The following is a 115,343-nucleotide window of genomic DNA, read 5'->3' as shown; positions in this document are numbered from 1 at the left end:
CTAGGTGCCTTATCTTATCTAGAGCTTGAAATGGCTGATCAGACGGAATCAGTGCTTGAGCAAAGCGTAGTAAAAGCCGCGGCAGAAGCCCATGGTAAAACGCCCGCGCAGGTTGTCTTGCGTTGGGGAATTCAGCGCGGTAACGCCATCATTCCAAAAACGTCAAAAGTTGAGCGTATGAAAGAAAACCTCGCACTTTTTGACTTCTCACTCAGCGACAGTGAAATGCAGGCAATATCTGCATTGAACGTAAATCGCAGATTTAACGATCCAGGGCACTTCTGCGAAGCTGCCTTTAACCGTTTCCACCCTATTTACGACTAGGAGTTAGCTATGAAAAACGTCAATGACAGCTCTGCGGTAGCCTACGCAAGTGTACCTACTCAGCACAATTATAACGGCGGTGTGTTCCCTGAAATAGTCGTGAACAACGAGGGTTGTACAACGGTAGAAGAGACCGTTGCATTTGTAAAAGCAAATCAATCAGAGCTTGAAGCAAAACTTGCAAAGTCGGGAGCACTACTTTTCCGAGGGTTTCCAATTGATTCCGCAGAGACCTTTGACGTTTTCTCAGCAGGCTTCGGCTATCCTAACTTTACCTATCAGGAGTCGTTGTCTAATGCCGTGCGTATTAACTTTACTGAGCGCGTATTCACAGCAAATGAAGCGCCGAAAGACGTAGAAATTTTTCTACATCATGAAATGGCGCAGACGCCTATTTCACCTAGCAAGCTGTTTTTCTTTTGTAAGACTGCAGCGGATGAGGGGGGAGCAACGCCTTTATGTCGCTCCGACAAATTGTTTGAAGCATTGAAGGAAGAAAATCCTGCGCTTGCTAAAGACTTTAAAGAGAAAGGCCTTAAATATACGACTACTATGCCAGCAGCCAATGATGCCAACTCTGGCCAAGGAAGAAGCTGGAAAAGCACGCTAAGCGTTGAGTCATTAGAAGAGGCAGAAGCTAAATTAAAAGAGTTAGGATACACCTGGCAATGGTTGGAGGATGGTAGTCTAAGAGCCATTACGCCTGTCTTACCTGCGGTTATCGAACTTAGTGATGGCTCAGAAGTGTTCTATAACCAGCTAATAGCTGCGTATATGGGATGGAAAGGCGTAAGGGAAAAACCGTCGTCGGCAATTACTTTTGGCGATGGAAGTGCAATTCCTAAAGCCGGTTTAGAGCGCGTTGCAGAACTGTCTGAAACTTACACCTTTGACTTAGAGTGGCAAGATGGTGACGTGGCTATTGTTGACAATTACCGTGCAATGCATGGCCGCCGCCCTTATTCTGGCGAGCGAAAGCGCGTAGTGCTTGTTGCGCTTGTGGCCTCAGAGCGATAAAAGAAAATGAACGATATAGCAGTAAAATGTAAAAATATTTGGCCCGGGCTGGGAATTGCAACCATTACCGGTATGGCGGCGCTCTTTTTGAGTGAGCATTACAATGCCCCTGCTATGTTGTTCGCATTACTTTTGGGTATGGCCGTATCGTTTTTGTATCAGAACGATACGCCCTGTGGGTGTGGTATCGATTTCACGGCAAGTACTCTTCTTCGCGCTGGAGTTGTTCTGCTTGGTCTACGCATTGCGCTAGGTGACTTAGCGGTACTTGGGTGGCAGACCGCTCTTATGCTGGCCGCTGCCATACTCACAACAATTATTGTCGGAGTGGGTCTCGCCAAATTACTCGGGTTACAAAAGCGTTTTGGTGCATTAACGGGAGGCTCAGTAGCCATTTGTGGTGCGTCTGCGGCTCTCGCCATTTCCACCATTCTTCCCAAGGGAGAAAACCACGAAAGAGACACGTTGCTGACGGTTATTGGCGTAACCGCTATGTCGACCATCGCCATGGTGCTCTACCCAATTGTGGCGGCGCAGTTGGGCATGAATGATACGGAAGCTGGCATTTTCTTAGGCGGCACTATTCACGATGTGGCGCAAGTTGTGGGGGCAGGTTACTCGGTGTCTGACAGTGCAGGCGACATGGCGACACTGACCAAGCTGGTACGAGTAGCCATGCTAATGCCAGTGGTACTCATTATGATGATTGCCATTAAACACTTTTACAAAGCCAAAAGTCAGGCTGACGGGGCGCAAGTGCCTAAAATGCCGATGTTTCTAGTTGGCTTTATTGTACTTATGTTACTCAACAGCTTTGTAACCCTACCCGAAGTAGTTATTGAAACGGGGACCCAGATATCACGCTTCTTCTTAGTCGTTTCAATTACGGCAATCGGTATGAAGTCTAACCTTGGTAAGTTAGCCGAAGTCGGTATGCTGCCAATTGTGATGATTGTGGCAGAAACGCTGTGGATTGCACTGCTTATATTGGGCTATTTGTTCGCAATATAGTGGGATTTTTTGCGCGATTTATCACAATCATTCTTAATGCACTCTTAATACACAAAGCACTCAATGACGAGGTGGTAGCAGTGAAAAAACATGGCCTTCACGAACTGTACGCTAAGGACCCTGTAAAGGCCGACGAACAGGTTTTTCAGCGAACTAGCAACGCGCTGACTCGGCGTGGTTTTATCAAAGGTCTGAAGTCTCTGTCTTTGCTACTTGGTGCTGAAGTCGTTTACGGTCAGTTCATGCCAGCAGGACTTATTCCCGCTGCATTTGCTCAGTCGAACACGCCTTTTTCTATCGAGGGAAAAGACGGGCTAACAATACTTAACGACCGGCCAATTAACGCTGAAACGCCAGCGCACTTACTTGATGATGCGGTTACGCCTGCCTCTCGATTTTTCGTAAGGAATAATGGTATTCCCCCGCAAAAGCCAGACGCGAGTACGTGGACGCTTACTATTGAAGGGGAGTCGGCCGAGCAGTCAAAAACCTTCACGTTGGAAGAGCTCAAAACCCAATTCAAACATTACACCTACCAACTAACGCTGGAATGCGGCGGTAATGGACGTGCCGAGTTCTCGCCAGCAGCGACGGGGAACCAATGGACTACCGGAGCTGTGGGATGCCCTAAATGGACAGGTGTAAGGCTTAAAGATGTACTCACGTCAGTGGGCGTAAAAGATAGCGCTGTTTACATTGGCTATTATGGTGATGACCAGCATTTAAGCCGTACACCGGGCAAAGCGGCTATTTCTCGCGGGGTGCCGATAAACAAAGCGATGGAAGATGAGTCGTTGATTGCATGGGCAATGAATGATGAACCTCTGCCTTTAATGAATGGCTATCCGCTCCGACTGGTTTTTGGTGGTTGGCCAGCGTCTACGTCTGGTAAGTGGCTTAAGAAGATAGTGGTCAGAGACCGCGTGCATGACGGTGCAAAAATGCTGGGCAAAGCGTACCGACTCCCTTGTAAACCCGTTGCTCCGGGGGCGAAAGTAGCCGATGAAGATATGTGTATCATTGAAGCTATGCCTATTAAGTCACTCATTACTTTTCCACAATCGGGCACTGATCATCCTTTGGCCAAGAAACTAAGCGTGCGCGGTCATGCATGGAGTGGCGAGGGTAAAGTGGCTGAAGTGTACACATCTATTGATTTCGGACAAACGTGGCAAATAGCAGAGCTCACGCTTCCCGTAAATAGACATGCATGGCAGCAATTCACTACAAAAATAGCCTTTCCTCAACAAGGTTATTTCGAAATATGGGCCAAAGCCGTAGATGAAAATGGAAAAGCACAACCTATGGTATTGCCGGGCTGGAATCCAAAAGGCTACTTAAACAATGCCTGCCATCGCATTGCTGTGCGGGTTGTGTAAAACACATGGTACCGAGTAACGTGTTTGAGATATGGAGCGCTCGCATGCGCCGTCTATTCGTTTTTGTTTCTATTATGGCAGGGTTAGTTAGCACACCACTGGTTGCGGCCATCAATGAAAGTAGCGATAAAAATAGCGGCTCAAGTATGCATTCCGCTGACGCCACGACTGTGTCTGTTGACCCCCAGTCAGGTCTTACTGTAGCGCCCGGCTATAATCTAGTGGTTGCACACTGTAGCGCATGCCATTCGCCTTCACTAATTACACAGAACGCAATGAGCAGAGAGAGATGGCTTGAAACTATTCGATGGATGCAAGACACGCAAAAGCTATGGCCATTAGGTGATGCAGAGCCCGCTATCCTAGACTATCTGGCGTTGTGGTATGGTCCTAAAAAAGGCGCCCGTCGCCCGCCCCTAGAGCCGCATCTACTGCCACAAAAATAAAGCTCGTCTCAACCGAGCGTTTTATTTCATCAGTTTTTCAATATTCCGCCGATACTCATAGCATAACGCTACTTCAGACTAATAGTTAAATGGTCTGGATATCTGTTAATCTGAACAAAATAACTCTATAAAAAACATATCGGTAACCACACATGTTTGTATCTCGCAGTAAATACGAAGAAAAAGAAGCGCAAGTACGTAAACTAGAAGCAAGAGTGCAAGAAGCCTTAGACAAAATTGACGTTTTAGAGGCAGAAAATAGTGAACTCATTAATGCCATTGAGGCTGCAAATGGTCAGCATGCATCGTCGAACGATTCCGTTGTAATGAAGTGCATTGTTGATGCAATGCGTCAATTAGAAGGTATTCGTGAAACGGTGTTGGCTACTTATCAACGTATCGATGCTGAGAACCAGTCTGTTGCTAATATTAATGAGTTGTTTAGTGATTCTGCGACTACATTAAGCAAAATTGTTACCGACATGAGCGGGCTTAATGTCCAAATGGGCAGCATGAGCGAACGTATATCGGGGCTATCAACAACAGCAGATAACATTAATAAATTTGTTACTACTATTACGAGTATTTCTGACCAAACTAACTTACTTGCGCTAAACGCTGCTATCGAAGCTGCGCGAGCAGGCGATGCAGGCCGCGGGTTTAGTGTTGTTGCTGATGAAGTACGTGCATTGGCGACAGAAACCAACAAATCAGCAACAGAAGTATCTGAGTTGGTGAACGGTATAATTCAGTCTACTTCCAAAGCGGTTTCAGGTGTCAATGAACTGCGCGGAAACAACGAGCAGCTAGAGACTGGCATTAATCAGCTAAATGGCAGCTACGAAGTTATGGTGCAACACTGTGACAGTATGAAGTCCACCATTAGCGAAGGCGCAATTGCTACGTTCATTCAAACAGTAAAATTGGATCATGTAGTGTGGAAGGCCGAGGTTTATGCAGTGCTGTGCGGCTACAGCAATAAATCTGTGGCGGACTTTGGCGATCATAAGAACTGCCGCCTTGGGCAGTGGTATAGTGACAATGCTAACAAAGCAATTGGCCAAACAACGGCATTCAGAGAGATTGAAGCGCCGCATGCAAAAGTGCATAGTAGCGGTATCGCTGCCGTTCTAGCTAAACAAAATGGCAACAATGCTGAGGCAGATGCTAAGCTTATGGAAATGGAACAAGCCAGTGAGAGAGTACTAACACTACTTGATAGGCTAGTTAATTAGCGCCCGTAGAGCCTTGCGGTTCAACTGGCCCTATTGAAAAGCGTGGCGCCCGAATTCATAGCGGCGCCCTAAACGGAGGGCTTTTTGGTGAGTGAAACATCGTATTCCACCGAACAAGAGCGCATTCTAGCGCTGGAAGCCCGCGTTAACTCTTTAGAACGACAGCTTAAACGTCAAAAAATAGCGCGTAAAAACGCAGAGTCTTTTCTTGAAACCTACTCACAAGATGCTTACTTAGCGAATCAAGCGCTAAGAAAAGCCTTAAAAGATTCAAAACAGCGGGAAAGGGAGTTGTTGTACCTTAACCGAGCCGCATCACAGCTTTCAAATGCTCAGCCGGGTAAGAGTTTTATATTTTCTGCGCTGGAATCGGCGGTTGAATTTAGCGGTGCCCATTGTGGAAAAGCATTTATTGTAGAAGGTGAAGCGCTAACGGTGGGGGATGATAGCCAGGTGCTATCTCACGAAAATGGATGGTATAGCTCTCCCGAGCTCGCCAAACTTCTCAAAGACGAAACCCCTCTGACACTGCGCGAGAGCTATTCCCACTGGTGCGTTAATGCAGTGCAGCGACCAGATACAAAAGAAGAAGCAAGGCTACTTCACTTTATGCATGAAATGGCAGACGGCGAATTCGCTTGGCTCGTGTTGCTTACCAAAGACGATCACTTAGAAGAAGAAACGCTACACGTTCTTGATACCACCAAACATTATCTAAACATTACGTCTCGTTACCAGAACAAAAAAACTGAGCTCACCAGTCGGCAAATAGAATTGAGTTCGGTTAAAAAAGACAGAGACTTTCTAGAAGAAAGGCTGGTTAGTGCAGACAAGATGGCGATGTTGGGACAACTTGCTGCGGGTATAGCACACGAAATCAATAACCCTATCGGTTATGTTCGAAGCAATACGGTGGTTGCAAAAGAAATTTTTAGCGATTATCAACACGCGTTAGAAGAAATAGGCAAGCTTTGTCGCACTGCTGGTGGAGAGGTAGAGTCGCAGTTCGAGGCGCTGGAAAAACGCTTTTCACTACAAGAAAGTGCGAGCGAAATTACAGAGATGTTCAATGAATCTCACGAGGGCATTGAACGTATTATTGAAATTGTAAAAGCGCTGCGAATTTTTTCGTATCCTGGTTCAGGAAAGCATACACAAATTAGTGCCATTGACGCCATGAACACGGTGATCAAGCTCACGAATAACCTGCACAGGTACAAAAACAAACTTAATGTAGAAGTACCCGATAAGGATGTCTATTTCCTTGGTAATGCAGGACAGATTCAGCAGGTGTTGGTTAACTTTGTGACCAATGCTATTTATGCAACACCAGAAGGGAAGTCCATAACACTCAAAGTGCAGCAAGATGACAAAAGCGCCATGCTTATCGTAGAAGACGAGGGTATTGGTATGTCGAAAGAAACACTGGATAGAATATTCACGCCCTTTTTTACAACTAAACCACCCGGCGAGGGAACAGGGTTGGGAATGTCTATTTCCATGACTATTGTTGAAGAGCACAACGGAAAGATAAATATCACTAGCGAAGAAGGAAAGGGTACGCGCGTTACCGTTTTGTTACCTCTAGCCTAAAGTATAAATTGCTTTCCTAAATAGCTGATAGAATATAGAATTTCTCTAATTTTTTCTTCCTGCTAGACAGAATTTGTTTATGTTCTAGTCTTAGGAGGTAAGCAACATTTCCTACGATTAACGGATGATTGCTTTGCTACATGGAGAAAGCACCCAATGAGAAATAATCAGCCAGTTACCCAGAAAGAGTACAAGTTTCCCGCACATCATCGTCTTATTTCATCTACCGATAAGCGCGGTGTAATCCAGCATTGTAATAGCGCATTTGTAGAAGCAAGTGGCTTCAGTCGCGAAGAGCTCATTGGCAAAAATCACAACATTATCCGTCATCCAGATATGCCTGCTCCTGTCTTCAAAGAAATGTGGCGTACTTTGGAATCAGGGCAAAGCTGGATTGGGTTAGTCAAAAACAGAAGAAAAAATGGCGATCACTATTGGGTTTCGGCGTTTGTGACTCCCGTTTATGAAGGTAAGTCAGTAGTAGGCTACGAATCTGTTCGAGTGCCGGCGTTAAATGACGAAATAGCACGCGCATCTAGCGTTTACGCCAGAATGCAGGAAGGAAAATCTGCGGTATCGCCGATGTCGCGACTGGGGCAAAGCCTCATGCACATGGCGCCAACAATACTGTTAAGCGCCCTACTTGTTTTAGTACTCGCGTTTACCCATGGTTGGGCAGCGGCAGGTATTGCGCTGCTTGGAGCTATAGTTTTAATGATTGCTCAAGAAGCCAAGACAAGAAAAGACTGGGGCGCGCTGCTTTCTCTTAGCCCAGAAAGCTACGCTAATGAAACGGTGGCACAAACCTACTTCCCAGACCCCCCTCACATAAGCCAAGCCAAACTTGCACTGGGGTGTGAACTTGCCAGAAATCGCACGGCGTTAACCCGAATTAAAGATGCATCAGCGGGGCTCGAATCAATTGCTAACACCACGCATCAACAAGCAGAAAGCACCAGTGCCGCGGTTGTTCAGCAAAATCAAGCTACACAGCAAATTGCGTCTGCGGTAACGCAAATGAGTCAAGCAATTCAAGAAGTTGCCGAACGAGTAGAAAGTAACGCAAAGAGCGCAAGGACAGCGGCATCTAATGTAGAGACAGGCAACCAAAAAGCAGAACAAGCCATGCAGGCGATTGTCGCCTTACGCGAGGCGGTTGAGTCTATCTCTACCACAGTGACAGAGTTGGCTCAGTCAACCAGCGATATTGGCGAAGCGGCCAATATCATCTCGACCATCGCTGAGCAAACTAACCTGTTAGCGCTTAATGCTGCGATCGAAGCTGCAAGGGCTGGCGAACAAGGAAGAGGTTTTGCGGTTGTTGCCGATGAGGTTCGTACTTTAGCTTCGAAAACTCGCGAATCGACCGATAAAATCCACAACATCATTAATGAATTGGCTGAGCGTTCTGATCGAGCTGTAAGGGTATCGACGGAAGGGCTAGCTTCAGCTGAGCACGGCAGCGCTATAGTAGAAGAAACCCGAGGTGCATTGTTTGAAATTAACAATGCAGTGAAAGGTATCGCTGATGCCACGGTAGAGATGTCTTCAGCGGTAGAAGAACAAAGCACGGTGGCAGAGCATATTAACCAGCAGTTAGTAGAAGTCGCTGACGGCGCGTCTGAAACCCAGCGTTCATCTGAAGCATCGCTTGCAGCAAGTCACGATTTGCGCGCAACGGTTAATCAGGTTCACGAGCTAATATTGCGTTTTAGTACCGATAAGCGAGTGGGAGAGTAATACTCTCTCCAGCTCACTTAAGCTCACTCCATTAAAAGACCTATTGCCTATTGGCGCACAGATGTGGGGCTAAATAGAAGCCTATAAAACCCGAAACAACGCTGTAGGCATGGGTATTTATGAGTTCGCGTTTAGTCCTGCGTGTAGGCCGCGTCTGTAGGCCGCCACAGCGGGGAATAGTGAAACCAAGTATGTGCACCCCAGTATCAGTAAAATGATAATAACGCTGCTTTGTCCAAACAGCGGGCTGCTTAAAAACAACCCATAGGTACTGCTTAACCAAGGTTTTAGTGCGCTCATAAGCCCAGCTACCAAGCCTAAACTTAGTGCGGCACTCACAATCGTAAGCAGCATCGCTTCAATCTGTATGAGTAGCAGTAAGGTAAACGGTCCTGCGCCTATAGTTCGTAAAACGGCGATTTCTTGATAACGCTCCCTCATCGTTGCTAGCAGCATAGTCGCAAGCCCAATAAGCGCGCAGATGACGATAAGGCCGGAAAGGCCAAGCAATAGCGATTCTACATTTCCCATAATTTGCCAAAGTTCTGCGAGTGCCATGCCCGGTAGAATAGCCATTAGCGGCTCTTTTTTACTTTGATTAATTTGATACTGAAGCTGCAGTGCAGTTACCCGATGTTTAAGCCCCAGCATCACCACGGATACTGACTCAGGCGTAAACGCTTCGCTATTGTAAGCTGCATGTTCTTTTGTATGCTCGTCATGCTCATGCTCATGCTCATGCTCATGCTCGTTCGCCTTGTCAGCAGATTTACGGCCTAACATTGAGGTGGGCGAAAGTTTAGGTCCTGTGTGGGCTTCTTCAAGTCCCTGTAGGGTAACGTATACGGCTTTATCTACGGGCGTACCGGTTTTCTTAACTATGCCTGAGATAGTGAAAGGGTGATCGTCATGGTTGTTGAACGATACGCTACCCAGACCATGGGAAATAATAATCTTATCCCCTACCTTGTACCCCAATGATTTGGCGATGTCTGCGCCAACAACGGTAGACAATGGCTGCGTAAATGCCGAGCCTTCTGCCATTTCAAGTGATTGCATATCACCGTATTTAAAGTGATCGAAAAAGCTGTTGGTCGTACCTACTACTCTAAAACCTCTGTGGGTATCACCCAAAGATAGTGGGATAAGCCACGATACCTGCTTGTTAGATTGAAGCGCAGCAATACTTTTATATTCAATACCTTTGGTGGGAGTGCCTATATTAAACACTGATGACAGGAGTAAATTAAGCTGTCCACTTGGTGCGCCAACAATAAGATCAACACCAGAAACGGTGCGCGTAAAACTGGTTTTAACTTGGGTGCGAATAATGTCCACGCACAAAAGTAAACTAATGCTGATGGTAATGCTTAAAAGTGTGAGGATTGCCGTTGTTTTCCTGCGCTTTAAGCTTTCAATAGCAATGGTACTTAGCATTACGCACGCTCCTGTGCTTTTGGGGCCTCATCGCCTCGCGTTTTTATGTGGTTTGTACTTGGGCTTAATTCACTCATGCTGCAGTGGCGGTCGAAATAACTCTCCATGGCTTTATCGTGACTAACAAAAATCATGGTGCTTTCACCTGCAACGTCTTTTAGCAGCGACATAAAACTATCTCTGGCATCGGTATCTAGGGCAGAGGTAGGTTCATCGACAATTAATAATTGTGGGTCGTTAATCAGTGCTCTGGCAATGGCAACGCGCTGCTGCTGACCAATACTCAATGCGTCAGCTTTCGCATGCAGCACGTGAGAAGGCAGCTGTAGCTTGTCCAGTAAATGACGAAGCTTTGCGTCTGATGCTGTCTTGCTGACGTTTGTACTTGCAAAATACACCGCCGCATTAATGTTCTGTGCCACAGAAAGGTAGGGAATAAGATTAAATTGTTGAAAAACAACGCCGATATTGCGTGCTCTAAACTTGTCCCGCTGTCGATTCGATAATGCGGAGAAAGGCTGCGCTAATAAGGCAATGTCGCCCTGAGTTGGAGTTAATGTTCCGCACAGCAAATTGAGCAATGTGCTCTTTCCGCTACCCGAAGGCCCTGAGAGAAAAACGTGCTCACCTTGCGAAACTTGCCACGCTTTAATGTCAATGATGGGGGGGCTTTCTTTGGTGTACGAAAACTGTAAATTGCTAACTTCAATCGCTGTGTTACGCTCTTTATTCACTGCGTTGTGCTCTTCAGACACTGCGTTGCGCTGGGAGTGAGTGCTATTTTTTTTATTGATGGTATTCACGCTAAGCCCGACCTGTATTTACGTCTTATGTTCACATTAGCAAAAGCGACACGTCTGTTCACCCAGTTAAAAACCAGAGAAAACACATTGCCGCGTTGAGGTAATGTTATCAAATAACATTTTTGCGTATAGCTATGCTATCAGATCTCATCAGCCTAAAGCGGCAATTGCTCTTATTAATTGCTCATCATAACGACGCAAAAGAGAGGCGCGCCTAAATTATCAGCCGTTAGCTTGTAGCTTTACCACTTCTGCACTTTCATCTTCTAATACGCTTTCTGCGGTTGCGCCTTTGAAAATCTTACTGATTTTATCTTTGTTTTTAGACAGCATAATGGTGAGCTCTTCCACTACGCTATCGTCTAGCTTAATGCCCTTCGCATGAATGTAGTCAGCAAGGTTATCTGCTGCATCGAGCATTTTGTCATACTGATCGGCTTCTTTTTTGTCGGTAGTTACCAATTTTTCTACCCCTTTGTGCGTAACAACATACTGTGTGGTAATGGCCATGGTAGGTCCCCTGTTTATTAAAGACACAAAAACTGTACAGTATTTTACTGTATAAATAAACAGTATTTTGATTAAATGTCTGCGCGTAGTGTTTGGGGAAAGGGCAAATGATTGTTCTAAAGGTGATTAATGCTTGTGCAATTAGTAACTGCTGCGTATAATGCGCGCCCTTACAGCCATCCCAATTCGTTCCTTGTCTCCATACAGTCGGCTGTACTGTCGAGGCTACAACCGTAAGGAGCTATAATGCGTCATTACGAAATCGTATTTATGGTTCACCCTGATCAGAGTGAACAAGTACCTGGTATGATCGAGCGTTATACCACAATCCTAAAGCAAGACGGTGGTCAGATTCATCGTTTAGAAGATTGGGGCCGTCGTCAACTGGCTTACCCAATTGAAAAGCTGCACAAAGCCCACTACGTACTAATCAATGCTGAAGCGTCTGCAGAAGCTGTTGATGAATTGGAAAATGCTTTCCGTTTCAACGACGTGATCCTACGTAACATGGTTATGCGCACTAAGACTGCTGTGACTGAGCCTTCTCCAATGATGAAAGAAGAGCCTCGTCGTGAGCGTCGTGACGATTCTGCTCCTCGCCAAGATCGCGCGGAAAAGAAAACTGAAACCACTGAAGACAACGCTTAAGGAGATCACCCATGGCTCGTTTTTTCAGACGTCGTAAGTTCTGCCGTTTCACTGCAGAAGGTGTGACTGAGATTGATTACAAAGATATCGCTACTCTTAAGAACTACATCACTGAGAGCGGTAAAATTGTCCCTAGCCGTATTACTGGTACAAGCGCAAAATATCAGCGTCAGCTGTCTTCTGCGATCAAGCGCGCACGTTTCCTTGCGTTGCTTCCGTACACTGATTCACACAAGTAATTTGGCGAATATAAGGGTTAGCTAAGATGAATATCATCCTACTAGATAAAATCGCCAACCTTGGCGGCCTGGGCGACCAAGTGACTGTTAAGTCTGGTTACGCTCGTAACTTCCTTTTCCCACAGGGTAAAGCGGTTCCTGCAACTAAAGACAACGTTGAAAAGTTCGAAGCACGTCGTGCTGAACTTGAAGCGAAAATTGCTGAGCAACTAGCTGCTGCTAACGCACGCGCTGAAAAAGTTGCTGAGCTTGCTGAAGTTACAATCGCAGCTCCTGCTGGTGACGAAGGTAAACTATTTGGCTCTGTTGGTACTCGTGACATCGCTGATGCAATCACTGCAGCTGGCGTTGAAGTACAAAAAGCAGAAGTTAAACTACCTACTGGTACTCTTCGTGAGACTGGTGAGTATGACATCGACTTACAACTTCACTCTGACGTTATCACTTCAATCAAAGTGATCATCATTGCTGAAGCGTAATCGCTGACGTATTTGAAAAAAGCCGCTCCTAGAGCGGCTTTTTTTTGCTCTAAATTTTTATTCGATACTTAAAGACCAATACCAATCCGCATAGATGATTGCCCACCCAGAAGGCGCTGGCAAGTTTCCTAACAAAGCGTGGGAATGCAGGAATGGCCGTTGCTTTTCAAATTCCCAGAGTGAAGCTTGCCAGACCTTCCCGAAGGGCGAGTTTAAAATATCCCTACCCTCACTCCACGTCGCGACGCCTAATTAACGATGGGTGTAAGCAAATATGTCCAGCGCCGACAAATGGCGTATTTTTGAGGTCCACTCACCTGCGATAAATAACGTTTTTTAAACGGTATTTAAACAAAATGTTAATAATCGCTGAAATTCTTAGTGTCATGGCTTTAAACTTTTTCTGTCATTCCTGCGACCTATAGTAAACCAAACAATAAAAAGCATAAGTGCCATATTATGGACATCACTAAGCAAGCAATAAAAAACGCGACTGGGGTAGGTATCGGAATAACGCTACTGGTATTTTTAGGGCTATATAGCCTGTTTAATTTACCGGTACAGCTGTTTCCTGACATTGAAAGACCGAATATTAACATCCAGACCTCGTGGCGCGCTGCGTCGCCCCAAGAAATTGAGTCGGAGATCATTGAACCTCAAGAGGAAGTGCTGCAAGGGATCCCTGGCCTTGAGTCGATGAATGCATGGGCAAACCAAGGTAATGCGTGGATTAATCTAGAGTTTGGTTTAGATACGGACATGCAGAAAACGCTCATTGAAGTGATTAGCCGCATGAATCGCGTACCGCCACTACCTCGCGATGCCTTGTCCCCTAATATTATGCTTGCTGGAAGTGGGGGAGACGCCCCCGCTTTGACCTACTTTTTTCTTCAGCGCCTTCCGGGCAATCCAAACGAAATTAATACCTATGTAACCTTTTTTACCGATGTCATTAAACCTCAGCTTGAATCCATCCCGGGCGTTGCAAGGGCGCGTATGGAAAGCGGGGTTGGCGGCGTTGAGGAGTTTCAAATTGTTTTCGACCCGTTTAAAGCGGCGCAGTTAGGCATTGACCTAACGGCAGTTGCCAACGAGTTGGGGCGTGCGAATGATATTTCAGGCGGCTTTGTCGATGTGGGCAGAAGGCGCTATACCCTGCGTTTTGAAGGTCGCTACGAGCCTACGCAAATGGGTGAAATGATCCTTGAATGGCGAGACGGCAGCCCTATCACTCTAAATGACATTGCCGAAATTAAAATCACCCGCGCTGACGGTGCAAACTACAGTGTGCAAAACGGCAATCCGGCTATATCTATTCGCGTAGACAGACAAAACAACGCCAATGTTTTAGCTACCTTAGAAGCCGTAAAAGCAAAAGTTGCACAAATAAACGAACAGGACTTGGCCCCTGAACAGTTAGTAATGGCGCAAAGCTTCGATGCCTCAGTGTTTATCTATAGAGCGGTGCAGCTAGTTACCAGCAATTTATTTATAGGCGTGCTGCTTGCCATTGCCGTGCTTTGGCTCTTTATGCGCCAGCTGCGGGCAACGCTCATTGTGGCATTGGCCATTCCTATCTCACTACTTAGCACTTTTGTGGTGCTTCAACTTACCGGTCGCTCGCTCAATATCATTTCACTGGCAGGACTCGCCTTCGCGGTAGGTATGGTGCTAGATGCCGCTATTGTCGTGCTGGAAAACATTGTAAGAACGCGCAAGAGCGCCGAAGCCGAAATCGAAAATAAAGACCCACATTCACAAACGCACATGGAGGATTGTGCCCATCGGGGAACGAAAGAAGTGTTTGGTGCCCTCATGGCGTCAACAGCCACCACCGTTGCTATTTTTATTCCCGTCATGTTTTTGGAAGATGTTGAAGGGCAATTGTTTGCTGACCTCGCTCTTACCATTGCCATTGCAGTGTGTATGTCGCTAGTGGTTGCGGTAACGGTATTGCCCGTCGTTGCCGCTAGATACCTTAATGGTAACATGCCAGCTGATAGCTTACAGCGGGTATGGGCTAAGATAACCCGCGCTATTATGTCGCTATCAAGTACGCCGCTTCGCCGCCTTGTATTAGTCATAACACTCATGGGCGTGCCTATTACAGGTAGTGTTTTGCTTATGCCTTCCATGGATTATTTGCCGCCCGTAAAACGCGATGCCGTTGACGCCTTCTTAAGTTTGCCTGCGGGTGCCAGTGAAAACTTTATTAGTGAAGAAGTGATGCCAATTATCGTTGAGCGACTGCAGCCCTATATGGACGGAGAAAAGCAGCCAGCGCTGAAAAACTACTACATTATCACATGGCCAAATGGCGGAAATTTGGGTGTGCGCGCTAAAGATCAGTCTAAGGTTAAAGAGTTAGAAGCCATTGTTCGCGATGAAATTTTAAAGGATTTGCCGGATACACAAACCTTTTCACAACAGGGCAATTTGTTTGGTGGCTTTGGAAATGGTCGCTCAATCGACATACATCTTCAAGGTACCGACCAAGCCATGCTCGGCATCGCTGCGCAAGCAGGTTTAGACAAATTGAGAGAAGTTTTCCCTAACGCTAACGCGCGTTCGAATCCTCCACTAGAGCAAGCTGAACCAGAGCTTCGCTTTTACCCTAATGACAGCCGAATGATGGAAGTCGGGTTAAATCGCGGCAGTATGGGGAACCTGGTACGTGCCATGGGTGATGGTATGTATGTGGGGGAGTACTTCGATGGCACCAAACGCATGAATATTATCTTTCGCTCAGCACCTTGGTTCACACCCGAAGACTTAAACAGTACGCCAGTCATGACACCATCAGGCAAGGTGGTGCAATTAGGCGAACTGGTAGGTATTGAAAGAGCCGTAGGGCCAAGTCGTATTCAGCGCATTGATGGTCGAAGAACCCTGACGCTAAACGTAAATCCGCCAGAGGGTATGAGTTTAGAAGAAGCCATGAAAGTGATTACCTCTGAGGTTGAACCTGCCATTATGGCCATGATGCCTACCGATGGCGCTATTAATTATGGTGGTAGCGCGGATAGCTTAAAAGGCGCTATTGCCTCGATGGCTGATAACTTTCTTTTTGCCATGGTGTTGCTACTGCTGTTAATGGCGGGGTTGTTTAAATCGTTAAAAGACAGCGTTCTGGTAGTACTTTCTATTCCGCTAGCCACGGTGGGCGGGGTGATTGCTATTCGTATCATGAACATCTTTACCTTCCAGCCCATGGACCTGTTAACCATGATTGGCTTCATTATTTTGCTAGGGCTTGTGGTGAACAATGCCATTTTACTCGTGCATCAGACTCGTATAGGAGAGCAAGAAGGGCTGACCCGTGATGACGCGGTAGAACAAGCCATAAAACTACGTTTACGGCCTATCTTTATGAGCACGCTGACTTCAATCTTTGGCATGCTGCCCCTGCTGTTGCTACCAGGTGCAGGCAGCGTTATTTACCGAGGTCTTGCGGCTGTTATTGTGGGAGGAATGACGGTGAGTACCATATTCACCTTGTTATTACTGCCTACCTTGCTGCGTATGACGGCTTCAAAGTCACCTGTAAATATACTCAAACCCCTGGCCGAGCGCATAGAGAGCACTGGCGCTTCGCCGACTACCTCATCCACCGTAAAACAAAATAAATACAACGATCATGTGTAAGGAAAAGACAACCATGAAAGCAATGACTTCTACTCTCGCCCTTAGTGTGTTTGCCTTATTTGCAATCAGTGTATCGTTGAGCGCACACGCACAGGATAGCAATCAACCACCGCCGGTGCTGGTACAAATAGATGAAGCCAGAGAGCAAGCGATTTCACAACTAACCTGGGTTCCTGGAACGGTACTAAGCGTTATCGATGCAAACCTTGCTTCTGAGGTAGACGGTCGCATCACTTGGATGGCAGATGTAGGTGATGTGGTGAAAGCGGGGGAGCCTTTAGTTAAAGTCGACGATACTCGCTTAAGCATTACCCGCAATCAAAATGCCTCAAATATTGCCAGATGGCAGTCGCAGGTTGAACTGTTTACCAAACGACTCGCGAGGTACAAAAACCTTCAGGCCAGTCAAAACACGTCCAGAGGCGAGTTAGAGGAAGTGGAAGCAGACTTAGAGAATGCTAAGCAGGAGTTAGCGCAAGCCAAATTAGATTTAGAATTCACCGAGTATCAGATAGCACAAAGCAGTATTCGTGCTCCCTTTACGGCTTTGGTGGTTGAAAGGCTGCAGTCGCCGGGCGAATACACTGGGGTAGGGCAAACCCTGCTTCGCGTGGTAAACCCTGATAGCGTTGAAGTTCAGGTGCGCGCACCGCTCAACGTATTACCCTATATTGCTAACGGCATGAGCGTTAGCGTTCACAATAACGTGAACCAAGTAGAAGAATCTATTCGTGCCATTGTACCGGTAGGCAACAGTACATCGCGCATGATGGAGCTACGAATTGCCATCAACCCCGGTGACTTTCCTATAGGCAGTGCAGTGCGCGTGGCGCTGCCTAGCAGCGATACTCATGATGGTGTCACCATACCCCGCGATGCGCTGGTACTAAGAAAGTCGGGCACCTTTATCTATCAGCTCAATGAAAATAATGAAGCGGAGCAAGTTAAGGTGACAACCGGGGTGGGGATGGGCGATAGAATTGAAGTGTTTGGCGATGTGAACCCGAAGCGCTCGGTTGTGGTGAGAGGAGCTGAACGTCTGCGTGCAGGCCAGAAAGTACGTTACAACAATGAGCGTGAGTCTTTGACAGCGAAGAACTGAGAGAATTGTAACAAATGTAAAAGTGCTATCCATTTAGACTAAAGTTAATGAGAATGTTTCTTATTTGTAATTGTTGATTATCAAATGGAGACATCCTTGAAAAAGTTAGTTTTAGCCAGCGCAGTATGCACGCTATCCAGTCCGGTAGTATTTGCGCAATCCCTAGAAAACCAGAATGAAGAAACCAAGTCTATAGAGCGAGTTGCTGTGGTAGGCGCAGCAACCAACTTGAGCATTACTGCCGAGGATATTGAGCAGTTTCAGGCAAACGATTTAGCTGATGTTTTTAGAGAGTCTCCGTCGGTCAGCGTTGGCGGTTCAGTAGGTGTAGCGCAGAAAATCTTTATCCGTGGACTAGAAGATGCCTACCTGAATGTAACCGTAGATGGCGCGCAACAAACCTCAACACTATTTCACCATATTGGCCGCGTAACGCTAGATCCCGATCTTTTGAAGCAAATCGATGTGCAGGCTGGTGCAGGTGAAGCAACCAGTGGCCCAGGTGCCATTGGTGGTTCAATCCGCTTTAAAACCAAAGATGCGCAAGATTTATTGAGAGGCGACGAACAATTTGGTGGTCGAGTAAAAGCGAGTTATTTCTCAAACGAAGGTACGCGATATAGCGGCAGCCTTTATGGAAAGCTAAGTGATTCATGGGGCTTGCTAGGTTATTACAGCACGGTTGACAGAGATAACTTTGAAGACGGCGACGGCAACGAAGTGCTGGGTACTGCCGCAGATCAAGATCTTATGTTCCTTAAAGCCAGTGGTTACATTGCGGATAATCAATACCTTTCAATAAGTGCAGAGCAGCGCGATGAAGAGGGTGAGTTTTCGGCAAGACCTAACTGGGTAGTACTAGAAGGTGCTCCACTTTATCCTAGTGAAGCAGAGCGTGATACCTACGTAGCGAACTACCGCTTTGACCACAGTGCATTGGTTTTCTTAGAAGCCACGGCATACCAAACTTCATCATCGTTCCGCGGCGGCCGTTTCGATTTCTTGTCTGATATCGATACCTATGGTTTTGATATTAGAAACACCACCGACATTTCAAACCACGTATTCACCTACGGTATCGACTATCGTAAAGATGAGGTAGAAAGTGGTCCTGGCGTAGGTCCTGTGCAGAACGCAGAAGAAGGCAGCGTAATGGGTATTTACGCGCAAGCTCATAGCAATATCACTCCAGAGTTGTTGTTGAGCTACGGTGTTCGTTATGACGACTTTGATTTTCAGCAACAAATCTTGATCGATGACTATTACGGCACACCCGTTACTGATGAGCCATCTGGACTAGACGACAATGAACTTAGCTTTAACGTCGGTCTTGAATATCAGCTTACCGAAGCTTGGACCCTTGGTCTTGGTTACGCAGAAGCGGCGCGCGGTAAGCAAATTGGTGATGGTTTCACGCTTGACGAATACTTATATGATGGTGAGGACGTTCCAGTTGTAGCCAGTGACGTGGTGCCTGAAACTGTCACCAATATTGAAGCGTCAATCGAATACAGCGCGAATAACCTTAATGCGCGCCTTAGCGCCTATGAATCTACTATTGATGATGTGCTATTTAGCGGTTATCAAGGCAACTCGGTATTTAATAATATCGGTGACCTAGAATCATCTGGCGTAGAGTTTAACCTTGCGTATCGCTGGGACTCTGTTGACGTGTACTTTGGGTTTTCAAGCGTAGATGTTGAATTGATGCCTCGTGAAGGTCTGTACAGCGTACCTTATAACAGCATCGATATTAACGGATACGAATTTGTTGGCTTAGGCAATAGTCGCGGTGATACGTGGGTACTTGGTGCAGATTACACCGTTACTGCAGACATTAGCGTTGGCTTTAACATCACTATGGTTGACGACATCAACATAGATACACTGCATCAGGCCTTGGAAAACGGTTGGACCGACTCGCTTTATTCACTTAACAAAGCAGACTATACCCTAGTGGATATTTATGGCGAGTGGGAAGTCACAAACGACCTTCGCTTAAATCTGGCGGTAACGAACTTGTTTGATGAAGCGTATATCGACCATTCAAGTGTGGGTGACTATAGCGAAGTATTCCCAAGCGTTATTGGACCGCAAGAAGCTGGACGAGATATTCGTTTGTCTGTCACTTACGATTTCTAAGTAACGCCTTTAGATGAACTTTTCCACGTTTAAAAGGTGGGTCTTTTGGGCCCACCTCTTTGCTGGCTTATTGGCCAGCATTGTCGTTTTCATTATGGCTTTTACTGGTGTATTACTCACTTACGAGCGCCAGTTCAAAGAGCTAAGTGAAATGGCTTATGCGCAAACGATTGATATCGAAAAGTCGATAATCTCGACTGAGCGGGTTGTATCAATACTTCGTGAAAAGCATCCTAACGAAGCGCATATTTTTGTTCGATGGGTCAATAGCGAGGGAGCGGCAATTCCCGCATGGGCCGGCGAACACAGCTATCTTATTCACCCCTATACCGGAGATATATTAAGAGAAGGAGAAGGGGTCGTTGAAGAAGCATTTCATGTCATAACTGACCTGCATCGATATCTTTTAATGGAAGGGGATTACCAATTAATTGGCAAAACCATAACGGCTTATAGCAATCTTATTTTTATTTTTTTGCTGTTATCGGGAGTCATCATATGGTTGCCCAAACACATATCGAAAAAATCCTTAAAGCAGCAAATGTGGTTACGGCAAAAGTACACTAATAAACAGCACCGTCGCCGACATTGGCATTTTGTTTTTGGTATGTGGTCACTGCCTTTTTTAGTTGTGATTGGACTAACGGCTACCCTGTTTTATTTTGAGTGGGCAAACAAAGCATTGTATGGAATGTACGGTGAACAAGTCCCTACTCGCGAAAAGAAAGCTATGCCTGAGACGCTAGACGCCGACGTTGTCAGTTACGACACGCTATTTACCAAAGCTCAGCAACACGCCAATGAAAATGGCTATCAGGATTGGTATTCCATGTGGATGGAAATTGGCAAAAGTGAGGGTGTTGCACGGTTTTATATCGATAAAAGTATAGGGCACCGGCAAGAGTTAGCGTATTCACTGTATTTCGACACGGGAACCGGTGACATCACTAGGACACTGTACAAAACCGATTGGCCCAAAGGGAGTCAGGCTTGGGGTACTTCCCGCTTTTTACACACGGGAGAATACTTTGGCTTTATAGGGCAGACCATTGCAGGGCTGGTAAGCTTGCTTTGCTGTATCTTAGTTTATACTGGCACACTACTTGGTGTGCAGAGACTTCTCAATTTGCGAAAGCAGCATTAAAAGACTTAGGCAGGGTAATGGTAACGACTAGCCCTGTTTGCTTTGTAGCACTAGCGTCTCTATGTAATGCAGCGTCTTTGATTAGTGCAGCGCGATTTATCGCCGAAATGTCGCCGCCCACAGCGGCAATTTGACGTTTCGCCAGTGCAAGCCCAAGACCAAAGCCAGAGCGCTTTGCGGCATGTACGTAGTTTTTGGCTGCACGTGCCTTGTCTACCCTGAAAAAAGGTTCGAATATGGCGTCTAGCATTGATTCAGGGACGCCGGTGCCCTCGTCTGTAACCGTGATAACATAGTTATTGTTATCGCCGGTCAGCGTTAAACTCACCTTGCTTTGCTCAGGGGTATGACGCAAGGCATTACGAATAATATTTTCTAACGCCTGCCCCAAAGCAAGCTGGCTGCTCTTTTCAATGTTCGCGCATTCAGGTGTGTCGACATGTAAGGTTCTATCAGGGTATTCAAACCGCGCATCTTCACAAATAACATTGATAAGTTCTACCAAGTCAAAGTCATCGCTGTTCAATTGTGGCGATTCTGTATTTAGCCATGCAAAGGTTAGGGTATCTTCAACAAGCTCTCTCATCGTGCTCGCTTCATAACGCAGGCGTGAAAGTGCTTGTTCACGATTAATGTCTTGCTCTACAAAGTCTATTGCCATATCAATACGAGCAAGAGGCGTGCGAAGCTCGTGAGAGAGATCAGCAAGCAAACTTCTTTGATTATAAATGAGACTGCTGGTTCTTTGGGCCATCTTGTCGAACGTTTGGGCAAGCCCAGTAAGTTCGTCATTTCGCTTGGGCATTGCAGCCATTGCACGGGCTTCTAAATTGCCATTTGCGAAATCTTTTGTGGCATTTTCTAATTGCTTTAGTGGCGTCATTAGGTGTCGATACAGCATAAAACTCAACAGACTTAATATCACTAGAGGTAATGCAATTTGAAGCGTTAAGCGTGTGGCGAGCAATAACGAACCTGGGCGCATACGCTGTGGAAGTTGAATTAAAAAGTGCGTATTGTCATCGACGAAGGGGACTTCCATCACAGGGTTTTCAGAAAAGTATAAATGTATTTTCCATTCGGGGCTGCGGCCTATTTGAAATCGGTCAACAAACTCATCTAACATTTGGGTGTCAGCGAATGTGGTCATTTGGGAGTTAACTACGGCAAGCCACGTGTCTTCCTTTGTCTTCACTTCTTGCAAAAAAGCAGCTAACGCTTGTTCTCCATCCTCCAGGTAGATTTTCTCCGCTTCTTGACCATAGGAATAAAGGGTTTCTTGATGAGCTTTATCGATAAAACTCATGCTGGTCTCGGTATGATTGGTAAGCCACGCGATGGCCCAAAATAACAGAACAGTACCAACGGCAATAAATGCGCACAGTCGCCATAGCAGTTTATTTTTCACGAAAAGCGATATCCTTGGCCGTGGACAGTGGCAAGGCGTTCAGGGGGCATGCCAGTCTCAACGAGCTTTTTGCGTACTCTAGACAAATGCATATCTAAGCTTCGGTCGTACCTCGAAAAGGGTTTGTTAAGCACGCTGTGATAAAGAAATGCTTTGCTCAACGTTTCCCCTTTGTTATCTACTAACATCCAAAGAAGCTTAAATTGTATTGGCGTGAATTCGAGTAGTCTTGAGTGGTACTTGGTAACTTGCTGAATGCGATTTAAATAAAGCACATCAACAATGATTTCCGACTTTTGCGTGCCTGAGTCGTTTAGTGTTTTGCTGCGTCGCAACAGTGCGTCGATGCGAAGCATCATTTCAGTAAAATTGAAGGGCTTGGGTAAGTAGTCATCTGCGCCCTTACGGTAGCCTTCAATCCTTTCTTGCTCGGCACCTGACGCGGTGATCATCATCACCGGGGTTTGCTTTATTTGCCTTAATTGGTTTAACAGCGACAAGCCGTTTAAAGAGGGAAGGCGTATGTCGAGTAACACAAGGTCAAAGTTCTCCTCAAGCACAGCTTGTAATCCAGCATTACCGTCACTTTCGTGGCGAGTGTCAAATCCTCGAGACTGCAACAGCTGTGTGATTTGTTCACTTAACGTCGCGTCATCTTCAACAATGAGTATTCGGGTTTTACGCATAATGGCTTCAGGAAAGAATTTTAAACATACTATTAATAATGGTTATCATTTGCAACTAATCGGTTTGTGACGATAAATGCGGCCGCTAACGCGCGCTTTTATATTGTTACAAATTTACTGTGGTGCTGATGGTTTCTCGCTTTACAATAACGGTTAACAGCCATCTTAGTGCTTGCGCTAAACTGCGGTGCTCTTGATGTCTGCACAATTGAGTAAATAAAGCATAGACGCAGCAGTCAACTAAGCGCTTTGCCTCCTAGGTTGGAGCTACAAGGACACGATCTTAAAAATGGTAATGAGTTTAAAGAAGTTAACGACGTTGTTGGCGTCGCTAGTAGTAGCAGGAAGTGTCGTGACTGGTTGCGCCAGCTCTAATCATGTTACTCAGATAGAAGGTGAAAATGCTGTAATCAAGCACACCAATGAGCCTGGGTATGAGGACAGATTCAGCAATATTTACGACGGTTTTAAAGCATACCCCGTCACGTGCACTAATGATTGCTACCCAGCGTCTGCCGATATTGAATGTGAAAGTGACATGCAAAATTGTCAGTTCGTTGGCAACAACCCGACAGTGAACTCGCACACCGGCTTTAATGTCACCTGGTTAGGGCACGCAAGTTTTTTACTTAACACTGCAAGTGGTGAGCAAATACTTATTGACCCTGTGTTTGGGCAGTTTGATTGGCCCGTTAATTGGGCTTTTCGATTGGCGGAGGGGTTCAGCCGCAACGAACCCGCTGAGGTAGGTGAAGACAAACTCGCACAAACCGATGCTGTGGTTTATTCCCATATTCACTATGATCATTTCAATAAAGCCGATATTGCCGAATTAGGTACAAAGCTCGAATATCTTGTTCCGTTAGGTTTCGCAGAGCACTTCCCTAATAGAGGCTACACCATTAAAGAGATGGCGTGGTATACCAACAAAAACGTAGGCAAAACCTCTATTCACTTCGTGCCTGCCCATCATTTCAGTAACCGAATTTGGGTGCCTTATTTGTACGAGGACGACAATACGACACTGTGGGGTGGTTGGGTATTTGAGAGTGAAGGCAAAACATTGTTCTTTGCGGGGGATACGGGATATTCACCGCACTTCAAGGATATTAAAGCGCGCTTTGGTGAAATAGATGTTTGCCTGTTACCTATAGCGTCTTATTTCAGCGAAACCTCACCTAAATGGTATCGCAAGGTACATACTACGCCAGAAGATGCCATTGTTGCGGCCCAAGACCTAGGCTGTAAAGCCGTAGTGCCTTGGGGCTATGGAAATGCCAGCTGGATGATGGGTGACAAGACGTCACATTCTGCGCTATTTCGTCTTATGAAAATGAAGAAGCAGCTAAACCCTGCAATGCCTTGGATTATTTTGAATGAAGGTGAGCAGGCGTCTTTTTAATTTAAGCTACAGATAAATGGCCTATTTATCCGCAATCTTATCCGCAATTTTTTGGCATTTTTCGCGCCATTCGTCATCAAGCGCCTCAAGTTTCGCTAGCTTTTGTGCCAGGGATTTGTCTGCTTTGGTATGGGCGCATTGCATTAGGGTGTGAACGTTAACGGTATCGTCCTCACGGTGCAGTAGTGTTACTTCGTCGCCAACACTGATGGTTCCGGTTTTAATAACCCGGTAATACCAGCCAGTGATACCTCGTTCTCCGACAAATCTATCTAAATTGGGCACTTCGAAGCGTTGCGAGATTTTATTGCAAGGGGCACGGGGTGCACTTACTTGCAGTTCTACCTCGCCGAACTTCCATATATCGCCGATATAAACGGTAGCATCGTCCATGCCCTCTACACTGATGTTTTCGCCAATGCTGCCCAGCGAAAATTCGCCTTCAGGAAAATGCTTTCTTAATGTCAGATAGTTGGTCGGGTTGAACTGATGCAGCACTTTCTCCGGTCCACCGTGAAGCCGTTTGTTGGCCTGTTCGTCTTCATCGGTTCTGTCCATATGTACCGTTAACGCGTCGACGGGGGCTTTAACAATACTGCTTGGTGCCCCACGAGGGCCTAGCGGCTGAGGTTTTCCAGCAAACAGAGCGTTAACAGAAAATGAGGTAGACATGGCATCTCCAAAAAATATTTTTGTGCATTTAAACCTTTCTACTATAGGGTACGACTAACCTTATAACACTAACAAGTGCTAATGCTAATCAGCACCACAAATAACAAAGAGAAAAGAATGGAACACACACAACAACGTGTTGTACACGCCAATGTGGTGTTTGGTAATAAAAGCGAAAATGAGCTGATATCTAAAGCGAAAAAGGGCGATAAGCAGGCGTTTCGGTCCCTTTACGATGAACATATTGGGCGAGTCTACGCGCTTTGTTACCGGCTTACAGGTGAAAAGGGAATGGCAGAAGATGCTTCGCAAGAAGTCTTTATTCAGCTATGGAAAAAATTGGGTAATTTTGATGGGCAAAGCCAATTTTCCACATGGTTACACAGTGTTACGGCAAACATTACCATCTCCTATATGCGCAAGCAGAAGGGGTGGGTGCAGCGCATGTTTAACTTGGAAAACAGCGGCATTAACGAGATGCCGGCTGAAGAAAACAGCACAGATGTGGATTTAGAAGCATTAGTTATTCGCTTACCCGAGCGAGCCAGAATGGTTTTTGTCCTCCATGCAATTGAAGGTTACAGACATGAAGACATTGCCAGCATGTTGAACATGGCAGTGGGCTCAAGCAAAGCACAATTTTTCCGTGCTAAGCAATTATTGAAAGATTTTATGGGAGTCGATGATGAGTAATTTTGACGACAAGCTTGCTCAGCATATTTCTGGGATATCAAAAGAGAAGCAGCCAGAACGAGATTTGTGGCGAGGTATTGAACTCGGCATAACATCGCAGCAAGGCGACGCTTCACAAGACGACGCTTCATCATCTACGGTTACATCAAAACAGTGGATGGCGATAGCCGCAAGCGTTTGTTTAGTTACTGTATTGTGGTTTGCGGCTCCTTTTGCGTTTAAAGCTGATGAAAGTCGAAGCGATGGCTATGCCTTGATTGACGCAATGAGTATGCAGCAGCAACAACAAGTGAATAGTCTTCTTGCTAGTTATGAAAGTACAACAGCGCTAACGGAAGATTGGCAAGAGCAATTGAAAGAATTGGACGATGCTGCAGATGTTATTAAAGCGGCATTAAAGGACGATCCAGACAACTCAGCATTAATCAAAATGCTGCATCACGTATATCAACAGCAGATTGCCTTAATTGAGCGAGTGCACGCGCCAAAGTGGCAGCAAATTTAATAAGGGTTTAAAGATGAATATAAATACGAAAAGCACATTTTTGCACACGTTCATGGCACCTTTGGGGGCCAAGGTATTACTTACTACTGCGCTGCTAAGTATCGCTACTGCGGCGTTTGCAGGAGAAAAAGTAGATAAGACCATCGACACATCGTCTTCGCCGAAAGTGGACATTGAACACATCAACGGAAAAGCAGACATCCGAGTTTGGGATAAGTCTCAGGTTCGTGTCACCGGTGAACTGGGCGATCAAACTGAAGAGTTTATCTTTGAAAGACGTGGAGATGTCGTGGTTATACACGTTGAAGTCGAGCGCCACTCAAAGAGCTGGTTTAATAAAGGTAAAGATGGCGACGACCTTGTTATCTATATACCTTCAGCAAGCGACCTTCACTATACCGCGGTCAATGCTGATCTTATTGCAGAAGGTATAACAAAAGCAGTAGATGTTGAGGTGGTAAACGGCGACGTAACCCTTAAAAACATAGGTGAGCGGGTTGAAGTTGAGTCGGTTAATGGCGATATCGTGCTTGAGAATGTGAGAGGCCGTTTAGAGGCGGAAACAGTGAATGGCGAAATTGAAGCGTCACACTCAGGAAACACGCCAGTGAGCTTTGCGTCAGTTAATGGCAAGCTCGACATCACTTCCGATAGCCCAGACGTATCAGTAGAAACCGTCAACGGTCGAATCGATGTGTCTCTTCAAGCGGTAGACGTACTGCAAATCAATACGGTTAATGGAAGGACTTACGCAAGTTTAGGTCTTAATAAGAACGGTAGCGTAAAAGCGAATTCTGTAGGCGGTGCGATGGAATTTGTCTTTCAAGATGGCGTATCGGCACAATTTGATATTGAGACGCACGCTGGCGGCAACATTGTAAACAATATCAGTGATGAAAAGTCGCAAAAGCCTAAGTATGGCCCAGGTAGCTGGCTACGCTTTATCCACAACGGTGGGGCTGCAAATGTAGACATCTCTACGGTACACGGGCGAATTGAAATAGACCAAAAGTGAATAAGCTATAGGCAACACAATTGAAACTTTAGGTTGAAAAAATGAATTTAGTCCACATTTATTAATCAGACATGTGGTGATTAATGAAAAGCTGCGAGTGATCGCAGCTTTTTTTGTTTGGTCGCTAAAAATGTGTAGCTGAGCGTTTGTAAGTAACAAAAGTACGTTTTAATGGCTCTTAGTTACAAGTTAGCGGACCTGCACGCTTCACCCACATCATCACATGGTTTGTTATTTTTTGATTGGAGGTTAAATTGAGTATTGTTGGACACGTCAAAAGGTTTTGGCGATTTCATAGTCTAATTATTGGTGCGTTTGGAATATGCGCATTTACGCTAGGCTGTGCTGTTCAGGAACCCGCTTATTACGAAGGTACTTGGGTGGTGACTAAGGCCTATAATGTAGGTGTTTCAGCTCACTCATCAATAGAGTCAGAAAAGTTCTTGGGTCGCTCGGTAACCTATGCTTCAGACTCGGCTAAACTCGATCAGGCATTTTGTGAGTCACCGGTGTATTCAACGAAAAATATCAGTAATCAAGATTTTTATGCTGCTTTTAAAGCCTCTCCATCATCGCTTGGCTTTAGCGACGACAAGATTACTGAAGTAAGTTTGTCGTGCCTTGATAATTCAGCAATCATGGGTTCTACACTCATTTTTCAGGAAGGTGGCAGCGCCTACACCTTGGTTGATGGTACGTTTTTAAAGCTGGAGAAAACGCTTTAAACGATGTTGTCTTTTTGCGCTTTCGCAACAAAATGACGACTTCCTTTGTTGAGTGATGGACGTTAAAAGCGCATAATATCCAACTGACTTTTGTGCATTGGAATAGGTTTCACTCGTGGCGTCTGCGTCTAAAAACGATAAGAATGTTGAAAAATTGAAGGTTCCACCTCATAGCATTGAGGCTGAGCAATCTGTTTTGGGCAGCATGCTTATTGACCCTGAAAGCTGGGACAAAGTCGCGGAGCTTGTTACCGATAACGATTTTTACAATCGCTCACACCAAATTATCTTTCGTGCTATCACTCGACTACTAAACAGTAGCCAGCCAATAGATCTTATAACAGTATCAGAAGAGCTGGAAAAGCATGATGAACTGGAAGATGCTGGTGGTTTTGCCTACTTAGGTGAACTTGCCAAAAACACGCCAAGTTCTGCGAACGTTGTGTCTTATGCGCAAATTATCAGTGAGCGCGCGATAACCCGAGAGCTTATTGGGGTGGCGCATGAGATAGCGGAAGTTGGGTACAACCCCGAAGGCCGTGACAGTGCAGACATTCTTGATCTGGCCGAAAGTAAAGTATTTGAAATTGCCGAGCGAAGAACTGGTGAAAACGAAGGTCCTCGCGATGTCGAGTCTATCTTAGGGAAGACCATTGACCGTCTAGAAGAATTGGTGAAAACCAATAAAGACGTTACCGGTGTTACTACCGGCTTTACCGACCTAGACAAAATGACCAGTGGTATGCAGCCCTCTGACCTTATTATCGTGGCGGCTCGTCCATCGATGGGTAAGACTACTTTCGCTATGAACTTGATTGAAAACGCCATGATGGCAGAAGACAAACCTGTACTTGTTTTCAGTCTTGAGATGCCCTCAGAACAAATCATGATGCGTATGTTGGCGTCATTAAGCCGCGTTGACCAAACCAAAATTCGTACTGCGCAGCTGGATGATGAAGATTGGGCACGTATCTCCAACACCATGGCTATGCTCAAAGACAAAGATTGTTTGTTTGTTGATGATTCATCAGGCCTTACACCAATGGACGTGCGAAGTCGCGCAAGAAAGCTCGCTCGCGAACGCGGTGGAATCAGTCTAATCATGGTGGATTATCTTCAGTTGATGCGCGTACCTTCTCTTAGCGATAACCGAACATTGGAAATTGCAGAGATCTCTCGCTCATTGAAAGCATTGGCTAAAGAGCTTGAAGTGCCGGTAGTTGCCCTTTCACAGCTTAACCGTACGCTAGAACAACGTGCCGATAAACGTCCTGTAAACTCTGACCTTCGTGAGTCTGGCTCAATCGAGCAGGATGCCGACCTTATTATGTTTATTTATCGTGATGAGGTTTATCACGAAAACAGTGAGTATAAGGGCATTGCAGAGATTATTATTGGTAAACAGCGTAACGGCCCAATTGGTACCTGTCGACTTACGTTCCAAGGCCAATTCTCACGATTTGACAACTATGCAGGCCCTGCCATAGCCGACGAATATTAGCCCCTCTTTTAGCGACTAAAGGCTTCGACCGCGGCCACGGTCTAGATTTTAAGGGTTAACAAGTTAAAGTATTTCAGACACAAAAAAGGCGCCGTAAGGCGCCTTTTTCAATTCATATACAATGAATTACTTTTCTTCAGCTACTTTCACTGTGTCTTTAACTGTCACTGAAATGCGACGGTTAACACGGTGTGCTTCAGCATTCTTACCATTGTCTAGAAGCTGAGTTTCGCCGTAACCGATAGTCTCTAAACGAGAACCTTCGATACCGTACATGTCTACCATTACTTCTTTGAAGTTCGCAGCACGACGCTTAGAAAGGTCCATGTTGTAAGCTTCACTACCTGGTGCAGAAGTGTGACCTTCAATTACCGCAGTTGTTGAAGGATACTGCTTCATGAACTCAGCAAATTCAGAGATTTCTGGATCTTTTGGCATTTTAACTACAGCACTTTCGTTGTCGAATAGAACGCGTAGTGTGATTTCTACTGTCTCTTCGTCAAATACTGTACAACCTTTAGCATCAACTTTTACGCCAGCTGGTGTATCAGGGCACATATCTTTGCTGTCTACAACGCCGTCGTTGTCCGAATCTTTAATTGCACAGCCAGTTGCATCTACTTTAGTGCCAGCTGGAGTGTTAGGACACTGGTCAACGTTGTTTAAAACGCCATCGTTATCATCATCGATGCTACAACCATTTGCGTCAACACGAACATCTGCTGGTGTCATTGGGCACTGGTCTTTGCTATCTACAACGCCATCGTTGTCGCTGTCTTTAGGCGCAGAAGGTGTGCTCTTACCAAATGGAATTGCAAGACCTACTTTAACGCTATAATCGTTATAGCTTTCGCCGAAATCGTGGTATGTCGCGATTTCTGTGATTAGGCGAGCAGTTTCACCTACTTTCCAGTGTTTACCGATACCGATGTTACCAAGTGTCGTTGAATCACCAACTGATTGGCGTTTAACACCACCAAAAACGAACCATGCATCGTTTGGCATAAAGTACATAGCATCTACGCCAGTCATTTCGCCGCTCTCATCACCGCCGTCACGGAAGTCCACAGACAATTTTGTGAACTCTACACGTGCAGCCCAGCTTTGAGTGAAACGGAATCCGTATTCGAATGTCGCACCTAAACCGTCGTCATATACTTCGCCTTCAGTAAGAGAAAGAGGACGCGATTCGTCAGTGTTATAATGCATACCTGAAATACCGAACCAGTTTTTGTACTCTGGCTCAGAAGAGTCTTGTGCAAATGCATTAGTTGCAGAAATTACAGCAAGAGATAGCGCTGCCATTTTAAAGTGTTGTTTCATAGTCACATCCTGTTTAACGTTGAGTGATTATCAATTTTAGATAATTTTGTGTTGTGCTTAACGTATAACGCTAGCACAAATTGTGCCATTTATAATATGGGTTAGGCTGCGATCCCTTGTAATGTGGCAATAATTGTTCGTCTTCCACCATGATCTCGGTGTTCGCCGAGCATGATACCCTGCCACGTGCCAAGTGCAAGCTTGCCTTGTTGGACAGGTATAGTAAGTTGACACCCTAGTATACTCGATTTTAAGTGAGCAGGCATATCATCTTTACCTTCATAAGTATGCCTGAAAAAAGAAAGCTCTTCTTTTACACTATGGTTGAAGAACGCTTCCATATCATGCCTCACTGTAGGGTCGGCATTTTCATTGATTGTCAAACTAGCGCTTGTATGCTGAAGCCATAGGTGCAAAAGGCCGACTTCAACATGACGAATACTGGGTAGTGCAGATTCCACCTGCTGTGTTATCAGGTGAAATCCTCTCGGGTAGCTGTCGAGTGTAATTTTTTCAGACTGCCAGAAATTATTTGTCAAAACAGATTTCCAAATGCGCTAATCCTTCGTCGCACATGAAAGGAAGAATAATTTTAGCACCATCAACCTGGTGACTAATCGTATGTTGCTTTCCTGATACAACGATGGGTGTTGCCATTCCAAATTCGTAACCCCGCTCAGCAAGGTCTCGTTTTGCGTTACCGCAAATCATGTTGGTAACTTCGCCAACCATGTCGCCTACTTCTGCATCAAGCTTCTCAGGGCGCTCGCCAACCATTCTCTCCATTATGGTCAGGGCCAAAGACTCGTCAAAAGTAATAGACATAGAGCCGCGAACGTCAGGGCCCACCATGCCAATTAGCCCCGATACATCGCCTTTGGCGATATCACTTTGTTTGCGCTTGGGCTTGCCCGGGGTCAATTTAGTTTGAGCCATGGTTTCAAGCACGTTCAAAAGACCAGCAATAAACGGGTTCACAAAATCAGCATTCATGTACACTCTCCTGGGCAGCGTGATCTTCCGTTTGTTGACAATCGGCACATAATCCATGGGCCTCTATAGTTTGTTTCGATACTTTGAATCCGTGTTGCTTTGCTTGGCTATCAAGGGTCTCTTGAAGACCTTCAGATTGAATTTCAGCAACATCACCACAGCTGTCACAAATTAGAAACTGAACAGGGTGGTTACAGCCAAAATGATAGCAGGCCACAAACGCATTGGTAGACTCTAAACGGTGAATGAACCCAAAATCGAGAAGAAAATCAAGGGCGCGATAGACTGTTGCAGGTTTAGCACTAGACTCTGTTTCTTTCAGAGAGTCGAGTAGTTCATAAGCACCCATAGGGCCGTGCTTTGAAACAAGAATTTCGTACACCTTTTCTCTAAGCGGTGTGAATCTGGCGCCGCGTTGCTCGCAATAAGCCCGTGCCTTATGAATAAGTGTGGTTTTGTTCATTGATGATAACCGTAAACTCGACTTTCATTGTTATATTAAAGCGTCACTTCTGGATCACGTTTTTTAGTGTGTACATGAGCTATTAACTCATCTTCCAAGGCAAAACGCTCTTCTAATGTCTCACCAAGCTTGGCTAGCGCTGAGTCAAATTCAGCTGCCTGCTCGGGCGTTACTGCTTGTGCAAACGTATCATTAAATGCGAGTGCTGCGTCAGTGGTTTTTGTCAATCTGGGGTAAAGTTTATCTCGTAGTGAAAGGCCTTCATTGTCGTTTTCAACCAACATATCGAAAACCTCAAAGTGTCCTACCGACAAATAATCGAGTAATGCGCTGCAAAAGTTGTCTATTTCATCTGGGTCAGGTAAACACTCGCTTCGCTTGTTAATACCTGCTAGTTCACAGAAAGAAACTAATAGTGCCTGTCTGTCCATTAACCAGCGGTCAATAACCTGGCTTTTCCCGCCCCATTTTGATTTAACGCTTTCTAACTGTTGCAACATTTTGATGTGTTACCCGTTTAGCGACAATAAGTTTCAGTATAACACTGTGCACTAGCGACACAAATTTTGCGCGAAAAAGTTCGTTTCAAAATGTATGGTGGCGATCTATACGCTCAGTATTTAGTGTAGTATGAAGCAGTAAAGAAAAGGAGTGATGTGCAATGATGATAAAGTTGGATGAGGCGAAACTAGCTGCTCAGCAAGCCCTGTGGGTAGTTTTTAGTCGCGGCAAAATTGTAGTACAAGAATCGTCTGAGTCTATCCCCGTTGCTTACCTGAGTGATATTCCATTTTTAGCATCTTATGTCGATGAAATTCATCAACTTCCACCGCTCAATGAGACGGCGCATAGAGATCTGCCCGTATATGTTGTTGATTTGGGCGCTGAGCATGTTGACGAACCCGGTTGGGAACGGGTATCGCTTAGACAGCTTCTTTTTGCCGAATACGATATTGCCTTTTCCGTTATTGGGCGAGCCTGGCAATACATCCACTTCTTGCGTACTCATCAATTTTGCGGGCAATGTGGAGCCAAGACTGAACGCGTAGATTGGGAAATGGCAATGCATTGTCACCGCTGCCAACATCGCAGTTATCCAAGAGTGTCTCCCTGTATCATTGTTTCTATACACGACAGCGAAAAAATATTGTTGGCCAAAGGCGTTCGCCATCGAGAATCTAATATGTATTCAACTCTTGCTGGCTTTGTAGAAAGTGGTGAAAGTCTGGAGCAAGCGGTCCACAGAGAAGTTTTCGAAGAAGTTGGCGTTAAGGTTAAAAACTTGCGCTATTACAATAGTCAGCCATGGCCATTTCCACATTCCTTAATGGTCGGGTTTATTGCCGAGTATGACGAAGGGGAAATTCGTTGTCAGGAGAACGAGATAGATGATGCGCAATGGTTTGATATAGATGCGCTGCCGACTATTCCACCGAAAGTGTCTATTGCGGGACAATTAATTGCTGAAACGGTGTCTCTGATCGGCGACAAATAAAAAACCCTGCCGAAGCAGGGTTTCAATAAGTTTAGCACGGTCCCATGTAGGGCTTCTTTTCTTTAACGGTTATAGTAATAGCAAACACTCACTTTAAGTGCAAGCGTCTTTTTAAAGTAATGTTCAAGTATTGTTTGTCTTTAATAATCGACACTACACCGATTTGTCGTTAAAACATTGATTTTTTAATACAGGTTTTAGCACACCTTAGTTAAGAATACTGGTATACTTTCGCGCTCAAATATCTTCAGTAATTTAGGTGAGTTATATGTCGCAAAATTTCCCCAGTGTTGATAAGCCCGCGTTAAAGAACGATCGTTACTTACGTGCGTTACTTAAGCAGCCGGTTGATGTCACACCTGTATGGATGATGCGACAAGCCGGGCGCTACCTCCCAGAGTACAAAGCGACTCGTGCAGTAGCAGGCGATTTTATGTCGTTGTGCAAGAATGCAGAACTTGCATGTGAGGTGACGCTACAACCTTTACGTCGTTTTCCTCTCGACGCTGCAATTCTCTTTTCGGATATTTTGACCATTCCAGATGCGATGGGCCTCGGTCTTTACTTTGAAACAGGTGAAGGCCCTCGCTTTAAAAATCCAATCACGTGTAAAGCGGATGTGGATAAAATAGGCCTTCCTGATCCAGAAGGTGAATTACAGTACGTAATGAATGCCGTTCGTACTATTCGCCGTGAGCTTAAAGGTGAAGTGCCATTAATTGGTTTTTCTGGAAGCCCTTGGACACTCGCGACTTACATGATTGAAGGTGGTTCAAGTAAAGCCTTTACCAAAATCAAGAAAATGGCATTTGCTGAGCCAGCAACGCTTCATGCGTTACTAGCAAAACTGGCTGATTCTGTTACTGAGTATTTAAATGCTCAAATCGCTGCGGGCGCGCAGTCAGTCATGGTATTTGATACTTGGGGGGGCGTGTTATCTCCTCGTGACTACAAAGAATTCTCGCTTCAGTACATGGAGCGCATTGTAAGTGGGCTGACCCGTGAAAATGAAGGCCGTAAAGTACCTGTTACCTTGTTCACCAAAAACGGTGGCATGTGGCTAGAATCGATTGCGGCGACAGGCTGCGACGCAGTAGGTTTAGACTGGACTATCGACATTAAAGAAGCGCGTGCGCGCATTGGCGATAAAGTTGCACTTCAAGGTAATATGGATCCATCAATGCTGTATGCTCAACCGCAAAGAATTGAGCAAGAAGTGGCGTCCATTCTAGAAGGTTACGGTGAAGGTAGCGGTCACGTATTTAATTTAGGTCACGGTATCCATCTAGACGTACCACCTGAAAATGCAGGTGTGTTCGTTAATGCGGTACATGAACTTAGTAAGCAATATCACAAGTAAGCGACTTCGATAAAGGAAGTAAAATGAAAACGTGGCTTGTGTTGTTGCTGATAGCGTTTGCATTGATAGCAGGGTATAAATTTTCTGGCTATCAACACCAACTCAGTGAATCCAATGCAGAAAAAGAGCGACTAACCAATGTGTTAGCGCGCTCTCGTGCCACGGAAACGAGTGAGCTGAAAGTTATTAAGCCCGCCGCCAAGTTGGTTTCAAATGAAGCAGGTGCGGTGCTCTTGGATACAAGCGTTACGAAAAACGGCGAGATGAATGTTGCCCCCGTTGCTGAGAATGTCCAAATCATGGCGCCAGAGGTTTTCTACACTAAAACCGAAGGCTCACTCAATACGTTTTTTGCGCTGCCGCCTAACAACGAGCGCTTTGTTTTAGACTCGGTAAAATGTGAGAACGGACATTGCGAAATAACGGGTGAGTATGACGGTTCTGAAACTGAGCTGTCGCGAGTTATTGAAGCATTGGAACAGGAGCCGTGGTGGGAATTCGGCTCGCCCGTCATAACCACGCAAGTGGCACAGCGAGGCCTGAAACTTAACGTTTCTTTCGCCGCATCCCATTCGCCAAATGCTCGTGTGCGTTATCGGAATAGCACTCAGGCCGATTTAAACAGTCAGCTTGCTTCGGCGGGTTAACCCGAAAACCTATATAGCTAAACTAAATGAATTCGCGGTATGCCTTATTCAAGCGTGTACTGCGTTAGGCGTCTCTTGGTAAACCTTTTTCAATTACGCGAATAAGCCGCGCTTGCTGCCTGTTTTTTGCATCAGACGCTTGTTGCTTCTCTTGCTGCCGCTTAAGAGCCCAATCAATATGTCTGTCCACCAAGTCACTCACGCTCCCTCGTCTTTCTTTCAAAAGCAGAATGCTTTGTTCATCATACGGAGCGTTTCCTAACGCAACGGCAATATTACGCTGCCACTTCTCAAAGCCAATCCGCCTGATGGGAGAGCCTTCCGTATTGCGCAAGAAGGTTTCTTCAGACCAGCCGAAAAGCGCATTGAGACTTTGGCCGTGTAGCACTTGTCGCGGGTGGAAATCTTCTTCACTGGTAACATCGGCAAAGCGATTCCAAGGGCAAACAAGTTGGCAATCGTCACAGCCATAAATGCGATTGCCCATCATGGGGCGCAAATCTTCGGGAATATCTTTGTCTGATTCAATGGTGAGATAGGAAATACAGCGACGGGCATCTACTTTATAAGGCGCAACAATTGCATTGGTCGGGCAGATGGTTAGACACGCCGTGCAGGTGCCGCAACCCTCTTCAATTGGTGAGTCAGTGGGTAATGGCAAATTGATGAACAGCTCACCTAAGAAGAACCAAGAGCCGGCTTCTTTGTTGAGTGTCAGGCTGTGTTTCCCCGTCCAGCCAATACCCGCTTTTTCAGCAATAGCGTGTTCCAACACGGGGGCTGAGTCTACAAACGGGCGATATTGGGTATGCGCCAAGGATGCGGTGATTTTCTCTCCCAATTGCTTCAGACGTTTGCGCAGCACTTTGTGGTAGTCACGGCCCAATGCATAGCGGCTGATGTATCCTATTTCTGGCTTTTTTAAATGCTTAGCAAACGAGGCGTCGGGAGGTAAGTAGTTCATGCGAACGCTGATAACCCGTAATGTCCCTGGGACCAACTCATCAGGCCGGGCACGCTTCATCCCATGACTCTCCATAAAGGCCATGTCACCGTGATACCCATTGTCTAACCATTCCTGAAGGTGTGCCTCGTGCTGATGTAGATCAATATCGCTGATGCCAACCTGCTGAAAGCCTAGCGCTGTACCCCAAGCCTTGATATTGTTGGTTAATTCAACAAGGTCGATAGAACTAAATTCGGACATGTGCTCATGCTAGATACTCAATTAACGTCAAGTTTATCATACAAATTATTTCGGGCCGATCAGGTTAGGGAAAATGAGGGACAAGCCGCCGCGGATTCGGGCTGCGATATGTTCACCTTGATGCAACGAGCTGGTGATGTGGTGTTTAAGCAGTGTCTTGAGCTTATGCCAAACTCAGACGTTTACTTAGTGCTGGTGGGCCAAGGTAACAATGCGGGTGACGGCTACATTGCAGCAATAAACGCAAAACTTGCGGGTAAACAAGTGCATTTATGTGCGGTTGAGCCTGAACGTACGCTGGAAGGTGATGCTGGCAAAGCACAGCAGCGCTGGCTCGATTCAGGAGGCAGTATCAATGGGTTTGACGCTGCGCTCCTCGAGAAGTCTGACGTAGTGATTGATGCGCTTCTTGGTACAGGTATTAATAGCTATATTCGCAATGAGTTTGCAGACATCATTGATGCGGTGAATGCGTCATCAACACCGGTAGTAAGCGTTGATGTGCCGTCAGGGCTTGATGCAAATACAGGACAGAGCCTAGGGCGATGTGTTCAGGCTGATATCACCGTTACTTTTGTAGGCATTAAGCCGGGGCTTGTTACTGGTGCGGGTAAACAATCGTGCGGTAAGTTAGTGTATGCGGATTTGGGTATCGGCAAAGCGTTCCAAGCATTAGCTAAAGCGAGCGCGACCATGCTAAATATCGACCACTTTAAAGGTATGGGGCCACGGGAGATTAACAGTCATAAAGGGACTTACGGTCGACTATTGTGCATTGGCGGTAACCGCGGAACAGCAGGTGCCATTCGACTCGCCAGTGAAGCCGCGCTGAGAAGTGGTGCGGGCATGGTACGCGTGTATACCCATGAGTCGTCAGTCGTTCAGGTCAGTGCAGGCAGACCTGAACTCATGGTCACCGACTTTAATTTGGAAGATGCATTAGCTTGGGCAACCTGTGTGGTTATTGGACCGGGTCTTGGGCAAGATGAATGGGCAGAAAGCGCATTTGAAACCACCATGAAGCACTGTCAAAGCCACAATAAGCCTGTGGTCATTGATGCTGACGCGCTAAATCTGTTGTGTCAGCAGTCAACCGCGTACACCTTGTCTGACAGTATTTTAACCCCTCACGCGGGCGAAGCTGCGCGTTTACTCGGTGTTTCTATTGATGATGTAGAAAGCGACCGTTTTAACTACGCAAGGCAGTGCTCACAGCGATACCATGCGGTCTGTGTACTAAAAGGGGCGGGTACGCTTATCGACAATGAAAAGAAAACCTGGGTTTGCCGTCACGGTAATCCAGGTATGGCTACCGCAGGAAGCGGTGATGTATTAAGCGGAATATTGGGCGCGTTGCTCGCGCAAGGCGTAGAAACAGATATTGCAGCGAAATATGGTGTAGTGCTTCATGCTAAGGCTGGCGATGATATTGCCCAACTGTATGGTCAACGTGGTATGATAGCGAGCGATTTGTTTGACGCAGTACGTGCGCTTATAAACCACTAGTTAGCGTGGTTTTGTCTTGAACGGGCAGGCATCTACTGTGTTATTCGGCTTTCTATTACTGTGGAATATTGTTGATGTCTTACCCGCATACCTCTTTTTTTGCTAATGAAGTAGATGATACTGCGCAGCTTGCCAGAGATTTAGCGCAGGCTGTTTCGAGTCAACTCCCTACCGATGCTGTTATTTATTTAAACGGCGACTTAGGTGCAGGGAAAACGACATTTAGCCGATATTTCATTCAATCTTTAGGTCATTCAGGTAGCGTTAAAAGTCCAACCTATACATTGGTTGAACCTTATGAGTTGGACGGCGTCAATATCTATCACTTCGACCTGTATCGCTTAGCCGACCCAGAAGAGTTAGAGTTCATGGGAATTCGCGATTACTTTGGTTCGGGCGCTATCGCGCTTATTGAATGGTCGGAAAAAGGGGGCGAATACTTGGCATCCCCAGACTTAGTGATTAGTATAAATATTACGCCATCGGGTAGGCAGTTTAATTTGGAAGCAAAAAGTGCCCACGGTGCGAAATTGCTTCAGCAATGTAAGCGCGTTTAGCGCAAATGCGAAATGAAAGAAAAACTGAATAAATAGCCGCTCCGGAGTTGACGAGAGCAGCATAACAATAACAGAAAGGCTAATTATGGTGCGCAGTATAGTTTCGGTATTATTATTGTGTTTCGTCGTGCAATTCGCACACGGTGCGCAAAATAACATCGACGGGATTAGGATATGGCCGTCGCCGGACAATACGCGCGTTGTTTTCGATATGAAATCAGCGCCAGAGTTCACCTATTTTACACTTAAAAATCCGCTTCGGCTTGTCATCGATCTTAACAACACCAGCGACACCGCTAAGCTTTCTGGCATTGAAAACAGCGGTGATTTGATTAAAAAGCTGCGCTACTCCACACCGAAAAACAAATCATCTGCCAGAGTGGTTGTTGAGCTCAATAGAAATACCAAGCCTTCGTTATTTGCAGTAACCCCCGATGGTGCTTACGGACACAGGCTGGTTGTCGATTTACCAGATAGCGCGCCGAAGCCATCGCCAACGTTATCAGCGTCGGCATCAACTGGCTCTGTCGTTATTGATGATTCTACCAGTGCCCGAGACCGAGACATTATCGTCGCCATCGACGCCGGGCATGGTGGACATGACCCAGGTTCAATCGGTCCGGCTGGTACCTATGAAAAGCACATCACCCTGAGTATCGCCAAAAAACTGGAAGACATGATAAACCGGGAGCGAGGTATGCGCGCCATCATGACTCGTGGCGATGATTATTATGTTTCTCCTAATCGACGTCCTGAAATTGCGCGCGAGAAAAAAGCCGATTTGCTTATTTCCATCCACGCCGATGCGTTTAGTCAGCCTCAACCGCGAGGTGGTTCGGTGTGGGTACTATCCATGCGAAGAGCAGACACTGAATTAGGCCGCTGGCTAGAGAAATCTGAACGTCACTCTGAATTACTCGGTGGTGCAGCTGAAGTGATCAATGATAAATCAAGCGAGCGATATCTTACTGAAACCATACTGGGTTTATCGATGGATCACAGCATGGCGACCAGCCACGATTTAGGTAATAAAGTGGTTGAAGAGCTAAAGCAGGTGACCAGTCTGCATAAAAGAAAACCACAAGCCGCCAGTTTTGCAGTTTTGACCGCGCCTGACATCCCCTCTATTTTGGTCGAAGTTGGTTTCATTTCTAATCCGCAAGAAGAGAAGAATCTGAACTGGTCTAAACATCGCGAACGCTTAGCGAATGCCATGTTTAATGCGACTAAGCGTTACTTCAAGCAAGTTCCCCCTGATGGTACACTGTGGGCACAAGAAAGGGCGAACAACCGAACGCACAAAGTAAGAAGCGGCGAGTCGCTCTCGTTATTAGCACAGCGTTACAATGTAAAAGTAAGCAGCATCAAAGCAGCGAATGATCTTTCAAGTGATGTTGTACGCGTAGGGCAGGTACTAAATATTCCGAGAACATAAACCAAGGTTTTGTTTCATCGGCTTTTTCAGCACTCATTGCACTTACATATCGTATCGCCACGAATCCATATAGTTAATATCATAGGGTAGTCCTTTGCCTATACAGCTTTTATCTCCCCAACTTGCAAACCAGATTGCCGCTGGTGAAGTGGTTGAGCGCCCCGCGTCTGTGGTTAAAGAATTACTAGAAAACAGCCTTGATGCTGGTGCCACCAAAATAGAAGTCGATATTGAAAAAGGTGGCCACAAACGCATTCGAATAAAAGACAATGGGTCAGGCATTGTCAAAAGTGAACTGCAGCTGGCATTAAGTCGCCATGCAACCAGCAAAATCACCACTCTGGATGACTTAGAACAAATTCTCTCTCTTGGCTTTCGTGGCGAAGCGCTGGCCAGTATTAGCTCGGTGAGCCGGTTAACTCTGACATCGCGCACTGAGTCTCAAGGTGAGGCGTGGCAGGCCTATTGTGAGGGTAGGGAAATGGCGGTAAATATCCAGCCAGCGGCCCACCCTGTTGGCACCACAATTGACGTGGCAGATCTGTTTTACAACACGCCAGCAAGACGTAAGTTTTTACGCACCGAAAAAACCGAATTTCAGCATATTGAAGAAGTCATAAAACGCATAGCACTGAGCTATCCCAAGGTTTCATTTGTTTTAAAACACAACGATAAAGTAGCAAAGCGCTTTATCGCCGACAAAGCAGGCAGTTTAGCCACCCGAATTGGCGCAGTGGTTGGACAAAAGTTTGTTCAAAATGCCGTACATATTAGTACTGAGTATGAAGGTCTTCACATTGATGCTTGGCTAGGGAATGAGGCCATGCTTCGCAGCAGTAATGATTGCCAGTTCAGTTTTGTTAACGGCAGAGGCATGCGAGATAAGCTTATTATGCACGCTATTCGCCAAGCGTACGAAAGCGTTTGGGGTGTGGTGGAGCAACCAAGCTTTGTGGTGTACTTAACGGTTAACCCTAAAGATGTGGATGTAAATGTTCATCCCGCCAAGCATGAGGTGAGGTTTCAACAAGGCAGATTGGTGCACGACTTTATCTGTAAAACCGTGAGTGATGCGCTGCACGCCATGACCGACGAACAGCCTTTATCAGGAATGGACGCAAGCCGTCCTTCGGGCTCAGATTTCATGTCTTCTCAGGTAGAACACGATTACATTAGGCCTTTACAGAATCAAACGTCGGATAATGCACAGGCGTTCAACGAGTCTTCTCGTTACTCGACGGGGGGAGTCTCGCAAGGCGCGCCACAGCCTTATGGGCAATTTACAGGCAGTCCAAGAAATACATCCTCGGGAAGTGCCAGTGGTGGACGAAGTGGTGGCGCTGCACATAAGCAAAGTCGAGGGCCAAGTGCGGCATATCAGTCAAATTACAATGCGTTAATGACGCCAAATAGCGACATTATTAACAACAATGCAGATCCGATACCCGTTGCAGAGCACGTTAATCTAACTTCCCAGTGTAGAATTTACCCAAAATCAGAAAAAATTTACCTTCTTTGTGCAACTAAAGTTGCAAGTATCTGGTTAAGCGAACTATTTTTAAAAGCGCAGCATGGACAACCGTTGTTAATGCCCGTTGCTGTTTCGCTCAATAATGTCAATGAGCAACTAATTACACTGCTAAACGACGCGCATTTTGAAGTGAATAAAGTGGCTGGCAAATATCGGCTGCAACAGGTGCCGGCCGGTACCAGGCACTTGCCGTGGCTCAAGTGGTTTGAATACTTCTTATTAGTTGAACTAAATGATGAAGTAAATTCACTTGATGATGCCGTAAGATCATTGGATTTGCCTGAACATGTTTTAGATGAAGAGACATCAAATGCGCTGTGGTACTGGTTGGATCAGCAGAGCGAAGTGAAACAATGGGAAATTATTGAGCAATTTGCTAAAGTGCGCCCCTTAAATTCAGTGCTAGATGTATGGGGAGAATAAGGTGTCCAATGGCATAAATTCTGCATTGCCAGTAATAGCAATTATGGGCCCCACGGCATCAGGCAAGACAGGCTTGGCGCTTGATATAGCGGCCAAGGTTGAAAGCGAAGTAATAAGTGTTGACTCAGCCCTTGTTTATAAAGGTATGGACATCGGCACTGCGAAGCCAACGCAGGAAGAGCAAGCAGGCGTAGTACATCATCTAATTGATATTATCGACCCTGCACAAAGCTATTCGGTGTCGCAATTTGTAAACGACACTAATGCGCTAATTGGCGATATTTTAGCGCGTGGCAAGGTGCCAATTTTGGCTGGAGGTACAATGATGTACTTTAATGCCTTGATAAATGGAATTTCGCCACTACCTAAGTCAGATGAAAAGACACGGGACGAAATAACACAGCAGGCACAACGCTTGGGTTGGTCTAAATTACACGATGAATTACGTGGTGTAGACCCAATTAGTGGTGAGAGAATTCACCCCAACGACCCACAGCGAATTACCCGTGCGCTGGAAGTGTATAGAAGTACCGGCAAGACGTTGACACATTGGCAACAACAAGAGGGTGAAAAGTGCCCTTATAACATTGCACAATTTGCCATAGCGCCCGCAGACAGGGCAGTGTTGCACGAACGTATAGCGACCCGCTTTGATTTGATGTTGGAGCAAGGGTTTGAGAATGAAGTAGTAAAGCTCTACGAACGCAGTGATCTTCATGAAGATTTGCCTTCTATTCGTTCGGTAGGGTACAGACAGATGTGGCAGTACCTAGACGGCCAATTGAGTTACGCAGAAATGCGTGAAAGAGGCATTATCGCTACAAGACAGCTCGCCAAGCGTCAGCTCACGTGGTTACGGGGCTGGGAGCAGGTTACATGGCTAGACACATTTGCTAACGATAATTTGACTAAAATTACAGCGAAAGTCACACTTTAAATGTTTGAGTGTGGTATATATTAGACGTGCAGTGATAGTGAAATTCCTATCACGAATAATAAAAACTAAGGATATCAAATGGCTAAAGGGCAATCTTTACAAGACCCATTCTTGAACGCTTTGCGTAAGGAACGTATTCCAGTATCAATTTATCTGGTAAACGGTATTAAACTTCAGGGACAGGTTGAATCTTTCGACCAGTTCGTAATTTTACTGAAGAACACAGTAAGCCAAATGGTGTATAAGCACGCGATTTCTACTGTTGTTCCAGCACGCGCTATCACAATGCCTAGCGCAGGAGATTCTGAAAATACTAAAGGTGAATAATTTAAAAGGTAACGCGCTTGTTTGACCGTTATGAAGCCGGTGAACAGGCTGTACTTGTTCATGTTAATTTTTCCGACGAGAACAGTAAAGAAGACTTAAGTGAGCTTGAATTGCTTGTGTCTTCAGCAGGGGTTAATGCGGTAGAAGTTATTACGACTTCGCGCAGTGCGCCTCATGCTAAGTTTTTTGTTGGTTCAGGTAAGGCAGAGGAAATAGCAGCGGCAGTGAAAGCACACGATGCCAACGTTGTTATTTTCAACCACGCGCTTTCTCCTTCTCAGGAGCGTAATTTAGAAGCGGTGTGTAAATGCCGGGTGTTAGATAGAACGGGGCTAATTCTCGATATTTTTGCGCAGCGCGCAAGAACACATGAGGGTAAGCTTCAGGTCGAGCTAGCCCAGTTGAGGCATATCTCAACTCGTCTCATCAGAGGATGGACCCACCTTGAGCGTCAAAAAGGTGGTATTGGTCTTCGCGGTCCAGGTGAGACACAGCTAGAAACTGACCGTCGACTACTTCGTGGTCGTATTAAAGCCATTCTTCGTCGTTTGGAAAAAGTGCAAAAGCAACGCGAGCAGGGTCGCCGCTCGCGCAAACGCGCTGAAATTCCAACGGTATCCTTAGTTGGCTATACGAATGCGGGAAAATCGACGCTGTTTAACACCATTACCGACTCACACGTTTACGCTGCCGATCAGCTGTTTGCAACGCTAGATCCCACGTTACGCAAAATCGATTTAAAAGACGTAGGGCCGGCTATTTTAGCCGACACGGTAGGTTTTATTCGTCATCTTCCCCACGACCTCGTTGCTGCGTTTAAAGCGACACTTCAAGAGACTCAAGAAGCAGATTTACTGCTCCATGTGGTTGATATTGCTGATGCAAAATATCGCGAAACCATGGATGAAGTTAATGATGTACTTGAAGAAATTGAAGCTGGAGAGATTCAACAATTACTAATCTGTAATAAGATTGATAAACTAGACGACGTTCAACCGCGTATAGAAAGAAACGACGAAGGCGTGCCTGTCAGAGTGTGGCTATCTGCACAAACAGGCGAAGGAACGGAATTATTGAGCCAAGCTTTAACCGAATGTTTAGGTAAAAGTATGGTGAATTACACATTAAAGATTCCGCCTGCACAAAGTCGATTGCGCGGCGTGTTGTACGAACTAAACTGTATTGCTAGTGAAGAATACGACAGTCAGGGAGACTGGGTAGTTGATGTAAGAATGCCCGCCGCTGACTGGAACAGACTTGAAAAACGTCTGGAAAACGGAATATCAGAGTATGTTGTGCGACATTAGTCAGTGCTAGTCACTGCATTGAGCATGCGAAATTCAAAAATATAACAGTAATCTATGGAGTATCAGCATGGCTTGGAATGAGCCGGGTGGCAATAATAACGACCCGTGGAAGAATCGCGGTGGGAAAGAGCAAGGTCCCCCAGATTTGGACGATGTTTTTAAGAACTTATTTGGTAAGTTTGGAAAGTCAGGTGGCAACGGTGGTGGCTCAGGCAAAAGCCTAGGTGGTATCGGCGCTGGTATTCTTGTAGGTTTACTTGTCGTAATTTGGTTCATTAGTGGTTTTTACACTATTCGTGAAGCAGAGCGTGGCGTAGTGCTTCGCTTCGGTGAGTATCACGAGCAGGTTGAGCCGGGTCTTCGTTGGGCGCCAACGTTTATTGACTCAGTAATCCCAGTTGATGTTCAGTCAATTCGCGACCAGTCATCTTCAGGCTCTATGCTCACAGAAGACGAAAACGTGGTAAGCGTTCAAATGGAAATGCAATTTCGCGTTGTAGACCCGTATCGTTGGACGTTTGCTGTTGAAAGCCCTGAGCAGAGTTTAAGCCAGTCTCTTGATAGCGCTATTCGCTACGTAGTTGGCCACTCTAAAATGGACGACGTACTTACCGACGGCCGTGAAGTAACGCGTCAGCGTGTATGGGAAGAGCTTCAAGCGATCATTGAACCCTACAACATGGGTGTTTCCATTATCGATATGAACTTCCGTGATGCCCGCCCACCAGAGCAAGTTAAAGATGCTTTTGATGATGCGATTGCTGCACAGGAAGATGAACAACGTTTTATTCGTGAAGCTGAAGCTTATGCGAGAGAGATTGAGCCACGTGCTCGTGGTCAAGTAAATCGCATGAATGAAGAAGCGCAAGCCTATAAAGAGCGTGTAACGTTGGAAGCGCAGGGTGAAGTGGCACGTTTTGAAGAGCTGCTTCCACAATATGAGCGCGCACCTCAGGTTACTCGCGAACGTATCTATCTTGAAACCATGGAAGAAGTGTTGGGTAACACCAGCAAAATCATGGTTGATAGCAAAGGCGGAAACAACATGATGTACCTGCCTCTGGATAAAATTATGGAGCGTCAGCAGTCGTCGTCTAACGATCGCTCACGCAACACGCTAGAAAGCTTACAAACACCTGTAACTGATACTTCAGGCAGAAGCCGTAATTCGTCGCCAACCTCTGGTTTACGCGGTGACAGCTACAGAGAAGGGAGATAAGCATAATGAAGAATTTATTAATAGCAGCATTCGTTCTTCTTGTTTTGCTTGCATCAGGTTCTCTGTTTGCAGTTAAAGAGGGTGAGCGTGCCATTGTTATTCAATTTGGTAAGGTTCAGCGCGATGACGCGACCGGTGAAACTCGGGTTTTTGAGCCAGGTTTACACTTTAAACTTCCGTTTATTGACTCGGTACGCCATTTAGATGCGCGTATTCAAACGTTGGATGGAACGCCTGATCGCTTTGTAACAAGCGAGAAGAAAGACCTGATTGTTGACTCTTATGTTAAGTGGCGCATAGAAGACTTTGCACGTTACTACCTATCAACGGGTGGCAACAAGCTGCAAGCAGAAGCGCTACTGAAGCAAAAAGTAAACAACGGCCTACGTTCTGAGTTTGGTACTCGTACTATTGCACAAATCGTTTCTGGTGAGCGTTCAGCGCTTATGAACCAGGCAATGGAACAAGCTTCTACATCGTCTGATGAGCTTGGTATTGAAATTGTAGACGTACGCGTTAAGCAGATTAACTTACCTACTGAGGTGAGCAACTCGATCTTCCAGCGCATGCGCGCAGAGCGTGCCGCCGTAGCTCGTGAGCACCGTTCAGAAGGTCAAGAGCAAGCCGAGGTCATTAAGGCAAACATTGATGCGAAGGTAACGGTAATGCTTGCTGATGCTGAGCGTAATGCACGTCAACTTCGCGGTGAAGGTGATGCGATTGCGGCACAAATTTACGCTGACGCTTACTCAAAGAACGCTGATTTTTACAGCTTCCTGCGCAGTATGGACGCGTATAAGCAAAGCTTTAACAGCAAACAAGATGTCATGGTTATTGCACCAGACAGCGACTTCTTCAAGTATATGAACAAGTCAAACGGTAACTAAATAGCCGTAATTTGAAGCGTTAAAAACCAGTCTTTTTAGACTGGTTTTTTTACGCCTTTTGAAAGGCTAACGGTATGATATAGCGAGTTATATTTAATCTGTGTAGCCGGGCAATTTAGGAAAATGTACACTGACTTAACCCTTCATTTACCCTATCCACTGCCAAAATTTTACTAAATCGGGTAAAATACCGTCTGAATACTATTAAAACACGTCACTATTTATGTACAAGGTTGATGCCTTCCCAGCATTAACCTTGGTGTGGTAGACGTCAATAAACGACAGAGGGAAGATTTTGACAACGGAAAATACAAATACAGTGTCTGCCGATGATAGGGGCGGACAAGGTGGGTTATTCTCGCGATTTCTCACCACGGTGGAATGGTTAGGAAACCTGCTTCCACATCCAGTAACGCTGTTCGCTCTGCTTTCACTTTTCATTGTGTTACTTAGTGGGATACTTGGTTACTTTGACATTGCTGTAGCTGACCCTCGCCCAATAGGTGCAAAGGGGCGTGAAGAAGACGGTATGATTGAAGTCATATCGCTGATGAGCGCAGAAGGTTTGCAGCGAATAGTGACAGGCTTGGTTACCAATTTCACAGGCTTTGCGCCACTGGGTACCGTACTTGTTGCGCTTCTTGGTGTATCGGTAGCAGAACATTCTGGCCTGTTATCAGCAGCAATGCGCGCGTTGGTGATGAATGCCTCTAAACGTGCCGTGACCTTTGCTATCGTCTTCGCAGGTATCATTTCAAACACTGCATCAGAGCTTGGCTACGTGGTACTTATTCCACTGGCAGCGATGATTTTCCACTCGTTAGGTCGTCACCCGTTAGCGGGTCTGGCCGCCGCGTTTGCAGGTGTATCGGCTGGCTATAGCGCCAACCTACTGCTTGGAACTGTTGACCCACTGTTGTCGGGTATCACGGAAGCCGCTGCTCACATGATTGACCCCGACTATATGGTAGGCCCAGAAGTAAACTGGTACTTCATGTTCATCAGTACCTTCGTTGTAGCCACAATGGGCGCGTTGGTCACCGAAAAGGTTGTTGAGCCGAGACTCGGTAAATTTGACCCTGCTGATGCTTCCATAGATTTAGGCAAGCAATCAATGGACGCGCCTACGGATTTAGAAAAGAAAGGCCTGCGTTGGGCAGGTATATCGTTTGTTATTGTTTGCGCGATACTAGCGCTAACGGTAGTGCCAGAAAACGGTATATTGCGTCATCCAGAAACAGGTGAAGTAGCGGGCTCTCCGTTCCTTAAAGGCATTGTTGCATTCATATTTATCACCTTTGCTATTCCTGGCTTTGTTTACGGTAAAGTTACCAAGTCGATGAAGAACGACAAAGATGTTATTGATGCCATGTCTAAAAGCATGGGGGCAATGGGTCTTTACATTACGCTAGTATTCTTTGCTGCGCAGTTTGTTGCGTTTTTCAAATGGACAAACCTAGGCACAGTATTAGCCGTTAAAGGTGCTGCGTTGTTACAAGCGGCAGGGTTAGATGGCCCAGCGGTGTTTATTCTGTTCATTTTGATGTGTGGTGTAGTGAACCTGTCGCTAGGGAGTGCATCAGCGCAATGGGCGGTAACAGCACCTATTTTTGTGCCAATGCTCATGCTCATAGGTTACGCGCCTGAAGTGATTCAAGCTGCATACCGTATTGGTGATTCAGTCACAAACGTTATCGCACCTATGATGAGCTATTTCGGACTAATCTTGGCCATGGCTGCAAGGTACAAGAAAGACTTGGGAATGGGCACGCTCATTGCCATGATGCTGCCTTACTCAATGGTGTTTATCGTAGGTTGGACAATTTTGTTCTACATTTGGGTGTTCCTACTCGGTATGCCGGTAGGCCCGGGCGCAGCGACTTACTATCAGCCTTAAATAGATAGCTTTACGGGCTGCCTCACGCATAATGCGGCAGCAAACTAAGAAAGCGGCATGTGTTTTTGAAAAGTATTTTCGAACACCTGTCGCTTTTTTAATGTCCAAAATCTATTAACGCAATCGCACTTTTTTGGCGTTATAGCAGATCATAATCTAAGGTAATTCAGTATAATACGGATATAGCGCAGTACTTCTCGGACTATGAATACATGAAATACAAATCGAACAAAGGTTTTACTCACGGGCAACCAGATAAAATTGGCGTACTGGTAACGAATTTGGGGACACCGGAAGCGCCAACTAAGCAGGCGTTACGCCCTTATTTGAAAGAGTTTCTTTCTGACCCGCGGGTTGTGGAAGTGCCTAAAGCGATTTGGTGGTTTGTATTAAATGGTATTATTCTAAACTTTCGCCCCAAGCGCTCGGCAGAGGCTTATTCCACCGTATGGACGGAAGAAGGCTCTCCACTTATGGCTATTACTAAAGCGCAAGCATCAGCTATTGCTGAACGCTGTAAAGCCCAATATGGCGATGACGTAATTGTTGATTTTGCCATGCGCTACGGCAAGCCCGCCATTGGTGATACCATCGAGTCCATGTTGGAAAAAGGCGTACGCAAACTCGTCGTTTTACCGCTTTACCCTCAATACAGCGCGTCGACAACTGGCTCCACATTTGATGCTATCGCTAAGGATTTCACCTCTCGCCGTTGGCTCCCAGAACTTCGCTTCGTGAATCACTATCACGACCGCGATAATTTCATTACCGCGCTGGCGAACAAAGTAAAAGCGCATTGGGAAACCCATGGAAGAGCGGACAAGCTTATTTTGTCTTACCACGGTATTCCTAAGCGCTATTTAATGAATGGTGACCCCTATCACTGCGAGTGCCACAAAACGTCGCGCTTGCTTGCCGAGAGACTTGGCCTTTCACACGACGAATATATGACAACCTTCCAATCTCGTTTTGGTCGAGAAGAGTGGTTGAAACCGTATACAGATGAAACGTTAAAGTCTTTACCTGAAAAAGGGGTGAAATCCATTCAGGTTATGTGCCCTGGCTTCTCAGCCGATTGCTTGGAAACTATTGAAGAAATTGGTGAAGAGAATCGCGAGTACTTTATGGAAGCTGGTGGTGAGCGCTATGAATACATCGCGGCACTTAATAGTGACAAAGAACATATAGACGTGCTTTTTGACATAGTGCAAGAAAACCTGCATGGGTGGACAGTACAGTCGGACAACGGTTTGCGCGCAGGCTTAGCAAGAGCGTTAGGCGCTGAAAAGTAGCGTTTGAAAAGCTGACAGTAAACGTTTCGAGGAAAGCCAATAGGGAAATCACCCTTGGTGGCGCATTTATTATATTGAAAGGGAGATAAGGTCGTGGAAGGCAAAGCACCAAAGGCACTACTTAAAGCGCAAAAACTGGCGAACTTGCTGGATACTGCTGTAAAGCTCCCTTTTATCCCAATAAGAATAGGCTTGGATTCAATCGTGGGCCTTATCCCAGGAGCCGGTGACGCGCTTATGCTCTTCGTTTCACTTCGAATAGTTTGGCTGGGAAAATCATTGGGTATGCCCAAAGCGCTAATAGCTCAAATGGTAAAAAACTCAGCAATCGACTTTGGCTTAGGTTTTATTCCATTTGTTGGCGACATTGTGGATATATTCTATAAAGCCAATCAGAAAAATGTCCGTATTATGGAGCGCTGGTGGATAAGCGAAAATAAACATGAGGTAGATAAAGTAACACAGAAGGCACTATCCGAATGGAGTGCTGAATAACCTAGGTTTAGTTACCCAAATACCTGCGCTTTTTTCACTTTGCTTATTTACTGTGTAAAGCTACGTAAAGCTTGAGTAAATAAGAGAACCTTGTCCTTTAGCTAAATGTCTTTTTTGCAAAGACAACCAAGGGCAACGCACGATGACATCAAAAAAATTAACGGAAAAGCCGCTCAAGCGACGCCGCTTTATGAAAACAGCGGTGGGGCTTACATTGGCTCCTATTGCTATCGGGTTGTGGGGTTGTGGAGGTTCTAATTCCACCTCTACAAGTTCCACAGCATCTAACTCCTCATCTTCCAATAACGACACCGATTCAAATGCCGAACCTGAAGAAGATTTTGACGGTTGGGCAAGCGGTGGCACGTCAGCTATGACGTCAGACTTTCCAGACGATAGTTTATTTGATACTGCTTCTGTATGCAGTGTGGCTCTCACAGGTTCTCAAACGGAAGGCCCGTGCTATTTTCAAAGTGACTATCTTGACGACATCTCATATAAGCAAACAGGTTTGCCGATGATGTTGTGTCTTCAGTTAATTGATGAAGCGTGTAATCCCCTATCGGGTTATGAAATTGAAGTATGGCATTGCGATGTAGATGGCGTTTATTCAGGAGATACCAGTGATAGTGCCGATGCCAGCGGATTTAATTCGGCATTTTGCACGGGAAATGAAGTGGATGCATTAAGTGCGAAGTGGTTCAGAGGTATTGCGGTGACAGATGCTAGCGGAAGAATAAACCTAAAAAGCTGTTTTCCCGGCTGGTACAGCAGCCGAGCTATCCACATCCATTTTCGTATACGTTGCAACAATACTGATCAATTGGTTTCTCAATTTGGCTTTTCCGATAACTTTTGCCAAGACATTTGTACCAATCATCCCGACTACAGTCACCGGGGTGAGCCAGACACGTTGCTGGGGCAAGATACAGTGTTTGGCAGTGACTACAATGAATATACATTTAGTGTGTCACAAAACGAAGATGGTTCTTTGCTCGCATACAAGCGCATAATAATCAGTGATTAGACTTCCTTTTTCTCTCCTATACACTATTTTTTAACATGCCCGTTAGCAACGGGCATTTTATTACGCACAGTAAACCCATTCGCAGCATTGTTTCGTAGCACAACTAATAAGAACTTTATTTTCTGCTCAAATTACAAGGAGCGTGCAGCACATGAAAGCGTCCGATTTATTTGTTAAAGCGTTAGAAGCAGAAGGCGTGGAATACGTCTTTGGTATCCCAGGTGAAGAAAACCTCGACTTACTTGAGTCGTTGCGGGAGTCCTCTATTAAACTGGTGCTGACTCGTCACGAGCAAGGCGCTGGTTTTATGGCTGCTACATACGGCAGGCTTACCGGAAAAGTGGGAGTGTGCCTTTCGACCTTAGGGCCTGGGGCCACTAATCTAGTTACTCCCGCGGCTTATGCTCAACTTGGCGCTATGCCAATGTTGATGATTACTGGGCAAAAGCCGATCAAAACCAGCAAACAAGGTCGCTTTCAAGTTATCGACATTGTTGACATGATGCGGCCGATAACTAAATTCACCAACCAGATTGTGAGTGGCGATAGAATTCCTTCTACTGTGCGAGAGGCATTTCGTCTAGCCCATGAAGAGCGCCCGGGCGCTGTACACATTGAACTGCCAGAAGACATTGCCGCAGAACAAACCAGTGCCCAAATACTAACACCTAGCATGGCCCGTCGACCTATCGCCGAATACAAAGCAATTGCTGCTGCGATTACCATGATTGAAGAAGCCCAGTCACCTTTGTTATTGATTGGCGCCGGAGCAAACAGAAAGCTAACAGCGAAAATGCTCAGGGAGTTTGTTGATAAAACCTGCATTCCATTTGTTACCACCCAAATGGGCAAAGGGGTACTAAACGAAAGCGACCCGCGTTTCGCAGGGAATACTGCTCTGTCTGACGGTGACTTTGTACACAGGGCAATAGAGCGTGCCGATCTTATTATCAACGTAGGCCACGATGTGGTAGAAAAGCCACCGTTCTTCATGCACCACAACGATAAAAAAGTGATTCATGTCAACTTTGATTCGGCTGCCGTAGACCCTGTTTACTTCCCGCAACTCGAAGTCGTTGGAGATATTGCTAACAGCATCTGGCAAATAAAAGAAGGCATTACTCCCCAAGACAGTTGGAAACTCGACTTCTACAAAGATGTGCATCAAGCCTATGTAGACCACCGTGCTGAAGCAGAAGACGATAATCGATTCCCTATCTTACCAGAACGTCTTGTACGCGATATTCGTAAAGTTATGCCTGATAACGGCATTGTTACGTTAGACAACGGCGTATATAAAATATGGTTTGCCCGAAATTACCCCGCATATCATCCGAATACTCTGCTTTTAGATAACGCACTGGCTTCAATGGGAGCCGGTTTGCCATCAGCTATAGCAGCCAAACTAGTAAAGCCCGATGTCCCTGTGGTAAGCGTATGCGGCGATGGCGGCTTTATGATGAATAGCCAAGAAATTGAGACTGCCGTTAGGCTTAAGCTTGACCTTGTGGTGATCATCTTGCGCGACGATGCGTACGGAATGATCAAGTGGAAACAAGCAAACATGCAGTTCGATGAGTTTGGTTTAGATTATGGCAACCCCAACTTTGTTAAATACGCACAAAGTTACGGCGCACAGGGCTGGAGAGTTGACGATGCGGATGTACTTATTCACTTAGTTGATAAGTGTTTGAACACAAAAGGCGTACATATTATCGATTGTCCAGTTGATTACAGTATGAATGACAAAACACTAAATCATACGATTAAAGAGCTTAGCGCCAAGCTTTAAGCCAAACGTAACAGAAAGGTAAGGAGTAAAAAATGTTGAAGGAAAGCTATCCCTATTATTTAGCGAGTGAGCCACATTATGCCAATACCGACTTGGACGTGACTAATAAATACACCGGAGAGGTAGCAACCAAGGTGGCGATGGCCGATGCGGATACCATCGATAAGGCCATTGCTGCAGCAGAAGAAGCGCAGCCTGCGATGGCCGCCATGGCTCCTTTCGAAAGACAAGCGGTGCTAGAGCACTGTGTGAAGCGCTTTACCGAAAGAGCCGATGAGTTGGCACAAGCGCTTTGTATAGAGGCTGGTAAGCCAATTAAAGACGCTAAGGGCGAAGTCAGCCGCCTTATCGATACCTTCAAAATAGCGGCAGAAGAATCAGTGCGTATTAACGGCGAGGTGGTGAATTTAGAAATCTCGGCGCGTGCCAAAGGTTATCAGGGCATGACCAAGAAGGTCCCTATAGGTCCATGTTCATTTATATCGCCGTTTAATTTTCCTCTGAATTTGGCTGCGCACAAGGTGGCTCCTGCAATCGCAGCAGGCTGTACCTTTGTACTTAAGCCTGCCTCGCGAACCCCTATTGGTGCGCTCATTATCGGCGAGGTATTAGCTGAAACTGACTTACCCAAAGGCGCATTTTCTATTCTACCTTGTAGCCGCGACGGCGCTGACTTATTCACTACTGATGAAAGACTAAAGCTGCTTAGCTTCACAGGTTCACCTGATGTGGGCTGGGCGCTTAAAGCAAAAGCAGGAAAGAAGCCGGTGGTATTGGAGCTTGGCGGTAACGCCGCATGCGTAGTTGATGAAGATGCCGATATTGAAGACGCCATCGACCGGGTAATTGTCGGTGCTTATTATCAATCAGGGCAAAGTTGTATAAGTGTTCAGCGCCTTTTAGTGCACAGCAAAATATACGATGAGTTTAAGTCACGCTATGTGGAAAAAGTGAAAGCGTTAGTGTCTGGCGACCCGTCTAATGAAGACACCTTTATTGGCCCTATGATCTCAGAAGGCGAAGCAGAGCGCCTTCACGGCTGGATTGAAGAAGCAAAAGAGAAAGGTGCCACCATTCTATGCGGCGGAACGCGAGACGGCGCCATGCTTGAGGCTACGGTAATGGAAAATGTACCAAAGGATTGTGATGCCAGTGCCGAAGAAGCGTTTGGCCCTCTATCTATTCTGGTGCCATTCGATGACTATGACGAAGCGCTTGAAGAAGTAAATAACAGCCGCTACGGACTTCAAGCAGGTGTGTTTACCCGCGATATATACAAAGCGCACAAAGCATGGGACGTGCTTGACGTTGGTGGTGTGGTCATTGGAGATGTACCTAGCTGGCGGGTGGACAACATGCCCTATGGTGGCGTGAAGGACTCAGGTCTAGGGCGCGAAGGTATTCGGTATGCGATTGAAGATATGTCTGAGACTCGACTTATGGTAATTCGTACTCCTCAGTAGTAGATTGAACTTCACTGCTCAATCAAGCAATGTTCGCGCAATAGTGCGAATATAAGCATTCGAGGGCGAGGCGGCAGGTTTAGATTAATCTGCCGCGTACTCTTCTAGCAGTGAAAGTGGAATAATGTCTAACGCTTTTTCATGTGTGGCTTCCAAGCGTACTTTCGGCGCTACACCTGCCTCATAGGCTTGTAGCCAGCGAGCGGCACACAAACACCATCTGTCGCCTGCTAACAGGCCAGGAAATGTCATACTAGGCCACGGCGTGATGAGGTCGTTGCCTTATCGTAGCGAAAACTGAAGAAATTCGTCAGTGACAACCGCGCATACGCTGTGATTACCCACATCAGCGTCTGGTACATAGCAAAACCCTTCTCGCGTAAATCCAGTATTTCCACAGCATAGCTGGAGTGGGCGTCCATAAACATTTTTTGCGTTCGCCAAAATCAGAACCCTCTTTTACAACGTATGGTTTAATAGGTATGTCTTATTCAAATCGCCAAGTCGCGAATTTAGGATGAATAGAACCTTATCTATCCACCTTATGACCCTGCTCGACAAGGGTCAACAATAAGCGCTACGGTAACTACGTTTTAAGGTAAAAAATCGTGCTCGATAAAAGCAAAAAAACAGGCGACAGTAACTTTTCTGAACAAGAGATTGCGCGCTTCGATGCGCTGGCTGACTCTTGGTGGGACCCAGAAGGCAAATACAAAACCGCGCTGGATTTTAATCGGGCAAGACTAAACGTTATAAAAGCACAAATAGAAAATCATTTCGGTCAGGGCAACTTGCCTCCCGATTATTCCGCCTTATCAGTGATAGATATTGGCAGTGGCGGGGGGCTAATAAGCGAACCGCTAGCAAAATTAGGCGCTCAAGTTACGGGAATAGATGCCAGTGCGGTGAGCGTAGAAGTGGCAAAGCGCCATGCTCAAAATACAGGAGTAAAGGTAGACTATCAGCATAAACTCTCAAGCGAGGTAGTAGAAGAAGGTCGGCAATATGATGTGGTAATTAACGCCGAAGTTGTTGAGCACGTGCCTGACCAGCAGCAGCTTATGCGCGAGTGCGCAAGTTTGGTTAAGCCGGGTGGCCTGCTGATTTTGGCGACGCTGAACCGCACGCTGAAAAGTTATGTTGTTGCCATAGTGGGAGCGGAATACGTAATGCGCTACTTACCAATAGGAACCCATGACTGGAAGAAATTTGTTAAGCCCTGCGAATTAAAACGCTGGATTGGAAATGAGTTTACCCTTAAGTATCAGGTCGGTATGAGGCTAAACCCACTTAAAGGAGAGTGGCTAACCACTTCGAGCCTAGCGGTAAACTACATTCAAGCATATTCCAAACATAAATAAGCGACTATAAGTGTTATTTATGTCCTGTATGTTTAGTGCAAATGGTATGGGTTAACATACTTCATACCTGACGCTATCTTTCTGAATTAACTGACTAATAGTAACTAACTCCGTCGAAAATTTACCTATACACAGTAAAAGCCTTTATTAAAGATTTCACACAAAGGTTGATCTTTACATGGTGTTTACATAATTATAACAAAGGTCTGACCACAGACCACATATAACCATAATTATGGGACACACTCGATGACACTATATAACCACTTACGCTCTATAAGAATACGCTCTACAAAACCATGGCTCGGTAAATTCGCCGTGATATTAGCTTTGTTCAGTATGACATTAGGCTTGTCTGGCCAAGCCTACGCTGGCACCTACGCAAAAACCAAGCACCCTATTGTGTTAGTTCACGGTCTGTTTGGGTTCGAAGATATCTTATTTGTTGATTATTTCTATAAGGTACCGCACAAACTTAGCCGAAACGGCGCTGTTGTCTATATCGCAGAGGTCTCACCAGCAAACTCGACCGAAGTCCGCGGTGAACAGCTACTCGAGTACATTGATGAAGTTCTGGCGCTATCAGGAGCTGACAAAGTGAATTTAATTGGACATAGTCACGGTGGACCAACGGCACGTTACGCCGCAAGCGTTGCCCCAGATAAGGTTGCTTCGGTAAGTTCAGTTGCCGGCGTAAACTGGGGAAGCAAAGTGGCAGATGAACTACGAGACGCTTTTTCTGAAGGTTCAGTGGGCGAGGGTGCTGCGGGCGTTGTAGTTAATGCGTTCGCCAATATCATCGAGATTGCCTCTGGGTCAGATCCGCGAGACAAACCTACAGATTCAATCGCTGCGCTTAATTCATTGTCTACGTCTGGCTCTGTTGCTTTCAATCAAAAATATCCAGAAGGGATGCCTACTGCCTACTGCCGCAACGATGGAAAAATGCTGGCTGAAAATGGCGTGTACTATTTCTCGTGGAGCGGAGGCAGAACTTACACCAATGCTCTTGATGTAGTTGACCCATTCTTGGCTATTACTGGCACCGCATTCAAAGAGCCAAACGATGGGCTAGTATCGACCTGTAGTTCTCATTTAGGTAAAGTACTTAAAGACAACTATAAAATGAACCACCTTGATGAAGTCAACCAGAGCTTTGGCATAACGCACTGGTTTGAAACCGACCCAGTTGACGTGTTTGTTCGTCAGGCTAACCGACTGAAAGGCTTAGGGCTGTAGTGGCGAAGCGTCAATTACACCGTGTTTTTCCAATACTAGGAGGGCTGCTCGCCCTCTTAGTATTCGGTGCTTTTCTTTACAACCAGTTAGCGTCTGAATCTCAAACCTCTAGTTCAGAAATTGTCAGTCAACGCTCATCCTCAGGTGCACAAGCGAAAGCCGAAGAATATGAGTTAGAAGGAGGAGGCGCAGTACATCAAGTAACTGATGTAGGTAGTCATCGGGATAGTGACACTGATATTGCAGCTGATCGTACAAAAGCTGATCTCATTCCCTTTGAACTCAATTACTCAACCAAAGACGCTTTCGATCGCTTCGTATTTGCACGCACCTCAGAAGTGCCGCAAGCAGTGAAACTTGCCTACACAACCCATGCTCACGAAATATTCACACTCAGCACGCAGAGTGACGCAATCGACTTATTTGCCCGGTATGTCGATTACAAAGTGGCGCTGTCTTTGGTTGAATTGGACGTCGACCTTGCCAGTCACAGCTTGCAGGATGTGTCGTTCAAGCTAGATGAGCGAGAGGAAATCAGACGAACTTACTTTAATAATACTGAATATCACTATCTGTTTAGTCAAGAAGCACAGGTAGATGAGGCGGCGCTAGCACGTTTAAGTGTTGCCCAAGAAAACACCTTGTCCAGAGACGAGAGAAAGGCCCTTATCGTCGAGTCAATTAAAGCGGGAAACTCTGCCGAACGTGAAGCCTTCCAGCCCACACTTAATATGCATCGAATAAACGAAATAAAAAACAACCACAGCACTATTAACGATCGCTATAACGCAGTGGCGGCTGAATTTGGTAGTGAAGTTGCAGAACGCTTTTCCAAAACATGGGCACAACAAGCTCAGTGGCAAAACAGAATTGCTGAATACAAAACATTCCGCGATAACTTGGCTCAGCAATCTCTTGATTCAAACGCAATAGAAAAAGCACTGCAAGAGTATCAATCTGCCCATTTTACTGACAATGAAATAAAGCGTCTTAAAGTGCTCACAGCGCTGTAGCAGCATTTAGATAGAGCTGGTTCAAGACCTGCAACTGGTTAATTATCTGCGAAAAACACAGAGGTATAACCATAAAGGCGCTGAATAGTATGAGTCATATACAGAGTGATTTGAAAGCGTACTGCACAGTTACTAATCTTGGGTTATTACAATTCCTGACTAATCACCATAAGGCCCGTAATCATCATTATGAAAATCTACGAAACAAAGACTGCGCCCAACCCACGTCGAGTACGAATGTTTTTGGCTGAGAAGGGCATTGACGTTGACTACGTTCAGGTCGACATTCAAAAGGGTGAAAATCTAACTGCGGAAATGCGCGCGAAGAACCCGCTGGGAAAGATACCTATTTTAGAGCTTGATGACGGCACCTGTATTGCCGAAACCGATGCCATTTGTACGTATTTTGAAGCACTGCAGCCAGAGCCACCGCTAATGGGAACAACGCCCGTTGAAAAAGCGACTATTTCTATGTGGCAACGACAAGTAGAGTTCGCGTTTATGATGCAAATTGGTATGTGTTTTCAACATACTACAGGCTACTTTAAAGATCGTATGACGCCGGTTCCTGAATTCGGTAAGGAAGCGGGTATTAATGCGTCGAAATATTTGAACATTTTAGAGCGTCGACTTGGTGTTAAAGAGTTTATTGCTGGTGACACCTTTTCTATTGCTGATATAACCGCGTTATGCGCTATGGATTTCGCCCGTGTGGTAAAAATTCGTATGACTGACGAGCATGTCAATCTGGCGCGCTGGTATGAGGCGGTAAGTAACAGAGAGAGTGCAAAAGCCTAATGATAGATTTATACACCGCAGCCACACCGAACGGTTGGAAAGCGTCGGTAGCGCTTGAAGAAATGGGGCTTGAATACACCGCCCATGCCGTAAACCTGATGAAGGGAGAGCAGAAAACTCCTGAATTTTTGGCAATGAACCCCAATGGCCGTATTCCGGTAATTGTGGATAGAGAAGCCGAGGGTCACATCGTGTTTGAGTCTGGCGCTATCATGATTTATCTCGCAGAAAAAAGCGGTATGTTTTTACCCACTGACGCAAAGCGAAAAAGCCAGGTTTTACAGTGGGTCATGTTTCAGATGGGAGGCATAGGCCCAATGATGGGCCAAGCTAATGTGTTCCACCGCTACTTAGAAGAAAAAATTCCAGTGGCGATAGCTCGTTATCAGAACGAAGTGCGCCGCCTATTTACCGTGCTTGATGGGAGGCTAGAAAATCGAGAGTATTTGGTCGACGACTACAGTATTGCTGACATGGCGAACTGGTGTTGGGTGCGTACCTATGAATGGTCTGGTGTAAGCTTAGAAGGGTTGGACAACTTAATCCGTTGGAAAAACAGTATTGAAGCGAGGCCAGCCGCACGACGTGGAGTGGAAGTCCCTAATAAAATTGACAGAGAAGTACTGATCAAAGGGGCTAAAAATGTTGTTACGAAATAATGGATAGTGTTTTTCAATTTCTTGATTGAAACAAAAGTTTGTTGGCGTAATATTGATCAACAAACTTTAAAAAATCAGAAAAATAAAGGACAAGTATGAAAGGATTTCTTCTCTCAGTATTAATGCTGCTAACAAGCTTTAGCGCATTCTCCTCACAAGAGTTGCCTCTTGAATATTTTATCAAGCACGGTGACTACCTAGACCTAGCATTGTCTCCATCCGGTAAACATATTGCTGCGCGAGTCCAGGTAGACGGCAGGGTTTTTCTCGTTCTATTAAAAACAGAGGATATGTCTATTGTTGGAGGAATTAGACCGCAGAACAACGACATTATACATACGGTCAATTGGGTAAATGACGAACGCGTAGTGTTTGAGTATGCAGAAAAGCAAACTTATCTCGACAGCCCAATCCCTACTGGCGAGCTATACGCTATGAATATTGATGGGTCGCAACGAGAATTGATATACGGGTATCGCGCCGGTGACCAGAAAACGGGGAGCCGTATTTCATCCAAAGATGATTCAAAGGCAAGCCAAGAAATCATTAGTTTCCTAGACAATGACGACGATCATATTTTAATCGTGGAGTACCCTTGGACAAAAGATGGCAAATTTTATTACGACCGTCGGGAAAAGCCGGCGTTAATTAGTCGTCTCAATGTTTACTCGGGCAAGAAACGTAAACTAGAAGTACTTCCCTATGGTTCAAGCAGTGCACTTGCCAATAAATTTGGCGATGTGAAGTTTATGACATGGCGAGATGATAACAATGTTCAACACTCTGCCTATAGAAGCGATAACGACGGTGAGTGGATCCCACTTGAGGAAGCATTTGAGAACGTAAGTGGACTGTTGCCCTTAGGGCAAAGCGAAGACGGTGAATTTGTTTACCTATCCGGCCGCTTTGGTGATGAAGGTATTTCAACATTGTTTTCACTTCATCTACAGTCGGGGGGATATAAACGGGTGTTTTCTGACCATGCCACCGACATTGAATACGTAGTTCTAGACCGCAATGGCATGCCCGCTGTAGGTATCACTTACCCAAGTAGATCTAGCTATGTGTATGCGCAGACCGAAACAAAAGTGAGTAAAGTTCACAAGATGCTAGCCGAAGCGTTCAAAGGTCAAACTGCAACCATTGCAAGTCATACAAAAGACTGGAAAACACTGTTGGTACGCGTATCCAGTGATGTAAACCCCGGAGAGTACTACTTATTTGATAGCGATACATTGAGTGCTCGGTTTATTTGGGCAAACAGCTCTTGGATAGATCCTCGATTGCTTTTAAGCATGCAGCCTGTGGCAATACCTACTGATGACGGCGAAACAGTGAATGGTTACATCACGCTTCCAGCATCTGAAAAGAGCGACAAGAAACCTCCTTTAGTTGTTGTTATTCACGGCGGGCCACATCAATCAGGCACGCGTGATTTTTGGCGTTACGATTCTGAGACTCAGCTTTTGGCAAACCGAGGCTTTGCTGTTCTGCGCGTCAACTTCAGAGGAAGTGACGGCTATGGTAAGCGCTTTGAACGACTTGGTTATCAAGAGTGGGGCGGCGCAATGATCAAAGACATCAACGATTCGGTAAAATGGGCCATTGAACAGGGCTATGTTGATGGAGAGCGAGTATGTGCCTATGGTGCAAGTTACGGCGGGTATGCTGCGCTTATGGCAGCAGTCAGAGACCCAGATTTGTATCGATGCACTATTGGCTATGTAGGGATCTACGATCTGCAGTATGTTTATTCTGAAAGTGACATTCCTACAAGCTGGGGAGGCAAAGCCTATTTGCAAGAAGTAATTGGCACAGATAAAGCGCAACTAGCGGCGTTTTCTCCTATTACTCACGCTGACAAGATTAAGGCAAAAGTAATGCTTATCCATGGTTCAAAAGACCGTCGTGTACCTGAAATAAATGCAGAAGCGCTAGCCGATAAGCTAGCAAAAGTGAATAACCCGCCAGTTTACCTACAATATTCGCAAGCAGGCCACGGTGTTTATGATGAGGGCGATAGACAGGAACTGTATCAAGGAATGCTAGATTTCCTGAGCACTAACTTGTTGTAGCTGTTGTTAGTGAGTCTACAAATCGATTAAGCCAGCCAAACGCAAAACTCGGTTTGTAGACAAGCTCGAATGACTCTTCATAGTGGTGAGGATAATCCATGACATCAACAACACTCAGCTTGTGTTTAGTTGCTATAAAATCTGGCACGTAAGCCAAAGCAAGGCCGTGTTCGACAATAGCCATCATCGTGCTGAAGTCATTGCATCGGTATTTAATTTGACGCGGTACAGAGTCATCTCTCCAACCATCTGAACCTATTCCCCGTTTTACACCACAAAATGGCGACACGTGAGGACACGCAAACGCGAAATTATGTAGTGTTTTACAGTCTATTTGGCTTGTTGTATTTGAATTAAACAGTGGGTGGTTTCCTGACGCTGCCACTACATAACTCGAGCTACCCAATGGAATACTTCGCAAAGAAGCACTATCCTCGCTATCACGGGCCGCTAACGGCGTAACAATACCTAAATCACAGTTTCCCTTAATAGTGTCTTCTAGGGCTTGTCCCTCCCAGCAAGCGTTTACTTTAAATTGAAAATGAGGCGCACTGAGTTGGTCAGCCAAGGCGGGCAAATAGTGCTGGAGCAACAAAGAAGGGCCCGCTATCGTGATAGTAGAGCGCTGCGAATCACCTTTAAATTCACTTATTGCTTGGTCAGTTTCATGCACAAGTTGGGAAGCATATCCAAGAAACTTTCTACCCTGCACATTTAACAATATGCCTCTTCCCACCCGGTCAAACAGCTGAGTTTGAAGTTTACTTTCTAATCGCTTAATTATTTTTGACAGTGCACCGCTCGTAACCGCGAGCTGCTTAGAAGCTATGTGTAAGTTTTCGTGGCGAGCGACAATGATAAATTTTCGTAAGTCTTCAATGTCCATTTGTTTTTTAGTTCCATTTTGGAAGTGTTTATGTATTTATTGTAGCTTAAAAGTAAATGGTAAAAATGGGAATATAGAAGTCACCGAAGTGCTTATTGAATGCCTAAAATGAAATCTCCCCAACTGCTATCCATATTATTTATCCTGATGTCGACGCAACTTTCTGCTACTAGTGATGTGAGTAATAGTAAGTCGAAGGTGTATGGAAGCGAAAACGAAAGTACTCACCCTCACCACGAACGGTCAAATGGACGCATGGGGGTTCACGGTATGGCGCTTTTTACGGATGGCGTAAAACTCTATGCGAGCCATATGCCTCTTTACCATTTTCCTCATGATTACCAGCTTATCTATGAAGTAGAAAGTACGCACCAGCCAGCATTAATAGCTTACTTAACAACTAACTCTTTGAACACACACAAAGAGGCGCCGCTGCTCAGTATTGTACCGGAAGTATTCGACCTCAATTTGCTAATTAACGGTGAGTCGCTGGGTGTATCGGCAACGTTATTTAAGGGGCATTTTGAACGAGAAGGAACAGAATGGTTAATTGACCAAAATCTGTTTTTTAAGAAGCAATTGTTCAAGCAAAGACTAGAGAAAAAAGACGAATCTGGCAGCAAACATTGGTCTCAGGTCGTGCTCAATGGTCAGTCGCTTTACATCCATAGCATTAACAATGCGCCGTCTTTTGATGCGTTGGTATGGGGAAAGGCATGCCCACACTTAGACCACAACAAGAGTAGTATCGATGTACCCAGTAAAATGCAAATAAGAGCCATGTTCTCTACATGCAGTAGCCATCAAATAGCGTATTATGAAACACAAGACTTCGTAAGATAAAGCCGAAAGCGACCCGTCGATCAAGGTTCACCTTAAGTACTAAAATAGTTTATCACTTACTTGGTGTGGATATGCTTGGCTAATAGCTTGTATATGTTCAGGGCCGATACCACAGCAGCCCCCGATGATAGTTGCGCCAGCAGCCACCCAAGTCTTAACGTATTCAACATAGCGGGCGGGGGTTATATCGTCACGTATTTCGGAAAGTAGCGCGTTGGCCGCGTGTGTACGTTTTCTCTCAGAAAAGCTATTTGCATAAGCGCCAATATTAATCGAAGTATTTAAACTTCGCGTTATTGAAATAGCGTCTTCCATCTCTTCCGGCTGCGAGCAATTGAAAAGTACGCTTTGTACTTCGCTCAATATTGGCGCTATCTCACTTAGCGGCTCACCAGAGCGCAATGTCACAGGCTCGTTAGATGTTTCTCGATTACTAACGGAGAATGACAGCCATATAGGCAGTGAAGAGTGCTGTTTTATAAGTGATACCACGGCTTCAGCTTCTTCTACCGAACTTGCAGTTTCAATCAACCAAACATCAACATAGGGCTCCTGGGCTTTAATAAGCGGGGTGAGAATGTCGGCTACACGGGTTGCATCAAATAAATCTGGGCGGTAAGAACCAAAAGCCGGAGGAACGCTACCCGCGACAAATCGCTTATTGTCACCATCGCTCTTTAATGTGTCTACTGCACCTCGAGCGAGTTCGGCCGCATTCTGGGCTAGAGTAAAAGCCTGCTCTTTAAATGTATTTTCCCCAATATGAAAAGGTACAAGCGCATAGGCGTTAGTGGTAATAACGCAGGCACCGGCTTCAAGAAAACGTTTGTGCACATCACTTACTAATTCAGGTGTTTGCATTAGTGCCAGTGCTGACCACTCTGGCTGCTTAAAGGGCGCACCTGTCTTTTTCAGCTCTCGCCCCATGCCGCCATCTAAAATTAAAATGTCATGCATTCCTTCTTTCATGCTGCCCAAAGCCAAACCTTTTGAGATGTTAGATGATTAGTAATAATTTGCCTGAAGGGCTAGGTTTGCACTTCCAATGGATTGCGCTTTTCTGCCTACAAGACCTTCGCTTATGTGTACCTGAGCAAGGCCACGCATATCAAGCGTCTCCATCGCGGTTTGCGTATGCGCGACCAATGCGTTTTTGACATCATCAGGAATTGCGCCATCTATGATTACGCCGTCTAGGTCTAACAAGCTCATTGCACATTGAGTCGCAAAGGCCAATCCTCTGGCGGTTTCGCTCAACCAGTCTTCTATTGAGCGCGTGTCACAAGACCAGTGGGATGGCGATTCATAAATATGCTGACCGTTGTGCCCAGCGTCGTTTAGCTTTCTTTCCAGCAAATAAAGTGAAGACTGGGTTATTAGCTGGCTTTGTGTACTGCCATTGTAAAAAGGTAAAGAGCCAATGGCCCCAGCGTTGCCTGTTTTTCCATTAACTAACTGGTTATTGAGTACCAGGCCACCGCCTAAGAATGTGCCAACAAAGATGTAAAGAAAGCTACTGTAGTTTTGGGAATTACCGAAAGACATCTCTGCGCTGCACGCTGCTCCAGCATCATTTTTTATAAAAACAGGCAGTGATAATAAATCTTCCAACGCCGCTTGTGGGTTAAACTCTCTCCACTCTTCCAATTCAGTTTTTGGGGCTCCGGCTTCTTCTGCCCAACTCCAAATTTCGAAGGGCATAGCAACGCCTAAACCTCGGATTAGGCGCTGTTGGTCGGTATCCAAATTTTTAATGAGTACATTGAAAGCACGTTTTGCAAAGGTAAGCAGGTTGCTTACGGTCGGGTAGGCGAACTTCTCGTGAAGTGTTGCTCTTACATTGCCTTTCAAGTCGAGTAACGTCATATCGAAACTTCGTCGACCTACTTTCAGCCCAATACCAAACGCGCCGTTTTCATTGAGACCAAACGGCACTTTGGGCTGGCCTACTCCGCCTTTGATTGGCTTTAGTCGCCTTACTAGGCCGTCAGCCTCTAGTTTTTTAATGATCACTGTCGCTGATTGTGCAGACAGCCCCGTTAACTGTGCTATTTCAGCTTTAGGCAATGAAGAACGTTGGCGAATTAGGGTAAGGATATCCCGTTCATTCGCTGAGCGGCTATCAAGCAATGTAGGTGCTTTCTGTGATGGTAGGTGAAAGGCCGATTCAGTATTCAATGTATTTACAATCTATCGTTTTAAGAAGCTAGAGTGTAATAACAACCTAGCCGTGTATCAAATTTAAGAAATGGTGTAGGTACTTGTTCAGACATAACTTTATTCGACAGTACTACGTCAACCCTATCACACCCATTGATTTTTGCGCAAAAGGTTAAATCAATTAGGTTGATTTAATTGGTTCTTTCGACAATACTATGCCCCAATTAATTAACGATTCGTTAACCTTGCGCGAACTGTGCATAGGTAAACTGCAATTTTTAAATTCTGTTAAGTGAGGCTGGTATGAAGATTTTATGTTTAGGTGAAGTGCTAATTGATATGTTAAGCCAAGGTGCTGCGCCCAAAGATGGCAACATACCAGCAATGAAACCTTTCCAGCCCTACGCGGGTGGTGCACCTGCTAATGTGGCAGTCGCTGTAGCTCAGCTAGGTGGTGAGAGTGCGATGGTCTCGAAAGTAGGTGACGATACTTTTGGCGCGTTTCTTAAAGAAATGCTAGAGCATTACAAAGTAAACACTGACTTCGTGTGGACTACACAAGAAGGTAATACGGCTTTGGCATTTGTAAACTTGGATGCAGACGGCGAACGCTCTTTTGATTTTTATGTCGATAATGCAGCGCATAAACACATTTCAGAGCAAGATTTGTCGACAATAGATTGTGATAAAAATACAGTGCTTCATTTTTGCTCAGGCTCTATTTCAGGCCCTGAACTTATTCCTGGTACCGAGTTTATTCTGAACAAGGCGAAGGAAAACGGCATGATGGTGTGTTTGGATATTAACTATCGCCCAGCGTTTTGGGATGACACAGCGAATGCTCCGTCACGTATAGATGAAGCTGCAAAGAAAGTGTCTGTTTTAAAGGCTAGCCGAGAAGAACTCGCAGAGCTATATGGCGAAGAAAATGCTGATACAAAGGTTCAGCAGTGGTTAGATAGTGGCGTTAAAGTGGTGCTAGTCACCGATGGTGGTGAGCCCATTCACTATATTACCAAGTCCTTCAGCGGCACGTTAGCGTCACCTAAAATGGATGTAAAAGACACGACAGCAGCGGGTGACTCTTTTATTGGTGGCTTCTTATATTTCCTATCTACAAAAGTGAAAAGCGCTGATGACTTCGACGCATGGGCGGAGAACTTCGAGAATGTAAGCGAAGCTACGGAATTTGCTATCCGCTGTGGTGCTTACACGGTAACGCAGTATGGTGCATTTAGCGCATTGCCAACGCAGGCTAACATCGCTAAATAAGTATCGATTATCTTAAGATAAACAAAAGGGTTCAAAATGAACCCTTTTTTCTTCAATCGCTGCGCACCGGTAAAGGTGGCGACAGCTGATGTATTGGAGGCTTAGTGCTTATCCGCTCTACTTTGGAACTTGCGTTCCTCGGTGTTTACCTTAATCCATTCGCCAGTGCTGATGTATTCAGGCACCTGTACAACCAGTCCGGTTGAAAGCGTGGCAGGCTTGGTTCGAGACGTAGCAGAGGCGCCTTTAATAGATGGGTCTGTCTCAACAACTTCAAGCTCTACGCTCATTGGCAAATCTAACGCTACTGGCACTTCACTTACAATAACCACCTGAATACCGTCGGTGTCTTCATTAATGAATAGCGCCTCATTTTCAATACTTTCTTTGTTCAAGTGATAAGGCGTGTAGTCTTCCTTATCCATAAAAATGTATTCGTCACCATCAACATAAGAAAACATTGCCGGACGACGAATTAAATCAGCCATATCTAATGTGTCTGAGTCTTTAAATGTTTCGTCGTACTTAGCACCTGTGACGACGTCATACATGCGCATGCGATAAATGCTGCCACCTGCACGACCTTGGGGTACAGAACGTTCTATGTCTCTAACTATGCAGGTCTTACCGTCAAATACCACGGTGTTATTCTTTTTGATTTCACTAGCCTTAGGCATGGCGATTTCCTATTTTTGTTCTCTTCAGGCAATCCGCCCGAGGTCATCTGTAAAACTTCATTTTCAGCGATTTTTTCTTACTTAGGAAGTATTTTTACGTGGTTAGTTTTCGATTAACGCTTTAACGTTGGTTAGCGTGTCAGCTTCCGCGGCGGGTTTATCCCAACGAATACGGTGAATGCGAGGAAAGCGCAGCGCTACACCCGATTTATGTCTTGAAGAAGGATGAACCGCGTCGAAAGCCACTTCTAACACCAGATCTTTCTTTACCTCCCGCACAGGGCCAAAGCGTCCCACTGCATTGCGCCGTACCCAGTTGTCTAGCTTCTTAAGTTCTTCGTCGGTAAATCCAGAATATGCTTTTCCTATTGGCAGAAGCTGGTCGTCTTCCCATGCACCGAACGTGTAATCGGAATAGAAGCTCGATCGTTTCCCGTGCCCTCGCTGCGCGTACATCATTACCGCATCAACCACCAGCGGGTCGCGCTTCCACTTGAACCATTGCCCTTTGGGACGGCCGGGGATGTACTTGCTATCTAAGCGCTTTATCATCAACCCTTCCACCGCGCGATTTTGACAAACGTGGGCATGAAGTTCACGAAGGCTTTTAGGAGAGCTTGCAGAAAGGGTTTCCGATAAAAACAAGCGCTCGCTTTTGTTGTGGTTAAACCATTCGTGGAGCGCCTGGCGACGTTCCTTCAACGTTTTCTCAGTTAAATCTTTGCCATCTAGTACTAAGGCATCGTAGACAATAAGTCCAACAGGTGAAGACGCTTGCAGTGCTTTACTTGGCTTTTTCTTGTTGAGGCGTTGCTGAAGTGCATTGAATGTGTCGACATTCGGCTGTGAAGTGGTAGCGTCATAAGCGTCGTCCTTTACGTTATGAATAACCAGTAGTTCACCGTCTAACACCATATTTCCTTTTACCGTTTCAAGTAGGTCGGGAAAAGAATGGCTAATGTCATCTCCTGTGCGTGAGAAAAGCGCCTTATCCGGCGTTCCATCATCTGTTGTTTGCCCTTTTTTGTTATCGTTCTGGTCTTTTCTTGTGGCGCATTTACTGGCAATAGGCTCCGATTTAACAGCAAGCTGAACACGAATACCGTCGTACTTGTTTTCAATTTGCCACGTGTTTTCCTTAAAAGCATCAATATCGCTGTCCTCAATAGGGTGGGAGAGCATCACGGGGTGGAAAGTAACTGCATTTTCAATGTCAGGTTTGTCAGCTTTGCCTTCTAGCCAAGCAAGCATGTCGGTGTAGGGTGGTGTAACCGCGTGCCACAGCGTTTCAATTTCTTTGATATCTTTATTGCCATAATCGGCCAGTATTTGTTTAATGGAGCGAGCCGACACGCCTATGCGCAATCCGCGGGTGCCAAGTTTCAATAAAGCCCAGCGCTGTGCAGGGGTCATTATCGTCAGGTAGTTGGCTAGCGTTTCCGACACCTTCTGTTTACTCACAGACGCAAAGGTTTCTACGACTTCAGTAAGACTTGGAAGATTATCCGTAGGTTCACTGTAAGGCCATAAATGCGCCACGGTTTCGCTAACCTCTCCCACATAATCGTAGCTCATTGCAAAAAGTGCAGAGTCAGTGTGTTCGGTAATGAGCTTTTTCACAGTGTTACGCTTAAAAAAATCGAATCGCAACGTACCGGCCATAGCGGCTATAGCCCAGCCACGATCAGGGTCAGGTGTGTTGGCAATGTAATCAGCAATGAGTTGCGCTTTGGCTTTGTTTCCCGACGTGTAATAAAGTTGCTCAAGCAAATTACTAAATGCTTTCATTAGTCGCCTCCTTGCTCTTCTTCATCGTAGCCGACAAGCGATAATGCCCTAGCTTTGAACCCCATTTTTTCAGCTTGATACATTAACGCGTCCTCTCTACCGTGGGTCACCCATACTTCTTTGGGATTCACTTCTTCAATGGTTTGTAATAATTCTGGCCAATCGCAGTGATCGGAAATAATAAGCGGTAGTTCGGCATTTCTTTGCTTCGCACGGGCGCGAATTTGCATCCAGCCAGACGCCATAACAGGGCGCACATTGGGTAAGCTTCTCGACCACCTGTCGGCCAATGCCGAGGGGGGCGCTAATACAATCTCACCTGCCAGTGCTTTTTTATCTGCGACGTCGGATACAGGAATTAAAGCGCCTAGACTTATTCCAAGCTGTTCATATAAATCGCATAGCTTTAGCTGCGCACCATGTAAGTAGATGGGCTTTTCGTACCCCGCTTCACGTAGCGCTAAAATAACCCTCTGGCATTTCCCTAGGGCATACGCACCAACAAGGTGGCATCGTTCGGGAAAAACACGTAATGAGTGAAGGAGCTTATCTATTTCGTGCTCTATAGGTGGATGTTTAAATACAGGAAGGCCAAAAGTGGCCTCGGTAATCAATACATCGCAAGGGACAACTTCAAACGGCGGGCAGGTAGGATCGTGGCGACGTTTGTAGTCGCCGGAAACTACAACGCGATAACCTGCATATTCGATAAGAATTTGGGTAGAGCCTAAGATGTGTCCGGCGGGGAAAAAAGTGACCGCAACGTCATTAAATGTCACTGACTTACCTAGCGTTATGGCGTGTTGGTGTGTTGCCATTTCATCGCCGTAGCGGGTTTTCATAATGGCCAGTGTTTCTGCGCTGGCATAGACACTGTGGTGGCCTGCGCGCGCATGATCAGCGTGGCCGTGAGTAACAAGTGCGGTTGACACTTCATTCATAGGGTCAATATAAAACTGGCCTGGCTCGCAATACAGGCCAGTGTCGTCAGCTTTTAGCCACGTTGATGGATGCACTACGCATAATTTCCACGAAATAAATAATGCTCTTACTACGTAGTGAATGCCTAAAATCGACCATTCGATGTTGAAAACACTATATGTTTCAAATGACTGCTGAACAATAAACGGTTTCGATTGTCACAAAATGTGTCGGTACGGCTTCTTTAATTGCACTTTATAAGTTTCTTAATTACATTCACTACCCGACTAAAAAGACAGCTTTTTGGACATTTCTCTAATAAGGACGTTGCTTTATGATGCGTTATTGCGCTTGCTTACTTGCTATTTCTACCCTCCCTGTTTTTGCTCAATCTACCGATATACAACACGAAGCTGCTATAGGCTTTTCAGACGTTCGCGATGGTGATGACGTTTTTATCGGTGCAGCATATCGCTATTACTTTGAGTCTGTAAGTATTGATGAGCAGCCTTGGTCAATAAGTCCCTACCTCCAGCGAACCAGTAATGTATCAGTTGACTATTTTGGCGTTGATAACGTTGACAATTTCAATGTGAAAGGCGAATGGTTTTATTCTGATGCGTTAGTGATAAGAGGGCGTTATGGTCGCTTGACCAACGATGGACTTTATTTTGAAGATACGTTTAATCGATTCGGTATAGAACTGTCAACGTTTGCCAATGATAATTGGGAATACGGTGCTGGCATTGAATACTTTGACTTAACTGAAAAATATCTTGCATCAGCAGAACCATATGCAAGAGGCGAACGCTCTGAATCAGAATTCAGCTACAGCGTATTTGCTCGCTATAATAGTTTTGGAAGCCGCGCCGGAAAATTTACGCCGGGCTGGGATACAAAGTTGAAAGGCACCCAGTTTGATGGTGAATTTTCCATTGAACTAGATTCAGATTATTACTTTCGCCCCGACTGGAGTGTAGGCGTGTCGTACATTCACGAGAGTAACGACGTTATTGGCTCGGATAATGTTATTGAGTTAGGGACTCATTACTGGTTTAACCCGCATGCATCTGTTGAGTTCGGTCTAGGATATGATACCGACGAAAGCCAGCTGGGCTCGGCCACCTTGTTAGGTACGTTCAGATTCTAATACGCTATTTACGTGGACGAGGGCCTCATTTTTACAGGCCCTTTTTTGTACGTCATCCATGTAGGGGCGACGGTTTAAAGTGATAACTCGCGGATTTGAGCAGTGATGTTTTTCTATTGGAGGAGTATCGATATTGAATCTTCCGGCGTTGCCTCTAGCGTCGCTTCGGAGAGGTGTGGATTATTAAGTTTAAGTACGGTTCTCTCTGAAAGCTTCAGCGCTTTTTCAATATCTTCAAAACTAATGTATTTTTCAAATAACGCGGCGAAGCTTCCGTCTTGTCGAGCAATATTTAATCCCCGTTCTATGCGCTGCGCTAATTCAGGTTTCGATTGTGAAACGAAGAAGAACATGTAAGACGGGTAATACAATAAAACTGAAGGCTCTATGATAATGTCTGGGTCGTTTAGTGATTTCGCCTCTACCACCGCCTCATGAGCCGCACGTGGGAAATAATCAATTCTACCAGCCTTTAAAAGCTCAATGATAATGTCGTAATTACTGGTTCCTAACGTAGTAAATCCGTTGTGCTCTAGAATCTGAAAATCGGGCCAGTCGTGACCTTGACCTGCTACAAACCGCTTTAGGTCAGACGCGCTACGAATATTGTCAAACTCACGTAGAGTACTTTGGCGGATCAAAGAAACGCGATAGCCCATGATTCCGTTCAATAGAGGAACCCGCACCGGAATGGCTTGCTGTTCACGCAATTTTGACGTCACTGTCCAAAACACGTCAATTCCCCCTTCTTGGTTTAGCTCGCGTAGTACACGTTCTTGAACCAAATTGCCGCTACTCTCTACGAGATATGTTGGTTTAATAGGGTCTTCTGTTTTGCTGAGCGCTAATTTAAGCAATGCAGAGTAATAGTCATGAGAGGCATAGTCGAACTCACTACTTTCGACTATCTTAACTTCGTAACTGCTAGGGGCGAGCTGTGATGTTTGCGCACTGTCCAACACACTTCCAAAAGCTTGTTGACAGAAAAGGTGCCAAATTATCATCACCGCTACTATTGAAAATAGCCCTACTCGACGTCGATTTTGTATCATGCCTATTTACCTCAATGGCTAAGGAAAAGCCATTGGGCCTGCTAACCTTTAACATTGAGTAAAGCTTAGCAGGCCTACTTATTTAGGTTGCGTTTACCGTTCAGTATAGACACAATTTTCAAGATGCAAGCGACATGGCCTCAGGTTAGCTGCTCTACTTCATCATGTTTCAATTTTTGCTTTTTGAGAAAACTGCGCAAATACATTTTTCGCCATAGGGCTTCAAAGGGACCTTGGTTGAAGTGCTTAGTAATGCCGTTCGCCAAAATAACTTGTACTGCGGTGAAGGCGATGGTGACAAGAAGCAAATCAAGCAACGTTACGCTGTAAATAAAGTTTGGAAAATAAGAGGGCATGACGATGCGAAATAGTACAGCGAGTGCTATTGATTGGGTTAAGTAGAGGGTGAACGCAACTTTGCCGCAGTTTATAAGCGACTGATACCACCACGCCGCAGTATGTCTTATATTTATCAATAGGTGAGCGTATACCAAAGCACAGAAAATGGCTGGAATGCTAGTGAACATGGGAATCACATCTAATGTTACCTGTTCGAATAAAAATTGCGGAAGTGCAGTAATGATGGATGTGACGATAGCAACCAATACTAACTTCTTAAATAGTAGTGACGAGAAGCCGTGATTGAAAAAGCCTGCCCTATACAAATAAGCGCCAAACATCATAAGCCCCATAGACTGCCACAGCATAGTGAATGGCGCGACAATAACCGTAGACAGCATAAATGACGCTTGAATACCAAGCTGCGTTAAATAGCCGCTTTGCCACAATGCGACTTCTTCGTTAAATGTTTCACTGGGTCGCGTTGGCAGTTCAGTCCCCATGTCGAACACAAACGCCATGACGAGCCCACCAACTAACATAATTGCGCTTCCCACAATAAGGTAATGAATACTTTTCTTTTTGAGTTCATCTTGAGGGAGCGTGAAGTGTTTTAAAATAAAAAATGCGCACAGGCTGTAATAAAGCAAAATGTCGCCGCTGAAAATAAATACGCCATGCAGTAGCCCAAATACAAACAGCCACTTAAGTCTGGCTTGTGAGAAATCTAAAAAATGGTGTCCGCGCTTCTCGCAGGACTCAAATTGAATTGCCAGACCTGCACCGAACAGCAAGCAGAACAGAGAACGAAATCGTCCATCCAAAAACAGCGTATTAAAAAGTGAAATAACCGTGTCTGATAATAGCGGCTCTTCAAAAAATGCATAGTTAGCGTAACCGTTTTGGTGAAACGTAATGTTCATGAATAAGATGCCAAGAATGGCTAAACCTCTAACGGCGTCTATTGAATGAATTCGCATGTACGGTCCTTGTAAGAAAATCGCTAATTCGTGAAACATAAGAAGGTCAAAAACTCTGCGCTGAAGTTTACGCTAAGAAAATGCATAAGGTCGAAGTGAAAAATGTATCTAAACATTAAACGCGCTGAGGATGATTACATTGTGCATCTATCGTAAGGCGTGACAAGTAAACCTAACCAAGGTTTTGCCGTATAAGTGCTAAAAGTATTAACAAGAACCATCAATGACTTCACTTCCTTCAGTCTTTGCCCATTGGTTTGAACAAAAAGGCTGGCAACTACGCGATTATCAACACACCATGCTGGTGGAGAAAGACCAGCATGACTGTACATTATTGATTGCGCCAACCGGCGCTGGCAAAACCCTGTCGGGCTTTTTACCTAGCCTAGTCGAACTTGCAGAGACATTTGGTATGAGCGAGCTTGCTGAGGCATTCGGTACGAGTGAACTTGATGAGATTTCGGAAAACCAGGAGCTTGTTAAGAAGACCGGAACCAGTGAACAAGCAGAAATAAAAGCAATAAACAAAAAGGCAACAAAAGGAAAAGAAAAGGATGGGTTCAACGGCCTACATACCCTTTACATATCGCCGCTGAAAGCACTCACGCAAGATATTCATCGAAATTTGTTACAGCCCATTGAAGAAATGGCGCTGCCGATAACGGCAGAAACACGCACAGGCGATACGCCCTCACACAAGCGCCAGCGTCAACGGAAAAAGCCGCCAAACATCCTGCTTACCACACCAGAGTCGCTCATGCTGATGTTGAGCTACGCCGATGCAGATAAGCTTTTTGGCAAGCTTAAACGCGTGATCATCGACGAAACACACAGTTTAATGGCCAACAAGCGCGGAGACTTTCTTTCACTCGCCCTCGCGCGGTTAAGCGTTCTATCACCGCATTGTAAGCGTATTGGCTTATCAGCCACCGTGGCTTTTCCCGAAACGCTAGGTGCATGGCTGGCCGGTAGTGACGGTGTAGCTAATATTGTAAAAGTGAAAGCGGGTGAAAAACCTAAGGTGGAAATGCTGCACTCTAAAGCGCGCATGCCTTTTGGCGGCTTTATGGCTCGCTACGCCATCGATGATATTTACCAGGCCATTGAAAACGCCAAAACCACACTGGTTTTTGTGAATACGCGAGCTCAGTCAGAGCTGTTGTTTCAAATGTTGTGGGAGGCAAACAAGGCTGCGCTTCCTATTGCGCTTTATCATGGAAGCTTGAGCAAAGAGCAGCGTCGTAAGACCGAAGTCATGATGGCAAGCGGCATGCTGCGGGCAATTGTATGTACGTCGGCCTTGGAGTTAGGTATTGACTGGGGGGACGTGGATAAGGTTATTCAAGTTGGCGCACCAAAAGGCGTGAGCCGATTACTGCAGCGCATAGGGCGGGCAAACCACAGGCTCGACGAGCCAAGTGAAGCGTTGCTCGTACCGGCAAACCGTTTTGAAGCGCTGGAGTGTCAGGCGGCGATCACCGCTATTGAAAAAGGGGAGCTAGACGGGGAAAGCCCACAGCCAGGGGCACTGGACATTGTCCCGCAATTTATACTGAACTGCTTGTGTAGTAGGGCTGATAGCCCAGATACATTGTATCAAGAGATACTTACCGCCACGCCATACCAAGGGCTCGATAGAGATGATTTCGATAAGCTGTGGCAGTTTACTCAAGACGGCGGCAGTGCGCTTAATGCGTATGAGAGATATCAACGCCTCACAAAAAACGACGATGGCACTTACTCGCCAGCGAATCGGCGGGTTATTCAACGGCACAGACAAAATATCGGCACAATCGTTGAAGCGGGTCGGCTTAAAGTAAAGCGTATTCGAAGAGGAAATCAGGGCAAGATAATTGGTGAAGTAGAAGAGTATTTCGCTCAGCAGTTAACGCCCGGAGACACCTTCTATTTTGCAGGAGAAGTATTGCGTTTTGAGGCTATTCGCGACATGCAGCTACACGCTAAGCCTGCAAAAGCAAAAGAGCCGAAAATACCAAGCTACGCGGGTGGTCAAATGCCGCTATCTACTTACTTGGCGGAAGGGGTACGGGCAATTTTGGCTACTCAGAAATCATGGAGAGCACTGCCTGCACAGGTACAAGAGTGGCTTAAACTTCAACAGGCGTTTTCTCAATTGCCTAGTCCTGACAACGTGCTTGTAGAACAATTTCCGTTTAGACAGGCGCACTATACCTTGTACTACACCTTCGACGGACGCAAAGCGAACCAAACCTTAGGTATGTTGCTAACGCGACGAATGGAAAAAATGGGCATTAAGCCTTTAAGCTTCAGCGTGACCGATTACGGATTATCGGTGGCTTCAGTAAACGCCATCACACAAGGGCAGCTCCAGCAGCTATTCCAGCCAGATATTTTAGGGGACGAGTTAGAAGACTGGATGTTGCAGGCACCTATGCTTAAGCGCTCGTTCAGGCAAGTGGCGGTGGTGAGTGGGCTCACTGAACAGCGCTATCACGCCAGCCAAAAAACCATGAAGCAGGTCACGTTCTCCACGGACCTTATTTACGATACGTTGCGTGAACACGACCGCGACCATATCTTACTTAAAGTAGCTCGGGCCGATGCAGAACGTGAGCTACTTGATTTACGGCGACTCGCTAATTTACTTATTCGCTATGTAGATTCAGCGATATTAGTGAATCTTGAAAAGCCGTCGCCCATGGCCATTCCAATAGTGCTGGATGTGCGTAGTGAACAAGTGAAAGGCGCTGGCGCACAGGCGATCATCGAGCAAGCTAATTTATATGCAGAAGCTGAAACCATGTTAGATGAAGTTCGCGCATTGCTATCAGGGGCTAGCGTTGAATAACGTGAAGATAAACACGACCTTTAGGCTTCGCTTTCATATCTTGGCGATGCACTTCACGCCTGATACCTTGCTCAACTAACTAGAGCGGTCAGAATGCGGAAGCTACGAAGCGTAGTCCCTCAAAATTAACGAGCGGTTTCAAACCGATAATAAAAACTCACAAACGAAGAGCAAAAGAGGAAATTTTGGCAATAACTGACGCGTGGCTAACCGAAAAAGTAAGCCAGCGCCACATCACTATCACAAAATATGCAGACTACTTGTGGCTGCTAGATGCGCGCGGTGTGGCGTATTTACCCGCATGCGATTGGCTTATAGTGTCTGATCTCCACTTAGAAAAAGGCAGTTATTTACGCAGTTATGCGAACCCGTTACCGAGTTTAGATTCCACCGCTACGTTAACGCGATTAGAAAGTATCATCGAAGATTACAAGCCACTGCGAGTTATCAGCTTAGGTGACAGCTTTCACGATAAACACAGCATGTCGCGCATGACCTTTGATGACCGTCAGCACTTATGTAGGCTAGTTGACAAAGTGAACGAGTGGATGTGGGTCGAAGGTAATCATGACCCAGATTTACCTGACGGCATACCGGGTACGCCGTGTTTTGAAATAGTGTTAGATAATATGGTATTTAGACACGAAGTAGAAACGAGTGAAACTCGTGCTCAGGTTATTGGCCATTATCACCCCAAAAAGCGCACAACCATTACTCGCCGCCGTTACTCAGGCAAATGCTTTACTAACAACGAAAATGTATTTGTGATGCCAGCCTTTGGTCAGTTCACTGGTGGGCTGGATATAGATGAAGAGGTAATGCTAACGCTTCTGCCTAAACGCTCACGACAGGTATTCATGCTCTACGACAAGATTATATTTAAAGTATGAACCACCAAAATGGGGTCAGAGTACATTTCCACCGCGGCAGAATTAAAAAAGGGGTCAGAGTACATTTTGTGACTTAAATTTGTCTTGGAAAATGTACTCTGACCCCATTGTTTCAAATAATGTACTCTGACCCCATTATTTAACCCCATTATTTAGGTTAGTCGCGCCAGCGCTTGGTTAGTTCGTCGTAGGCGTCTATGCGGCGGTCGCGGAAGTAAGGCCAAATGCGCTTCACCTGTTCGGTTCGCTCCATATCAAGCTCTACGGTTAGCGTGGTTTCACCTTCAGCTTCGGCTTTGGCCAAAATCTCACCTTGCGGGCCTGCTACAAAGCTTTGTCCCCAGAACTGAATACCTGGATCACCTTCAACAGGTGACGCTTCAAATCCAGTGCGGTTTGCCACGATAACCGGTACTGAGTTTGCCACAGCGTGAGAGCGCTGAATGGTTTCCCATGCACCATGCTGACGGGTACGTTCTTCTTCTGTGTCAGTTAAATCCCAGCCGATTGCGGTAGGGTAGAACAACAAGTCCGCACCTGCCATCGCCATTAGGCGCGCCGCTTCTGGATACCACTGGTCCCAACACACCAATACGCCAAGTTTACCTACGCTGGTTTCAATAGGCGTGAAGCCCATATCGCCCGGTGTGAAGTAAAACTTCTCGTAAAAGCCTGGGTCATCAGGAATATGCATTTTACGATATTTGCCCGCAATTTCTTTACTGCGGTCGAACACGACTGCGGTGTTGTGATACAAACCTGAACCGCGCTTTTCAAATAAAGATGTCACCAACACGATATTGTGTTTTTCGGCTAGTTCACCAAAAAATTCTGTCGCAGGTCCAGGAATTGGTTCAGCCAAATCAAAGGCGTCAGTATCTTCTTGCTGGCAAAAATACAGGGTGCTGTGTAGTTCTTGAAGCAAAATACACTCGCATCCTTCAGCGGCTAATTTGGCAATTTGCTCGGCACTTTTATTCCAGTTCGTTGCTTTATCGTTATCGGCAACGGCCTGTTGTACCAGACCCACTTTTAGCTTAGCTGGGCGCATGTAATGACACTCCTTTCTTTAAGGTGGTGATAATCGAATCTTTTAATGTATTTGTGGGAACCTGCATGGAAATGCAATGCAAGCTGCCGTATTGTCTTACCAGTACACTGCAATCGATTGGTTCAACAATATGATTGGGATGTGCTCTTTGTACAGTCTCAATGGCTTCTGCGTCTTCCTCTTCACCGTAAACAGGCAATAATATTGCGTTGTTACAAATTAAGTAATTTGCGTACGATGCCGGCAGGCGATCCCCTTCGTCATTTACAATATTAGGCAGCGGCAGATGAAACTGTTCATGCTCAGGCAGCTCAAGGGCGCACTCGTCGCACAACGCTTTCAACCCTTCAAAATGACTGTCATTAGGACGGTTGTTACACGCCTGGATCACTAGGCCTTTGTTCGGCGTGAAACGCACTAATGTGTCGATGTGACCGTCAGTATCATCGCCTTCTAAATGACCATGTTGCAAAATAGTAACTTTGCTGCAGCCTAGCATATCTTTAAATGCATCTTCGTAAGCGCTTAGCGACATATCACCATTACGCTCAGGGTTAAGTAAACACTGGGCAGTACTTAATAGGTGTCCGTCTTCATCAATTTCCAGCGCGCCACCTTCAGCCACAATTGGGCTGCTGCGAAGTACAGATTTACACATGCTGGCAAGATAACGCTGATTCGCCAGATTATCTTCAGCGGCGTTAAACTTATTGCCCCAACCGTTAAAGCGAAATTCTACCGGCGAGCCATTGCCTTCACTGTCTTTACAAGTGATGAAGCCGTAGTCGCGCATCCATGTGTCGTTAAATGAGGCAGGAACAATAAGCACTCGAGCGTTCTCTGGTAAACGAGAATTAAGATCGTCTACGTCACTCGGCGCACATAATAAAATCACACCCGCATCGTTGCGGTTTACTGCAGCAATCACGTTCAGATACGTCGCTCTCGCGTCTTCTAACCATGGAGCCCAGTCGGTTTGCGCATGAGGCCACGCTAACATAACAGCATCAATGTTATGCCATTCAGGCGCCATAGTACGGTTGCCGTGCATAGTAAAATTCCAAATAGCTACGAAATAGGGTTCGGATTATAGCCATGCCTCAGCATGAGACCAAGGCAAATGGCGATGAAATTAATTGGCGGTGACGATTACTTTAAGCCATGAGGACAACTGAAGTGACAGAAAAAAGGGGCAGTCTTTATTTTAAATGCCGCCCACCGTTGAGGTGAAGGGTTTGCCCTGTCACGTAGTCACTATCAAATAAATAGTTCACGGCTTTCACGGCCTCTTGCGCCCCCGGTACTATCTCTAACAGTGATTTTCCTAACGCTTTTTGCTTATAAGCTTCGTCATCACCCTCATTGAACATAAGCAAAGCTGGGGCAATGCTATTTACTTTTACCTTAGGTGCTAGCTTCTTAGCAAATGATAGGGTCAGGTTGTGCAGGGCTGCCTTACTTGCCGCATAAGCCATGTGTTTCTCGCTGCCTGTTTCTTGAACGTAGTCAGTCATATGAATAATGTCAGACTGAACGTCGCAATCACAAAGAGCCTTTTCAAGTGCCAAGTTTATGCGGTAAGGGGCAACAGCATGGACCAACATCATTCGTTCAATCAAGCTATGCTTGTCATGGTTATCTTTTTCTTGCGCCCAATCTGACGCGTTGTGGATCACCGCTCGATAGGTTTTACTGATTGCCTTAATCTCATCAATTGCTCGATCAATAGCCGCCTCAGTGCTAAAATCCGCCTGTAAGACTGTAGCACCTTTATCCTCAAGCATTGAAATACTTGGACGAAGTGTTCGATAAGTCACGACAACGTGGTGGCCCTGGTCAAGTAAACTATTGGCCATAGCTAAGCCTAAACGTTGACTTGCGCCTGTAATTAACACAGGTGAATTCAAGATGATGTCCTTCTTTCGTAAAAGGTAACGGTTTTATTATTCTGTGCCAAATGCACAGTCGGTAGCAATGACATTAAATAAAAGTCATGTTGCCAAGTAATCGATCTGTAACGAACTCATGCTCGTACAAGATCAAAAAAGAAGTAACTACGGATAAAGTAATGTTAGCAAAAGAAGCGGTAATTGTGCGCGACGCACTAGACCCCTCTATTTCAGAGCCAGCACAACGTGTACGAGAAGCATTAGAAGCCAAAGGTTTAGAAACACCTATGGTGGCTAATGGTCTTACTGACGAGCAAAAGCGCAAACGAATTGAAAGTGCTATGCGTGACGTAATGGACACGCTTGGCCTTGATCTAACTGACGACAGTTTGTGTGATACGCCCACGCGAATCGCTAAAATGTATGTTAATGAAATCTTCGGTGGATTGGACTACCGCAAATTTCCTAAGATTACTGCCATTGAAAACAAGATGCAGATTGACCAGCCTGTACAGGTATCTGATATAAGCCTGACCAGCACCTGCGAACACCACTTTGTTACTATTGATGGCACGGCAACCGTATCTTATATTCCAAAAGACACAGTAATCGGCCTTTCAAAGATTAATCGCCTTGTGGGTTTCTTTGCTCAACGTCCACAGGTACAAGAGCGTTTAACTCAACAAGTGTTAGTTGCGTTGCAGACGTTGACCAATACAGAAGACGTAGCGGTGAGCATTAACGCCACGCACTATTGCGTTAAGGCGAGAGGGATCCGTGATACTAATTCATATACGAAAACGTCTGCGCTCGGCGGCCGTTTCCTTACTGATAATGAATTGAAACGAGAGTTCTTTCGGTAGTTGATGGTTGTTTGTTTCGGAACTTTATTCAAGAACTTTAAAAGCCGCTCATGAAGCGGCTTTTTGTTTGCTAACATTTTGCTACGCTTTCCAATGCGCTTTATTTGATAACAAGCTCTGCATCCAGTGAATCGACAATCAAATTGATACGGCCACCAATACCATCGGCCGCCGTTAAACTGAGTACTTTATTGCAGCACCCACAAGATTCATGTTGTTCGTGATACATGTCGCGAACTGTTTCTAGCTGGAAGTCATTTATTGCGCCGCAATACGGGCACATGTATTCCAAAGCACTATCACTTTGCATCGTTTTATCCGTTACCATGTTAAACATATCCATATGACATAAGTCGAATCCCGCTGTGTAATACTTCTGCGTGAAGCAAGAAACAAACCACACACAACAAGAAGAGTGCTACTTCCGCGTCAATCAGTTTGAGAGCCAGTCAAACACAGGCCAAGCTACCAAAGTTATGCGGAAGCTACGTGAACTATCTATTCACTATAAAAAGTATAGTGGGTATTTATTGGTGTGCCTGTGAAAAAATGACTTATTCGATAAGTCACTGGCAGTAAAGATAATTAATTTGGCGACTAAGCCGCGGATAACTTGCTAACCACTTTTCAAACAGCAATTAGCAAGATATGGCGAAAGCTCGAACTTTAATCAGCAAGAAGCCACATTTGTTGAAAAGGCTCAAGCAATAGTGGTGAAGCATTCATTTCGACAGTTTCATCAGTTAGCAAATCTCGGCCTGATGCGCCCTTTAGTGTTGCCAAAAGGCTACGCTGAATGGTCTGAGGGTGCTCACTGAAGTTACATATCACAAGCAGCTTGTGACCCTGTGTATTTTCCCGAAGAAAAGCAAAGCAATGATGGTTATCGGCATCTAAAATTTGGGTGCTAGACTGCCCGAAAATCGCATTCTGCTTTCTAATTGCTATCATTTTGCGCAATCCGTTAAACACGCGAAGGCTCGCAGTCTCTGTAGGGTTGGCAGGCGACGTGTTTCCTAGCGCCAATCCCGTATCTGCGCGGGTAACAGCAATTCGGTTTACCCATCTGTCGTCGTGCTTTTTGGTGTCATCAAATCGATAGCTGTAGTCATTAAGCTTGCCTACTTCATCACTAGAGTAAAGTAGCGGAATACCTCCAATGCTAAAGGTGATACCGTAAAGCAGCATCATTCGTTTCACAGCGTCATCAATGCCTTTTGAATCGTTGGATTTAAGCGCGCCTTCTAGCCCACATAAAGAGGCCAGTGAACCACACACACGACAATCGCCGTTAGAAGGGTTTTCAGCAAACGGCACGCCGTTGGCAAAACTTCCTTCAAAACGACCGGTATAAAATTGATTAAGAAAATGGCGGTGATCGAATGCGTTAATACCCAGTTCGTTGGCTACCGCGTCGTCGAAGGTCCATCCGATATCGTCGTGGCATCGCACGTAGTTCACCCATGTGCAGTTCTCAGAAATAGAGAAGCTCTTTTTCATTGAGCGCGTAAGCAAACGGGTTTTACGCGTGGCTAATGAATTCCACAGCAGTGCCATTAGCAAAGGGTTATAGGATAGCTGACACTCATCTTTGTCGATGTACTTAAGTACTTCGTCAGGGTGCACGATGGCTTCTGACTTAAAGACCACGGCAGGCGCTACAATTTGTAAGCAACAGTTGAACGCTTGTATAAGAACATGGGCCTTTTCCTGATTTTCGCAGTTAGTACCAAGCTCTTTCCAAATAAAGGCCAACGCATCTAAACGCAGTGCAGCGCTACCTATATTGGCCAGAAACAACATTTCAGACGTGATAGCGTTAAACACTTCAGGATTACTGTAGTTTAAATCCCATTGAAAGCTGTTAAATGTCGTCCATACCCATTTTTCTATCTGTTCATTAAAGGTAAAGCTACCTCTTCTTACCTGGGGAAATATTTCTCTTAAAGTATGTTCGTACTGATCGGGAATGGTTCTGTCATCGAAAAGGTAGTAGTAGTCTTGAAACTGCTTCTCACCTGCCAGTGCAGCTTTCGCCCAAGCGTGCTCGTCAGAGGTATGATTGAACACAAAGTCGAGAACAAGATTTATTCCCTCTTTCTGAAGTGCTGAAGCAAGCTTTTCCAGGTCTTTCACTGTGCCTAGCGTTGGATTAACCTTGCGATAATCCGACACAGCATATCCTCCATCGCTATCCCCTTTGGGCGCATCGTATAAAGGCATTAAGTGCACATAGGTAACGCCTAAAGACTTAAAGTAGGGAATTTTGTCATGCAAGTCATTCAAAGTGGGGCCCATCAGGTCAACATAGCAGGCCATGCCGACTTGCTGTTCATCGCGATACCAAAGCGGGTTTTTTAACCTTTCATTATCAAGCTTTTTGAGGGCTGGTTTACGGTTTTTTAAACCGTCTCTTAATATTTCAACCAGTTTTTGTAAATGAAAGTAGCAGTCATACTGGTGCCCATAAACGTAGGTATATTTGTCAAAAAGACGAGGAAAATGTTCCTTCAAGCGACGCGTAAAAGTTGTTGCATCTTTCTTACTTAGGCCAGATAAATCGGTTGATGCCAAGATTCGGTCTAAACATACACCACTGTCAGCAGCATAGCTCATAGAAAACTCCAAAGTGCGACGCTTAAGTGCGTCATACAACCTATCCTAATTAACAGGTTTACAGGCTTTTTAAATTCTGTTAACTTTTATCTTAAACGATTAAGCTCATTTATCAAGTTTATTACATCGTTATTTTTGACCTACTGAATGCGTGCAATGATCAACGTGTTTTTGTGAAGTTTAGAAGGGCGGAACAAGGCCTTTCATACCGTGCTTGTGAGACAGACTATGCCCAATCATGATCCTAGTAGCAGAATTATCAGATGGCTAACCTACCTAATGTTTATGATGTTTGCGATGACGTCAGACTCGGTAGGCGAGATAATCAAAGAAGTGAAAGTGGCGTTCTCTGTCACCAATGCTCAAGCAAGCTTAATGCATTCACTCCCCATGTTAGGTATTGCCTTATCGGGTCTATTCCTAGGTTTTTTGGCTGATAAGTTAGGCCGCAAGCCTACCATTATCATTGGTTTAGCGTTGTTTGGCCTTGCATGCTACAGCTTCTTAATTGCTAACGACTTTGTGTTGATTGTAAGTTTAATGAGCTTATCTGGCGTTGCCGTGGGTATCTTTAAAACAGGTGCGCTGGCGCTCATCGGTGATATTTCAACATCGACCAAGCAGCACACAGCAACTATGAATGGGGCAGAAGCCTTCTTTGGCGTTGGCGCAATTATCGGGCCTCTTATTGTCGCTTATCTTATTCATCAAGGCGTTGCATGGCAGTGGCTTTATGTAATCGCTGGTGGTGTTTGTACGCTACTTATAATCGGTGCTTTGCTGGTGAAATACCCCGCTTACACTCGCGATACAGCCTCAGGTGAAAAGAAAGTATCGATAGCGCAGAGCTTAAGTTTAGTGAAAAACCCCTATGCTTTAGGATTTTCAGTAGGCGCGTTTTTATATGTCGCCGCAGAAAGCGCCATTTATGTGTGGATGCCGAGTTATTTAGTGTGCGACGCGACTACGCTTAAAGCGACCTATGATTGTTATACTGAAGGCTTCTCTCAGACCCTTGCAATATACTCGGTAACGGCATTCTTTATCCTTCGTGCTGCAGGGCGTTTCGTAGGCATCTGGATGATGTCTCACTTCAACTGGGCATTGGTTCTTATGGTGTTCACTGGTGCTATTGTACTGTGTTTCGGTCTTGGTCTGTGGGGCGGAAAACAGCTTGCGTTGTTTCTATTCCCGCTAACGGGCATTTTTATGTCAGTAATTTATCCTACCTTTAACTCAAAAGGCATAAGCTGTTTCCCAAAACATCAACACGGAAGCGTAGCCGGAGTAATCTTGTTCTTCACCGCAGCAGGTGCGGCCGCAGGGCCTTTCATCATGGGCCTGGTGAGCGACGCCAACGGTGGCGACGCCAAGTATGGCTTTATGGTAGCCACGGGTTTTGCTGCCGTGCTCTTTGTTGGCTTGGTGTATAACTACATTAAGAACCCTACCAAAGAACGTTTAGCGGAAATTGAGGCAAGCGAATACGCCAACTAAATGCAATGCTCGCTCTTTATTCCTTAAAACCGTAACGTGCCGGGCTTGCTCTCGGCACTGGTTTTTCCTCACGTTGTTGTTTAAGCTTCGGTTATTCCTATCAGTTTCTAGTCTAATCACGTTCCATGGATGAGTTAAAACAAGCGCAAGCCCTTTACGACACTCTTGTAGAATTTGCAGTGACCTACAGTTTCCAAATTGTAGGCGCCATCATTATTTTTCTGCTTGGCTGGTGGGTGGCCAATAAAATAGGCCACATGGTTGAAAACCTGATGGTCAGCAGAAATATCGATATTACGCTGAGCCGCTTTACCGGCGGTGCCAGCAAGCTAGTGGTATTGGGTATCGTAATAATTATAGCATTAGGTAATGTGGGCATTAGCGTAACCCCACTTATAGCCGCCGTAGGTGCTGTAGGTTTAGGTGCAGGTTTAGCTATTCAAGGTATGTTGGCCAACTATGCCGCTGGCTTTACCATAATTATTACCCGTCCTTTCGTTGTTGGCGACACTATCCGCGTGCGTGGTGTTGCAGGGGTGGTCGATCAAGTCATGTTGCCCTATACCATTCTTATTGACGAAGACAATGTTCACATCCAAATACCCAACAAACTGATAGTCGGTGAAATCTTGCATAATTCTGCAGAGAACATGTTGATTGAACTTGAAATTGGCGTTGCCTATTCCAGTAAGGTCGATGAGGTAATCGATGTGATTCGCAAGGCTGTTGAAACGGTAGATGGAATCAGCGAAGAAAAGTCACCCGCCATTGGTGTAGATAATTTTGGCGACAGCAGTATTAACTTTGGTATTCGGGTTTGGGCGCCAGCTGTAAGGCATTTCGAAGTGCGCTATGCACTAAACCAAGCCATTTTTAATGCCCTTCAGCAGCATGATATTGAAATACCATTCCCGCAGCGGGAAGTCAGGATGCTCGACCAATAAAAGTTTGTATCGCTATTGATAAAAATGCCGAATAAGAGACCCCTTATTCGGCATTTTTCTATTACGGCTTCGCGATTTTTAGATTTCGTATAGCTCTAGGGGTAAACCGTCAGGATCTTGGAAAAATGTAAAGCGTTTGCCGGTGTATTCATCGGTTCTCACTGGCTCGCATTCAACTCGCTTATTCGTTAGGTGGTTGATCATTTCATCAAGGTTGTCCACCTTGAACGCTAAGTGCCTAAGTCCTTGCGCTTCTGGGCGCGACGGTCTTTGCGGTGCCCCCGGAAACGAAAAAAGCTCAATCTGACTGCCATCAGGTAACGCGAGGTCACATTTATAAGAGTCTCTGGCTTCACGGTAGTTTTCATCAATAATCGAGAAGCCCAACACGTCCGTGTAAAACGTCTTTGAGCGAGGGTAGTCACTACAAATGATAGCAACGTGGTGAAAGCCTTTCAGCATCTAAATTTCCTTAATATTTATACTTACGGCATCTCTTGACCGCGAGCAGACTCAAATAACTTGTACCAGTGCTCTCGACTTAAATGAACATCTTCAGCCTTTTGGCTTGCTTTAATTCTGTCAATGTTGGTACTGCCCAAAACGGGCGCAATGTTGGCAGGATGTCGCATCAACCAGCCCAAAACAATCGCTTCAGGCGTAGTTTGATATTCACCTGCAAGTTGAGCCACTAAGTCTGCTGTTGCACGGTCATTACTATTTTCAACTTTTGCACCTGTGTATCTACCTTGTGCCAAGCTTCCCCATGCCTGAAGTTGCACGTTGTTCATCATGCAGTATTCAAGTGTGCCGGGCGCATAACCTGTATCGCGATTAGCAGCACTGTTGGTAGTAATGCCGTCTTCTAACCAGTCTCTAAAGCCAAGGCTCATTTCAAGTTGGTTGGCAACAATAGGTGTGGAAAGTGCAGACTGCAGGTAATTAATTTGGTGACCATGCATGTTTGAAACGCCAACATGCTTTATTTTACCTTGCTGCTGAAGCAGCTTCAGTGTACCGGCGACTTCGTCTAGCTCCATAAGTGGATCTGGACGATGCAGCAGTAGTATATCAAGCTGTTCTATTCCTAATCTAGAGAGAATGCCTTCAACCGACGTGTGAATGTGATTTGCTGAAAAGTCGTAACGCTTTGGTCCTAAATCATCCTCAAATCGTATTGCACATTTAGATTGGATAATCATTTTGTCTTTTAATTCGGGCGCTTGCTTGAGCGCTTCACCAAAAACCGTTTCGGCTTTGCCGAACGTATAAATATCAGCATGATCAAACACATTAATATCTAAACTCAGCACAGTATCAATGATGCTTCTTGCTTGGCTTATATCGGCTTTGGTTGCCGGTTTGTCGTTCCAACCGCCACCTAAGCCCATGCATCCATATATTAAGCGGCTTGCGTGTGAAAACTGTGCATTCATGTCATTTTCTCCCTGTTTGAGAATATCGAGTGGGCAGGGCCTGTATTAGCTCAAGGCTTGTTTTAAAAGTACTGTAATATGGTCCAAGCGATAAGAAAAGTCTGATTAGGCGAGCGTATTTTTACTGTCGACCGTTAGCCTAGCTTGAAGGTTTATGGTGTTGCAGCACCGATAAAGATCATTTTTACGATGTAGGCGTGTATTTAAATTAATCAGTGGGCTTTTTAAAAGCTGAGTTCAAGGAAAAGAGGGCATATGTTTAAGCAGTTAGTTTCAATGATTATGGCGGGTATGGTGTGTGTGGGCTTGTCTGGCTGTACTGGCGTACCTGACAAGGTAGTGCCGGTTGAAGGCTTTGAGCTTCCTCGTTATTTAGGGAAGTGGTATGAAATAGCGCGCTTTGACCATAGCTTCGAAGAAGGATTAAGCGAAGTTACGGCAACCTATAGCATGCGCGATGACGGAGGGGTTAAGGTAATTAATCGCGGTTTTTCAGTAGAAGAAAATGCATGGGATGAAGCCGAGGGCAAAGCGTATTTTGTAGAGTCTGAAACGACAGGGCATCTGAAAGTATCGTTCTTTGGCCCATTTTACGCTAGCTATGTAATTATGGAGCTAGATAAAGAAGGTTATCAATATGCTTTGATAACAGGCCCAGATAAAGACTACCTTTGGATTTTAGCGCGAACACCTTCTATTTCAGACGAAGTCCGCACCCGTTTACTAGAAAAAGCGACATCGGCTGGGTACGACGTTAGCAAGCTTATTTGGGTAGAGCACGGCGAAGAGGATTCATAGCCACTTTCGAGCGAGTTGTTCTGCGCGCAAAATGGGAATTGTGCTATTATTGCGCGCATCTTCCCCTCTGTTTGAATAAGTACTAAGAGAGACAAGGCATGCAAACGCTCACCATTACTACGCCAGACGATTGGCACCTTCACTTTCGCGATAACGAAATGCTAGCTGAAACAGTGCCTGCAACCGCACGTTGTTTCCAGCGCGCTATTGTTATGCCAAACCTTGTACCACCGGTGGTTAATGCTGAAATGGCCATGGCGTACAAAGGGCGAATTGAAGCTGCGCGACCTAGAGGCAGTAGCTTTGAGCCATTAATGACCTTATTCCTTACTAATCAAACTACACCTCAAGACATTATCGATGCAAAACAAGCGGGCGTAACTGCGTGTAAGCTATATCCTGCAGGGGCCACTACCAATTCAGACGCCGCAGTAAAAGGCATTCAGGCTTTATACCCCGTATTCCAAGCCATGCAAGAGCAAGGTTTGCTATTGTTGATACACGGTGAAGTGACAGAGCATCACATTGATATTTTTGACCGTGAGAAAGTATTTATTGATACCCATTTAGGGCCTATCGTTGACGCATTCCCTAAGCTGAAAGTGGTGTTTGAGCATATTACGACAGCAGATGCCGCAAGCTTCGTAGCGGGCGCCAGCGAATTTGTTGGAGCCACCATTACCCCTCAGCACTTATTGTTAAATCGCAACGATTTACTGGTTGGCGGCGTACGCCCTCATAACTATTGCTTGCCAGTGTTAAAACGCAACACGCATCAAAAAGCGTTGCGCGATATGGTGGCAAGCGGCAACAAAAAATTCTTCCTAGGTACCGACTCGGCACCTCATGCAAAACATAAAAAAGAAAATGCTTGCGGCTGCGCGGGTTGTTATAGCGCATGGTCTGCAATTGAGCTTTATGCCGAAGTGTTCGAGCAGCTAGGCGCAATAGATAAGCTCGAAGGATTTGCTAGCCATTACGGTGCAGATTTTTATGGTTTACCACGAAATACGACTACAATGACATTAGTGAAAGAATCGTGGACGGTGCCAGAACAAGTAACCCTAGCTGATGGCACCGATATGGTTCCATTTTATGCGGGGCAAACGTTGCAGTGGAAATTAGAAAAGGCATTTCAAGCGTAGTTTTTGTTGTTATTGTCTGTTTATGTGCCCTGTGGAGTTCATCCACTTGGGCACAAGCACTCTCTTGCTCTCACGCCCCCGATTTACCAAGCACCCTATCTCCCTCTGAGAAGCAGAGTATTCAATCTTACTCACTCACAGTGTTTAAAAATGCCTTATCAAAAAATGGCATTGATTTAACGCCTGCTACTGACACCATATCGAATAAAGCTGACGTCCTTATCAATTTGATCAGAGATGAAAATAACGAAGATAGTTTTTTTTGGATCACGCCGCTATTTGCCTTTGAATGTGGAAATAATGTTCGATGTACGCCGAATGCGGGCAGTCAGGCAACGACAATAGCAATGAGCTATATCGCACTGAGCAAAAGTGAAGGTTCTGCCGATATTGCAGAGCGGATGAGCGAGCTGATTGCTCAATACAAAGGTTCAGACGACTTCACATTGCTTGCTAGCGCAATGCGGGATGAACTGAAAGCATCTTTCCCGGCCACAATACTTACTTTTGGAACACTAAGCTTAGCAGGTGAGCTGCATGCTAATACCGACAATCTTTGGGTCATCGCCGACATTGTGCCACTTTTTTCAGAGGTGGGAGAGCGAGGAAAGCTTAAAGGCATTGCTGCAGACTTGGTCAGAGACATATTAGATGAGATGACGCTCAAGCAGAGTATCCTTTCCGCGCCATGGGAACGTATTGCAAAGGAAGCAATGACCAAGTCTAACGTATTGGTATTCTCAGTAATTCGCACGAGTGAAAGAGAAAGCGTGTTTCACTGGGTAACGCCGGTATCAAGAAACCTTCATGGACTGTACGGCATCGATAAGCCCTATTTTGAATCCTTTGCCAACGTACCAAAGAACTTTAGGGTTGGTACCTTATTGGAAGACTATCGCTATAACGTTGCGATAGAGCATGGCTTCAAAGTAAAAGCCTATGATTCGTGGCAGGCGTTAGTGGACGCACTGATTAACAACGAAATTGATACTATTTTCGGTTCTCAGGGCGCAATTGACTTTGGATGTAACCCAAAACAATTTAAATGTGAGACAATAACCCTATCGAGTAAGTACGACATTTCAACGGCCTACCTAGCACTGTCAAAGAAAGACACCTGTGTTTTAGTTTTAGAGAAGCTCAAGTTAGCGGCGGCCGGTGTGAAAATGAGTGACAAGTTTAATGAGCAGCTTTCTTCCTGGAGTGACATGGTGTCCCAAGAATACGGCATAGCTCATCATACCGAACATGGTGTAGTGCACCTTTGGAACCCAAATTAATGACAGTTGAAACAGTTAAGCATTTAGATATAAACCCTGCCATCACCAAGGCGCTAGACTCACAAGGCATTTACCAACTTTCCCCTATACAGGCACAATCGCTCCCTGAGGCGTTGCAGGGGAAAGATGTGATAGGCCAAGCGCAGACGGGCAGCGGCAAGACTCTGTGCTTTGTAATTCCTGCCTTGCAGCACGTAGAAGTGAATGATTTTACCACGCAGGCCATCATACTTTGTCCTACCCGAGAGCTTGCTGATCAAGTGGCTCAGCAGTGCCGTTCGGCGGCTAAGAACATCGGTAATATTAAAGTGACCACGTTATGTGGTGGCCAGCCTATGGGGCCGCAGATTCAGTCACTGAAACATAGCCCGCACATCATTGTGGGCACGCCGGGTCGCGTAATGGACCATGTGGAAAAGCGTCGAATTGACCTAAGTAACGTAAAGTTGCGTGTCCTCGATGAAGCCGATCGCATGTTAGATATGGGCTTTGAAGACGATTTACGCATTATTTTCGGTCAAACGCCAAAACAAGTGCAAACCCTATTGTTTTCTGCAACCTTTACGGAACAAATTGAGCGTGTAGCCAAGCAGTACCTGCACAACCCGGTAAACTGTAAAGTTGAGTCTCAAGACAGTAAACCCGCTATCACCCAATTGGGCTACAACGTGCTCCCGCACACACGCACTCAGGCGCTTAAAGCGGTACTTACCCACTACCAACCTAAAAATGCCATTGTATTTTGTAACCGCAAGGTTCAGGTAAATGAAGTGGTTGAGGAGCTTATCGAAGATGGCTTTAGCGCAGCTGGACTTCAGGGGGACTTGGAACAGCATCAACGCACATCGGTGCTAATGCAGTTCGCCAGCGATGCGCTACAAGTACTTGTTGCCACCGATGTAGCTGCGCGAGGGCTGGATATTGATGATGTTGCCTGCGTAATTAATTATACGGTAAGTGAAGAGCCGGAAACCCATATTCACCGCATTGGTCGCACGGCGCGAGCAGGCGCACAGGGCATGGCGGTAACGCTAGTCAGCGATGACGAAGAGCACTTCTTGCGAAAAATAGAAGTATTGCAAGAAAGCGATATTCCACTTAAAGGCGCACAAAGCCTGCGTTTTCATAAAAACAAAATTACTCAGCCTGAATTTACCTGTATTTCACTAAGCGCGGGTAAAAAAGAAAAGCTTCGCCCAGGCGATCTGGTGGGTGCACTTACCAAAGATGCGGGCATTCCTGGCGACGACTTGGGCAAAATTAAAGTTCAGAACAGCATGAGTTTTGTCGCAGTGAAAACGCGAAGCGTGAAAAAAGCCATGGCGCACTTTAGAGAAGGTAAGATTAAAGGAAAGCGTATTAGAGCCCGAAAGCTTTAATATGCGCTCTTAGATCTAAGTACTGACGTTATTCAATGGAAGGTGAGTGTGGTCGCTGAAACTGACTTGAGCGTGTTACTGAAAAATCTGAATCCTGTGGCGAGTAGTGAAAATTACGTTTTTACTACCTTGCCTGCTGACAGATTAACTAGTGCGTTAATTTCAGTAGCTAAGGGGATGTTTCAAGAACGCGAGGGCACCACCCTTATTCTTCCGGTTGCCGCAGCCGAGAAAGCTAATCTGCAATTTGAAGGTTATTACCGCTGTATAACCTGTGAAGTGCATTCTAGTTTGGAAGCGGTAGGCATGACTGCAGCTATGTCCACCGCGCTGGGTAAGGCAGGAATTAGCGCCAACGTGGTGGCCGCTTATTATCACGACCATATTTTCGTGCCAGCTGAAAAAGCCGACTTGGCGATAGACGTTTTAACGTCGTTGTCTAACTAGGCTTGACCATTCTCTTCCTGCCTATTCTCTTTTCTCAAAAACGCATCAACCAGCCCCATGGTTAAGCAATATTGGGCACCATAGTAAGTTGTCATTACCCAAAAGGTAGACAGTGGAAGCGGGGTTTTGAAAACCGACTGGGCGAGAATGGCATCTGATACCACAAAAAATAACGCACCGGTTACGATTAGCTTGGTTTGAGCCAACCACACTGCGGTTAAACCCATCAGTGTGATTACGCTAATATAGGCGACTACAGGGTAAAAGAAGGCTTTCGACGCTGGTAGAATGTGCACTGCCATCATTACGGCAAAGCTAATCATAATAATACTAATGAACCACTTTGGTTTGCGTGAAATGATATGGTCGCCGGGCGTTTCTTGTAGGCGGCGATGCAGCAACGCAAAACACATAGCATACGTTAAATGGGCAACAAAAAAGCACGCCAAGCCGGTAATAAAACTATCAGCAAAGGGCAAGGCCAGACTAACATCTCCGGCAAGACTAAAAAGTAACGCCGCCAACACCATGTATCGCGGCATGGCGCTAAGTTTTGTATAGGCGAAAACTGCCAGTACCACAATAGGCAGGGCTTTGGGTAAGAATTGCGCCACGTAGGGGGTAAGCGGCAGCGTCGCCAGGTAAATCAACGCTAAGCTGCTAAAGACAATAGTTGTTCTTACATTCATATTTAGCCTTTTTGAAACTGCTCGGTCATACACTTCAACACGACAAAAAAAGCCCCAGTTTGGTGAAGCAAACATGGGGCTTTAGCTATCGAATTTTATATGCGCTATTCAATGTGCGCGAATTACCAAATTTTTACGCGTTCTTCTGGTGGTAAATACAACGCATCTTCTTCGGTCACGTTAAACGCTTCGTAGAATTCAGGTACGTTGCGAACAGCACCGTTAGTGCGGAACTTCGTAGGTGAATGGGTATCGGTTTGTACTTGGCTGCGCAACGCTTCTTCGCGATATTTGCTTGCCCAAACCTGGCCGTAACCAATGAATACACGCTGATCGCCAGTGAAACCGTCTAGTTCAGGCGCTTTTTCACCATCAAGAGACAGGTGGTAAGCTTTAAGTGCGATGCTGATGCCGCCAAGGTCGCCGATGTTTTCACCTAGGGTATATTCACCGTTTACGTGCAAGTCAGGCAGAACCTCAAACTGGTTATACTGTTCAATCAAGTTCGCAGTGCGTGCTTCAAACTCGCCGCGATCTTCGTCAGTCCACCAGTTTCGAAGAACGCCATCCCCGTCGAAGGTAGACCCTGAATCATCAAAACCATGGCCAATTTCGTGACCAATTACCGCACCAATACCACCGTAGTTAACCGCATCTTCGGCGTTCATGTCAAAGAACGGAGGTTGAAGGATAGCCGCAGGGAATACAATTTCGTTTAGCGGAGGGTTGTAGTAAGCATTAACAGTTTGTGGTGTCATGCCCCATTCATGGGTCCACACTGGGCCGCCTTGTTTCTTAAGCATTTCTTCGTACAGCACGTCCGAAGAACGCTTTAGGTTTCCAAACAGGTCACTGGCATTAACTGTCAGAGCTGAATAGTCTCTCCACTGGTCTGGGTAACCAATTTTCACGGTAAACTTAGACAGCTTGTCCAGTGCTTGTGCACGAGTTTCATCTGTCATCCAATCAAGATTTTCGATACTTTCTTTGTAAGCTAACAACAGGTTATTAACCATTTCCATCATGCGATCTTTCGCTTCAGGCGGGAAGTGCTGTTTTACATAAACCTTACCGATTAGCTCGCCTACATGGGCATTTGAAAGGCTTACTGCACGACGCCATTGTGGCTGTTGCTCTTCAACACCGCGAAGCACTTTGCTGTAGAAATTGAAGTTTGCTTCATCAAGCTCAGCATTTAAGCGACTGGCTGAAGCATTTAGCAAGCCCCACTTAAGGAACGTTTTCCAATCTTCCAGTGAAGTATCTGCAATAACGCCATCAATGTTTTGCATGTAGTCTTTTTGCAGGATGCCTAGCGAAGGAATGTCGCTAATGTCTGCTTCAGTAAGATAAGCGTCCCAGTCGAACTTAGGCATTAACGCTTTAAGTTCTTCAATTGTCAGTTTGTTATAGTTGGCAGCAAAGTTACGAGCCTGCTCTTTTTTCATATGTAACTGAGCAATTTTAGTCTCAAGTGCGAACAGCATATCCGCACTTTCTTTAGGCGCGTCGAAACCCGCCAGCTCAAACATGGTTTGAATATGTTTAACGTAGGCATCGCGAATGGTTTGTGATGTTTCGTCGTCCTTGAAGTAGTACTCGCGCTCAGGAAGGCCTAAGCCCGACTGCCACGTGTACATCAAATATTCTTTTGGCGACTTAAGGTCAGGGTATTGAGTTAGGCTGAACGGCGTACCGTAGCCATAGCGAGCTGCATAAGCGAAATACTCAGCAAGATCGGTGTAGTCTTCAATGGCATCAATCTTAGTTAACTCAGGCTTTAGCGGCGTCGTACCAAGTTCGTTGCGGGTTTCCATGTCCATATAGGCACGGTAAAAATCACCGACTTTTTGCTCGTCGCTGCCCGCTTTAAAGTCGCCTTCGGCAGACGATTTTATAATATCCATAACGTGATCTTGTGCTTCATCGCGAAGGATCACGAAAGAACCGTAGCTCGATTTATCTGCCGGTATTTCAAAATTATCAAACCATTTGCCGTTTACGTAGCGGAAAAAGTCATCACCTGGGTCAACAGACAGATCCATATTTTCTTTAATGACACCTGAAGAAAGCTGTTGCTGAGCTTCTTCGGTAGCCGCGCTCTGTGTCTGTTGTTCTGTGGATGAATTTTGTGGGCTACAAGCCGTGAGGGCCAGTGCCACGCTTAAGCTTAAAACGCTACGTAACATGTCGAGTTTTCCTTTTCATTTTATTGGGCGACATTTGGGCTTGTCGCTTATTGTTTTTAGTGCGTTGCGAAACCTGTGCATCCCTTCGAAAGAATGGTGTGGCGTATTGCGTGCACGCTTTTTACTAATTTTTAGCATGGCGGGGGGGATAGAAAAAGTGTTTATAGTGAAAATACACAGCTTGTAACAACTTGTAGGGCTAATTTCGCTATAGTGTTTTTTTCACACACTACAACATTCAAGGAACGGCGATGGACTTACACAATACCCCTTTCGATAGCGTATCACCTTGTGAGTACGCCGATGCGCTGCCAAGAGAGCAGTTCATGCACTATGCGATAAAACCATTGTGGGAAGGCATGCCACGCATTGCGGGTCCAGCATTTACCGTTAAGTGTGAGCCGGGAGACCATCTTATGCTGCATGCGGCGATATATCGCGCAAGCCCCGGTGACATTATTGTTGTGGAAGCCGATGATGAGTTCGCTGTTGCGGGCGGTAACGTCTGCGCGATAGCCCAGTCTCGCGGCATAAAAGGTTTCGTGATTGATGGTGTTATACGAGATCTTGCAGAAACCCGTGACAACAAATTTCCGGTATTTGCCAGGGGCGTTATACCCAAGCCAGGAGCCAAAAAGTGCATATCGCCGTTAAATGAGCCTATTTCCTGTGCAGGTGTAACGGTTCACGCCGGAGATATCATTGTTGCAGACGAAGAGGGCATTGCTGTAATTCCAAAAGATGAGGCGCTAACAGCCTATGACATTGCCCAAAAGCGAGCCCAGAAAGATGGCTCCATGTCACTTGAACAGTGGCAGGCTGAGCACGCTGAAAAAGTGGAAAGCATACTGGCTAAATTGGGCTTTGCAGAGTGAAGGTTTGCAGATAACTCGCCATGCTTCGACTGGTTTTTGATAAGCGCTTTACTAAACCCTTCACTAAGCTTTTCATTAGGCAATAAGCTTTGCCAAATATTAACCAATGTTAAATGAGCTTTGCGGTAAAAAGGCGCCGCAAAGTTCAACACACTTTCAGTTATCGTGTAGAATTGTGACCTAAGCATTTTGGGGCATACGTAAACGTGCTCTGTCACTGAATAACTAACGAGTTCTACATGTTTTCATTTTTTGAAAAGCTGACCCAGCCTTTCCCTGACACGCCGCCTACCCAACCGCCAACAGGTATCGTTGCATTTTGTAAGTACTACACAAAAGGCATGTGGGGCGTAATCCTTACTGTTTCCGTGCTAAGTGCCATTGTTGCCATGTTAGAAGTGGCGCTTTTCGGCTTTTTAGGGCAGTTAGTTGACTGGTTCTCTGATCAAAACCGAGCCACGTTTTTAGCCGACCAAAAATTTACCCTCATTGGCATGGGTTTAACCGTGCTCGTTTTTATTCCGTTGTTTATTTTGTTGCGCTCGTTGTTTTCTCGCCAGTCCTTGATGGGGAACTACCCCATGCGCATTAGATGGCAAGCGCACCGCTATTTGCTTGGACAAAGTTTAACCTTCTTTCACGATGAGTTTGCCGGCCGTGTGGCCACCAAGGTGATGCAGACTGCGCTATCGGTACGAGAAACCGTGACCAAGGTTCTCGATTTGCTGGTGTACATCAGCGTTTATTTTATCTCTATGGTAGTGCTTATTTTCAGCACTGACTGGCGCTTAGCCATGCCGCTTATCGTGTGGTTTTTTGTGTATATCGGTATCTTGAAGGTGCTGGTACCTAAACTAAAAGAAGTCTCGCAAAAGCAAGCCGACGCGCGCTCATTAATGACTGGGCGTATTGTCGATAGCTATACCAATATCACAACGGTGAAGCTGTTTTCACATAGTCGCCGCGAAGCGGATTACGCAAAAGAAAGTATGGATGGTTTTCTTAAGACGGTTTACCCGCAAATGCGTTTGGTTACCGTGTTGGAATTCTGCGTGGAAATGGCTAACGCCATTCTTATTTTCACCATTGGTGCGCTATCTGTGTATTTGTGGATGGAAAACATCGCGAGCCCGGGCGATATCGCCATTGCTATTAGTCTGTGTTTGCGACTAAACGGTATGTCGCACTGGGTTATGTGGGAAGTATCAGGCTTGTTCGAGAACTTAGGCACGGTACAGGATGGCATGAATACGCTAGCACAGCCGATAGCAGTGAAAGACAAGCCAAAAGCCGACGCGTTAAAGGTAAATGGCGGCGGGATTAATTTCGATAATGTGCATTTTTCCTATTCAGGTGCAGATAACAAACCTATTGATGTGTTCACTAACTTGGATTTAGCCATTAGGCCCGGAGAAAAAGTGGGCTTAGTGGGGCGTTCTGGCGCGGGTAAATCGACATTGGTTAATTTGCTCATGCGTTTTTACGACACCCAGAGTGGTCGCATTGTCATTGACGGCCAAGATATTACTGAAGTAGGCCAAGAGACCCTTCGTGCTAAAATCAGCATGGTGACTCAAGATACCTCTCTGATGCATCGCTCGGTACGCGATAACATTCTTTACGGACGCACGGATGCGACAGAAGAAGATATGATCCGTGCAGCCAAACAGGCCGAAGCGCACGACTTTATTCTTACGCTTACCGATAGTCACGGTAGAACAGGGTACGACGCTCACGTGGGTGAACGAGGCGTGAAGCTTTCAGGCGGTCAGCGCCAGCGCATTGCCATAGCTCGCGTATTGTTAAAAGACGCGCCTGTATTAGTGCTGGACGAAGCCACATCAGCGCTAGATTCAGAAGTTGAAGCGGCAATTCAAGCCTGTCTGGATAAAGTGATGGAAGGCAAAACCGTGCTGGCTATTGCGCATCGACTGTCGACCATTGCGCAAATGGACAGGTTACTTGTTCTGGATAAGGGCAACATTGTAGAGCAGGGAACCCATACCGAGCTTATTGCGCACAATGGCATATATGCCAAGCTTTGGGCGCACCAAACGGGCGGATTTATAGGCGTTGAATAGGCAAGGAGCGAATTAGCGTTCAATCGCAGATGGGATGGATAAACCGCTTGTATCTTGAAAGTGGTTAAGTATAATACGCGTCCCTCCCTTGCGATACCGCACTTTCCTTAGAAAAGACGCACAACTCACAAGGGCAGTGTAAGTAAATTTTGTCTTATCGACACCACAGGGGTGTAGTTCGAATTGGTAGAACAGCGGTCTCCAAAACCGATGGTTGGGGGTTCGAGTCCCTCCACCCCTGCCAAATTTACTTAAACTAAGAATTTTTAAGTTGCGCATTTTTTAGATGCGTAAAACAACGACGCTGTAGTGCTAGGATCGTAACATGAGCGAAAAGACGGAAAATCAGTCCAATGCATTGGACATGTTTAAATGGGTAGTGGTTTTTGCACTACTTGCCGGTTTAGTAACCGCTAATACAATGTACGGTGAGATCTCGGTACTATACCGTGCCATCGCAATTGTTGTAGTTGTTGGTATAGCTGGTTTCATCGCGGCAACTACCGAAAAAGGTAGCACCTTCTTGAGCTTCGCTAAAGAGTCTCGCACAGAAGTTCGCAAGGTTGTGTGGCCAACTCGCCAAGAGGCGAACCAAACTACACTTATCGTGCTTGCAGCGACGTTAATTATGGCACTAATTTTATGGGGACTAGACGGCATCATCGTTCGTGTAGTTGGCTTTATTACAGGAATAGGAGCATAACCGTATGTCTGAAGAAGAAGCAGTAAAGAAAAGATGGTACGTAGTTCAAGCCTATTCACAATATGAGTCTCGCGTTAAGAAGACCCTGCTTGAATACATCAAAATGCACAACATGGAAGACTACTTCGGTCAGGTACTAGTACCAACAGAAGAAGTAGTAGAAATGCGTGCGGGTCAAAAGCGTAAATCTGAGCGTAAGTTCTACCCTGGTTACGTATTGGTAGAAATGGCGATGACGGAAGAGTCATGGCACTTAGTGAAAAGCGTACCTCGCGTACTTGGTTTCATCGGCGGCACATCTGATCGCCCTATGCCAATCACGCAGAAAGAAGCTGACGCTATCTTAAATCGTCTTGAAGAAAACGTTGATAAGCCAAGACCAAAGACGCTGTTCGAGCCAGGCGAAGTTATTCGCGTTATCGATGGCCCATTTGCAGACTTCAACGGTGTGGTAGAAGAAGTAGACTACGAAAAGAGCCGCGTAAAAGTATCGGTGCTTATCTTCGGTCGTTCTACTCCAGTAGACTTAGAATTTGGTCAGGTAGAAAAAGGCTAAGCCTATTCAAGCTACCGTATAGTATTTTTAAAAAGCCCCGTTTGACGGGGCTTTTTTGTATAAGGTCTCCGGTTCAACGGCGAGAGCGTAAAAATACTGACCTTTCGATGGTTTTTTATTCTAAATAGCCCTTGCATAGTAATTAATCACCTTATATAATGCGCGCCCTTTTAAACGGAAACGGGAAGCCGATTGAGCAAATAATCTCTGTATTTGCGAGGCGTTAGACCCAAACAAGAGAGCATGTAAAATGGCTAAAAAAGTAAGCGGTATTATCAAGCTTCAGGTTGCAGCAGGCGCTGCTAACCCAAGTCCACCAGTTGGTCCTGCACTAGGTCAACACGGTGTAAACATCATGGAATTCTGTAAGGCTTTCAACGCGAAAACAGAAAGCCTTGAGAAAGGCGCTCCAGTACCAGTAGAAATTACTGTATACGAAGATCGCTCTTTCACATTCGAAACTAAGACTCCTCCTGCGTCTTACCTGCTTAAGAAAGCAGCGGGCATCAAGAGTGGTTCTGGCCGTCCTAACACTGAAAAAGTGGGTAAAGTTACTCGCGCTCAGTTGGAAGAGATTGCTAAAACTAAAGAGCCAGACCTTACTGCAGCTGATCTAGATGCAGCGGTACGCACTATCGCGGGTTCTGCTCGCTCAATGGGCTTGAACGTAGAGGACTAATCGAATGGCTAAATTAACTAAACGCGCTCGCCTAATCCGCGACAAAGTTGACTCTACTAAAGAGTACGAAATCAACGAAGCAGTAGCGCTTCTTAAAGAACTAGCAACAGCTAAGTTCGCAGAAAGCGTAGACGTATCTGTTAACCTTGGTATCGATGCGAAGAAATCTGACCAAAACGTTCGTGGTGCAACTGTACTACCTAACGGTACTGGTAAAGACGTTCGCGTTGCAGTATTCACTCAAGGTGCAAATGCTGAAGCAGCTAAAGAAGCTGGTGCAGACATCGTTGGTATGGATGACCTAGCTGAGCAAGTTAAGAAAGGCGAAATGAACTTTGACGTAGTAGTTGCTAGCCCAGACGCAATGCGTGTTGTTGGTCAACTAGGTCAAATCTTAGGTCCACGTGGCCTTATGCCTAACCCAAAAACTGGCACTGTAACGCCTGACGTTGCAACGGCAGTTAAGAACGCTAAAGCTGGTCAGGTACGCTACCGTAACGATAAGAACGGTATCATCCACGCTAGCATCGGTAAGATCGCGTTCGAAGCGAACCAAATTCAAGAAAACCTTGAAGCGCTACTTGAAGCACTTAAGAAAGCTAAGCCTTCTTCTGCTAAAGGTACATACATCAAGAAGATCAGCCTAAGCACTACAATGGGTGCTGGTGTTGCTCTTGATAAGGCTTCTGTAGGTCTTTAATTTCGCTGAGCTTAGGCTCATCGAAATCTCTTAAAGGTTATGGGTTGGAGCTGTGACAATTAGCAGTGCTAATAAGCAGCTCCCGTCCTAGACCGCAGGTGCGGTGTGGTGAAAGAGGTAAGAGAACTTTCACAGTCAACACACTGCTTAATACAACAACCTGCGCAGACGGTGGTTTGACTCAGACTCTCTGGGGTAACAAACACCGTAGAGCGGTATCAACCATGAGGGTTGGTATCAATCTGTGAACCCTGACGGCGTAAGCGGGTAACCGCAAACAAAGTCAGATACAAAGAGGTGAACTCAGTGGCACTAGGTTTAGCAGCAAAAAAAGAGATCGTAGCAGAAGTTTCTGAAGTTGCGTCTCGCGCTCTATCCGTAGCCGTTGCTGAATACCGTGGGATGGAAGTTGCAGAACTGACTGACCTACGTGTTAAAGCTCGTGAGCAAGGCGTATACCTAAAGGTTGTACGTAATACTCTTGCAAAGCGTGCTCTAGCAGACAGTCAATTTGCAGACTTAGACAGCGCCTTAACTGGTCCGCTTATCTATGGTTTCTCTATCGACGCACCAGGCGGTGCGGCACGTCTTTTCAAAGACTTCGGTAAGACTAACGATAAGCTAAAAGTTACAGCACTATCTATTGGTAGCGGTCTTCTTGGTCCAGAGAAATTGGACGCAGTTGCAGCACTACCTACCCGCGACGAAGCGCTTGCGAAACTACTTGCAACCTTCAAAGCACCAGTTGGGAAATTCGTTCAAACAATCAACGAAGTTCCTGGCAAGTTTGTGCGCGTATTGGCGGCGGTCAAAGACACCAAGTAATTGGCGTTTTTGGCATATTGATTTTTTTAACATTTTATACCCAGGAGTTTAGAGAACATGGCTCTAACTAAAGAAGATATCTTAAACGCAATCGCTGAAATGCCAGTAATGGAACTGGTTGAACTAATCGAAGCGGCTGAAGAAAAATTCAACGTATCTGCTGCAGCTGCTGTTGCTGTTGCTGGTCCAGCTGCTGGCGGTGACGCTGCTGCTGCAGAAGAAAAGACTGAATTCGACGTTGTAATGACTTCATTCGGTGGCAACAAAGTTGCAGTTATCAAAGCAGTTCGCGGCGCGACTGGCCTAGGTCTTAAAGAAGCTAAAGAAGTAGTTGAGTCTGCTCCTAAAGCTATCAAAGAAGGCGTAAGCAAAGATGAAGCTGAAGCACTTAAGAAAGAGCTTGAAGAAGCTGGTGCAGAAGTAGAAATCAAGTAATCTGACATAGTCAGATTATTGCCTGAGACGGCAAGGCTGGTGGTTTTTTAAACCACCAGCCTTTTTGCGCTGTATAGTGTGTAGAATCTAACCCTTGGTTACACTACTTAAAGCGCCATTCGGAAATACCCATAAAAAGCATAAAAATCCAACAAGTTAACTAATAATTGGTTAAATTTTGTTGTATGCTGGTGTATCTGCCCGAAAAAGGGTTGTGGAAGTTTGTTGCTTAGTGCGCCATTTGAAACGTAGCTTTTAGCCCATAGCACGCGTTTTAAAGCATTTTGCAGCAGGTTGGGTCATAAATCAGCAGGCTGAGGAACCCATGGTTTACTCTTATAGCGAAAAGAAACGTATCCGTAAGGATTTTGGCAAACGCCCACAGGTATTGGAAATTCCATACCTTCTTTCAATTCAGCTTGATTCTTTCAAAAAGTTTATTGAGATCGATGCAGATGCTCAATACGGTTTGGAAGCAGCATTTCGTTCCGTTTTTCCAATTAAAAGCTACTCAGGTAGTTCAGAGCTTCAGTATGTAAGCTACCGCCTGGGAGAGCCCGTTTTCGACGTTAAAGAATGTCAAATTCGCGGCGTAACTTTCTCTGCTCCGTTAAGAGTAAAACTACGGTTAGTGTTGTTCGATAAAGACGCTGCGCCAGGTACCGTAAAAGATATTAAAGAACAAGAAGTGTACATGGGCGAGATCCCGTTGATGACTGAGAACGGTACGTTCGTTATCAATGGTACAGAGCGTGTTATCGTGTCACAGCTACACCGTTCACCTGGTGTATTCTTTGATCACGACAAAGGTAAAACCCACTCGTCAGGTAAAGTGCTTTATAACGCACGTGTAATTCCTTACCGTGGTTCGTGGTTAGACTTCGAGTTTGACCCGAAAGATAACCTATTCGTACGTATCGACCGTCGTCGTAAGTTGCCTGCAACGATTATCTTACGCGCACTTGAAATGACGTCTGAAGAAATCCTAGATACTTTCTTCGACAAAGTAAGCGTACGTATCGACAAAGACAAACTAATGATGGAAGTGGTTCCAGATCGCCTACGTGGTGAGACGGCTGCTTTTGATATCATTGACGGTGAAGGCAACGTTGTTGTTGAAACGGGTCGTCGTATTTCTGCGCGCCACACGCGTGCACTAGAAAAAGCCGGTCTTACAGAACTTGAAGTTCCAGCCGATTACCTAATTGGCCGTGTTTACGCAGCTACTTATGTAAACGAAGACACAGGCGAAGTGATTGTAAGCGCGAACGACGAACTAACCCTTGAAAACCTAGCGGCACTTAGCCAGGCGGGTATCAAAGAGTTCGAAACGCTTTACATCAACGAGCTAGATCACGGTTCATACATTTCAGATACGCTACGTATCGATTCTTCAACTAACCGCCTTGAAGCACTAGTTGAAATTTACCGTATGATGCGTCCTGGTGAGCCACCAACGAAAGATGCAGCTGAAACCTTGTTCGATAACTTGTTCTTCTCTGATGAACGTTACGACCTATCTTCTGTTGGCCGCATGAAGTTCAACCGCCGTCTTGGCCGTGAAGAACTTATTGGTGCTGGTACACTAGATAAAGAAGACATTATTTCTGTAATGAAGCAGCTAATAATGATTCGTGACGGTAAAGACGAAGTAGATGACATCGATCACCTAGGTAACCGTCGTATCCGTTCTGTAGGTGAAATGGCAGAAAACCAATTCCGCGTTGGTCTTGTACGTGTTGAGCGTGCAGTTAAAGAGCGTCTAAGCTTAGGCGACCTAGACAACGTGATGCCACAAGATCTTATTAACGCTAAGCCTATCTCGGCTGCGGTTAAAGAGTTCTTCGGTTCATCTCAGCTTTCTCAGTTCATGGATCAAAACAACCCGCTATCAGAAGTAACGCATAAGCGTCGTATTTCTGCATTAGGCCCGGGTGGTCTTACACGTGAACGTGCAGGCTTCGAAGTTCGAGACGTACACCCGACTCACTACGGTCGTCTATGTCCAATCGAAACGCCGGAAGGCCCGAACATCGGTCTAATTAACTCATTGGCAAGCTTCGCGCGTACCAATGACTTCGGTTTCCTAGAAACGCCGTTCCGTCGCATTGTAGACGGTGTGGTAACAGACGAAATCGATTACTTATCTGCAATTGAAGAAGGTCAATTCGCCATCGCTCAGGCAAACATCGCGTTGACTGAAGCAGGCGAGTTGGTTGACGACCTAATTCCATGTCGTCACCGTGGTGAAACTACCTTGATGCCGAAAGAAGACATCAAGTACATGGACGTTTCACCTCAGCAAATCGTTTCAATTGCTGCAAGCATTATCCCATTCCTAGAGCACGATGATGCGAACCGTGCACTTATGGGTGCGAACATGCAACGTCAGGCAGTACCTACACTACGCGCTGATAAGCCGCTAGTTGGTACCGGTATGGAAAGAACTATCGCGGTTGACTCAGGTGTTACTGTAGTTGCTAAGCGCGGTGGTGTGGTTGATTACGTAGATGCCAGCCGTATCGTTATTAAAGTAGACGAAGATGAAATGCTTCCAGGTGAAGCGGGTATCGATATCTACAACCTGACTAAGTACACACGTTCTAACCAAAACACGTGTATCAATCAGAAGCCTACTTGTAGTGTTGGCGACCCGATTGTTGCAGGCGACGTGCTAGCTGATGGTCCTTCAACAGACCTAGGTGATCTTGCACTTGGTCAGAACATGCGTATCGCGTTCATGCCGTGGAATGGTTACAACTTTGAGGATTCAATCCTTATTTCTGAGCGTGTAGCGCAGGAAGACCGTTTTACTACTATCCACATTCAAGAGCTTAGCTGTATCGCTCGTGATACTAAGCTTGGGCCAGAAGAGATTTCTTCTGATATCCCGAACGTGGGTGAATCTGCACTAAGCAAGCTTGATGAATCAGGTGTTGTTTACATTGGTGCGGAAGTGAAAGGCGGTGACATCCTTGTAGGTAAAGTAACGCCTAAAGGTGAAACGCAGCTTACGCCAGAAGAAAAACTACTACGTGCAATCTTCGGTGAGAAAGCGTCTGACGTTAAAGATACGTCTCTACGTGTACCTAACTCTGTTCACGGTACGGTAATCGACGTTCAAGTATTTACCCGTGACGGTGTAGAGAAAGACAAGCGTGCGCTAGAAATTGAAGATATGCAGCTACGTCAGGTTAAGAAAGACCTTACTGACGAGTTCGAAATTCTTGCAGACGGTATCTTCGCACGTGCACAAACTGCACTACTACGTGCTGGTGTTGACCAAGCTAAGCTTGACAGCCTGCCGCGTGAAAAGTGGTTTGAAATCGCACTTAACAGTGAAGATGCACAGCTAGAGCTAGACCAAATCGCTGATCAGCATGCTGAAATCAAACTTGATTTCGATAAGAAGTTTGAAGGTAAGCGTCGCAAGATCACTCAAGGCGATGATCTAGCCCCTGGTGTGCTTAAGATCGTTAAGGTTTACCTTGCGGTTAAACGTCACATCCAACCGGGTGATAAAATGGCCGGTCGTCACGGTAACAAAGGTGTTATCTCGACTATCCAGCCTGTAGAAGACATGCCATACGATGCTAACGGTACGCCGGTAGATATCGTTCTTAACCCACTAGGTGTACCGTCTCGTATGAACATCGGTCAGATCCTAGAAACGCACTTGGGTATGGCTGCACACGGTCTTGGTGTGAAGATTGATCGCATGATTAAAGAGCAGCGCGAGCTGGCTGAACTACGCGACTTCTTGAAGAAGGTGTACGAGCTTGGTGAGAATCACCAAGAAGTAGACATCGATAGCTTCACAGACCACGAAGTTCGTCGTCTAGCGGAAAACCTTCGTAAGGGTGTTCCAGTAGCAACACCTGTATTCGACGGTGCTCGTGAATCTGAAATCAAAGAAATGCTGAAGCTTGCTGATATTCCAGAAAGCGGTCAGATTGCTTTGTTTGACGGTCGTACCGGTCGCGAATTTGAGCGTCCAGTTACGGTTGGTTACATGTACATGCTGAAACTGAACCACTTAGTAGACGACAAAATGCACGCGCGTTCTACGGGTTCTTACAGCCTTGTTACACAGCAGCCTCTTGGTGGTAAAGCACAGTTCGGTGGTCAGCGCTTCGGTGAGATGGAAGTGTGGGCACTTGAAGCATACGGTGCAGCATATACCCTTCAAGAAATGCTTACCGTTAAGTCGGATGACGTTAACGGCCGTACCAAGATGTACAAGAACATCGTCGATGGCGACCACAGAATGGAACCTGGCATGCCAGAGTCATTCAACGTACTACTTAAAGAAATTCGCTCGTTGGGTATCAACATCGAGCTTGAAGAAAAGTAATACGGCGTTTGCCACGTAATGTTATGAGATGGCCCGGCGCTTGCGCCGGGCTCTAGAGACTGACTCCGCTGGGAGAGTAATGTGAAAGACTTATTAAAGTTTCTAAAGCAACAAAACAAGACTGAAGAATTCGATAATATTCGAATCGGTCTGTCTTCACCTGACATGATCCGTTCATGGTCATTCGGTGAAGTTAAAAAGCCTGAAACAATTAACTACCGTACGTTCAAGCCTGAGCGTGACGGTCTGTTCTGTGCGCGTATCTTTGGTCCGGTTAAAGACTACGAGTGTCTTTGCGGTAAGTATAAGCGCCTTAAGCACCGTGGTGTTATCTGTGAGAAGTGTGGCGTTGAAGTTACACTGACTAAAGTACGTCGTGAGCGTATGGGTCACATCGAGCTAGCTAGCCCGGTAGCGCACATCTGGTTCCTTAAATCACTTCCGTCTCGTATCGGCCTAATGCTAGATATGACACTTCGTGATATTGAACGTGTACTTTACTTTGAATCATACGTGGTTACAGAGCCAGGTATGACTACGCTTGAGCGCAGCCAGCTTCTAAACGAAGAAGAGTACTTGGATGCACTTGAAGAGCACGGTGATGAGTTTGAAGCGAAGATGGGTGCTGAAGCAGTATTCGATCTTCTTACAGCACTAGACGTAGACGCAGACGTTGCGGCTATGCGTGAAGAGCTGCCTTCAATCAACTCTGAAACTAAGCGTAAGAAAATTACTAAGCGTCTTAAGTTGCTTGAGTCATTCCAACAGTCTGGCAACAAGCCAGAGTGGATGATCATGACGGTTCTTCCGGTACTTCCACCAGATTTACGTCCTCTAGTACCACTAGATGGCGGCCGTTTTGCAACGTCTGACCTTAACGACCTTTACCGTCGTGTAATTAACCGTAACAACCGTCTTAAGCGTCTTCTAGACCTAGCTGCTCCAGACATCATCGTACGCAACGAAAAGCGTATGCTTCAAGAGTCTGTCGATGCGCTTCTAGATAACGGACGTCGTGGTCGTGCGATTACCGGTTCTAACAAGCGTCCACTTAAGTCACTTGCAGACATGATCAAAGGTAAGCAAGGTCGTTTCCGTCAAAACCTTCTTGGTAAGCGTGTTGACTACTCAGGCCGTTCTGTAATTACCGTTGGTCCTACGCTACGTCTTCACCAGTGTGGTCTTCCTAAGAAGATGGCACTTGAGCTATTCAAACCGTTTATCTACGGTAAGCTTGAAGGTCGTGGTCTTGCGACAACAATTAAAGCAGCTAAGAAGCTTGTAGAGCGTGAAGCACCAGAGGTTTGGGACGTACTAGACGACGTTATCCGCGAACACCCGGTACTACTTAACCGTGCACCTACACTTCACCGTTTGGGTATCCAAGCATTCGAACCAACACTAATCGAAGGTAAAGCGATTCAGCTTCACCCGCTAGTGTGTGCGGCGTACAACGCCGACTTCGATGGTGACCAAATGGCGGTACACGTTCCGTTGACAATCGAAGCACAGCTAGAAGCACGTGCACTTATGATGTCAACGAACAACATTCTGTCACCTGCGAACGGTGAGCCAATTATCGTACCTTCACAGGACGTTGTATTGGGTCTTTACTACCTAACGCGTGACAAAGTAAACGGCTTAGGCGAAGGCATGGTATTCACCAGCCCGAATGAAGCAGAGAAAGCATACCGTACAGGTAATGCTGAGCTTCACTCTCGCGTTAAAGTACGTATTACTGAATATGACATCGATGAAGATGGCAACAAAACTGAGAAAGTAACGCTAACTGACACGACTGTTGGTCGTGCGATTTTCTCATTGATCCTTCCAAAGGGTCTGCCGTTTGAAATCATCAACCAAGCGATGGGCAAGAAGCAAATTTCAAGACTATTGAATGCTTGTTACCGTACGCTAGGTCTGAAAGACACAGTAATTGCTGCTGACCAAATCATGTATACCGGTTTCCACTACGCGATGATCGCGGGTGCGTCTGTTGGTATCGACGATATGGTTATCCCTGCTGCTAAGAAAGACATCATTGATGCAGCGGAAGCAGAAGTTATTGAAATTCAGGAACAGTTCCAAAACGGTCTTGTTACCGCGGGTGAGCGTTACAACAAAGTTATCGATATCTGGTCAAATGCCAACGAAAAAGTTGCTAAGGCCATGATGGATAACCTTAAGACTGACATCGTAATTAACCGCGATGGCGAAGAAGAAGAGCAATCATCATTTAACTCTGTTTACATGATGGCCGACTCGGGTGCTCGTGGTAGTGCCGCTCAGATTCGTCAGCTAGCTGGTATGCGTGGTCTGATGGCTAAGCCAGATGGCTCAATCATCGAAACCCCAATTACGGCGAACTTCCGTGAAGGTCTGAACGTACTACAGTACTTCATCTCAACTCACGGTGCTCGTAAAGGTCTTGCGGATACCGCACTTAAGACAGCGAACTCGGGTTACCTAACGCGTCGTCTAGTAGACGTTGCACAAGACTTGGTAATCACTAACGACGACTGTGGCACATTCGAAGGTGTTCAAATGACACCACTAATCGAAGGTGGTGACGTTGTTGAGCCACTACGCGAGCGTGTACTAGGCCGTGTGGTAGCAGAAGATGTACTTAAGCCAGGTACTAACGAAGTACTAGTTGAGCGTAACGTTCTTCTAGACGAAGCGTTAGTAGACATGCTTGAAGCTAACTCAGTTGACCAAATCATGGTTCGCTCGGTAATCACTTGTGACAACGACTTCGGTGTTTGTGCTAAGTGTTACGGTCGTGACCTTGCACGTGGTCACATGGTGGGTAGCGGTGAATCGGTTGGTGTTATTGCAGCACAGTCAATCGGTGAGCCAGGTACACAGCTTACCATGCGTACGTTCCACATCGGTGGTGCGGCATCAAGAGCATCTGCTGAGAACAGCGTACAAGTTAAGACTGCGGGTAGCCTTAAGCTACACAACGCGAAGTTCGTACGTAACTCTGACGGCAAAGTGGTTATCGTTTCTCGTTCAACAGAACTTACTGTTATCGACGAGCAAGGCCGTGAGAAAGAGCGCTATAAAGTACCTTACGGTGCTGTACTTAGCGTGGATGACGGTGCAACTATTGCAGCTGGCGACGTTGTTGCAAACTGGGATCCGCATAGTCACCCAATCATCACTGAACGTGCAGCTAAGATTAGCTTCGCTGACATTGATGACTCTAACACCGAAATGCAGCAAGACGAGCTTACTGGTCTAACCCGTATCGTTGTTAAAGACCTTGCGAAAGTAAACTCTAAAGAGCCTAAGCTAATTCTTGAAAGCGACGAGTTCGGTCTTCAAGAAATTCGTCTTCCAAGCTTCACAACCATCGAAGCGAAAGAAGGCAAAGTGGCTAACGAAGGTGACGTGCTAGCACGTATTCCTCAGGAAAGCTCGAAGACTCGTGATATCACGGGTGGTCTACCGCGCGTTGCGGACCTATTTGAAGCACGTAAGCCTAAAGAGCCTGCAATCCTTGCAGAAATCTCAGGTACTATCGGCTTCGGTAAAGAGACCAAAGGTAAGAAGCGTCTTGTAATTACACCTGCTGAGGGTGACGCGTACGAAGAGATGATTCCTAAGTGGCGTCAGCTTAACGTGTTCGAAGGTGAGAAAGTGGAAAAAGGCGAAGTTATCGCTGATGGTCCAGAGTCTCCACACGATATCCTACGTCTACGTGGTATCTCAGCTGTAGCAAACTACATCGTGAACGAAGTTCAGGAAGTTTACCGTCTACAGGGTGTTAAGATTAACGATAAGCACATTGAAGTAGTTATCCGTCAGATGCTACGCAAGTGCATTATCACTAATCCAGGCGATACGCAGTTCCTTGAAGGCGAACAGGTTGAAGTATCGAACGTTAAAGTGGCTAACCGTGAAATTGAAAAACACGGCAAGATCCCAGCGCAGTACGAAACACAGCTGCTTGGTATCACTAAAGCGTCACTGTCTACTGAGTCATTTATCTCAGCGGCATCGTTCCAAGAAACAACACGTGTTCTAACTGAAGCTGCGGTTCAAGGTAAAGAAGATGACCTACGCGGTCTGAAAGAAAACGTAATCGTTGGTCGACTAATTCCAGCGGGTACAGGTTTCGCTTACCACGAACGCCGTGCACAACGTCGCAAAGAGCAAATCGAAGAAATGTCAGTGTCTGCTGCTGAAGCAGAACAGGCACTAACCGAAGCGCTTAATGCTGGTGCAGACGAAGATACTGCCGAATAAGGCAAGATCATAGGAGTACGTTAACGTACTCCTAACAATTTGGCAGTCATGTTGTACAGATTGCAGATAAATTAACTGCTTAACCTTTGTACACCTTGACAGTCAGAGCGATGATCTTTAATATTCCGCGACCCGATTTTGGATAGCCAATAAGTGGCTCGATAAACGGTCGCGGTTTTTTGTATCAGAGCTCAGTGAATGTTGACGAGCACAATGTTCACAAACAAGAGCGATTAAGCAATTAATCGTATTAATATGGACCCAATCACAGTGATTGGGTTTTCGTAGTTTTTAATCAGGAGCTAGTTAATGGCAACAGTTAACCAGTTAGTGCGCAAGCCGCGTAGAAAGCCCGTTGAAAAAAGCAACGTAGCTGCTCTACAAGCTTGTCCACAAAGACGTGGTGTATGTACTCGTGTATATACTACTACGCCTAAGAAACCAAACTCTGCACTACGTAAAGTATGTCGTGTACGTCTAACTAACGGTTTTGAAGTTTCTTCATACATCGGTGGTGAAGGTCACAACCTACAAGAGCACAGTGTAGTACTTATCCGTGGTGGTCGTGTTAAAGATCTACCAGGTGTTCGTTATCACACAGTTCGCGGTACTCTTGACTGCGCAGGTGTAAACGATCGTAAACAAGCCCGTTCTAAGTACGGCGCGAAGAAGCCTAAGTCATAACGGTTCTCCGTTAGTAAGGCCAAACTGAAGTTTAAGAGTTTTGGGTTTTCCCTGAATTCATACGGAGAATAGAAAATGCCAAGAAGAAGAGTCGTAGGTCAACGTAAAATCCTACCAGAGCCAAAATTTGGTTCACAACTGCTTGCGAAATTCATGAATGTCGTAATGCTCGACGGCAAAAAGTCAGTCGCTGAAAAAATCGTTTACGGTGCGCTTGATATTGTTGCTGAAAAAACCGGCAAAGCACACCTAGATATCTTCGAGGAAGCGCTTGATAACATCCGCCCAACAGTAGAGGTTAAGTCTCGTCGTGTTGGTGGTTCAACTTATCAGGTTCCAGTTGAAGTACGTCCAGTTCGTCGTAACGCGCTAGGTATGCGTTGGATGGTTGAAGCTGCACGTAAACGTGGCGAAAAGTCTATGGCACAACGCCTAGCGGCTGAAATGCTAGACGCAGCAGATAATAAAGGTTCAGCGGTTAAGAAACGTGAAGACGTTCACCGTATGGCCGAAGCAAACAAAGCGTTTGCTCACTACCGTTGGTAATCAACGTTATTTAACTGAGAGAGATTTATGCCTCGTAAGACCTCGATTGAGCGTTATCGCAATATTGGTATTGTGGCTCACGTGGACGCGGGTAAAACCACGACCACAGAGCGTGTTCTGTTTTATACAGGACTGTCTCACAAAATCGGTGAAGTGCACGATGGTGCTGCTACCATGGACTGGATGGAGCAAGAGCAGGAGCGTGGTATTACTATCACGTCTGCTGCAACGACTTGTTTCTGGTCTGGTATGGAGCAACAGTTCGATCAACACAGGATCAACATCATCGACACCCCTGGACACGTTGACTTTACTATCGAAGTAGAGCGTTCATTGCGTGTACTAGACGGTGCAGTGGTTGTTTTCTGTGGGTCTTCTGGGGTAGAACCTCAATCAGAGACAGTCTGGCGACAGGCTGACAAATATCAAGTGCCACGCCTTGTGTTCGTTAATAAGATGGACCGGGCTGGCGCTGATTTTGAACGTGTTGTGGGTCAAATCCGCAAGCGTTTAGGCGCAAACTGTGTTCCGATTCAAATCAACATGGGCGCTGAAGAGAATTTCCATGGCGTCATCGACCTTGTGAAGATGAAAGCCATCAACTGGAATGAAGAAGACATGGGTATGACATTTACCTATGAAGACATTCCGGCTGAATATTTAGATACCGCTGAGCAGTACCGTACCGAAATGATCGAAGCGGCTGCAGAAGCATCTGATGAGCTAATGAATAAATACTTGGAAGGTGAAGAGCTTTCTGAGGAAGAAATTCGTTCAGGCCTTCGTCAGCGTACGCTGAACAACGAAATTGTTCTTGCCACCTGTGGCAGTGCCTTCAAAAACAAAGGTGTTCAGGCAGTACTAGACTCTGTTATTCATTATCTTCCGTCTCCAACAGAAGTTAAGGCCATCACTGGTGTACTTGACGACAAAGACGAGACAGAAGCAGAGCGTCATTCAAGTGACGATGAGCCGTTCTCAGCGCTAGCATTTAAAATAGCGACCGACCCATTTGTGGGTACGCTAACCTTCTTCCGTTGTTACTCTGGTGTAGTAAACACGGGTGATACGGTTTACAACCCTGTTAAGGGCAAGCGTGAGCGCTTTGGTCGTATTGTGCAAATGCACGCGAAAGACCGTGAAGAAATTAAAGAAGTACGCGCAGGTGACATCGCTGCGGCCATTGGCCTTAAAGATGTAACAACCGGTGATACGCTTTGTGACCCTAACCATGTTATTACGCTAGAGCGTATGGAGTTCCCAGAGCCGGTAATTTCAATTGCGGTTGAGCCTAAGTCGCAAGCTGACCAAGAGAAAATGGGCATAGCCCTAAGCAAGCTTGCAGCTGAAGATCCGTCATTCAAAGTGAAAACTGACGACGAGACAGGCCAGACGATTATCTCAGGTATGGGTGAACTTCACCTTGATATCATTGTCGACCGCATGAAGCGCGAATTTAAAGTTGAATGTAACGTAGGTAACCCTCAGGTTGCTTATCGTGAAACCCTTCGTAAATCTGTTGAAGTTGAAGGGAAGTTCGTTCGTCAGTCAGGCGGCCGCGGCCAATTTGGTCATGTATGGCTGCGCATTGAGCCTCAAGAAGAAGGTTCAGGCTACGAATTTGTGAACGAAATCGTCGGTGGTGTGGTACCAAAAGAGTTCATTCCAGCGGTCGATAAAGGAATTCAGGAGCAGATGCGAAGTGGTGTTCTTGCAGGGTATCCAGTACTTGATGTAAAGGTTACGCTGTTTGACGGTTCATACCACGATGTTGACTCTTCTGAAATGGCGTTTAAGATCGCCGGCTCTATGGGTTTCAAAAAAGGCGCCGCAGAAGCAAATCCGGTGTTACTTGAACCCACAATGAAAGTTGAAGTGACTACTCCAGAAGACTGGATGGGTGATGTAGTTGGTGACATTAATCGTCGCCGCGGCATGATCGAAGGTATGGAAGATGGCGTCGCAGGTGTTAAAATAATACGTGCTAAAGTGCCGCTTTCAGAAATGTTTGGCTACGCAACTGACTTGCGTTCACAAACACAAGGTCGTGCTTCATACTCAATGGAGTTCTTCAATTATTCTGAGGCGCCGAACAATGTGGCGCAGGCTATTATTGAATCTAGAATTTAATCTAAATGAAGGTTCGGTCCGGTCTATTGGTGGGTCGGACTTTTAACTTAGGAAACGAGAAAAATGGCAAAAGAAAAGTTTGAACGTACGAAACCCCACGTAAACGTGGGTACAATCGGCCACGTTGACCACGGTAAAACTACGCTAACTGCAGCAATCACTACAGTTCTTTCAAAGACTTACGGTGGTAACGCACAGGCTTTCGATCAAATCGATAACGCGCCTGAAGAAAAAGCACGTGGTATCACCATCTCTACTTCACACGTAGAATACGATACTCC

At 45.7% G+C, this 115,343-nt stretch carries 101 protein-coding genes, 1 tRNA gene and 1 pseudogene (1 of these 103 running past the window's edge); 73 read left to right on the top strand and 30 right to left on the bottom strand.

Annotation, left to right across the window (positions count from 1 at the left end; translation table 11 throughout):
• The 8 genes from BZA03_RS11565 to BZA03_RS11530 form a co-directional block, all read left to right on the top strand.
• Positions 1-324, top strand: the 3' portion of a protein-coding gene (locus tag BZA03_RS11565; protein ID WP_014951131.1) for an aldo/keto reductase. Its footprint begins 630 nt before the window's first position; 324 of the gene's 954 nt are visible here — the last part of the coding sequence; the start codon falls outside the window, past its left edge; it ends in the stop codon at positions 322-324.
• Positions 325-333: 9 nt separating this feature from the next.
• Entirely contained in the window at positions 334-1,341 is a 1,008-nt protein-coding gene (locus BZA03_RS11560) for a TauD/TfdA family dioxygenase (RefSeq protein WP_181417294.1), read from the top strand.
• A 6-nt stretch (positions 1,342-1,347) separates the two neighbouring features.
• Entirely contained in the window at positions 1,348-2,352 is a 1,005-nt protein-coding gene (locus BZA03_RS11555; protein ID WP_110288856.1) for a YeiH family protein, read from the top strand.
• Positions 2,352-3,731, top strand: coding sequence for a sulfite oxidase (locus BZA03_RS11550; RefSeq protein ID WP_110288855.1), 1,380 nt, complete (start codon positions 2,352-2,354; stop codon positions 3,729-3,731). Before BZA03_RS11555 ends, BZA03_RS11550 begins: the two co-directional genes overlap by 1 nt.
• A 44-nt stretch (positions 3,732-3,775) precedes the next feature.
• A complete protein-coding gene (locus tag BZA03_RS11545; protein WP_110288854.1) occupies positions 3,776-4,177 on the top strand; it encodes a hypothetical protein in 402 nt (133 codons plus the stop codon).
• Positions 4,178-4,329: 152 nt separating this feature from the next.
• Positions 4,330-5,412 carry a methyl-accepting chemotaxis protein gene (locus BZA03_RS11540; protein WP_014951126.1) on the top strand — a complete coding sequence of 361 codons (1,083 nt, stop codon included), beginning with the start codon at positions 4,330-4,332 and terminating at the stop codon, positions 5,410-5,412.
• An 87-nt stretch (positions 5,413-5,499) separates the two neighbouring features.
• Positions 5,500-7,005 (top strand): sensor histidine kinase, encoded by a 1,506-nt coding sequence (locus BZA03_RS11535; protein ID WP_110288853.1) that lies wholly within the window; start codon positions 5,500-5,502, stop codon positions 7,003-7,005.
• Positions 7,006-7,161: 156 nt separating this feature from the next.
• Entirely contained in the window at positions 7,162-8,745 is a 1,584-nt protein-coding gene (locus BZA03_RS11530; protein ID WP_110288852.1) for a PAS domain-containing methyl-accepting chemotaxis protein, read from the top strand.
• A 117-nt stretch (positions 8,746-8,862) separates the two neighbouring features.
• On the opposite strand, the gene BZA03_RS11525 is transcribed toward BZA03_RS11530, so the two are convergent.
• The 3 genes from BZA03_RS11525 to BZA03_RS11515 all read right to left on the bottom strand — a co-directional run bounded on the left by BZA03_RS11525 (position 8,863) and on the right by BZA03_RS11515 (position 11,495).
• Positions 8,863-10,182, bottom strand: coding sequence for an ABC transporter permease (locus BZA03_RS11525; protein WP_110288851.1), 1,320 nt, complete (start codon positions 10,180-10,182; stop codon positions 8,863-8,865).
• The gene (locus tag BZA03_RS11520; RefSeq protein WP_014977669.1) at positions 10,182-10,985 is read right to left on the bottom strand and encodes an ABC transporter ATP-binding protein; all 804 of its coding nucleotides are present in this window, start codon (positions 10,983-10,985) and stop codon (positions 10,182-10,184) included. The genes BZA03_RS11525 and BZA03_RS11520 overlap by 1 nt, the downstream gene beginning before the upstream one ends.
• Before the next feature lie 222 nt (positions 10,986-11,207).
• Positions 11,208-11,495 carry a YebG family protein gene (locus BZA03_RS11515; protein ID WP_014951121.1) on the bottom strand — a complete coding sequence of 96 codons (288 nt, stop codon included), beginning with the start codon at positions 11,493-11,495 and terminating at the stop codon, positions 11,208-11,210.
• Positions 11,496-11,741: 246 nt separating this feature from the next.
• Here BZA03_RS11515 and rpsF point away from each other — a divergent pair, with 246 nt between their 5' ends.
• The 7 genes from rpsF to BZA03_RS11480 all read left to right on the top strand — a co-directional run bounded on the left by rpsF (position 11,742) and on the right by BZA03_RS11480 (position 20,894).
• Positions 11,742-12,143: a 30S ribosomal protein S6 gene (gene rpsF, locus BZA03_RS11510; protein WP_014951120.1), complete on the top strand. Its 402-nt coding sequence runs from the start codon at positions 11,742-11,744 to the stop codon at positions 12,141-12,143.
• Positions 12,144-12,154: 11 nt separating this feature from the next.
• Positions 12,155-12,382, top strand: coding sequence for a 30S ribosomal protein S18 (rpsR, locus tag BZA03_RS11505; RefSeq protein ID WP_012519954.1), 228 nt, complete (start codon positions 12,155-12,157; stop codon positions 12,380-12,382).
• Positions 12,383-12,408: 26 nt separating this feature from the next.
• Complete coding sequence (gene rplI / locus BZA03_RS11500; RefSeq protein WP_012519953.1) at positions 12,409-12,861, top strand: 50S ribosomal protein L9; 453 nt, start codon at positions 12,409-12,411, stop codon at positions 12,859-12,861.
• A gap of 459 nt (positions 12,862-13,320) precedes the next feature.
• A complete protein-coding gene (locus BZA03_RS11495) occupies positions 13,321-16,506 on the top strand; it encodes an efflux RND transporter permease subunit (RefSeq protein ID WP_110288850.1) in 3,186 nt (1,061 codons plus the stop codon).
• Between the two features lie 13 nt (positions 16,507-16,519).
• Entirely contained in the window at positions 16,520-17,608 is a 1,089-nt protein-coding gene (locus BZA03_RS11490) for an efflux RND transporter periplasmic adaptor subunit (RefSeq protein WP_110288849.1), read from the top strand.
• Between the two features lie 96 nt (positions 17,609-17,704).
• Complete coding sequence (locus BZA03_RS11485) at positions 17,705-19,750, top strand: TonB-dependent receptor (protein WP_110288848.1); 2,046 nt, start codon at positions 17,705-17,707, stop codon at positions 19,748-19,750.
• A 13-nt stretch (positions 19,751-19,763) separates the two neighbouring features.
• Positions 19,764-20,894, top strand: coding sequence for a PepSY domain-containing protein (locus BZA03_RS11480; protein WP_014977665.1), 1,131 nt, complete (start codon positions 19,764-19,766; stop codon positions 20,892-20,894).
• Here BZA03_RS11480 and BZA03_RS11475 read toward each other — a convergent pair.
• Both BZA03_RS11475 and BZA03_RS11470 read right to left on the bottom strand, forming a co-directional pair.
• Positions 20,872-22,302 carry a sensor histidine kinase gene (locus BZA03_RS11475; RefSeq protein WP_110288847.1) on the bottom strand — a complete coding sequence of 477 codons (1,431 nt, stop codon included), beginning with the start codon at positions 22,300-22,302 and terminating at the stop codon, positions 20,872-20,874. The two genes, BZA03_RS11480 and BZA03_RS11475, sit on opposite strands and share 23 nt — an antisense overlap.
• On the bottom strand, positions 22,299-22,988 hold the full coding sequence (locus BZA03_RS11470; protein ID WP_014977663.1) for a response regulator transcription factor: 690 nt from the start codon (positions 22,986-22,988) through the stop codon (positions 22,299-22,301). The genes BZA03_RS11475 and BZA03_RS11470 overlap by 4 nt, the downstream gene beginning before the upstream one ends.
• Positions 22,989-23,277: 289 nt before the next feature.
• Between BZA03_RS11470 and BZA03_RS11465 the strand changes: the two genes are divergently transcribed.
• Positions 23,278-24,390: an MBL fold metallo-hydrolase gene (locus tag BZA03_RS11465; protein WP_110288846.1), complete on the top strand. Its 1,113-nt coding sequence runs from the start codon at positions 23,278-23,280 to the stop codon at positions 24,388-24,390.
• 21 nt (positions 24,391-24,411) lie between these two features.
• Here the strand turns inward: BZA03_RS11465 and BZA03_RS11460 are convergent, their stop codons facing one another.
• Positions 24,412-25,062 carry an MOSC domain-containing protein gene (locus tag BZA03_RS11460; protein WP_014980567.1) on the bottom strand — a complete coding sequence of 217 codons (651 nt, stop codon included), beginning with the start codon at positions 25,060-25,062 and terminating at the stop codon, positions 24,412-24,414.
• A gap of 117 nt (positions 25,063-25,179) precedes the next feature.
• Here BZA03_RS11460 and BZA03_RS11455 point away from each other — a divergent pair, with 117 nt between their 5' ends.
• From BZA03_RS11455 to dnaB, 5 genes are all read left to right on the top strand, one after another.
• Positions 25,180-25,755 carry an RNA polymerase sigma factor gene (locus BZA03_RS11455; protein ID WP_014951111.1) on the top strand — a complete coding sequence of 192 codons (576 nt, stop codon included), beginning with the start codon at positions 25,180-25,182 and terminating at the stop codon, positions 25,753-25,755.
• Complete coding sequence (locus BZA03_RS11450; RefSeq protein ID WP_014951110.1) at positions 25,748-26,260, top strand: hypothetical protein; 513 nt, start codon at positions 25,748-25,750, stop codon at positions 26,258-26,260. Before BZA03_RS11455 ends, BZA03_RS11450 begins: the two co-directional genes overlap by 8 nt.
• A gap of 13 nt (positions 26,261-26,273) precedes the next feature.
• Positions 26,274-27,275: a DUF4097 family beta strand repeat-containing protein gene (locus BZA03_RS11445; RefSeq protein ID WP_014977658.1), complete on the top strand. Its 1,002-nt coding sequence runs from the start codon at positions 26,274-26,276 to the stop codon at positions 27,273-27,275.
• A 254-nt stretch (positions 27,276-27,529) separates the two neighbouring features.
• Positions 27,530-28,000 (top strand): hypothetical protein, encoded by a 471-nt coding sequence (locus BZA03_RS11440; RefSeq protein WP_014951108.1) that lies wholly within the window; start codon positions 27,530-27,532, stop codon positions 27,998-28,000.
• A 115-nt stretch (positions 28,001-28,115) separates the two neighbouring features.
• A complete protein-coding gene (dnaB, locus tag BZA03_RS11435) occupies positions 28,116-29,501 on the top strand; it encodes a replicative DNA helicase (RefSeq protein WP_014951107.1) in 1,386 nt (461 codons plus the stop codon).
• Between the two features lie 126 nt (positions 29,502-29,627).
• On the opposite strand, the gene BZA03_RS11430 is transcribed toward dnaB, so the two are convergent.
• From BZA03_RS11430 to BZA03_RS11410, 5 genes are all read right to left on the bottom strand, one after another.
• Positions 29,628-30,824 carry an OmpA family protein gene (locus tag BZA03_RS11430; RefSeq protein WP_110288845.1) on the bottom strand — a complete coding sequence of 399 codons (1,197 nt, stop codon included), beginning with the start codon at positions 30,822-30,824 and terminating at the stop codon, positions 29,628-29,630.
• Positions 30,825-30,925: 101 nt separating this feature from the next.
• Entirely contained in the window at positions 30,926-31,363 is a 438-nt protein-coding gene (locus tag BZA03_RS11425) for a secondary thiamine-phosphate synthase enzyme YjbQ (RefSeq protein WP_039233612.1), read from the bottom strand.
• Positions 31,353-31,817, bottom strand: coding sequence for a chemotaxis protein CheX (locus tag BZA03_RS11420; RefSeq protein ID WP_014951104.1), 465 nt, complete (start codon positions 31,815-31,817; stop codon positions 31,353-31,355). Before BZA03_RS11420 ends, BZA03_RS11425 begins: the two co-directional genes overlap by 11 nt.
• Positions 31,807-32,280, bottom strand: coding sequence for a transcriptional repressor (locus tag BZA03_RS11415; RefSeq protein ID WP_014951103.1), 474 nt, complete (start codon positions 32,278-32,280; stop codon positions 31,807-31,809). Before BZA03_RS11415 ends, BZA03_RS11420 begins: the two co-directional genes overlap by 11 nt.
• Before the next feature lie 35 nt (positions 32,281-32,315).
• Positions 32,316-32,780, bottom strand: a complete 465-nt coding sequence (locus tag BZA03_RS11410; RefSeq protein ID WP_075177287.1) for an Rsd/AlgQ family anti-sigma factor — start codon at positions 32,778-32,780, stop codon at positions 32,316-32,318.
• Positions 32,781-32,941: 161 nt separating this feature from the next.
• Between BZA03_RS11410 and nudC the strand changes: the two genes are divergently transcribed.
• From nudC to BZA03_RS11395, 3 genes are all read left to right on the top strand, one after another.
• Positions 32,942-33,775, top strand: a complete 834-nt coding sequence (gene nudC / locus BZA03_RS11405; RefSeq protein ID WP_081334030.1) for an NAD(+) diphosphatase — start codon at positions 32,942-32,944, stop codon at positions 33,773-33,775.
• A 268-nt stretch (positions 33,776-34,043) separates the two neighbouring features.
• Complete coding sequence (gene hemE / locus BZA03_RS11400; RefSeq protein WP_014951100.1) at positions 34,044-35,135, top strand: uroporphyrinogen decarboxylase; 1,092 nt, start codon at positions 34,044-34,046, stop codon at positions 35,133-35,135.
• A 23-nt stretch (positions 35,136-35,158) separates the two neighbouring features.
• Positions 35,159-35,782, top strand: a complete 624-nt coding sequence (locus BZA03_RS11395) for a hypothetical protein (RefSeq protein ID WP_110288844.1) — start codon at positions 35,159-35,161, stop codon at positions 35,780-35,782.
• Positions 35,783-35,846: 64 nt separating this feature from the next.
• Here BZA03_RS11395 and queG read toward each other — a convergent pair whose 3' ends face one another.
• Positions 35,847-36,989: a tRNA epoxyqueuosine(34) reductase QueG gene (queG, locus tag BZA03_RS11390; RefSeq protein ID WP_014980562.1), complete on the bottom strand. Its 1,143-nt coding sequence runs from the start codon at positions 36,987-36,989 to the stop codon at positions 35,847-35,849.
• Positions 36,990-36,995: 6 nt separating this feature from the next.
• Between queG and BZA03_RS11385 the strand changes: the two genes are divergently transcribed.
• The 15 genes from BZA03_RS11385 to BZA03_RS11315 all read left to right on the top strand — a co-directional run bounded on the left by BZA03_RS11385 (position 36,996) and on the right by BZA03_RS11315 (position 55,084).
• Positions 36,996-38,495: an NAD(P)H-hydrate dehydratase gene (locus tag BZA03_RS11385; protein ID WP_110288843.1), complete on the top strand. Its 1,500-nt coding sequence runs from the start codon at positions 36,996-36,998 to the stop codon at positions 38,493-38,495.
• Positions 38,496-38,569: 74 nt separating this feature from the next.
• On the top strand, positions 38,570-39,052 hold the full coding sequence (gene tsaE / locus BZA03_RS11380; protein ID WP_014951096.1) for a tRNA (adenosine(37)-N6)-threonylcarbamoyltransferase complex ATPase subunit type 1 TsaE: 483 nt from the start codon (positions 38,570-38,572) through the stop codon (positions 39,050-39,052).
• An 85-nt stretch (positions 39,053-39,137) separates the two neighbouring features.
• Positions 39,138-40,487, top strand: a complete 1,350-nt coding sequence (locus BZA03_RS11375; RefSeq protein ID WP_110288842.1) for an N-acetylmuramoyl-L-alanine amidase — start codon at positions 39,138-39,140, stop codon at positions 40,485-40,487.
• A 94-nt stretch (positions 40,488-40,581) separates the two neighbouring features.
• Complete coding sequence (gene mutL, locus BZA03_RS11370; protein ID WP_110288841.1) at positions 40,582-42,441, top strand: DNA mismatch repair endonuclease MutL; 1,860 nt, start codon at positions 40,582-40,584, stop codon at positions 42,439-42,441.
• A gap of 43 nt (positions 42,442-42,484) precedes the next feature.
• Positions 42,485-43,378 carry a tRNA (adenosine(37)-N6)-dimethylallyltransferase MiaA gene (gene miaA, locus BZA03_RS11365; protein ID WP_258364636.1) on the top strand — a complete coding sequence of 298 codons (894 nt, stop codon included), beginning with the start codon at positions 42,485-42,487 and terminating at the stop codon, positions 43,376-43,378.
• 78 nt (positions 43,379-43,456) lie between these two features.
• Complete coding sequence (hfq, locus tag BZA03_RS11360; RefSeq protein WP_014951092.1) at positions 43,457-43,705, top strand: RNA chaperone Hfq; 249 nt, start codon at positions 43,457-43,459, stop codon at positions 43,703-43,705.
• A gap of 17 nt (positions 43,706-43,722) precedes the next feature.
• On the top strand, positions 43,723-45,012 hold the full coding sequence (gene hflX, locus BZA03_RS11355; RefSeq protein WP_014951091.1) for a ribosome rescue GTPase HflX: 1,290 nt from the start codon (positions 43,723-43,725) through the stop codon (positions 45,010-45,012).
• Positions 45,013-45,079: 67 nt separating this feature from the next.
• Positions 45,080-46,231, top strand: coding sequence for an FtsH protease activity modulator HflK (gene hflK / locus BZA03_RS11350; protein ID WP_014951090.1), 1,152 nt, complete (start codon positions 45,080-45,082; stop codon positions 46,229-46,231).
• A gap of 5 nt (positions 46,232-46,236) precedes the next feature.
• Entirely contained in the window at positions 46,237-47,118 is an 882-nt protein-coding gene (gene hflC, locus BZA03_RS11345; protein ID WP_014951089.1) for a protease modulator HflC, read from the top strand.
• Between the two features lie 295 nt (positions 47,119-47,413).
• On the top strand, positions 47,414-49,015 hold the full coding sequence (locus BZA03_RS11340; protein WP_207198752.1) for an AbgT family transporter: 1,602 nt from the start codon (positions 47,414-47,416) through the stop codon (positions 49,013-49,015).
• A gap of 212 nt (positions 49,016-49,227) precedes the next feature.
• A complete protein-coding gene (hemH, locus tag BZA03_RS11335; protein WP_110288839.1) occupies positions 49,228-50,307 on the top strand; it encodes a ferrochelatase in 1,080 nt (359 codons plus the stop codon).
• 93 nt (positions 50,308-50,400) lie between these two features.
• Entirely contained in the window at positions 50,401-50,802 is a 402-nt protein-coding gene (locus tag BZA03_RS11330; protein WP_014977648.1) for a DUF4112 domain-containing protein, read from the top strand.
• Between the two features lie 142 nt (positions 50,803-50,944).
• Positions 50,945-51,829 carry an intradiol ring-cleavage dioxygenase gene (locus tag BZA03_RS11325; RefSeq protein WP_110288838.1) on the top strand — a complete coding sequence of 295 codons (885 nt, stop codon included), beginning with the start codon at positions 50,945-50,947 and terminating at the stop codon, positions 51,827-51,829.
• Positions 51,830-51,980: 151 nt separating this feature from the next.
• A complete protein-coding gene (locus tag BZA03_RS11320; protein WP_014980556.1) occupies positions 51,981-53,621 on the top strand; it encodes an acetolactate synthase large subunit in 1,641 nt (546 codons plus the stop codon).
• Positions 53,622-53,653: 32 nt separating this feature from the next.
• Positions 53,654-55,084, top strand: a complete 1,431-nt coding sequence (locus BZA03_RS11315; RefSeq protein ID WP_061486730.1) for an aldehyde dehydrogenase family protein — start codon at positions 53,654-53,656, stop codon at positions 55,082-55,084.
• Between the two features lie 84 nt (positions 55,085-55,168).
• On the opposite strand, the pseudogene BZA03_RS11310 reads toward BZA03_RS11315, so the two are convergent.
• Positions 55,169-55,528 (bottom strand): annotated as a pseudogene (locus BZA03_RS11310) (DUF2237 family protein).
• Positions 55,529-55,692: 164 nt separating this feature from the next.
• Here BZA03_RS11310 and ubiG point away from each other — a divergent pair.
• The 6 genes from ubiG to BZA03_RS11280 all read left to right on the top strand — a co-directional run bounded on the left by ubiG (position 55,693) and on the right by BZA03_RS11280 (position 62,229).
• Positions 55,693-56,445 (top strand): bifunctional 2-polyprenyl-6-hydroxyphenol methylase/3-demethylubiquinol 3-O-methyltransferase UbiG, encoded by a 753-nt coding sequence (gene ubiG / locus BZA03_RS11305; RefSeq protein WP_069945112.1) that lies wholly within the window; start codon positions 55,693-55,695, stop codon positions 56,443-56,445.
• A gap of 249 nt (positions 56,446-56,694) precedes the next feature.
• Positions 56,695-57,684 carry a triacylglycerol lipase gene (locus tag BZA03_RS11300; RefSeq protein WP_110288837.1) on the top strand — a complete coding sequence of 330 codons (990 nt, stop codon included), beginning with the start codon at positions 56,695-56,697 and terminating at the stop codon, positions 57,682-57,684.
• Entirely contained in the window at positions 57,684-58,697 is a 1,014-nt protein-coding gene (locus BZA03_RS11295) for a lipase secretion chaperone (RefSeq protein WP_110288836.1), read from the top strand. Before BZA03_RS11300 ends, BZA03_RS11295 begins: the two co-directional genes overlap by 1 nt.
• Before the next feature lie 189 nt (positions 58,698-58,886).
• Entirely contained in the window at positions 58,887-59,495 is a 609-nt protein-coding gene (locus BZA03_RS11290) for a glutathione S-transferase family protein (RefSeq protein ID WP_014951078.1), read from the top strand.
• Positions 59,495-60,154 (top strand): glutathione S-transferase family protein, encoded by a 660-nt coding sequence (locus tag BZA03_RS11285; protein WP_110288835.1) that lies wholly within the window; start codon positions 59,495-59,497, stop codon positions 60,152-60,154. Before BZA03_RS11290 ends, BZA03_RS11285 begins: the two co-directional genes overlap by 1 nt.
• 95 nt (positions 60,155-60,249) lie before the next feature.
• A complete protein-coding gene (locus BZA03_RS11280) occupies positions 60,250-62,229 on the top strand; it encodes a S9 family peptidase (RefSeq protein WP_181417292.1) in 1,980 nt (659 codons plus the stop codon).
• Here BZA03_RS11280 and BZA03_RS11275 read toward each other — a convergent pair.
• Positions 62,216-63,115 (bottom strand): LysR family transcriptional regulator, encoded by a 900-nt coding sequence (locus BZA03_RS11275; protein ID WP_110288834.1) that lies wholly within the window; start codon positions 63,113-63,115, stop codon positions 62,216-62,218. The two genes, BZA03_RS11280 and BZA03_RS11275, sit on opposite strands and share 14 nt — an antisense overlap.
• Before the next feature lie 99 nt (positions 63,116-63,214).
• On the opposite strand from BZA03_RS11275, the gene BZA03_RS11270 reads away from it, so the two are divergent.
• Complete coding sequence (locus BZA03_RS11270) at positions 63,215-63,958, top strand: hypothetical protein (protein ID WP_146212365.1); 744 nt, start codon at positions 63,215-63,217, stop codon at positions 63,956-63,958.
• 39 nt (positions 63,959-63,997) lie between these two features.
• Here the strand turns inward: BZA03_RS11270 and BZA03_RS11265 are convergent, their stop codons facing one another.
• On the bottom strand, positions 63,998-64,927 hold the full coding sequence (locus BZA03_RS11265) for a homocysteine S-methyltransferase family protein (protein ID WP_110288832.1): 930 nt from the start codon (positions 64,925-64,927) through the stop codon (positions 63,998-64,000).
• 36 nt (positions 64,928-64,963) lie between these two features.
• Positions 64,964-66,136: an ROK family transcriptional regulator gene (locus BZA03_RS11260; protein ID WP_110288831.1), complete on the bottom strand. Its 1,173-nt coding sequence runs from the start codon at positions 66,134-66,136 to the stop codon at positions 64,964-64,966.
• 285 nt (positions 66,137-66,421) lie between these two features.
• Here BZA03_RS11260 and BZA03_RS11255 point away from each other — a divergent pair, with 285 nt between their 5' ends.
• Positions 66,422-67,390 carry a carbohydrate kinase gene (locus tag BZA03_RS11255; protein WP_014951072.1) on the top strand — a complete coding sequence of 323 codons (969 nt, stop codon included), beginning with the start codon at positions 66,422-66,424 and terminating at the stop codon, positions 67,388-67,390.
• Between the two features lie 101 nt (positions 67,391-67,491).
• On the opposite strand, the gene yeiP is transcribed toward BZA03_RS11255, so the two are convergent.
• The 3 genes from yeiP to BZA03_RS11240 all read right to left on the bottom strand — a co-directional run bounded on the left by yeiP (position 67,492) and on the right by BZA03_RS11240 (position 70,871).
• A complete protein-coding gene (yeiP, locus tag BZA03_RS11250; protein WP_014951071.1) occupies positions 67,492-68,067 on the bottom strand; it encodes an elongation factor P-like protein YeiP in 576 nt (191 codons plus the stop codon).
• Positions 68,068-68,169: 102 nt separating this feature from the next.
• Positions 68,170-69,855, bottom strand: coding sequence for a cisplatin damage response ATP-dependent DNA ligase (locus tag BZA03_RS11245; RefSeq protein WP_110288830.1), 1,686 nt, complete (start codon positions 69,853-69,855; stop codon positions 68,170-68,172).
• Positions 69,855-70,871, bottom strand: a complete 1,017-nt coding sequence (locus BZA03_RS11240; RefSeq protein ID WP_110288829.1) for a ligase-associated DNA damage response exonuclease — start codon at positions 70,869-70,871, stop codon at positions 69,855-69,857. Before BZA03_RS11240 ends, BZA03_RS11245 begins: the two co-directional genes overlap by 1 nt.
• Positions 70,872-71,110: 239 nt before the next feature.
• Between BZA03_RS11240 and BZA03_RS11235 the strand changes: the two genes are divergently transcribed.
• Positions 71,111-71,926, top strand: coding sequence for a putative porin (locus tag BZA03_RS11235; RefSeq protein ID WP_075177300.1), 816 nt, complete (start codon positions 71,111-71,113; stop codon positions 71,924-71,926).
• A gap of 113 nt (positions 71,927-72,039) precedes the next feature.
• On the opposite strand, the gene BZA03_RS11230 is transcribed toward BZA03_RS11235, so the two are convergent.
• Positions 72,040-72,978, bottom strand: coding sequence for a transporter substrate-binding domain-containing protein (locus tag BZA03_RS11230; protein ID WP_258364629.1), 939 nt, complete (start codon positions 72,976-72,978; stop codon positions 72,040-72,042).
• 140 nt (positions 72,979-73,118) lie between these two features.
• The gene (locus BZA03_RS11225) at positions 73,119-74,297 is read right to left on the bottom strand and encodes a DUF418 domain-containing protein (RefSeq protein WP_110288827.1); all 1,179 of its coding nucleotides are present in this window, start codon (positions 74,295-74,297) and stop codon (positions 73,119-73,121) included.
• A 223-nt stretch (positions 74,298-74,520) separates the two neighbouring features.
• On the opposite strand from BZA03_RS11225, the gene BZA03_RS11220 reads away from it, so the two are divergent.
• Positions 74,521-77,127 (top strand): ligase-associated DNA damage response DEXH box helicase, encoded by a 2,607-nt coding sequence (locus BZA03_RS11220; protein ID WP_110288826.1) that lies wholly within the window; start codon positions 74,521-74,523, stop codon positions 77,125-77,127.
• 185 nt (positions 77,128-77,312) lie between these two features.
• On the top strand, positions 77,313-78,017 hold the full coding sequence (gene pdeM, locus BZA03_RS11215; RefSeq protein ID WP_110288825.1) for a ligase-associated DNA damage response endonuclease PdeM: 705 nt from the start codon (positions 77,313-77,315) through the stop codon (positions 78,015-78,017).
• Positions 78,018-78,174: 157 nt separating this feature from the next.
• Here pdeM and BZA03_RS11210 read toward each other — a convergent pair whose 3' ends face one another.
• The 3 genes from BZA03_RS11210 to folM all read right to left on the bottom strand — a co-directional run bounded on the left by BZA03_RS11210 (position 78,175) and on the right by folM (position 80,975).
• Positions 78,175-79,068 carry a carbon-nitrogen hydrolase gene (locus tag BZA03_RS11210; protein ID WP_039229281.1) on the bottom strand — a complete coding sequence of 298 codons (894 nt, stop codon included), beginning with the start codon at positions 79,066-79,068 and terminating at the stop codon, positions 78,175-78,177.
• The gene (locus BZA03_RS11205; protein ID WP_014977636.1) at positions 79,055-80,119 is read right to left on the bottom strand and encodes an agmatine deiminase family protein; all 1,065 of its coding nucleotides are present in this window, start codon (positions 80,117-80,119) and stop codon (positions 79,055-79,057) included. Before BZA03_RS11205 ends, BZA03_RS11210 begins: the two co-directional genes overlap by 14 nt.
• 148 nt (positions 80,120-80,267) lie before the next feature.
• Positions 80,268-80,975 carry a dihydromonapterin reductase gene (gene folM, locus BZA03_RS11200; RefSeq protein ID WP_110288824.1) on the bottom strand — a complete coding sequence of 236 codons (708 nt, stop codon included), beginning with the start codon at positions 80,973-80,975 and terminating at the stop codon, positions 80,268-80,270.
• Between the two features lie 161 nt (positions 80,976-81,136).
• On the opposite strand from folM, the gene folE reads away from it, so the two are divergent.
• Positions 81,137-81,820: a GTP cyclohydrolase I FolE gene (gene folE, locus BZA03_RS11195; RefSeq protein WP_014951061.1), complete on the top strand. Its 684-nt coding sequence runs from the start codon at positions 81,137-81,139 to the stop codon at positions 81,818-81,820.
• Between the two features lie 100 nt (positions 81,821-81,920).
• On the opposite strand, the gene BZA03_RS11190 is transcribed toward folE, so the two are convergent.
• The gene (locus tag BZA03_RS11190) at positions 81,921-82,148 is read right to left on the bottom strand and encodes a hypothetical protein (protein ID WP_230598813.1); all 228 of its coding nucleotides are present in this window, start codon (positions 82,146-82,148) and stop codon (positions 81,921-81,923) included.
• 338 nt (positions 82,149-82,486) lie between these two features.
• A complete protein-coding gene (locus BZA03_RS11185; RefSeq protein WP_110288823.1) occupies positions 82,487-84,436 on the bottom strand; it encodes an alpha-amylase family glycosyl hydrolase in 1,950 nt (649 codons plus the stop codon).
• Between the two features lie 279 nt (positions 84,437-84,715).
• On the opposite strand from BZA03_RS11185, the gene BZA03_RS11180 reads away from it, so the two are divergent.
• Together BZA03_RS11180 and BZA03_RS11175 are read left to right on the top strand one after the other, a co-directional pair.
• Positions 84,716-85,933 carry an MFS transporter gene (locus BZA03_RS11180; protein ID WP_014980533.1) on the top strand — a complete coding sequence of 406 codons (1,218 nt, stop codon included), beginning with the start codon at positions 84,716-84,718 and terminating at the stop codon, positions 85,931-85,933.
• Positions 85,934-86,058: 125 nt separating this feature from the next.
• Entirely contained in the window at positions 86,059-86,877 is an 819-nt protein-coding gene (locus BZA03_RS11175) for a mechanosensitive ion channel family protein (protein WP_110288822.1), read from the top strand.
• 78 nt (positions 86,878-86,955) lie between these two features.
• Here BZA03_RS11175 and BZA03_RS11170 read toward each other — a convergent pair whose 3' ends face one another.
• Both BZA03_RS11170 and BZA03_RS11165 read right to left on the bottom strand, forming a co-directional pair.
• Positions 86,956-87,339, bottom strand: a complete 384-nt coding sequence (locus BZA03_RS11170) for a VOC family protein (protein ID WP_014951056.1) — start codon at positions 87,337-87,339, stop codon at positions 86,956-86,958.
• A gap of 23 nt (positions 87,340-87,362) precedes the next feature.
• Positions 87,363-88,313, bottom strand: a complete 951-nt coding sequence (locus BZA03_RS11165; RefSeq protein ID WP_110288821.1) for an aldo/keto reductase family oxidoreductase — start codon at positions 88,311-88,313, stop codon at positions 87,363-87,365.
• 255 nt (positions 88,314-88,568) lie between these two features.
• Here BZA03_RS11165 and BZA03_RS11160 point away from each other — a divergent pair, with 255 nt between their 5' ends.
• From BZA03_RS11160 to BZA03_RS11140, 5 genes are all read left to right on the top strand, one after another.
• Positions 88,569-89,111 (top strand): lipocalin family protein, encoded by a 543-nt coding sequence (locus BZA03_RS11160; RefSeq protein ID WP_110288820.1) that lies wholly within the window; start codon positions 88,569-88,571, stop codon positions 89,109-89,111.
• A 98-nt stretch (positions 89,112-89,209) separates the two neighbouring features.
• A complete protein-coding gene (gene pyrC, locus BZA03_RS11155; RefSeq protein WP_110288819.1) occupies positions 89,210-90,256 on the top strand; it encodes a dihydroorotase in 1,047 nt (348 codons plus the stop codon).
• Positions 90,226-91,536 (top strand): ABC transporter substrate-binding protein, encoded by a 1,311-nt coding sequence (locus BZA03_RS11150; protein WP_110288818.1) that lies wholly within the window; start codon positions 90,226-90,228, stop codon positions 91,534-91,536. Before pyrC ends, BZA03_RS11150 begins: the two co-directional genes overlap by 31 nt.
• Positions 91,536-92,915, top strand: coding sequence for an ATP-dependent RNA helicase DbpA (dbpA, locus tag BZA03_RS11145; protein ID WP_110288817.1), 1,380 nt, complete (start codon positions 91,536-91,538; stop codon positions 92,913-92,915). The genes BZA03_RS11150 and dbpA overlap by 1 nt, the downstream gene beginning before the upstream one ends.
• 48 nt (positions 92,916-92,963) lie before the next feature.
• Positions 92,964-93,362, top strand: coding sequence for an ACT domain-containing protein (locus BZA03_RS11140; RefSeq protein WP_039229305.1), 399 nt, complete (start codon positions 92,964-92,966; stop codon positions 93,360-93,362).
• On the opposite strand, the gene BZA03_RS11135 is transcribed toward BZA03_RS11140, so the two are convergent.
• Together BZA03_RS11135 and BZA03_RS11130 are read right to left on the bottom strand one after the other, a co-directional pair.
• Positions 93,359-94,051, bottom strand: coding sequence for a lysoplasmalogenase (locus BZA03_RS11135; RefSeq protein WP_258364628.1), 693 nt, complete (start codon positions 94,049-94,051; stop codon positions 93,359-93,361). The two genes, BZA03_RS11140 and BZA03_RS11135, sit on opposite strands and share 4 nt — an antisense overlap.
• A 122-nt stretch (positions 94,052-94,173) precedes the next feature.
• Positions 94,174-96,240: a M13 family metallopeptidase gene (locus BZA03_RS11130; protein ID WP_061486710.1), complete on the bottom strand. Its 2,067-nt coding sequence runs from the start codon at positions 96,238-96,240 to the stop codon at positions 94,174-94,176.
• A 251-nt stretch (positions 96,241-96,491) separates the two neighbouring features.
• On the opposite strand from BZA03_RS11130, the gene BZA03_RS11125 reads away from it, so the two are divergent.
• The 15 genes from BZA03_RS11125 to BZA03_RS11055 all read left to right on the top strand — a co-directional run.
• Positions 96,492-97,115, top strand: a complete 624-nt coding sequence (locus BZA03_RS11125; RefSeq protein WP_110288815.1) for an RraA family protein — start codon at positions 96,492-96,494, stop codon at positions 97,113-97,115.
• Between the two features lie 239 nt (positions 97,116-97,354).
• Positions 97,355-99,196 carry an ABC transporter ATP-binding protein gene (locus BZA03_RS11120; RefSeq protein ID WP_110288814.1) on the top strand — a complete coding sequence of 614 codons (1,842 nt, stop codon included), beginning with the start codon at positions 97,355-97,357 and terminating at the stop codon, positions 99,194-99,196.
• Positions 99,197-99,363: 167 nt separating this feature from the next.
• Positions 99,364-99,440, top strand: a tRNA-Trp gene (locus BZA03_RS11115).
• 81 nt (positions 99,441-99,521) lie between these two features.
• Positions 99,522-99,899 carry a preprotein translocase subunit SecE gene (gene secE / locus BZA03_RS11110; protein WP_014951045.1) on the top strand — a complete coding sequence of 126 codons (378 nt, stop codon included), beginning with the start codon at positions 99,522-99,524 and terminating at the stop codon, positions 99,897-99,899.
• Positions 99,900-99,903: 4 nt separating this feature from the next.
• Entirely contained in the window at positions 99,904-100,455 is a 552-nt protein-coding gene (gene nusG / locus BZA03_RS11105; RefSeq protein WP_014951044.1) for a transcription termination/antitermination protein NusG, read from the top strand.
• Between the two features lie 250 nt (positions 100,456-100,705).
• Positions 100,706-101,134, top strand: a complete 429-nt coding sequence (gene rplK / locus BZA03_RS11100) for a 50S ribosomal protein L11 (protein ID WP_014951043.1) — start codon at positions 100,706-100,708, stop codon at positions 101,132-101,134.
• Between the two features lie 4 nt (positions 101,135-101,138).
• Positions 101,139-101,834: a 50S ribosomal protein L1 gene (gene rplA / locus BZA03_RS11095; RefSeq protein WP_014951042.1), complete on the top strand. Its 696-nt coding sequence runs from the start codon at positions 101,139-101,141 to the stop codon at positions 101,832-101,834.
• A gap of 306 nt (positions 101,835-102,140) precedes the next feature.
• The gene (gene rplJ / locus BZA03_RS11090; RefSeq protein ID WP_014951041.1) at positions 102,141-102,659 is read left to right on the top strand and encodes a 50S ribosomal protein L10; all 519 of its coding nucleotides are present in this window, start codon (positions 102,141-102,143) and stop codon (positions 102,657-102,659) included.
• A gap of 57 nt (positions 102,660-102,716) precedes the next feature.
• Positions 102,717-103,094: a 50S ribosomal protein L7/L12 gene (rplL, locus tag BZA03_RS11085; RefSeq protein WP_015068303.1), complete on the top strand. Its 378-nt coding sequence runs from the start codon at positions 102,717-102,719 to the stop codon at positions 103,092-103,094.
• Positions 103,095-103,419: 325 nt separating this feature from the next.
• On the top strand, positions 103,420-107,448 hold the full coding sequence (gene rpoB / locus BZA03_RS11080; RefSeq protein ID WP_014977618.1) for a DNA-directed RNA polymerase subunit beta: 4,029 nt from the start codon (positions 103,420-103,422) through the stop codon (positions 107,446-107,448).
• 81 nt (positions 107,449-107,529) lie between these two features.
• Positions 107,530-111,702: a DNA-directed RNA polymerase subunit beta' gene (gene rpoC / locus BZA03_RS11075; RefSeq protein ID WP_039229319.1), complete on the top strand. Its 4,173-nt coding sequence runs from the start codon at positions 107,530-107,532 to the stop codon at positions 111,700-111,702.
• Between the two features lie 309 nt (positions 111,703-112,011).
• Positions 112,012-112,386 carry a 30S ribosomal protein S12 gene (gene rpsL / locus BZA03_RS11070; protein WP_014951037.1) on the top strand — a complete coding sequence of 125 codons (375 nt, stop codon included), beginning with the start codon at positions 112,012-112,014 and terminating at the stop codon, positions 112,384-112,386.
• Positions 112,387-112,461: 75 nt separating this feature from the next.
• On the top strand, positions 112,462-112,932 hold the full coding sequence (rpsG, locus tag BZA03_RS11065; protein ID WP_014951036.1) for a 30S ribosomal protein S7: 471 nt from the start codon (positions 112,462-112,464) through the stop codon (positions 112,930-112,932).
• 27 nt (positions 112,933-112,959) lie between these two features.
• Positions 112,960-115,062: an elongation factor G gene (fusA, locus tag BZA03_RS11060; RefSeq protein WP_014951035.1), complete on the top strand. Its 2,103-nt coding sequence runs from the start codon at positions 112,960-112,962 to the stop codon at positions 115,060-115,062.
• Between the two features lie 63 nt (positions 115,063-115,125).
• Positions 115,126-115,343, top strand: a 218-nt coding sequence (locus tag BZA03_RS11055) for a GTP-binding protein (protein ID WP_258364627.1), incomplete at its 3' end; no start/stop codon positions are given.

Origin of the sequence: Alteromonas sp. I10 (genome assembly GCF_003201515.1) — a bacterium.
GTDB classification, from domain to species: Bacteria; Pseudomonadota; Gammaproteobacteria; order Enterobacterales; family Alteromonadaceae; genus Alteromonas; species Alteromonas macleodii.
The sequence above is the reverse complement of the archived record's forward strand: the minus strand, read 5'-3'. Positions and strand labels throughout refer to the sequence as shown.

Bases quoted from the DNA above. Each gene is read 5' to 3' on its own strand.
- BZA03_RS11275 (WP_110288834.1), bottom strand. From the start codon at position 63,115: ATGGACATTGAAGACTTACGAAAATTTATCATTGTCGCTCGCCACGAA.
- BZA03_RS11270 (WP_146212365.1), top strand. From the start codon at position 63,215: ATGCCTAAAATGAAATCTCCCCAACTGCTATCCATATTATTTATCCTG.
- BZA03_RS11185 (WP_110288823.1), bottom strand. From the start codon at position 84,436: ATGAGCTATGCTGCTGACAGTGGTGTATGTTTAGACCGAATCTTGGCA.
- BZA03_RS11420 (WP_014951104.1), bottom strand. From the start codon at position 31,817: ATGAATGCTGATTTTGTGAACCCGTTTATTGCTGGTCTTTTGAACGTG.
- BZA03_RS11230 (WP_258364629.1), bottom strand. From the start codon at position 72,978: ATGATACAAAATCGACGTCGAGTAGGGCTATTTTCAATAGTAGCGGTG.
- BZA03_RS11165 (WP_110288821.1), bottom strand. From the start codon at position 88,313: ATGAATGCACAGTTTTCACACGCAAGCCGCTTAATATATGGATGCATG.
- BZA03_RS11320 (WP_014980556.1), top strand. From the start codon at position 51,981: ATGAAAGCGTCCGATTTATTTGTTAAAGCGTTAGAAGCAGAAGGCGTG.
- dbpA (WP_110288817.1), top strand. From the start codon at position 91,536: ATGACAGTTGAAACAGTTAAGCATTTAGATATAAACCCTGCCATCACC.
- BZA03_RS11455 (WP_014951111.1), top strand. From the start codon at position 25,180: ATGGAACACACACAACAACGTGTTGTACACGCCAATGTGGTGTTTGGT.
- BZA03_RS11495 (WP_110288850.1), top strand. From the start codon at position 13,321: ATGGACATCACTAAGCAAGCAATAAAAAACGCGACTGGGGTAGGTATC.
- BZA03_RS11135 (WP_258364628.1), bottom strand. From the start codon at position 94,051: ATGAATGTAAGAACAACTATTGTCTTTAGCAGCTTAGCGTTGATTTAC.
- BZA03_RS11460 (WP_014980567.1), bottom strand. From the start codon at position 25,062: ATGTCTACCTCATTTTCTGTTAACGCTCTGTTTGCTGGAAAACCTCAG.
- rplI (WP_012519953.1), top strand. From the start codon at position 12,409: ATGAATATCATCCTACTAGATAAAATCGCCAACCTTGGCGGCCTGGGC.
- BZA03_RS11300 (WP_110288837.1), top strand. From the start codon at position 56,695: ATGACACTATATAACCACTTACGCTCTATAAGAATACGCTCTACAAAA.
- rpoB (WP_014977618.1), top strand. From the start codon at position 103,420: ATGGTTTACTCTTATAGCGAAAAGAAACGTATCCGTAAGGATTTTGGC.
- BZA03_RS11415 (WP_014951103.1), bottom strand. From the start codon at position 32,280: ATGAACAAAACCACACTTATTCATAAGGCACGGGCTTATTGCGAGCAA.
- BZA03_RS11450 (WP_014951110.1), top strand. From the start codon at position 25,748: ATGAGTAATTTTGACGACAAGCTTGCTCAGCATATTTCTGGGATATCA.
- hemE (WP_014951100.1), top strand. From the start codon at position 34,044: ATGTCGCAAAATTTCCCCAGTGTTGATAAGCCCGCGTTAAAGAACGAT.
- BZA03_RS11470 (WP_014977663.1), bottom strand. From the start codon at position 22,988: ATGCGTAAAACCCGAATACTCATTGTTGAAGATGACGCGACGTTAAGT.
- BZA03_RS11560 (WP_181417294.1), top strand. From the start codon at position 334: ATGAAAAACGTCAATGACAGCTCTGCGGTAGCCTACGCAAGTGTACCT.
- BZA03_RS11265 (WP_110288832.1), bottom strand. From the start codon at position 64,927: ATGAAAGAAGGAATGCATGACATTTTAATTTTAGATGGCGGCATGGGG.
- hflC (WP_014951089.1), top strand. From the start codon at position 46,237: ATGAAGAATTTATTAATAGCAGCATTCGTTCTTCTTGTTTTGCTTGCA.
- secE (WP_014951045.1), top strand. From the start codon at position 99,522: ATGAGCGAAAAGACGGAAAATCAGTCCAATGCATTGGACATGTTTAAA.
- BZA03_RS11175 (WP_110288822.1), top strand. From the start codon at position 86,059: ATGGATGAGTTAAAACAAGCGCAAGCCCTTTACGACACTCTTGTAGAA.
- rpsR (WP_012519954.1), top strand. From the start codon at position 12,155: ATGGCTCGTTTTTTCAGACGTCGTAAGTTCTGCCGTTTCACTGCAGAA.
- BZA03_RS11285 (WP_110288835.1), top strand. From the start codon at position 59,495: ATGATAGATTTATACACCGCAGCCACACCGAACGGTTGGAAAGCGTCG.
- BZA03_RS11315 (WP_061486730.1), top strand. From the start codon at position 53,654: ATGTTGAAGGAAAGCTATCCCTATTATTTAGCGAGTGAGCCACATTAT.
- BZA03_RS11220 (WP_110288826.1), top strand. From the start codon at position 74,521: ATGACTTCACTTCCTTCAGTCTTTGCCCATTGGTTTGAACAAAAAGGC.
- BZA03_RS11515 (WP_014951121.1), bottom strand. From the start codon at position 11,495: ATGGCCATTACCACACAGTATGTTGTTACGCACAAAGGGGTAGAAAAA.
- rpsL (WP_014951037.1), top strand. From the start codon at position 112,012: ATGGCAACAGTTAACCAGTTAGTGCGCAAGCCGCGTAGAAAGCCCGTT.
- BZA03_RS11430 (WP_110288845.1), bottom strand. From the start codon at position 30,824: ATGAAACAACACTTTAAAATGGCAGCGCTATCTCTTGCTGTAATTTCT.
- nusG (WP_014951044.1), top strand. From the start codon at position 99,904: ATGTCTGAAGAAGAAGCAGTAAAGAAAAGATGGTACGTAGTTCAAGCC.
- BZA03_RS11170 (WP_014951056.1), bottom strand. From the start codon at position 87,339: ATGCTGAAAGGCTTTCACCACGTTGCTATCATTTGTAGTGACTACCCT.
- BZA03_RS11530 (WP_110288852.1), top strand. From the start codon at position 7,162: ATGAGAAATAATCAGCCAGTTACCCAGAAAGAGTACAAGTTTCCCGCA.
- BZA03_RS11245 (WP_110288830.1), bottom strand. From the start codon at position 69,855: ATGAAAGCATTTAGTAATTTGCTTGAGCAACTTTATTACACGTCGGGA.
- BZA03_RS11190 (WP_230598813.1), bottom strand. From the start codon at position 82,148: ATGGTAACGGATAAAACGATGCAAAGTGATAGTGCTTTGGAATACATG.
- BZA03_RS11160 (WP_110288820.1), top strand. From the start codon at position 88,569: ATGTTTAAGCAGTTAGTTTCAATGATTATGGCGGGTATGGTGTGTGTG.
- yeiP (WP_014951071.1), bottom strand. From the start codon at position 68,067: ATGCCTAAGGCTAGTGAAATCAAAAAGAATAACACCGTGGTATTTGAC.
- BZA03_RS11540 (WP_014951126.1), top strand. From the start codon at position 4,330: ATGTTTGTATCTCGCAGTAAATACGAAGAAAAAGAAGCGCAAGTACGT.
- fusA (WP_014951035.1), top strand. From the start codon at position 112,960: ATGCCTCGTAAGACCTCGATTGAGCGTTATCGCAATATTGGTATTGTG.
- hemH (WP_110288839.1), top strand. From the start codon at position 49,228: ATGAAATACAAATCGAACAAAGGTTTTACTCACGGGCAACCAGATAAA.
- BZA03_RS11120 (WP_110288814.1), top strand. From the start codon at position 97,355: ATGTTTTCATTTTTTGAAAAGCTGACCCAGCCTTTCCCTGACACGCCG.
- BZA03_RS11525 (WP_110288851.1), bottom strand. From the start codon at position 10,182: ATGCTAAGTACCATTGCTATTGAAAGCTTAAAGCGCAGGAAAACAACG.
- nudC (WP_081334030.1), top strand. From the start codon at position 32,942: ATGATGATAAAGTTGGATGAGGCGAAACTAGCTGCTCAGCAAGCCCTG.
- hflK (WP_014951090.1), top strand. From the start codon at position 45,080: ATGGCTTGGAATGAGCCGGGTGGCAATAATAACGACCCGTGGAAGAAT.
- rplA (WP_014951042.1), top strand. From the start codon at position 101,139: ATGGCTAAATTAACTAAACGCGCTCGCCTAATCCGCGACAAAGTTGAC.
- BZA03_RS11555 (WP_110288856.1), top strand. From the start codon at position 1,348: ATGAACGATATAGCAGTAAAATGTAAAAATATTTGGCCCGGGCTGGGA.
- BZA03_RS11375 (WP_110288842.1), top strand. From the start codon at position 39,138: ATGGTGCGCAGTATAGTTTCGGTATTATTATTGTGTTTCGTCGTGCAA.
- BZA03_RS11385 (WP_110288843.1), top strand. From the start codon at position 36,996: ATGCTAGATACTCAATTAACGTCAAGTTTATCATACAAATTATTTCGG.
- miaA (WP_258364636.1), top strand. From the start codon at position 42,485: ATGGGCCCCACGGCATCAGGCAAGACAGGCTTGGCGCTTGATATAGCG.
- queG (WP_014980562.1), bottom strand. From the start codon at position 36,989: ATGTCCGAATTTAGTTCTATCGACCTTGTTGAATTAACCAACAATATC.
- BZA03_RS11125 (WP_110288815.1), top strand. From the start codon at position 96,492: ATGGACTTACACAATACCCCTTTCGATAGCGTATCACCTTGTGAGTAC.
- hfq (WP_014951092.1), top strand. From the start codon at position 43,457: ATGGCTAAAGGGCAATCTTTACAAGACCCATTCTTGAACGCTTTGCGT.
- BZA03_RS11490 (WP_110288849.1), top strand. From the start codon at position 16,520: ATGAAAGCAATGACTTCTACTCTCGCCCTTAGTGTGTTTGCCTTATTT.
- rplK (WP_014951043.1), top strand. From the start codon at position 100,706: ATGGCTAAAAAAGTAAGCGGTATTATCAAGCTTCAGGTTGCAGCAGGC.
- rpsF (WP_014951120.1), top strand. From the start codon at position 11,742: ATGCGTCATTACGAAATCGTATTTATGGTTCACCCTGATCAGAGTGAA.
- BZA03_RS11290 (WP_014951078.1), top strand. From the start codon at position 58,887: ATGAAAATCTACGAAACAAAGACTGCGCCCAACCCACGTCGAGTACGA.
- tsaE (WP_014951096.1), top strand. From the start codon at position 38,570: ATGTCTTACCCGCATACCTCTTTTTTTGCTAATGAAGTAGATGATACT.
- BZA03_RS11395 (WP_110288844.1), top strand. From the start codon at position 35,159: ATGAAAACGTGGCTTGTGTTGTTGCTGATAGCGTTTGCATTGATAGCA.
- BZA03_RS11210 (WP_039229281.1), bottom strand. From the start codon at position 79,068: ATGCGCCCAGCTAAGCTAAAAGTGGGTCTGGTACAACAGGCCGTTGCC.
- BZA03_RS11205 (WP_014977636.1), bottom strand. From the start codon at position 80,119: ATGCACGGCAACCGTACTATGGCGCCTGAATGGCATAACATTGATGCT.
- BZA03_RS11465 (WP_110288846.1), top strand. From the start codon at position 23,278: ATGGTAATGAGTTTAAAGAAGTTAACGACGTTGTTGGCGTCGCTAGTA.
- pyrC (WP_110288819.1), top strand. From the start codon at position 89,210: ATGCAAACGCTCACCATTACTACGCCAGACGATTGGCACCTTCACTTT.
- BZA03_RS11410 (WP_075177287.1), bottom strand. From the start codon at position 32,780: ATGTTGCAACAGTTAGAAAGCGTTAAATCAAAATGGGGCGGGAAAAGC.
- BZA03_RS11180 (WP_014980533.1), top strand. From the start codon at position 84,716: ATGTTTATGATGTTTGCGATGACGTCAGACTCGGTAGGCGAGATAATC.
- BZA03_RS11445 (WP_014977658.1), top strand. From the start codon at position 26,274: ATGAATATAAATACGAAAAGCACATTTTTGCACACGTTCATGGCACCT.
- BZA03_RS11225 (WP_110288827.1), bottom strand. From the start codon at position 74,297: ATGCGAATTCATTCAATAGACGCCGTTAGAGGTTTAGCCATTCTTGGC.
- BZA03_RS11325 (WP_110288838.1), top strand. From the start codon at position 50,945: ATGACATCAAAAAAATTAACGGAAAAGCCGCTCAAGCGACGCCGCTTT.
- BZA03_RS11545 (WP_110288854.1), top strand. From the start codon at position 3,776: ATGCGCCGTCTATTCGTTTTTGTTTCTATTATGGCAGGGTTAGTTAGC.
- BZA03_RS11480 (WP_014977665.1), top strand. From the start codon at position 19,764: ATGAACTTTTCCACGTTTAAAAGGTGGGTCTTTTGGGCCCACCTCTTT.
- folE (WP_014951061.1), top strand. From the start codon at position 81,137: ATGTTAGCAAAAGAAGCGGTAATTGTGCGCGACGCACTAGACCCCTCT.
- BZA03_RS11235 (WP_075177300.1), top strand. From the start codon at position 71,111: ATGATGCGTTATTGCGCTTGCTTACTTGCTATTTCTACCCTCCCTGTT.
- BZA03_RS11280 (WP_181417292.1), top strand. From the start codon at position 60,250: ATGAAAGGATTTCTTCTCTCAGTATTAATGCTGCTAACAAGCTTTAGC.
- rpsG (WP_014951036.1), top strand. From the start codon at position 112,462: ATGCCAAGAAGAAGAGTCGTAGGTCAACGTAAAATCCTACCAGAGCCA.
- rplL (WP_015068303.1), top strand. From the start codon at position 102,717: ATGGCTCTAACTAAAGAAGATATCTTAAACGCAATCGCTGAAATGCCA.
- BZA03_RS11255 (WP_014951072.1), top strand. From the start codon at position 66,422: ATGAAGATTTTATGTTTAGGTGAAGTGCTAATTGATATGTTAAGCCAA.
- BZA03_RS11130 (WP_061486710.1), bottom strand. From the start codon at position 96,240: ATGTTACGTAGCGTTTTAAGCTTAAGCGTGGCACTGGCCCTCACGGCT.